We start from the raw sequence: 115343 nt of genomic DNA, 5'->3' as shown, positions 1-115343 counted from the left end.
CAAAAATGACAGTTGAGCATACCAATATAACTTATTCAAGACAGTTTGATTATACTTATAGCCATAATTAGTTAGCCACTCTTGCCATTGATACTCTGGAATATAGTGACAGAGCAGATAGGCCACATCAAACATACGATCAGTCAAGCGAACGGAATCCCAATCTACTAAATAAATCAAGCCACTCTCTGTCTCAAACCAGTTGCTATGACGGACATCCCCATGGACTATGGTTGCATAGTCTTCCCTAAAACCAGGAAGATTCTCACGTAAATCACCTAGAACCATACGTAGATACTGGTTGTTTTTTAAAGCATCCGGAGCCTTGTTTACCCATGACTGAAGTAAATCCGAAGGTGTTTCCATTGCATATCCCAATCGTGTCAACTGGGTCATCAAGGGACGTGAACAGTGTAAACGTGTCAAAATATCGATAATTTGTTTACGGTTCATATCACTTGGCGTCAAAATTTTTCCTGTCAACCATTCCTGAGCGGACATATCACGGCCGTCTGGTAAACGACGGTTCCAGAGCAATTGTGGTGCAATTTGCTCTCTAGCTAAACCAGGCAGGATTGGAGAAGTATTCATTTTTATAAAAACACGTTTTCCATCAGGATAACTTCCCATATAAGCTTTTCCGCTCTTCCCAGATATCGGGGTTAGCGTTAGCTCAATATCACCCAAGTCCATTTCTTTCCTCCGAATAAAGTTTCCTTATTATTCTACTAATTTTTATGCTATTCGTCAACCAATCTTCTCAGTTGATACGGCAAATAAAGAAATTGCAAGACAAGACTTGCTCCCACAAGTGCTAGAACAAGAATTTTGTCCTTAAAAACAAGCAATCCTATGAGACTTTCCAAGATTAATACAAAGACCCCAATCGCTCTCAAAATTTCCTTCAAGCCTTTCTCTTTTTGCCCCTTACCTACTGGGAATAATTGCGTCAAATATTGATAGTCAAAGACATGATAGAGGGCTAGAAGTTGGAATAACAAAAGATAATTGAATAAAATTACAATTGCGACTGCAATCCAAGATTGCTCAATGAAGATGAGAGCGGCCAAAGATAGGATTATGAGCCGCAGACTAAGGGCGAATAAATCTCCATTTCTCAGATAGGAACGAAGATAGAGGTTCTGCCAGATTTTCCCTGGTACTTTCTGAACTCCCTTGAGAATAAAGTCCAGATAAGCTCGGCGCTTAACACTATTTGAAATCCCCTTGACCTGTGTAAAGAGGGCAAAGAATCGAAGCAAAAACTGCTTACGTTTACTTTCTTGTGCAATTACATAATCCCAGTCAAGTCCATTTCCAAGGAAAAAGTTGCTAGACTTTTGGCGAAAAATCACATATTTTACTATCCCCAAGACAAGGAGATAGACTCCAAAAAACGGCAAACCAAGACCCATGGCTAAGAATAAAGGCGCAAACAGGAGCAAAAAGAGAGTCTGTACACTGACCCAAAAGATGAAAGAAATCAGACTCTGCTTCTGGATGTGTTCTCTCACTTCTTCTTCAGCAACTAAAAGAAATAGTTTGTCAGGCACTTCTAGATAGGTCGCAATACCACCCCAAAGCAAAAGTAAAATAGATATCATCCCAATCAAAATTAGGATTGGGAAATGATTCTCAGGAAAGTGTTGGAGCAACTGGTTGTACTGGTAGGCCAAAAATCCTAACAACACCAACAAAAATAAGACAAAATGGTCATTGAGCACATAACGGAGATAGCCCAAGCATTCCTTGCGAAATTCCTGCTTTCGTTTTAAAAACAAGTCCTTCATAACTCCTCCTCTTTGGTCAGAGCCAAATAGATATCATTGAGGCTTGCTTCTGGCATATCAAAGGCTTCTCGGAGCTGTTGGAGATTTCCTTTGGCTCTTACTTGACCTTTGTGAAGAATGACAAAAGAGTCACACATCTTTTCAGCAGAATCAAGAACGTGGGTACTCATAAGGATAGACTTTCCTTTTTTCTTTTCCGCTTCTAAAAGTTGAATCAAATCTGAAATCGCCAAGGGGTCGAGGCCAAGGAAAGGTTCGTCTACGATAAAGAGACTAGGATCCACGACAAAGGCACAGATAATCATAACCTTTTGCTTCATCCCTTTGGAAAAATGAACTGGAAACCAATCCAATTTTTGATCCAAACGGAACATTTTTAAAAGCGGCTCTACACGTTCAAAAGCTAGATTTTGCTCGATACCATAGGCCATAGCAACTATCTCAATATGCTCTCTGAGAGTCAATTCTTCATACAAGCTAGGAGTTTCAGGGATATAACCAATTTTCTTGCGATAGCTCGTAGCATCCTCTCCTAGAGTCAATCCGTCAATCTTTATCTCTCCACTATAGGGTGTCAAGAGGCCAATAATTTCATTGATAGTAGTTGATTTACCAGCACCATTTAAGCCAATCAAACCGACCAACTGTCCACTCTCAACTGAAAAAGATACATCCTTCAAGACAGGTACGTGAACATAGCCTCCTGTCAGGTTTTTAATTTCTAACATATTTTCTCCGAATCTGGTATAATGTAGCTATATTATATCAAAATTCAATACACTAGAGGTGGTTTTTATGTCAGATTGTATTTTTTGTAAGATTTTAGCAGGAGAAATCCCTGCATCAAAGGTTTATGAAGATGAACAAGTCCTTGCCTTCCTCGATATTTCCCAAGTTACCCCAGGTCATACCTTGGTCGTACCTAAAGAACACTATCGCAACCTTTTAGAGATGGATGCTGCGAGTGCTAGTCAACTCTTTGCTAAGATTCCAGTCATTGCTCAAAAAGTCATGAAGGCTACCCAAGCTGATGGTATGAATATCATCGCTAACTGCGAAGAAGTCGCTGGACAAACAGTCTTTCATACCCATGTCCACCTCGTCCCTCGCTATGGTGCCGAGGATGACCTCAAGATTGACTTTGTCGCCCATGAACCTGACTTTGACAAACTTGCCAAAGTCGCTGAAACTATCAAAAACGCTTAAGGAGTTCCTATGAAACTATCAAATTTACTACTTTTTGCAGGCTCTGCAGTTGGATCTTACCTCCTCGTTAAAAATCGTGAAGTTATCACTGAAGAAGTTTTAGATACAACTGATCGCGTTGAAGCAATCAAAGGTGATTTAGATGTTATCCAAAATAGCTTACAAATTATCAATCAACAAAAAGAAGTCATCAAAGAATACCAAGAAGACCTCACTTACAAATTTAAAGTCTTAGAAAAAGACCTCCAAGCAAGACTTGCTGTGATAAAAGAACTACGAGAAACTGAAGAAAACTAAAAAAGAAAGCATCCAACTTTACTTATATCCCCTTAAATTCATCTTGGATTACCAGATCCTAACAGAAAAGGGAGGGACTAAAAATGAAACTGTTTTTAAAAGTCATCTTGATTATTTCTGGTGGCCTCTGCCTTCTTGCAACCCTAGCATTTCTACTAGTGGCCAATCTTTTCAAGGCTTCATCAAGTGACATCCGAAAAGGGAATGAAGACTTAAAACAAATCTTTATCTCCCTTGACCTACCTCCTGAAAAAGTAGAATCAGATGGACACTATGAATTCGAGGGTGGAGGCTTAAATTTTTATGTGACTTTCTCAGATGAGGTCATCAATAGCCACCCTGTCCTGAAAGAAAGTCCAAACCTCACTAAAAACCGACTCAAAGTCTATGTCCTACAGACAGGAGATATTTCTTACTATAAAGTAGGGGATAACTTGTTCAATCACGGTTTATTGCAATTTTTAGAGAAGGAAAGTAGGAATTATTTACAGGAAATCGGAAAGAAACCAAATCCTAATTACTCAATTCTATATTGGAAGGATCAGGAGAGCCTAAAAAAGGGTGTCGCATTCTATGAAAAAGCTTTGACCTTGGTAGATATTCAGGATAATTCGGCGATTAAGCATATTGATACTGTCACCGTGAAACCTGGTAAAGAAGCGGAACTCAAGCAACTCATCCAGAAAATGGATGAAGCTGGCTTGTTCAGCCAAAGTTCTGAATAGCAGATCAGTCAGAGAATCTTTGTTCCGTTACTAACTACAAACAAAAAAAGAGCCTTATGGCTCTTTTTTTTATTCACCCTCAAAGGCATCTTTTATATGGTCAAAGAAGCCTTTTTTCTTTGGATTTACTTTCAAATCACCTGCAGCTGCGAATTCTTTCAAAGCTGCTTTTTGTCGTTCGTTTAAGCCTGTTGGAGTCACGACATTAACAGTCACGTATTGGTCACCAACAACACCACCACGAAGACTAGGAGCTCCCTTGCCACGCAAACGGAATCGTTTACCGGTTTGAGTTCCCTCTGGAATCACCAATTCAACATCACCGTGAACGGTTGGGATATCGACAGTATCACCGAGAGCTGCTTGGACGATGTTGAGGTTTAACTTGTAGAAAATAGTTGTTCCTTCACGTTCAAATTTATCGCTGGCTTCTACAGAAACTACTACATACAAGTCTCCATAAGGACCGCCGTTAAAGCCTGCCTCACCTTGACCAGCTAGACGAATTTGTTGACCAGTTTCGACACCTGCTGGAATTTTTACGTGGACACTGTGGGCTTGTTTTTCATGACCTGTTCCATGACAGGTTGTACATGGATCTTTGATTTCTTTTCCGCGACCATGACAGACATCACAGGTTACTTGGCGACGCATCATACCAAGCGGTGTTTGAGTATCGACATTGATAACACCAGAACCGTGACAGCGTCCACAAGTAACTGGACTTGTTCCAGGCTTAGCACCTGATCCGTTACAAGTACGACAGCTTGATTCACGATTGTATTTGACTTCTTTTTCAGTACCAAAGATGGCTTCTTCAAAAGTCAAATTGACGCGATACTGGAGGTCATCACCTTGACGAGGAGCGTTTGGATTGCGAGAAGAACCGCCTCCGCCGAAAAAACTTGAGAAGATATCTTCAAATCCACCAAAACCACCTGCACCATCGAAGCCACCGAAACCACCTGCACCACCAAAGCCACCGTTGGCTCCAGCCGCACCGTATTGGTCATAGGCAGCCCGTTTCTGTTCATCGCTCAAAGTCTCATAGGCTTCTTGAACTTCCTTGTACTTTTCCTCAGCACCAGGTTCTTTGTTGATATCTGGGTGATATTTCTTCGATAATTTCCGATAGGCTTTCTTGATCTCATCTTGAGATGCATTCTTCGAAACGCCCAAACGGTCATAAAATTCAGTATTGTTCATACAAGATACTAAGAGCGAACAGAAAGCGACTGAAATTTAGGAAACCGACAAGAAATCCTGATTTCTTAGGAGGTTTATCTAATTTCCAAGCTTTCCGCTCGAGTTCAATTCCCCGAATGCTCTTTGTTCCTTTCTTTTATATTAAATTAGAAATTTTGGAATCCGTGTTCAGTTGCGAACACTCTTTGTCCCTTTCTATAATTTTTATGTAAATCTTTAGAGGCTGTTTTCTATACTCTGCTTCACTTGATCAAACTCTTCATCTGATAGAGTAAATATCAAATCCTCTTCAGCATACTCGTTTTGTTCTTTAAAATAGTTGTCCGTATTCTCTGCCAACCCTAGACTTAGTATCACTTTCCTTGCAAACTCTTGATGTGCAAAACCGATAGCCGTAATGATTTGTTTATCTTGGACAAGAACTTTCGGTTGGAAATTTTCACGTGGAAGAAATTCAAAATAATCAAAGAAGTTTTGCCAAATTCCACCTGTAAATTTCGTGTCCTTCAACAGACCTGCCTTCGCTAATAAAAGAGGCGCTGAAGAAATGGCTGTAATTAGGATATCTTGCTCACCAAGATCCCTCAAAAACGAGATCAATTTCTCATCTTGTAGAGCAGGACCTATATTTACCATTCCTGGCAAAATCACACAAGAATACTCTTCTATACGGATTTGATCCAATGTTTTCGTCGGTTGACAAGGCAAGCCATCCTCAGAAACCACCATTGAATGCTCAGAAGCTACATAATCAATCGTGATATCAAAAGACAGAGCTAAAGTACTCGTTAAAGTGGTTATCTCATAAAGAGAAAAATTAGGATAAATGATACAAAGTACTTTTTTCATACGCAACATCCTCTATTTTACCGAAAAACAGAGGCTGGGTTGCAACCTCTGGATTTCTTCTTATCATTACGACGCTCAGGCAAGTCGTCATAGCAATTGCCGTAGAATAACAACCACTTTAGTGATTAGTCATTCTTAACGAGTTAGGCTTAACTGAGTTTCGGCTAAAAACTTCGGAAAAAAGATAAGCCATCTTTTGTGCATCGCACAAGGCGATGGCTTCCTATTTTTCTTTCGTTTTTTAAACGCCTCAACATCTTATTTTTCCGTAAACTCTCCGTCTACGACGTCATCGCCTGCGTTTCCTGTTGCTTGTGCGCCTTCTGCTCCTGCTTGAGCTTGTTGCGCTGCTGCAGCTTGTTCGTAAAGTTTCACAGCAAGTCCTTGAGCTTTTTCGTTCAAGGCTTCAAGTTTTGCTTTCATTTCGTCCAAGTTGTTGTCTTCTTGGGCTTTCTTAAGCTCATCAAGTGCAGCTTGGGCAGCATCACGTTCTGCATCAAAGCCTTTGCCTTCAGTTTCCTTGATTGTCTTTTCAGTCGCAAAGATAGCTTGGTCTACTTCGTTACGAAGGTCAACTTCTTCTTTACGTTTCTTATCTGCTTCAGCGTTTGCTTCTGCATCTTTCATCATGCGGTCGATTTCTTCGTCTGTCAAACCTGAGTTAGATTGGATAACAATTGTTTGTTCTTTTTGAGTTCCTAGATCTTTGGCTTTAACAGATACGATACCGTTCTTATCGATGTCGAATGTTACTTCGATTTGTGGGATACCACGAGGTGCAGCTGGGATATCTGTCAATTGGAAACGTCCGAGAGTCTTGTTATCTGCTGCCATTGGGCGTTCCCCTTGAAGAACGTGGATATCAACGGCTGGTTGGTTGTCTGCTGCAGTTGAGAAGACTTGTGATTTAGATGTTGGAATTGTAGTGTTGCGGTCGATGAGTTTTGTAAAGACACCACCCATTGTTTCGATACCAAGTGACAATGGTGTTACGTCAAGAAGGACAACGTCTTTGACATCACCAGTGATAACACCACCTTGGATGGCAGCACCCATAGCAACAACTTCATCAGGGTTTACTGATTTGTTTGGTTCTTTACCAGTTTCAGCTTTAACAGCTTCAACAACGGCAGGGATACGAGTTGAACCACCGACAAGGATGACTTCGTCAATATCTGACAAGCTCAAACCTGCATCTGAAAGGGCTTGACGAACTGGAACTTTTGTACGTTCTACAAGGTCACGAGTCAAATCGTCGAATTTAGCACGAGTCAAAGTCATTTCCAAGTGAAGAGGTCCAGCCTCACCAGCAGTGATAAATGGCAAGCTGATTTGAGTTGAAGTCACTCCAGAAAGGTCTTTCTTAGCTTTTTCAGCTGCGTCTTTCAAACGTTGAAGAGCCATCTTGTCGTTTGACAAGTCGATACCATTTTCTTTCTTGAATTCTGCTACTAAGTAGTCGATGATTTTTTGGTCAAAGTCGTCACCACCGAGTTTGTTATCCCCTGCAGTTGCCAATACATCAAAGACACCATCACCCAATTCAAGGATAGATACGTCGAATGTACCACCACCAAGGTCGAATACCAAGATTTTTTCTTCTTTGTCAGTCTTATCCAAACCGTAAGCAAGAGCTGCTGCAGTTGGTTCGTTGACGATACGTTCTACTTCAAGACCAGCGATTTTACCAGCGTCTTTAGTCGCTTGACGTTGAGCATCGTTAAAGTAAGCTGGAACTGTGATAACAGTCTTGGTTACTTTTTCACCAAGGTATTCTTCAGCGTAACCTTTCAAGTATTGAAGAATCATAGCTGAGATTTCTTGTGGTGTGTATTCTTTACCGTTTGCAGAAACTTTTTCAGAAGTACCCATCTTAGATTTGATAGAGATAACTGTATCTGGATTTGTTACTGCTTGACGTTTTGCAGCGTCACCAACGATGATTTCACCGTTTTTGAAAGAAACTACAGATGGAGTTGTGCGGTTTCCTTCTGGGTTTGCGATGATTTTTGATTCAGTTCCTTCAAGAACTGCAACTGCTGAGTTTGTTGTACCTAAGTCAATACCGATAATTTTAGACATGTGTTTTTCTCCTTAAATTTTATATTCTATTTTTGATTTTTCTTTTTGATACTCTTCTTAGGTGGCGGCGCCGTCAGAGCTTAACTTCGTTAATCTCTTTGACTAAACTTTGAGCCTAAGGTCTCAAAATTTGCGCAAATAACGCCACGGCGAAGAGTACCGCCTTTGGTTCGCTTCGCTCACTATTGGTAAAGCTGAACCATTGTTTATCTTTCTTTCATAGTTTAATGTCGTTTCGGACAAGGTTTTTTTAAGCTCTATTGCCTAGTTATAAACTACTACCATAGCCGGTCTTAGGATGCGGTCATGGAGTTTGTAGCCTTTTTGGAAGACTTGTGCGATGGTGTCTGCTGGATGCTCATCATCAGCTGGAACTGTTTGAATAGCCATATGGTAGTTATGGTCAAATTCACCGTCCGCTGGAATTTCTTCAATTCCTTCTTCTTTCAGAGCATGTACCAAACTTTCTTGGACCATTTCCAAGCCCTTCTTCACATCATCTGTCAGCCCTTCAACAGCAAGGGCACGTTCTAGGTTGTCCAATGATGGCAAGATTGCTTTTGCCAAATCTTGACTGCGATAGCGTTGCAAGAGTTGGCGTTCTTCGTTGGCACGTCGCTGAATGTTTTGCATTTCTGCATGAGCACGAAGGTATTTGTTTTCAAACTCTTCGGCACGTTCATTTGCCAAGTCCAATTCAGACTTCTCAGGAGTTGTTTCTTCTACTGATTCAACAACTTCCTCTTCTTTTACTTCTTTATTATTTATATCTTGGGCCATTTTCGCCTCCTTTAATGATTTCAATCTCAATTCACTTCATAGTGATTACTGCTGAGGTAGCGGTAAAAATCCGTCAACTTCATAGTCAAAACTCGATTAACTACATTGAGTTGATTGACCAATTGTTGATAATCCAGATTGACCGGACCTATAATCGCAAGGATTCCAAATCCACGATAGGGAATCAGGAACTTACTGCTAATCACTGCTAAGTCAGCTAAACAGGATTCTTGGCTATCCGCAACTCGGACACTTTGCATCTGGTCACCAATCAGATTTTCTCGAATTTCCAAAGCTACCTTTTGTGGCTGATCAAAGAATTGATAGGCCGCTAAATTAGCGAAATTCAAAAGATTGACTTTGCCAGAAACCACGATATTTTCATTGAACATTTCTTTGAAGATATGCTCAATAAGATCCATAACATTATCCGTTGTTGTGAAGTAACGTTGGATAATTTGCGGAATCTCTGTCCGAATCTTGTAGTGAATATCCAAAACAGTCTGATCCAGGAAACGTTCTTGAATCATGGTCTTGAGGCGATTTAAATCCTCCTGCAAGAAATTTCTCGGAATCAAAAACTGACTGGTAACTGTTCTAGACTCATCAAGCGTAAAAACAGCAAGAGCTGTATGTTGCCCGAGGACAACAATATCAAAAGCTGTTAGCTTCTGTCTACTTGGTTCTACATCCAGTGCAACAACCGTACAACCACTCAAGTCTGTCAAGATTCTAGTTGCCTCTTGAAGAATATCCTCAAGTTTGAAGAATTCCTGATCAAAGGCTTTTACAATCTCATAAACTTGATTCTCAGCTAAACGGTCGAAGGATAAGGAGTGTTTGACATAATATTGAAAACCAGCCACACTCGGCATCCGACCACTGGAAGTATGAGCCTTTTCAAGCAAACCTTGCTTTTCTAGAGCTGCCATATCATTTCGAATGGTAGCACTACTTGAGTTGATAGTCTCTTGCAAGGCCTTAGATCCAACAGGTTCGTGCGTTTTGGTAAAGATGTCAATAATCAGATTTAAAATATTCTGCTGACGTTCTGTAACCATCTCGTCACTCCTCTCTGATAGATCTTTTTAGCACTCGACGTATCCAAGTGCTAACTTATGATTCTATTATACACCCTTAGAAAAGAATGTCAAGACAAAAACTCAAAAAATTAGCACTCTTTTGCCAAGAGTGCTAAAAATCAGTCTGAGGTCCTAGAAAATCATCTTACATTCTCAAGATATTTCTTTTTAAGTCTGTAAAAACTATAGATTAGGTAAGAAATCATGAGGGCATAAAGGGCAAAAATAAGGAAGAAAGACTGAGAGAGACTTTCGCGAAACAGGCTCATACAAACAACTAGACCGCCAGAGATAGAAACTGTAGATATACGAAGTCTAGATTTCACATCAGCCCATCGAAGACGATCGTCCATGAATGATTGATCATTTGAATCTACATCACAAGTTGCTTTTCGAAAAACAGTATAAGAACAATTTTCCACAAATTCCCATCCTCTATCCTTAATACTTTGTAAATCTATCTCATTTTTTCTAAGGTAGCTAGTATTCCACACACGGTAAATTACATCATCTGATCGGCATGGTTCAAAATAGAAAAAGCCAAAACGATTGGCTTTAAATTTCCAACCTTTCAAATGCATCTCATGCAAATAATCTTCTACCTTATCCAAATCAAAAATGGTAAACATTCGAAATTGTACTTTGCTTTTCATTGTCTAACCTCCAAAATGGTTTTATTTATCAGATAATTCTCTCCACTTTTGAAACAATCTCCAAAAAATATAAGAAATCTGAATCGCGAAAACTATCAATAAAGTACAGTCTATGATAACAATCAAAAACATTCCCCAACTGAAAGAACTACCTCCACTGACAAACTTTGAGAAAATCGGTAGTAGAGCTGAAAAGAGAAGCAAAATAGGAAGCATCCGCATTGTTAAAATCTTCTTGACCATTGCTAACTTCCCTGTCGCGTCATTATAAATTTCAAACTCGGCATCCGACTCAACTCCAGAATAAAGCTTTCTAAAGTAGGAAAAACCATTAAAGTCTGTAATATGCTCCCAGCCACAATCTTTAAATAGTTGTAAATAGGAAGCTCTCTCTGACTTTTTCATAGGATAAAAGTCCAACTGATAAACCACCTGCTCCGGTTGGCACTTTTCAAAAGTATACTTAACCGCAACTACTAAGTTAGAATAACTTACTTCCTTAAGTTTCCAGCCCTGAGCATGCATTTCTCCGAGATAGAGAGCTTCTCTATCATAATCCGCAATGGTAGCAATTCTATAAACAACTTTCTTTTCCATCAAAGCTCCTCCCGACTGTTTCTATAGAGCCGCTCAATACGTTTCAACTCAATCTCTAAAACTTTTCGGCCCAAGTCTGTTATCTGATAGATTTTACGTTTCTCCTCTTCTCGGACAAAGGAAACCAAACCATCCTTTTCCATCTTCGATAGGGTTCCATACATAGTTCCAGGACTAATGGATACTTGCGAATCTGTCATCTCTTTGACCTTTTGTGTAATACCATAACCATGGTTCTCCTTTTGCAGACAGAACAGAATATAAAAACCCGTTTCAGTCATGGGAAGGTAAACCCGCCTAATCTTATCTGTTAATTCCATTTAATCAGACCTCCTATTCAGTTCGATATATCGCACCTCGTTATATAAAATATATCACACCTCGATATAAAATGCAAGAAAAAAAGATTGTCCTCACGGACAATCTTTCTGATTTATCATTAGTATAGATCTAGGTAGTTATCAATTTCCCATTGTGAAACGAAGGTTGCATAGCTTGCCCACTCAATTCGTTTGGCTTCAAGGAAGCTAGTGTAGATGTGTTCACCTAGAGCTGCTTTAACCACTTCGTCTTCTGTCATGGCCTTCAAAGCGTTGTGAAGAGTTGATGGAAGGTCTGTGATACCAGCCTCTTTACGCTCTTCTGCAGTCATGATATAGATGTTTTCTTCGATTGGCGCTGGTGCTTCGATTTTGTTTTCAATACCGTGCAAACCAACTTCCAAAAGAACAGCCATTGCGATATATGGGTTTGCCATTGGGTCTACTGAGCGCAATTCCAAACGTGTTCCCATTCCACGAGTAGCAGGAACGCGCACCAACGGTGAACGGTTACGACCAGCCCAAGCGATGTAAACAGGTGCTTCATACCCTGGAACCAAACGTTTGTATGAGTTAACGGTCGGGTTCATGATAGCTGTGTAGTTGTAGGCATGCTTGATCAAACCACCAAGGAAATGATAGGCTGTTTCTGATAACTGCATCCCTTTTGGATCATTTGGATCAAAGAAGGCATTGTTGCCTTCCGCATCAAACAAGGACATATTGCAGTGCATCCCTGAACCAGCGATACCGAATTTTGGTTTAGCCATAAAGGTTGCATACAAACCATGTTTACGTGCAATTGTTTTTACAACGAGTTTAAAGATTTGAATCTTGTCACAAGCACGAAGAACTTCATCGTACTTAAAGTCAATCTCATGTTGCCCTACGGCAACTTCGTGGTGACTGGCTTCTACTTCAAATCCCATCTTGGTCAAGACATTCACAATTTCACGACGTGTATTGTCCGCAAGGTCTGTAGGTGCCAAGTCAAAGTAACCACCCTTGTCATTTACCTCGAGAGTTGGATCTCCATTTTCATCTAATTTAAATAGGAAGAATTCTGGCTCTGGTCCAAGGTTGAAAGACTTGAATCCAAGTTCTTCCATGTGGCGAAGTGCTCGTTTAAGATTGCCACGAGGGTCCCCTGCAAACGGTTCTCCTTCTGTTGTATAGACATCACAGATCAATCCTGCGACACTACCGTTCTCATCTCCCCAAGGGAAGACAGTCCATGTGTCCAGGTCAGGGTACAAGTACATATCTGATTCATTGATACGAACAAACCCTTCAATAGAAGATCCATCAAACATAGCCTTGTTTGACAAGACCTTGTCTAGTTGTTCATCTGTAGCAGGAATTTCGACGTTTTTCATGGTTCCCAAAATATCTGAAAACATGAGACGGATAAAGGTTACATTTTTTTCCTTAACTTCACGACGAATATCTGCAGCTGTGATTGGCATGGTTTTTCTCCTTATATATGACGACTTGCGGTTGCCTAACCGCGACCAAAAGGTGATTGTTGAGAAGCAAAGCGACTTTGTTGAAGAACTTCATTCCGAAGTGCTCGGCGCACCTCAGTTTGACTGACAGGTTTTTTAGCTTTCGCCTCACGTTCGGCATATTTTTTCTTGATAGCAGCAATGTTGAGGCCTTCAGAGATATAGTCCTTAATCTCAAGCAACCGATCCATATCATTTAAAGAATACATCCGGCGATTACCTTCGTTTCGATCAGGTTTTATCAACTCTTGATCTTCATAATAACGAATTTGACGCGCTGAAAGATCGGTCAACTTCATAACACTGCCAATGGGGAAAACTGCCATATTGCGACGAAATTCTTTTTCCTTCATGTGCACTTCCTCTTCTTTCTGTCTATTATAGTCTAAAAAAATTCAATCGTCAATTGTTTATGTCATATCTTATGACATAATTTTTATTTTTTCTGCAAAAGGCTCCGTAAACGATCGATATCGTAATTGACTAGAATTGCCACGAAAACACCCATAAATGTTTCAAAAACTCGGGCAAATACGTACAAAACGGTCTCACCAGTTGGGATTGATAGGGTAATAATCAACATAGCTGCAACTCCTCCAATGACCCCTGACTTGTTGTTCATAGCAACATTTGTCATAATGGTTAACATGGTGCAAATCGGAACAACAAGAAGGGTTACCCAGAAGGCGCCGTGAAAAAGATTATTTAAGAGAAAGAAAATCAAAGCAAAAAAGCCACCAATACTATTTCCCAGAATACGAGATGTACCAAAGTGGACACTCTTATCAAAGTCCTCTCTCAAGCTAAAAACAGCTGTTAATGCTCCGATTTGAAGTCCCTTCCATCCAAAAAAGCCAAAAATCATGAGAACCAAAAAAACAGCAATTCCTGTTTTAAAGGTTCGCATTCCTAATTTAAACTTAGATTTGTCAAATGTATATTTTTTAAAGTAACTCATAATCTCATCTTTCTTTTCTCCATTTTACCATAATTTTACTTTTTTGAGAAAAGGATTCATCAATTGAAAATAACAGGAAATAAAAAGAGAAGGATCTAAGTCCTTCTCTTTTTATTGCAATATTCTCTTTTAGAACAAATACATGAAAGCTAAAGTTAGGAGACTTGCAAGTAAACCAACTCCCCAAAAGAAGAAATCGACTTTCCACTCACTCCAGGATTGACCTTTACCAGAAAAGCCACCCAACTCAAAATGGTGATGAACTGGTGTCATTCGGAAGATACGTTTGCCACCACTCAACTTAAAGTAGCTAACTTGCATCATAACCGATGTGGTTTCAAAGACATAAACAAGACCGATAAAGAGAAGTGTCCATTCTTGGTGCAGCGCCATAGAAATTGCAGCCAACATCCCTCCAAGAGCAAGGCTTCCCACATCTCCCATGAATACTCTTGCTGGTTTACGGTTAAAGACAAAGAAACCGAGAAGACCACCAATCATAGCTGTAATGACTAGCAAGATATCCAACTGGTTTTGGACATAAGCAATGACTCCATAAGCAGATAAGCTAATCACTACTGAAATACTTGCCAAGCCATCAATCCCGTCAGTCAAGTTAACCGCATTCGAAAAACCAACCAACCAGAAGAGAGCAAAGAATATATAAAGAAATCCTAAGTGCAATGGATACCCAAACATATTTAAGATATCTCCTCCTCTTTCATAAAAGAAATAGAAGATAACTCCTCCTACTAACTGAAGCAAGAGTTTTTGTTTAGGATTGAGCCCTTCGTTGATTTTACGGAAAACTTTGAGGAAATCATCTAAGAAACCAACCAAACCATATAAGACTAGGATAAAGAGGATCATTCCTACATTATTCGTTAGTTGATTGGTCAAAAGAGCAAGAACTAAACTAACTAAAACGCCTGTTATAAGAAAGACGAGTCCTCCCATTGTTGGTGTCCCAGCTTTTGCTTGGTGTTGTTTCACATCCTCATGCATCTGTTGACCAGTAATTTGTGCTTTACGGTAAAAACGGATAAAAGCTGGAATTCCAACCACTGTAAGAATAAAAGTAAGGATTCCAGGAAAGATAGAAACTAGCATTCTAATCTCCTAATGTTATTTTTATTTTCTGTAAATCTTTTAAAGCTGTATTAGAACGAACACTTTGTTTTTTAACAATTTCTCCTGTACCTTCAAATTCAACTTCAAGATTCAGCCATTTGGCAAAGGTTTCAACATTTTTCTTAGACCATCCATATAAGTCAGGCATCTCTTCTACCTTATCTGAAAGGAGTAAGATTTGCTCATTAGCGTCTAGATTTGTTCCTTCTGCCACTGAACTGTCCTTGATTTTTGTTCCTGAACCGATAACAATTGGTTGTACAAGGTTACGACGGAGTTCTTCAGCTAAATCTCCTGGGCTAGAGTCCTTAATGCTAGGCATGGCATAACTAGTTGTAGTAGTTATTTGGTCTAAATTCTTAGCAGTTGATTGGAGATTTAATATATCTTTCATGGCAGAAGCTCGTTCAAGAATAGGATTAGCAAATTCTCCAAACCAAGGGTTAGAAAAGTGTTCTGGCTGTTGAACTGTCACGTAAAGAATAAAGTCTGGATTTTCAGAAGGATGCATGGTTACTACAGAAAAGATATAATTGGTTTTCCCAACTAAATATCCTCCGTTTTGCTCATCGGCAATTTGAGCTGTTCCAGATTTGACAGAAACATTCTGACCAGGAACAGTAATTACTGGCTTATGATCATTACGATTATACATGGTCCCATAAATAGGGTCTGTACCAACCAAAATCATGTTTTCCCTAGTCAAACTAGCCGTTTCTTTAGAAACAGGATTCCCTACAACCTCTCTTTGTGATTTACGAACAGTCTGATCATTTGGATCATAGAGGGCACTAATAAACTTCGGTTCTAGCATAACCCCATCATTAGCAATGGCAGTAAAAGCGCGGAGCATTTGGGTTTGGGTAACAGAGATACCTTGACCAAAAGCACTCATGGCAATATCAACAACGTTATCTGCAGGTAGTTGTCCAGCATACTCATCAGGCATACCAAAACGGGTTGGAACTCCAAACTTAAATCGATTGAGGTATTCTAACCAAGTAGCATCCCCCATCTTTTGTTGGAGCAAAGTCATACCCACATTACTTGAGTGAGCAAAACCTTGCAAGTAAGTCATTATACTCCCTGCTGATAAGCCATCATTAACATCCCAGTCCCTGATAGTCGCATCTGCTATTTTTAATTCGCTACTATTAAAGTATTCTCCACCAGGGAAGGTGTTGTTATCTATAGCTGCTGCTAAGGTCATGACCTTCATGGTTGAACCTGGTTCATAGTTACTTTGGTAAAGGATATCACGCCAGACAAAGTCATCCGTTAAGCCTTCTTTTGTATTCGCATCAAAAGTCGGTCTTTGAGTTGTGGCAAGAATTTCTCCGGTTTTGGCACTAACCAAGGTCGCATTCATATACTTGCCTTTTAGTTTTTCTTGGAAGGCATCCATTTGACTTTCCATAAAGGACTGCAAAGGACTAGATAGGGTCGTATAGACGTCTTTCCCGTTTACGGTCTGTTGGGTGACTTGTTCTGTACCAGGAACAATATTACCTAGACGGTCTTTTTCATAAGTAATAATACCATCTGTCCCTGCCAATAAACTATTTAAGGAACTCTCGATACCCGATGTCCCAATTAGACTTTTCGTGCCATCTTCATTTTCATGTAACTGTGCTAAACCAATAAAGGATGAGGCAAATTTCCCATTTGGATAACTTCGATTTGGACTAGTCGTAAAATTAATACCCTCAACCTTAGCAGATTCTAAGTCCTGTTTAATGGACATCATATTAGCATAGGTAATCCCATTCCCTTTAGCACCAAAAGAAACCTGTTTGAGATTTGGTTGAGAGAGTTGATTTTTGACGTAAGTCTCCTCCATATCTAAGTATTTATGAAAAATTTCTGCCACTTTATTGTACTGAGATTCTTCTACATAAAGAACATCACCATTAGCGGACTTATATTCTTTATCTATTACAGCATAAACATTATAAGAGGTCGCATCTTCTGCTATGGGAGTTCCATTACGATCATAAATGGTTCCTCTTTTAGCAGGAACAGTCAGAGTCGTTTGATGAACTTTATTTGCTTCTTTAACCAGATTGACCCCAAATTTTGTGCCTGTACCAATAATCACCGCAAAATTAACCAAAAAAACAGCAAATAGAAAGACAGCCAATAAGCTCAAATTCTTTCCTACTAATCTGCGGTTTTCCATTGGAGATTTACGATTCTTAATGGCAAAGCGTATGATTCTTTCTTTCCAGGATTTCATATACTACTCCGCCGATCGAATATTTTCATTATTCAATTGCAAGTCTTGTGAATTTGCAATTCCGGTCAAACGTTCTGATCGGATTAATTCGTTAACTTCTTGTTTGGCATCATCTAGCTCTGTCTTTTTTTCTTCAATTTGTGCATTGACTCTTGTCAAATCACTCTGGACCTGAAAAAGTTTTGTCTGCATATAGACTACACTAATTGCTAAGACAAGAGCTGTGATGGCAATTGAAAGGTAAAAGGCCTTTTCAACACGTGAAAATTGTTTAATACGAGCTTGTAGCAATTGGCTCGTTGTTCCTCTTGTTTCTGCCATTGTTTCCTCTTACTTGTGAATTTTTCTTGCCACTCGAAGCTTGGCTGAGTGGGAACGATTATTGGCTTCCAACTCTTCCTTGCTTGGCAAGATTGGTTTACGAGATACTAATTTCATCTTTGGCTTGAGATCGTCTGGAATAAAAGGCAAACCTTTAGGCACTTCAACTGTGGAAGCTTCCTTAAATAACTGTTTAGTCAAACGGTCTTCAAGCGAATGGAAGGTGATGACTGAAATTCTTCCGTCTAGAGCTAGAAGTTCAATCGCCTGCTGGATTGATTCATCTGCAGCACCCAACTCATCATTGACTTCGATACGGATAGCTTGGAAAATTTGTTTGGCTGGGTGACCTTTTTTCTTGAGCTCCTTAGCCGGTTTGGCAGATTTGATAATCTCTGCCAACTCAGTCGTTGTCTCGATCGGTTTAAGCTCACGCGCCTGTTCAATTTTTCGAGCAATCTGTTTGGAAAACTTATCTTCTCCATATTTGAAAAAGATTCGTACCAAATCATGGTAGTCATATTGATTGACCACCTCATAAGCAGTCAAGCTAGCTTCTTGATTCATTCGCATATCAAGCGGGGCATCTTTTTTATAAGAAAAACCACGTTCACGTTGATCTAACTGCGGGCTTGACACACCTAAGTCATAACAAATTCCATCAATTTCAGTCACACCTAAGTCATGTAAGCGGTCCTTCAAATGACGGAAATTATCCTTGATGAAGGTGACCATGCCCTTTTCGATATAGGGAGCCAGACGTTTTTGCGCATTATCAATGGCATTCTGGTCCTGGTCAAAGGCATAAAGATGCCCTTTCTCGCTTAACTTACTTAATAAATACTCGCTGTGTCCTGCTCCTCCCAAGGTCGCATCAACGTAAATACCATCAGGTTTCACATCTAGCATATCAATGGTCTCATGGAGCATGACCGTTACATGATGAAATTCTTTTGTCATATCTTATCTATTTTACCACAAATCCGACTAGCTTGCATCCACTAAAGCTAAAACATTCCTCTGCTAGTTTATTCCTTATATTCAACTGGCTTCTCAGCTACTTGAGTTAACGCGGAGTCTACTTCTGGATTCAGGTGATGATGAACTGCTTCTGCCACAGCTCTTGGTATACCAACGGCGACAATCTCATCCACGCTGGCTTCCTTGATTTTTGTCAGAGATTTAAAATATTTCATTAAATTCTGCTTGCGTTTTGGACCCAAACCTTCAATTCCATCTAATTGAGAAGAGAAGGAATTTTTAGAACGTAGTTGTCGGTGGAAGGTAATGGCAAAACGGTGAACTTCATCCTGAATGCGTTGCAGGAGGAAAAATTCTTGAGAATTGCGGGACAACTCTACCACCTCAAGTGGGTCTCCAAAGAGCAATTCATGGGTTTGGTGCTTGTCATTCTTTTGCAGGCCTGCGATCGGAATATCTAACCCCAACTCTTCTTGAATGACCTGTTTAGCGATATTGACCTGACCTTGTCCCCCATCAATGACAATCAAATCTGGCGGTGTCAAACCGTCACGTTGGACGCGTCCATAGCGTCTGCGAATAACCTCTCGCATACTTGCATAGTCATCTGGTCCGACCACAGTCTTGATTTTATACTTACGGTAATCCTTCTTGCTCGGTTTTCCGTTGACAAAAACAACCATAGCAGAGACAGGACTAGTCCCCATAATATTAGAGTTATCAAAAGACTCGATACGGACTGGGGTTGGAATTTGTAAGAGTCGTCCCAAGTTTTCAATGGCTCCTTGAGTCTTCTCAACTGATTTTTCTAGCAGGTTAAATTTCTGCTCTAAACTAACACGCGCATTTTTAATGGCTAGATTAACAAGCTGCTTCTTCTCCCCACGTTGAGGCTTGAGAACCTTGGTATCCACCAAAGCCTTGATAGCTTCTTCGTCAATATCTTGAGGAATCAAAATTTCATTGGGAACCAGGTGAGATTTTTCTTGATAAAACTGTCCCACATAGGTCAAAAAATCCTCATCTGGATCATTGTAGTAAGGAAAGAGATTGACATCGCGTTCAATCAGCTTACCCTGACGGACAAAGAAAACCTGTACACACATCCAGCCCTTATCCACATAATAACCAAAGACATCACGGTTTTGGAGATCCTTAGCCATGACTCTTTGTTTGGTGCGAAGAGTCCCAATAGCCTGGATAAGATCACGGTATTCCGCGGCACGTTCAAACTCCATACTTTGGGCTGCCACAGCCATCTTCTCCTTGAGGTCATCAATGATTTTATCGTCTTGTCCCTTGAGAAAATCAGAGACTTCTTGGGACTTAGCTTTAAAATAAGCTTCATCCTTGCGACAAACCGTATGAGCCATACACTGGCCGATATGGTAATAAAAACAAACCTTTGATGGTGGATTGGTACACTTGCGAAAAGGGAAAATCCGGTCTAAAAGTCGCTTGATTTCATTGGCCGCGCCCACATCCGGATAGGGACCAAAGTAGAGTCCTCCGTCCTTCTTGACCTGACGGGTGATAATCAAGCGAGGATAGCGCTCATTTGTGATTTTGATAAAAGGATAGGACTTATCATCCTTGAGCATAATATTGTACTTAGGCTTGTTTTCCTTGATTAGGTTGATCTCAAGAAGCAAGGCCTCAATATTGGACTCGGTGACGATAAACTCAAAATCCACAATCTCAGATACCAGGGCTTCCGTCTTGGTATCGTGACTCCCTCTGAAGTACGACCGCACCCGATTGCGAAGATTCTTGGCCTTCCCCACATAGATGATGGTACCGTTCTTATCTTTGTGAATGTAACAGCCCGGACTCGTCGGCAAGAGCTCGAGCTTGGATTTAATCAAGTTATTCATAGTTCCATTATAGCAAAAAGCACCTCTCATTGCTCATATCAAGAAGCTCTGTTTTCCTAATCTCCTGACTCATAGAGTTCTTGGACTTCTTTTACATCTTGAGCTTGGATACCATAATAAGACCCTGCTGGTTGCATGACTGAAACCTCATTGGTATGCTGCAAGCCAATAGCATGTCCTAACTCATGTTCTGCCGTATGCAAGATGCGTTCATAGGTATAGCCATAGTTTAGATTGGATAGATAATAATGATTTAAGCGAACAGTCACAGAAGTGAATTGTTTGGTTAGGAGATTGGTTTGACTCTCCGCCTCACCTGCTACAGCTGTCGAACCATCATTCATTTCAGTAGCGAAAATATTGGCCTGGTCAGGATCTGTTACAAGTACAAATTTAAAAGCACCAGTCTGATTCCAGTTAGTAATAGCTTCTGCGTAGGCCTTTTGAAAGGTTGCATCCATTTGAGGATCAATATAGATCCTTGCTTGCGCTTTTGCCCATTTTGCGCCTGAATCTTGATGATGATCTGTCTGAGACAAGCCTTGCAATTTACCAGTTTCTTGCCATTGATCCCAGCCTGCTTGGCCGACTTGAGCCATTTTACTGATTTGATTGAAGGCCCCAGGTAAATCACCTGTCACATACCAGAGAATCCCAAAAGTGATGAGAATGAAGAAGATAAGCGTCCATACAAGGCGCCAAAACATCCGCAAAATTCCTAGTAACAATCGATATAAAACACGAATAATCCAGCCCATAATTTGCCCACCTTTCTCAAAAAAATAAGAACCCATCTTTAAGTCATGGATTTCCATTCTAAAGATAGGTTTATTATTCTACTAAAACAAACTGAAAGAAAGCTAAAATTAAGACAAGCGTTCTTCCAAAACAAAATCAATCGGCAGTGTAGCCAAAAACCGTTCCAATTGTTTTTCCCAATAATACCACTCGTGGGTTCCTGCACTATGGGTGTAGGTTACATCAAAACCTAATTTCTTGAGGTTCTTCACTGCTAGATTATTGGCAGCATAGAGATAATCTTGCTCGCCACACCATACCCATAGTTTGGTTTTCTTATCAGATTTTTTAGCGAGTGTTTCAAGTGAGTAAGGGCTATTCACCCAATCATTAACTTTGCCAAACACACCTCTCCAGTAGGCACGCGTTCCTAAATCTTGACTCTCAGGAGAAAACTCCTCAAAGCTAAGTGCTCCAGAAAAACTAGCTGCATGTGAGAAACGGTCAGTTGACAGTGCTAACTTAAAGGAACCGTAGCCTCCCATTGATAAACCAGCGATAAAGGTCTTTTCTCGTTTGTTGGTCATATTGGGAAAGAAGCGTTTGAGCACCTGAGGTAATTCTTCTGCTAGAGCTGTGTAGTAGTTATAGCCATACTGAGTATCTGTATACCAGCCGTTACTTGTATTAGGCATGACAACAATCAGATTAGTCCCTCGCAACAAGCGCTCTACATTGGTTCGTTTGAGCCAACTGTTGTGGTTCCCTGACATCCCATGAAGGAGATAGAGGACTGGAATATCTGTACTGTTTGGCTCTGTCACCCGAGATGCATCAGGGTAGAGAACATTTACTCCCCACTCCATATCTAAAACTTCTGAGTAATACTCAATCTTCATTACTGCCATAACTTGCTCCTTATTCGTTTGAGATAAGAAAAAGCCGAAACTCGACTTTCTCTCTTGCTATTGAATCCTTATTTTGCTTCCATGACTACTGGTAAAATGGCTGGACGACGTTTGGTTTGATCAAAGAGGAACTTGGCCAAATGATCACGTACCTTACCTTTAAGGTCAGCCCAGTCAAAGTCCTCACCTTGGAGATAGTCCTCAACTGTTTGGTTCACCAATTCTGTACTTTCGCGCAGAATATCTCGACTCTTCTTGAGGTAGACAAATCCACGTGTATGCACTCGAGCCTTGGCAATGATTTTCTTCTCGCGACGGTTAACAGTGATAGCCACAATGAAAATACCATCTTCTGACAAGACCTTACGGTCACGAAGAACGACATTACCAACATCCCCAATGGCATTTCCGTCAATCAAGACATCTCCTGCAGTAACTGCACCAGATGGAACGAAATCCCCATGCTCATAAGACATGGTTGTTCCTTTTTTCGGGATAAAAATACGTTCTGGCAACATACCAACAGCCATAGCGGCCTTGGCATGAGCATCCAATTCACGGTATTCCCCTTGGATTGGGAAAAGATACTTAGGTTGCAAGAGGTTGATCATCAATTGCAAATCACGCGCATTTCCATGTCCTGATACACGCAAGCTTTGAGTAATCGGTTTTACGATACCACCCGCTTGGTAGACCATGTTTTCTACCCGTGCCATGACAGCTTCTTTAGCGATTGATGGTGTTGTAACGATATAAACCAAGTCCCCATCTTTGATTTCAACATAGCGGTGACGACCGATTGACATTTTACGGAGTCCATTAATCGGTTCACCCATACGACCAGTTTCAAGGATGATTAACTCGTGGTCTTCAAAACGAGACATATCTTTAGGTTTAATCAAGAGACTTTCGTTAGCCAATGACAATTTTTTCAAGCGAATAGCTGTACGAACGATATTTTCAATATCAAATCCCGTCAAAACAACGCGACGACCTGTATCTGCAGCAGCGTCAAAGACCTGCTGAATACGAGAAAGGTTACTTGCAACGGCAGCTACGATGATACGTCCATCCCAATCAGAAATGGTTTGCGTAATTTCATCGCCAACTTCACTTTCGCTGGCTACTTGAATATTACTGTCTGCGTTTGCTGAGTCGCTTAGAAGAGCTAAAACTCCTTCGCGACCAATTTCTGCTAAACGACCAAAGTCAGTTGCATATGATTCGCTAGCCGTTTGGTCAAATTTGAAATCTCCAGTATAGACGATGCTTCCCTTAGATGTTTTTAAAACGACACCCAGACTTTCTGGGATGGAGTGGGTTGTGCGGAAGAAGGAAACTTCCGTACCTCCAAAGTCGATTTCTGTATTTTCATCGATCACATGGAAATCATCAAATTTCTTGACGCTATCATTTCCCTTTACAAAAAGCTTGGCAAGTTCGATGGTCAACTCTGAACCAAAGACAGGGACCTTAGCTTCTGATAGGAGATAAGGAAGAGCTCCAATCGCATCCGCATGCCCGTGCGTTAAAAAGACACCCGCAATACGGTCACTATTTTCAAACAGATATTCCATATTTGGAATAACGACATCGACACCCAACTGTTCATTTTCAGGATATTTCAAACCTGCATCTAAAACGAAGATAGAGTCGTTAATTTCTGCAATGTACATGTTTTTCCCGTTTTCTCGAACACCGCCCAAAGTTGTTAATTTAATATTGGTCATTTTCCCTCCGAAGTTTTACTATAACGTGTTTGTAGAGCCTTCATAACTCTCTTTTTTTAAAAGTCCAATATACTTTTATCCGAATCTTTTCCTCTCATTATACCATTTTTTTACTAATTTTCAAAATGAAGATAGGATTTCAACTAGAGATCATTCACTACTCATCATCAAATAGGTTTTTTGAGATTTCGTCTAAAATCATTAAACGATTAAATCGAATGAAGCTCCGAAATTTCTAGCTGACCAAAATCCTAAAAACTAGGCCGGAGTACATAAAAAAAGATTTAGAAATTCTAAATCTTTTTAAGTATTGTTAGTTTGGATAAATGTAAGTAACTTTACCTAATGATCTATGAGGATTAAAGAAGCCACGATAGTTTCCAATTGGTTGAGTTCCACTACCATCATAGTTACATTCAAGCACTTGAATAGAATTCTCACTTTGAACATCTGTCACATAAGCAACGTGGCCATATTCACCGCCATCCCAAACAGCGATTGCTCCTACTACAGGAACATTTCCTATCTTAAAGCCTTGTGCACTAGCATAGATTGCCCAAGTGTTAGCATTTCCCCACCAGTTGCTAGCCCATGGAGCCAATTCTTTCACGCCCCATGTACACTGACCAACAGGATAAGAATTTCCATAGTTTGTAGGAGTATTTACAACAACATCCTCACCTGCCACTGCATTAACAGTGCTAGTTACTTCATAAGCAGGAGCTTGGTATGAATAGCTAAGTTGAGCTGGACCGCTAACTTCTAGCACATCACCTGGGTGGATAGTATCAAAAATGGTTTTCCCATTATTAGCTGCCAACTCATAAGGATCCATACCACTTGCAGCAGCAATACCAAAAAATGAATCACCGTCTTGAACAACGTAAGAGTCTGCGCTAACAGTTTGAGCACCAACTGTAGCCAAAATAGCTGTAGATGTTAAACCAAGAGTCAGTTTAGCAACTGTTTTTTTCATAACAATTTTCTCCTAAAATTTTATTGATAATTTTTAGTTTTTATGTTGATAAGAGAATCATACCTGATTTACATGTCAGTTGTTTTAGATTTATGTTGTAGTCATGTTACAAATCTGTATACTTTTACTACATAAAGTTAAAAATCACTTACAAAAAGAGACTGAAATAGGTTACTTCAGCCTCTTTGTATTTATTCTTTCATCAAGAAATCATAGATTTCCTGTACTGTACCTAGTGCCATCATTTCTTGGTCTTTAACAGTTTTCTTGAGATTTTGATAAATCTGACTTTCAGCAATGCCCCTCTTTGGAGCTTCTTTATTCACCTTCATCACACCATTATCAATCGTGACAAAACCAAGCTCTTCAAAAATTTGAATCATCTTGACGAGTAAGATTTGCTCAATTTTGAGATAGGTTGATAAGTCCTTGAGTTTATAACGAATATCGAATTCTGGGAACTGATAGATCGTCTTATAGAGCTTGGCGAATTGCTCTCTTGTGCCATAGCCAGTCAAATAGTAGGGTTTGTCGATATCATTTTTAAAATAAATAGCTGAGAAATCATACTGCTGGAAAATGTTTTTAAGAATAGTGATATCTTCTGGGAGATTCTTGACAACGATTGCTGGACTCAAGGAAATATCAGGCAATTTTCCTGTAAAATCCAGTACCGGTACACTGTCTGGTAAAGATGCGTTCTTCCCACGAATATTAAAGAGTTGAACACCGTCTACACGAGCGTCTACCATCATCAACTGAAGGGTTGTTTGCCCATTCCATTGGTTAACAGAAAGGGTAACTGCCAATTCCAGTTGTTTTACCTGAGAAAATTCTGTAGCCTTTGGCCCTTGACCAAATGCTACTACCTCAAAGCTTGCGGTCCCTTTGGATATCTTCAATTTCAGATGACTATCTCCTGCTCCCATAGAACGAGCATTTTCAACTTTAAAATCTCGAATATAAAAAACAGGTTTTTGGTTGTCCATTCCAAAAGGAGCTAAGCGTTCAAAACTTTTAACCGTTTCTAAACTTAGATTTTCCAAATCTAATTCTTCATCTAGATATAAGGTACTCTTCCCTTTGGCATCTATCCCTTTGTCTGTTACATAGGTCTCTAAAATTTCCGATAAGGCGTCTAGCTGTTCAGCTTCAAGTGTCATACCTGCAGCGCCTGCATGCCCACCAAAGGCGATAAAAAGTTCCCGATGCGGGTCCAAGGCTTCAAAGATATCGACGGCTTCAATACTCCGCGCACTACCCTTGGCACGACCATCTTCAATATTGAGAACAATCACCGTTTGTCCCAATTCTTCCAGTAAGCGTCCAGCTACAATCCCAAGCACTCCTGGATTCCAACCTTCTTTGGCCAAAACTTGAACACTTTTGTTAGGGTCTACCAAGCTTTTAGCTTCTTCATAGATAGCCTGAACGATTTCCTTGCGTTCTTCATTTTTTTCTTGAATCATGAGGGCAATCTCATGCACCTCTTCATCATCAAATCCAGTCAGTAAGTCAATAGCTGGATTGGAATCGTCCAAGCGTCCTAGGGCATTCAAACGAGGAGCTAATTGGAAACCAACCGTCTCTTCTGTAAGATCACTGCTAGAAATTCCAGCAACTTCAAAGAGTTCTTGGAGACCTAGTCTTTGGGTATTTCGCAAAACTTCTAGACCATATTGAACCATGATACGATTTTCATCCGTCAAGCTGACCATATCCGCAATCGTTCCAATGGCAACCAAGTCAAGCAACTCAACCTGCACTTCCTCCAAGAGGGCACAAGCTAGTTTAAAAGCAACGCCACAACCTGCTAAATGTTTAAAAGGATAATCTGCTTTTGGGTGCTCAGGATGGACGATTGCATAAGCATCTGGTAAAACTTCTGGCATGGAGTGGTGGTCTGTCACAATGACATCCACTCCCATAGACTGAGCCAAGTCAATGGCTTCATGCCCAGCAACTCCATTATCCACTGTCACAATCAAAGACACACCCTGTTGCTCGATGAAATATTTGTAAACACTGGCATTTGGACCATAACCATCTGTAAAACGATTTGGGAGATAGACCAGACACTCTGCCCCTAATTGTTCCAAACTCTCCTTGACAATCGAAGCTGAAGTCATCCCATCTGCATCGTAGTCACCATAGACGAGAATCAATTCTCCTCGTTCGATGGCAAGGCGAATCCGCTCAATTGCCTTATCCATATCATGTAATAGATAAGGGTCATGTAAATCTTCCAAAGAAGGTTCTAAAAATTTCTTCAGGCTACTTTCGTCCTTGATTCCACGTTGAAACAACAAACAAGCGACTTCAGAACTCAAGCCTACACTCTTGGCTATCTTTGTAAAATCCGCATCCTCAACCTGCGGAGAAAATTGCCAATTATAAGTAGGAATTATCACACAATCATCCACTCTTTCTTACGATTCTATTCATTTATTATAACACGATTTTTAGTTTTTCTCCTGTTATTCCAACCGCATTTCTAGCTAAAATGGTCAAGTTAATGAAAGTAATTGCCAGCATATTTAACAAATAAAAACACCTCAACAACTAGACTTTTCAGCTTAGTCATTCAGGTGTTCTTTATTTTTAAGGTTAATGTTGAATTCTTGCTTCTGTATCTGCAACCAGTTGAGCAAGACTAGTCCGACTCAATTCTTCTTCCATAGCTTGCTGGATTTGAAGTAATTTCTCATCTAAAACTACATGAATATTGGCTCCAACTGGACAATTTGGATTCGGATTATCATGAAAGCTAAAGAGTTGACCCGTCTTCCCGAGACATTCAACTGCTTGATAGATATCCAAGAGACTAATATCTTCAAGATTTTTGATAATTTCTGCCCCTCCAGTACCACGCGCAACAGAAATCAAGTCCGCTTTTTTCAGTTGGGACAAGGTTTTGCGGATAATAACAGGATTGACTCCTACGCTACTAGCTAGAAAATCACTAGTTACTTTACTTTCCTTCCCTTTTAGGGCGATAATAACTAGCATATGGGTTGAGATGGTAAAGCGACTTGAAATTTGCATGCAGTCCTCCTTTTTCGTTAACTAAGCTCATTCTTATCTTATATTTATTATAGCTCCTATAGTTGTAATGTCAAGAGTTACGACTGAGCCAGTCATCCAATTCTGCATCATGCCCTTGATTTTGTGCAATTTCATGTAGCAAGTCCTGATTGTGAGTATGGTGAATTCCATTGACTAAACTTTCATAATACACCTGATAATAGGGTAATTGTAACTCCCTAGCCAGCTGTAGTTCTTCCTCAACATCATAATCAACACGACGAAAGTCGATATCTCTCAATCCTTTGTCATCAAATTCCAAAATCATATACTGGGCTCGCAAGTCCTCACGCAGACTTGTTGATAAAAAGAAAGGCTGCCCAATCGAACCTGGATTCAAAATGAGTTGTCCACCACTTCCATAACGTAAAAATTGTTGGTGGATATGACCATAGATGGCAATATCGCAGTCAGGATTAGTCACCAAACGATCAAAATCTTCCTGTTTTCCAAGATGAATCAGTTCTCTTCCCCAATTTTTATCCGGTAAATGATGACTAATCCCCACCTTTAGATTTCCAAACTGGCGATGGGTGTGCATAGGAAAATCCTGAAGTTCTTCAATCTCATCTAGACTAATTTCTTCCATGATATACTGACATTGACGCAAAAGGTAGCGATGACTGGGCCTACTTGTATCCAATTTTCGGTGAGCAGCCCGCCACAAACTTTCTTCCCAATTCCCCAGAACCCGAACCGTAATCGGCAATTCCTCCAATCGTCTGAGGATACTTTTTCGTCCTGTCCCTGGCATGAGAATATCGCCCAAGAGCCAATATTCTTCTACTCCTGCCTTCTCAGCGTCTGCGAGAACTGCTTCCAGTGCTCCTGTGTTGCCATGAATATCTGAAAGTACCGCAATTTTTGTCATATCAATCCCTCTTGTTTTCTCACATTTAATTATATCACTCTCAAAACTAAAGTCAAAAAGCCTCTTTTTACTATCATGTTTTACTTTACTTTTTTAGTGAAAAGGATTACAATGAGGGTGATAAGAAATGAGGAGGTTTTTGCTATGACTCAACGTTACGAAAACATCATGGTAGCAGTCGACGGTTCTAAAGAAGCTGATTTGGCTTTTGTTAAGGGAGTTCAGTCAGCAGTGCGTAACCAGGCTAAACTAACCATCGCCCATGTAATTGATACTCGTGCTCTTCAAAGCATTTCAACATTCGATGCAGAAGTTTACGAAGAGTTACAAGTCGAGGCACAAGACTTGATGGCAGAATATGAAAAGCGTGCAAGAGACGCTGGTCTGAATGATATTCAAGTTGTCATCGAAATGGGAAATCCTAAAACTCTTTTAGCTAAAACAATCCCTGACCAAGAACACGTTGATTTGATTTTGGTTGGAGCAACAGGACTGAACGCCTTCGAACGTCTGCTTGTCGGATCTTCATCTGAATATATCCTTCGCCATACAAGCGTTGACCTTCTCGTCGTTCGAGACAAGGATAAAACTTTATAAACCAAAAATAAAAGGAGCAGATGCTCCTTTTATTTTTGGTTTTCTCTTTCTTTATGGCGTTCATAAGCCTTAATTTGGCGCTCTATCTCCTTTTTGATCGCAGGTTCTGGGGCGTATTTTTCTTTCCAGTTATCTGGTTTCAAGATTTTGTGGGTCACTGGATCAAAATGAGCTTTACCATCTGGGAAGATTTTACCCATGTTTGCTTGATGGACAATTTCAAAGATTCGCTCTGGGTCTACCCCCATTAGAACAAAACTTCCATAGGTAAAGTAGAGCGTATCAATCAAAGCATCTACTTGACCAACGAGGGTTTTCTCAGCTGGTGTTGACTGAGATACTTTTTCGGCAGCTATATCAAGTGCTTGGTGTAAATCCTGCACAGCTTGTTGAAATTCCTCTTCAGAATTGCTTGCAGCACGGACAAATTCAACTAATTCTTCAATCTTAAAGCCAGCACGGTGGGTCGCCCCTTCTAAATCCCAAGCTATAGGTTCTTCTTGAGTTCGCTCATCCATCATACGATGGAAGGTCTTAACCTTATTAAAATGATAGTCACGACTGACAAAGACTTTTTCAGAAGACAAAACTCCAAAATATTCCAAAGCCTTGTGAATCCCATCGTTTTGGTTGCTGGCAGTAATATGCTTGGCAACTTCTTTTACGCTGCTACTACCATTTCCCATGGCAACAGACATCCCAACACCAGCCAACATTTCCAAATCATTATCCGAGTCTCCAAAAGCCATGACTTGATTGAGATCAAAACCATACTCTTTCCCGACACGACGGATACCCTCTAACTTAGAATTTCCTTGATTGATAATATCGGCCGCGAATGGATTACTTCTGGTAAATTTCAAATGATTTAATGCTTCAGCAGCCTTGTTTGTCTCCTCAGGTGTCATCAACATAAGCACCTGATAGATTGGTTGATTGATTAAGTTCAACAAATCATCTTCCTTCTGAGGAAGGGCCTTACTGACCATACGATTAAAGGAATGACTAACTGTACGAGTCAAAAATTTAGGTACAAAACGACTGACGAGTTGTGAAAGAGGACTGAGCCCAAAGGACATAATCCGAGAACCGACAACGTCTTGTCGCGTTCCCATGGCAATCTCTTTTCGATTTTTCTTAGCATAAGAGATGATTTGTCTAAGACTTCTCTTATCAATAGGGCTAGCAAAAAGAACGCGATCTTTGTTAAAGATATATTGGCCATTGTAGGTCACTGCAAAATCCAGATCCAAATCATCCATCAAATCCTTAACAAAAAAAGGTCCTCGCCCTGTTGCTACCCCAACAAGCACCCCTTGTTCTTTCACAATCTTGATAGCTTCCTTTGTGGACTTCAAAACACTCTTACTGTCATTTACAAGCGTTCCATCAATATCAAAAAACACAGCTTTGACTTCCATTCTATCTCATTCCTTTCTTTTATGATACAATGATTATACCACATTTCAGAAAAAGTGAGTGAATCATGACTAAGAAAATCCTTGTTTTACATACCGGTGGCACTATTTCCATGCAGGCAGATGAATCTGGAGCTGTAAGGACTAGTGCTGATAACCCTATGAATCATATCTCTAATCCTCTCGAAGGTATCGAAGTCCATTCCTTGGATTTTTTAAATTTGCCCAGCCCATACATCAAGCCTAAGCATATGTTGGCTCTCTACAAAAAGATTAAACAAGAGGCATCGTCCTATGATGGTGTTGTCATTACACATGGGACAGATACACTAGAAGAAACGGCTTATTTCCTCGACACAATGGAGGTGCCTCATATACCTATCGTTCTGACAGGTGCTATGAGATCTTCCAATGAGCTAGGAAGTGATGGCGTCTATAACTATCTTAGCGCCCTACGTGTTGCTAGCGATGACAAAGCTGCTGATAAGGGCGTACTCGTAGTGATGAACGATGAAATTCACGCTGCCAAATACGTCACAAAAACCCACACTACAAATGTTAGCACTTTTCAAACACCAACTCATGGTCCACTTGGACTTATCATGAAGCATGAGATTCTCTACTTCAAGACTGCGGAACCTCGTGTTCGTTTTGACCTTGAGAGCATTCAAGGGTTGGTTCCTATCATCCCAGTTTATGCAGGCATGACCGATGAACTTCTCGATTTACTGCCTGTTGACCAACTAGATGGATTGGTTATTCAGGCTTTTGGTGCTGGAAATGTACCAAAAGAAACAGCTGAAAAATTAAAATCTCTCAGTCAAGCAGGGCTTCCGATTGCACTAGTCTCTCGTTGTTTCAATGGGATTGCAGAACCTGTTTACGCCTACGAAGGCGGTGGTGTTTGTCTTCAGAATGATGGTGTTTATTTTGTAAAAGAACTAAACGCGCAAAAGGCACGACTGAAGCTTCTTATCGCAATCAATGCTGGACTTAAAGACCAACAACTCCGATTATATATGGAAGGATAAGAAAAGACCTAGGAAATCATCTGACTTCCTAGGCTTTTTATTAGTCTTTACGAGTTGACTTGCGCTCTGTCAAACCATGAGGTAGGAGGACTTCGCGTTCTTCTAACTCCTCTTTATGCATAATCTTCGTCAACATACGCATACTAATCGCACCTAAATCATACAAGGGTTGTGCGATAGTTGTAAGGTTTGGACGAGTATAGCGTGCGATTTGAGAATCATCACTAGTAATAATCTCAAAGTCCTCTGGTACAGAAATTCCGTGATCAGCCAAACCATTCAAGAGCCCTGCTGCCAATTCATCACCAGTCACAATCGCTGCAGTCGCTTTTGAAGAAACTAAGCGTTCCGCCAAAGCATAACCATCATCATAGCGATATTTAGACTCAAATACAAGTCCTTCACTGTAGTTAACTCCTGCTTCTTTCAAAGCATCTTTGTAGCCAACCAAGCGAATCTTACCGTTAATATCATCTACCAATGGTCCACTCACAAAGGCAATTTTCTTGTTACGCTTCAACAAATGGCGAACAGCATCCGCAGTAGCATTCTTATAATCAATATTAACACTTGGAAGCTGGTGTTCTACATCCACTGTTCCTGCAAGAACTACAGGAGTACGTGAACGTGAAAACTCTGAGCGAATTTTCTCTGTTAAGTGATAGCCCATAAAGATAATACCATCAACTTGTTTTGAAAAGAGTGTATTCACTACTGCCACTTCTTTTTCATCATCCTCATCACTATTGGCAAGGACGATGTTATACTTGTACATCTCTGCAATATCATCAATCCCTTTTGCTAGCGCAGCAAAATAAGTGTTCGTGATATCTGGGATGACAACCCCAACAGTTGTTGTTCGTTTGCTTGCTAAGCCACGAGCTACTGCATTTGGACGATAGTCTAGGCGATCAATCACCTCTAGAACTTTCTTACGAGTGTTTTCCTTGACATTCTTGTTGCCATTGACTACACGACTGACAGTTGCCATTGAAACTCCTGCTTCTCGGGCAACGTCATAAATGGTTACTGTATCATCTGTGTTCATACCGTTTCCTTTCTAATCTTGAAAATTTTGTTTTCATGTTTACACTACTACTAGTTTACCACTAATTGTAAGCATTTTCAAGAGCTAACTGAACTTTCTTTAAAAAAATTGCATCCGTCATCATATTTTTGTAAATCAGTTTACTTTTCTTGATTTTTAGAGCAGTTTGGAGTATGATAATAAAAAATTAAGTAGGAGGCATGGATGGCTTTTACGGATTCACATAGACGTTGTGCCAGCTTTGGTGTGGTAACAAATCTTCCAGACGATGTGATTGACTCAATCTGGTACATTATCGATCATTTTTTAAAGCATGTTTTTGAATTAGAAGATGAGTTGGAATTTCAGCTCTTAAACCGTGACGGCTCCATCACCTTCCGTTTTTCAAGTCAACATCTATCTACAACGATTGACTTCGATTTTAGTCACCCCTTTGATCCATTATATCCACCAAAAGTACTTGTCATGGATATGGACGGCAAGGAAACGATCCTTCTCCCTGAAGAAAATGACCTATTTTAAAAACTCTAGTCTCCTGACTAGAGTTTTCTTTTTCTAATAAATGGAGCGACTAACAACCAGACCATTGGGTTTTGTATACTCTAAGTCAAGGTAATCCTGGTAAGTCCCTGGCACAATGAAACCTTGGGGACTCAATATATCAGTCCCAGCTTTTCCCACGATAGAGTCTGCCAGTAAAACACAATTGGTACTGAGAACAAAGTAGGTCTTGAATTCAGATGAGCTGAATTTATAAAGCGTCGCATCTGCTTCCTGTTTCAGCTGGTAGGAGTAGGTATGCTTGACCTCGCCCTCTCTTCTTTTCATCAACTGCGAGCTTGGCTCCCAAGGAATTAACAGGCCTTCTATCTCTGCTAAACGATCCTGGATAGCAGCTTTCTGTTGGTCTGTCAAACTCAGACCATAAGCAAACAAGGTCTTTTGACTTTCCCTCTTACAAAGTTCAATATATTTTTCTCGATTGGCCTTAAACAAGACACCATCTCCGACCATGCCAAATAGACGCTCCGATTGGGGATCATACGAACCATAGGAAATAACCTTCCCTTGATAACAAATATCCACATGTCCCATTGCGAGGAAAAATGAGGTTTCTGAAGTATGGACAAAAATCTCCAGATCAACCGTCTGGTCGTTTTTTCTTTCTGAATGCACTTCTCCTTCTTGGCCTTCATGATTTGACAGCCACTTATTCAGTTTACGCAAGGTGCTGATAGGGATTAGAGCTGTCACAAAGATTGGCAAAGTCATTCGCATTCGACGCTTCAGCTTGGGATTGTTTTCAATCCTCTCAAAAAAGAAACCATCCCGAAGACTGCTTGCTCCTAGCATGAGCAAGTAACATCCAAGCAAGAGCAATTCAAAATTCGCCGCATCGTGAAAAGGAGAAATGCTATAAAGACCAAATCCTATCATCCATACAGCATCGAAGAAATGATGGAGTCGAGGGTGAATGGCATTTTTTCGATAGAGAAACCAGGTAACAAGACTAATGCCACCCGTAAACAACTGATAGCTCGCAATGACAAAAACTAGGAGATAAAGGGCGATGTCTTGCCAGATGATGGAGTCAAACACGAGAGCCGCAACTATCAGCTTAGCCAAGGTTACAAGGATATTTTCTCTACGTTTTTTATCCTGAAACCAGCGAGTCAATAATTGCCAAACCGCTGACAAGGAAAAGTAGCCAATCAGCAACTGGTACCCCATCCGTGGAACAACTTGTCCAAAACGAATCAAGAGAATCCCTAAAGTAATAGCAAGCAGTCCCTCCCCAATACTCTTCCACTTGCTATAGGTCTCGGAAAGTTTAGGCATTTCCTTGCTCCAACTGATTAAGCAAGTGACGAATTGGTTGTCCCAAGACTGGATGGATAAAATGTGGGGCTATCTCTTGAAGTGACTCTAGGACAAATAAACGCTCAGCGATATAAGGATGTGGCAAGATAAGCTCATCTGTGTAGATGACTTGGTCCTCGACAAAGAGCAAATCTAAATCAATCAAACGAGGTCCCCAATGCACTTCCCTGACTCGTCCCATCTCTGACTCAATGGCCAACAAGGTTTCTAGCAAGATTGGAGCCGGCAACCAGGTTTCCACTTCAATGACCTGATTGGCAAAACTATCTTGCTCTACACCACCCCACGGCTCAGTTGTAATCACACTGGACTCTTTGAGAATACGAATCCCGCGAGCACTCATGTTAGCAATCGCGCGTTTGAGATTAGCCTTTTTATCTCCCATATTACTTCCCAAGGCAATAAAGGCTCGCTGCTTACGGCGATGGATGGTTACTGAACAGGTCTCCAAGGGTAGATGAACTGGCGCCCAAGGTTTTTTAAGTTCTAACTCAATTTCTTGAACGATAGGGTAAGTCTCAAGTGTACGCTCGACAAGTTTGTAGGCGACTGTTTCAATCAAATCCTCAGTATTTTCCTGAAACCATGTTGTCCATTGTTGACATAGCTCTCCATAGTGGATAGAAGACTTCAAGTCCAATTCTGTCGCAGCCTTGGTCATATCATAAGATAAGCTAGCTGAAATGACAAACTTTTGCCCCAGTTCTTTCTCACTAGGAAAGAGTCCGTGGAAGGCAAAAATTTCTAGATCTTTAATTCGCAGTTGATCCATAACTATCCTTTCTAGAAACATCCGCTTGAAGCGAATGTTTTATAGTCCCATCAGACGATATGCTTGGTCTCGAAGATCCTTATCCGTCTCAAATACACCGCGAGCTACTGTTGTCAAAGTTGCAGTTCCTGGTTTTCGAACACCTCGCATACTCATACACATATGCTCAGCTTCAATCACAACGAAAGCACCTTTGGCACCTAGATATTCCATCAAAGCATCTGCCACTTCGATATTCAAGCGTTCTTGAATCTGTGGCTTTTTAGCATAAACTTCAACTGTACGTGCCAGCTTTGACAAACCTGCCACCCGTCCATCTGGAATGTAGGCGATATGAGCTTTTCCATAAAAGGGCAAGAAGTGATGTTCACACATGGTATGGAAAAAGATATCCTTTTCTATTACCATATTATCGTCGATAATTTCAAAGGATTTTGACAAATGCTCCTCCGCCGTTTGACCAAGTCCTGAAAAAATCTCCTGATACATGCGGGCTACACGTGCAGGAGTTTCCTGCAAGCCTTCGCGGTTTATATCCTCACCAACAGCTTCGATAATCATTTTAACAGCTGTCTCAATCTTTTGTGTATCCATTCTCTAGTTTTTCCTCTCCATCAGATAGGCTCTCACCTGGCTCAAGAAATACAAGGAGCCCGTCACTATCCGAACTGTTTTTTTCTCTTCATTGTCTTTCATTTTTTGATCTAGAAATGCCTGCCAACTTTGATAGTTAAGTTTTCTAGAACGGGCTGCTTCTTTTAGCACCTCTTCGTCGGTCGCCCGACCATCCTCAAAATGTGTTAGTGTAAGATTAGTACCTGGTAAGTTCTCTAATAAATCTAACATATCCTCTAAAGCCTTAGTTTTAATACAAGTAAAGAGGATTTCCTTCTGGTAGTCGGCAAAGCGTTCTTGCAAGGTTGCTACCAAAGCCTTGATTGCATGGGGATTGTGGGCTCCATCCAAAATCACCAAGGGACCTTTAGAAACAATTTCCAAGCGTCCTGGCCAACTTGTTTCTTCTAAAGCTTGAGCAATCAAGTCATTACTTGCCAATTCTCGTCCAGTCTCTTGGCAATAGGTATCCAACAGGGTTATGGCCATCCCAGCATTCTCTACCTGATGAATGCCAAGTAGACCTGTCTGAAAACGACCCTGTCTAAACGAACTTGTATAGTCAAAGACCTCTCCAGTTTCAATACTCTCATGATGGCTGACCTGATAATCATCCCTATAAGCAAGCCTAGGAGCTTGTTTCGCTTTCGCAATCTGGTCGATTACCGCCAAGGCTTCTGGGACAATGTTCCCTGTTACCAGGGGAATTCCTTGTTTGATAATGCCAGCCTTTTGCTCCGCGATAGCTTCCAAGCTATCCCCTAGTAAAGCTACGTGGTCCAACCCAATGGTCGTAATACCTGTTAAGATAGGCTGACAAACATTGGTGCTATCCAAAAGTCCACCCATACCTACTTCCATAATGGCCACATCAACTTGCTCAGAAGCAAAATAGTCATAAGCGATAGCAGTGATAATCTCGAACTCTGTCGTTCCTTGTAAGGCCGGAGCATGCTCTCTTTCCAGTAGTGAGCGATAGTCCGCCATCAAGGTCTCTAATCTCGCTTCTGGGATGGATTCCCCGTTAATAGCAATCTGGTCCGTGTAATGAATCAGATAGGGTGAGCTAAAGACGCCAACTCTAAGCCCCATCTTTTCTAACATGGTTTTCAAGAAAGCTATGGTAGAACCCTTGCCATTGGTGCCTCCGATGTGAATAACCTTAAGCTTAAGGTGGGGATTGTCACGTAGGGCTAATAGCTCCACCATCCTCTCCAAACTAAAATGCGGTTGGTCTGTCCGATAGTTAGCTATCCACTGATTCGTTTCGTTATTGTTCATCTTATTTATACTGTTTCAAATCTAAATTTTCCGCATCATCAGCCAGACGGATGGCTGTTGCAATCTCGATTGCCATCTTATGACTAACTACATCGTGCACGCGCACCACTTCTACACCTTGTCTTGCAGCAATGCTAGTCACATGAGCCGAAGCAGTATCCCGATTGCGGAAGCCTTCTTCAGTTTCCGGATTGACTTCAAAACCATTCTCTTCAAGGATATTGATAACAAAGCGCTTGCGAGAGACTCCTAAAAAGATAGGATAGCCCATCTCATGCAACTTATCGATATCACGTAGGAGGAGCAAGTTTTCCTTCTTGGTCAAACCAAATCCAATCCCTGGATCTAGCATGATCTTGTCTTTCGAAATCCCTGCTTTCTCTGCTCTCCTTAGAGCACGGTTGAAGAAAGCTGCCATCAACTCTTCTACTGCTAGTTGTTCAAAGTCAGTCAATTCTTTATCAGTAAATGGCTCTCCAAATCCAAAATGAGGGAATATGAGCGAACTAGGGTGCTGAGGGCGTGCCATGACCGGATTAAACATGATGACGACTTGAGCTTCTGCTTTCGCAACCACCTCCGCCATCTTCTCATCACCCATGAGACCTGTAATGTCATTGACTATATTGGCACCCGCTTTTAGAGCTGCTTCTGCTACCTGACTCTTCCAAGTGTCGACCGAAATTAAAACATCACTTTCTGCACGGATAGCTTTAATGACTGGAACCACACGTTGGATTTCCTCTTCAATCTCAACATAGCTACTTCCAGGTCGAGTGGATTCCCCACCGATATCTAAAATAGTGGCACCTTCAGCAATCAATTTTTTAGCCTGTTTCAAGGCCTCCTCAACAGCAAAAAACTGGCCCCCATCTGAAAAAGAATCAGGGGTGACATTGATAATACCACAAATAGCTGTTTTTGTAAGATTCTCTATTTTTTCCACGATCATCACTCAAATTTCATTTAGATTGGTATTCCTCTATTTTACTGTTTTTTTTGGATTCTGTCCAATTATCCCTCGGTAGTCTCAAACTTTAAAAGAGCGTAAAAAAAGAGAGTGGGACAGAAATCGGTCATTCGTTAGAATTCGATTTCGTCGTCCCACCTCCGCACAGTTAAGTAGGGCTGTAAAAAGCCTAGTAGAGCCTACTCAACCACTGCGTCTTGCTTGACAATTCAAAGACAATTGAGAGGCTAGGACTTTTGTCCCAGCCTCTTTTTTATATTCTTATTTTTCAGTCAAAGCTGCAAGACCTGGAAGTTCTTTACCTTCAAGGAGTTCCATAGATGCACCACCACCAGTAGAGATCCATGAGAATTTGTCTGCACGTCCAAGGTTGATCGCTGCAGCAGCTGAGTCACCACCACCGATGATTGATTTAACGCCTGGTTGTTTCACGATAGCGTCCATCACACCGATTGTACCAGCTTGGAAGTCAGGGTTTTCAAATACACCCATTGGTCCGTTCCATACAACTGTTTTCGCACCAGTCAATTCTTGGTCGAATTTAGCGATTGATTTAGGACCGATATCAAGACCAAGGAATCCTGGGTCTACTGCTTCACCTTCAGTATCTTTCACTTCAGTGTAGTCAGCAAATGCGTTCGCTTCTTTTGAGTCAACTGGCAAGATCAATTTACCATTTGATTTTTCAAGAAGAGATTTAGCAACATCCAATTTGTCTTCTTCTACAAGTGAGTTCCCGATTTCGATACCTTGTGCTTTGTAGAATGTGTAAGTCATACCACCACCGATAAGAACTTTATCAGCTTTTTCAAGCAAGTTTTCGATAACACCGATCTTGTCAGATACTTTAGATCCACCAAGGATAGCTACGAATGGACGTTCTGGAGCTTCAACTGCTTCTTTGATGTAAGCAATTTCGTTTTCAAGAAGGAAACCAGCAACAGCTTTATCAACGTTTGCTGAGATACCAACGTTCGATGCGTGTGCACGGTGAGCTGTACCGAATGCATCGTTTACGAAGATACCATCTCCAAGTGATGCCCAGTATTTACCAAGTTCAGGATCGTTTTTAGATTCTTTCTTGCCGTCAACATCTTCGTAACGAGTGTTTTCAACCAAGAGAACTTGTCCATCTTCAAGAGCGTTAACAGCTGCTTCCAATTCAGCACCACGAGTAACACCTGGGATAAATTTAACTTCTTGACCCAATTTAGCAGCCAAGTCAGCAGCTACAGGAGCAAGTGATTTACCTTCTTTATCTGCTTCTTCTTTTACACGTCCAAGGTGAGAGAAGAGGATTGCACGTCCACCTTGTTCAAGGATGTACTTGATAGTTGGAAGAGCTGCAGTGATACGGTTATCGTTAGTGATCACGCCATCTTTTACAGGTACGTTGAAGTCAACACGAACGAGAACTTTTTTCCCTTTCAAGTCAACGTCTTTAACAGTCAATTTTGCCATTAGATATGACTCCTTCTTTTTTTTTACGTGTTAATTATATCACAAAATCAATAAAAGAGATAGCAAAACCTTAAACTTTTACTCTGAACCATTTCTCACAGGTAAATTTAGAGAATCCCTCAAGTAACAATAGGTACTCCCATTTTTAACCTCAGCAAGACAAAAAAAGATTTGACTTTTAAAAGTCAAATCTTTTTATTGTTATGAAGTCAATTTTAGATTAAAAATCTAGCTTAATCCTCTTTTTTCTTTTGAGCGAGAAGTCCAAAGCCACCTAGAACTCCAACCAATCCAAGTGCAAGGAGATTTGCATCTACTCCTTCACCTGTACTTGGAAGTTGTTTTCCTTCAGGTCTTTCAGCTTGTGCTTGTGCTACTTCCTGCTTAGCTACTTGTGCTACTGGAGCAGGGGCAAGAGGTTTGTCAGCTGGGGCATCCACTTTTGGCCCAATCTCAACAATCTCAGTTACAGTTTCTTTGACTACTTCTGTCCCCTTAAGACTGCGGTTGCCTTCTGTGTCAACTTCTACAAGATTTCTACGAAGCCCTTCAACTACGGCCTGAACGATACGACGTTCTCCTGCTTGAAGACTAGGATTTACTCGTTCTTCATGGCCGTATGCAACCTTTTCTTCCTCAACTACTAATGTTGGATTGCTGATAGTCAAATCTTTTTGTCCATCTAGCGGTTGAACACGGCTTTCTACCTTCGTACCAACTTCAGTAATCTCAGCCACTGCTTCCTTGACTACTTCTGTCTCAAGAAGAGTGCGGTTGCCTTTAGCATCAACTTCAATCAGACGACGAGTCTGACCTTCTACACCTGCCTGAACAATACGACGTTCTCCCACCAAGAGGTCTCCTGCTGGACGTTCTTGGCGTTCGAAGACTTGAGTTTCTGTTTCAACCACTAGCTCAGGTAGAGCTTCAACTGTTGGAGCCGCTTCTTCTTCTAAGCTACCCACATGGTGGCTTTCTTCTGCAGGAGTTAGTTTCTTATTCAGCTTTTCTTTCATGTCCGCAAAGGCTTCTGGAGTAGGATTTGTTGAGCCAATGAGAGTTTCTGTTTGAGCGATGATTTGATCATCTGCATTTTTCTCACGAACTTTTCCTAGTAGAGTTTCAAGTTCTTCTTTAGCTGCTTGATAAACCTGTACACCATTCAAGTCTGCACCAGCTTGTTTCAAGTCATTCAAAGCTTGGTTGACTGCTTCTTGACTAGCATCATGGTTTTCTAAAATCGCTTTTGCTGCATCAATCTTCTCAACAAGAGCTGCTTGTTTTACTGCATCCGCAAATGTATAAGCTACTGTTTCTTTGCGACCTTGAGCAGATGTGATTTCTTGTTTCAGATATTCGTCATTGACAGCTGCTTTAGGTGATACTAGAACATCAAATTCGACAGTTTGTCCTTGATAGTGCAACTGAAGTTTTTGACGGCCTGTTTTTTGAGCATCATAACCTGTAATTTCGACTCCTTGGTCTGTAAAGTTATGTTCAGTCTCCGTTTCATCATCATACAAGACCTTAAAGCGGCCTTCTGATAAGTTCAGAGCATCGCCTACCAAGTAGTCAATTTTCGGTTGCTTGCTAATATACAAGGCTGCGACTTCTTTTGGACCAGCTTCTTCACCAGTGACTTGAACCTTAAAGCTACCTGCAACTGGAAGACCAAGATAGGTTACCGTTAACTCTTGTTCGCCATGATGGTGAGCATCGTAGCCGTTAACAACTACACCTGCGTGACTGAGATTGATGACTTCGTCTGCTTCTTCACCCTCATATTTGACGCGAAGAAGACCACCTTTGAGATTCAATTCCTCGCCGTTTTGGTAAGTTGTCTTTTTAGGTGCTACTTCTAGACTGACAGACTTAATCTTTCTTTCATCCTGAGGAATCGTTACAGCAAGGGTATTACTGATTTCTTTCCCTGGCAATTGTGTTCGGTAGTAAAGAAGGCTTGGACGTTTTTCAAAGCTCAATGGATCTGTTGCTAGATCCCCTCCAACTACTGTGTTTAAACTAGCGATAGGAGTTTGTGAATCTGCCTTGTCATAGACTGTAATTGTTGCTCCAGCAGGAACTTCTGAGAATCCAAGTTGAATCTTATTGTCCGTTAGAACACGCGCTGCAACTTTAGCCATTGGGATGTTTGGGCTCTCCGTATCAAGAGTTTCATACATCTTCCAGTTGTAGATACGAATGGCTTTCCATGGTGTTCCATTGTCAGACGTAATGACGTTCAAACGCCAGTCTTGGGCCGTAATTGGGCTATCAAGGGTAATGTCTGAAACGTGAGCTCTATTGCCACGAACAGCCTTGGCTAGTTTCCATTCTCCAGCTTCATCCTTATAGTAGAGGTCAAAGTCCTTAGTATTCATCAAACCATCGTTGACAGATTCTCCACCAGCACCGGCATGGTCCATGACCCATCTAACGACACGGCGTGGTTGTGTCAAACGGATATCAACACTACCGCTCAACTGAGCAGAAGACCATTTATCAGATAAGCTAGTGATAGTTCCATTCAACATACCTTCGATACCTTCGCCGCCTTCTGTGTCTGGGAAGGTACTTCCGATAACAGTCGCTCCTGGAACGATATTTTCTGCTAATGGTCTTGGAAGACTTGTGTCTTGGACAGTCATTCCCCAGTCAAAGTTTGTAGTTGCTGCTTCAGAACGAAGGCCATTCTTACCAACTGCGACAACCTTCAACTCTTGACTAGTACCAGTTGCACTAGCTGAACGGCTAACTTTTGGTAGGTAGATAGTAGTGGCAGATGAGCCTGTCAATAGGTGCCAAGCATCGCCATCCTTCTCATAAACTTCATAGAAATCAGCATCTTTATTTCCAGTAAATTGGACAATGGCTTCTGCTTCTTGGGCATTTTTAAGAGATTGCTTAGCTACTTTTAGAGCTGTTGGTGCTTGAGGAGCCTCTTGATTATCTGTTACAGTCAACTCACCCAAGTTAAATTGATAGCCCTTAAGGGCAGCAGTATTTTCAAAAGTGAGCTTGATGCCGTAAATAGTCTGACCTGCCAAGGCACTCAAATCAAATTCATCTTTTGTCCAATCGTCAGATAAAGTCAGCTCTTTACGAGTATTCTCGCCACCATAGGTATAGTTTTTCTGAGTCGCAAACTCCACATAGACCTTGCTTCCCTTACCACCTTTATGGGCAACACGAAGTTTTGTTTTATCTGTTACTTCCAGTTTAGTAGAGTAAAGGCGAACATCTTGGTTGGTATTTTCAGCTAAATCACCCGCAAATTTGAGTGAATTCCCTCCATTGTAGGCATCTTCAAAGTCATAATCAGCTTGAAGTTTAGCACCTGATGAAGTTTGCCACCAGCGCCATGTAGGCAAGATACCTGATACAGAACGATAGTTCCATTCCGAATCCTTAGAAACTTTACCGTCTACAAACCATTTTTTACCATGTCCAGTGTTAAAGGATGTTGTAAAGGTACGTCCCACTGCTGGTGTACGGTCAGCTACTAGGTTAGCAATTCCGTACCAGTCCTTGTCATCTGGTTTTTGACCAGTTGGATCTCCTTGGTAGCCTGTGAAGAAGATATTTTCATTCTTGTGATAGTCTTCTCCTGTCTTCCCAAGACTAGTGATAGTATCAGGGGCAAAGAGACCAAGTGATAAGCGAAGTTTGCCATTTTCATCAAAAAGGGCATCCCATTTCACTTTTGTCTTATAAGAACCACCTTGTTGCAATTCCAAACCTGCAAAAACATCATACTGACTGCGTCCTAGCCATTTCGCCATTGTTACAGAGTAATCATTTTTCTCTTTAGTCCAGTTAAAGTTTGCAAAGAAGTGATCAGCAGGTACTTTATCGCCTTCTTTTTCCATGAATTGATAGTTGTACTCACCAAGTCCATCCTCATGGTAACGGCCATATTCATAAGTCATGGCATCGTACCAAGAATACTTGACTGGATGATTAACTTGAGCTGCATATTCCTTGGTATAAAGCATGAAATCACGCATTTTCTTACCAAGAGGCGTTACGATATCTCCTGTTGTTTCTTGGTTGATAAAGTAGCCATCAAATCCATAGTATTTAGCCAAATCAACCAACTTACGAGCGATAGGGAAAGTACCGTCTTCGTCTTGTTGAAGGGCTGCAGCAAATTTTTCTTGGTCTGCAATACTATTAGACCAGTTGAAGAATAGAGTACCTAATACTGGGACACCATTACGGTGACCAGCATCAATCACGTCTGGAGTTGGAACAAGCCCTTCCCAGAAGACCATTGAATTCAAGTATTGCCAGTAGTCAAAAGCATAGGCTTTAAACTCTTCACCACCTACAGAAGCGTGGTCTTTGGCCTTAGAGTTGGTATTGGCAAGAGCTTCAACCTTGGCATCCTTATTGGCTTTTTCGTTGACTACATGCCCACGGTAACGTTTAGCCAATTCAACTGAAGAACGATTAATAGCGTCGTCTTCACGGGCACCCGATTCCCATTTCAACAAATCTTCCCAAGTGTCAAACTTAATTTCTTTTGGTCGAAGACTTTTTTCTTCTTTCTTAGGAACATCTGAGACAGTTGCTTTCTCTTCAGCCTTATTTTCTGTAGCTACAGGTGCCTCTTCAGCCTTAGGCGCTTCAGCAACCGGACTAGCTACTTCCTTATCAGCTGCAGTCAATTGGTCCAAGGTTGGTTTTTCTTCTGAAATAGGTTGTTCACTAACCTTGTTTTCTGTCTCTTCCAACTGCTTTAATACCTCAGGTGAAGCTGTAGTTGATTGCTCTGATGTGGTTGGCGATGCTTGCTCTGTAGCCACGGCAGTAGTCGTTGTTTCATTCGCTGGGATTGCAACTTCTTCTGCTAGAGCTTGGTTGGCAAATAAAACCGAACCAATCATCAAAGAGCAGGCACCAACTGATAATTTTCGAATACTATAGCGGTAACGTTTCTCAAAAAATGGATTCTTCATTTTTTCTCCTTTTACTTCCAAAAGTAAGCGCTTTATTTTTATTTAAAAAAAGTAACTGCCCTTAAAGTAGCAGAACTGTTCATTTTCATTTTACGATATTTATAAGTAGAGTCAACACTTGCCCATAAATATCTATAAAGGAGTGAATAAATGATATAAATTAGACAATCAGAAGCATTTTTCTACTTTTACTAGCATTTTTCTTAAAAAACTTCATTTACTACTTGTTAGATTGCTATTAATCCTTTAAAATAGAATGGGAGAAATTCCGTGATTATTTTTCGGAGGAAAAAGGAAATGTCCATTAATTGGCAGGAAATTATTTTTCACTTTTTAGGTGGTCTGGGTCTATTTTTGTATAGTATCAAGACCATGGGAGACGGTTTGCAACAAGCAGCTGGAGATCGTCTTCGATATTACATTGACAAATATACTAGCAATCCTTTCTTTGGAATTTTAGTTGGAATTGGGATGACTGCCCTGATTCAATCGAGTTCAGGTGTTACGGTTATTACAGTTGGTCTGGTTAGTGCCGGACTATTGACCCTGCGTCAGGCTATTGGGATTGTTATGGGAGCCAATATTGGAACAACCGTCACATCCTTTATCATCGGTTTTAAATTGGGAGACTACGCTTTACCGATGCTCTTTATCGGAGCTGTCTGCCTCTTCTTTACAAAAAATCGCTCGATAAATAATGTTGGACGAATCCTCTTTGGTGTCGGTGGTATCTTCTTTGCCCTCAATCTTATGAGTGGCGCTATGGAACCCCTTAAGGATTTACAAGTCTTTAAAGACTACATGGTAGAACTTAGTAAAAATCCAATCTTGGGTGTTCTTGTCGGAACAGGTTTAACCCTTCTGATTCAAGCCTCCTCCGCAACCATCGGGATCCTACAAAATCTCTACGCTAGCCATCTGATTGACCTTCAGGGTGCCCTACCAGTTCTCTTTGGAGATAACATCGGAACAACCATCACTGCTATTATCGCTTCCTTGGGTGCTAATATTGCAGCCAAACGTGTAGCCGCAGCCCATGTAGCCTTTAACGTTATCGGAACTGTTATCTGTATTATCTTCCTCGTTCCATTTACAGGCTTAATCCAATGGTTTGAGAGCTTCTTAAATCTAGCTCCAGAAATGACCATTGCCTTTGCCCACGGAACCTTTAACATTACCAACACGATTATACAGTTCCCATTCATCGGAGCTCTTGCCTTCTTGGTAACCAAGCTTATCCCTGGAGAAGACGAAGTTGTCAAATACGAACCTCTCTACCTTGATGAGCAACTGATCAAACAAGCTCCATCTATCGCTCTTGGAAATGCTAAAAAAGAACTTCTACACTTGGGTAATTATGCTGCTAAAGCCTTTGACCTCTCTTACGACTATATCATCAACTCTAATGAAAAAGTTGCAGAGAAGGGACATAAGACTGAAGAAGCTATCAATACCATTGATGAAAAATTGACTCGTTACCTCATTAGTTTATCTGGTGAAGCTTTGAGCCAAAAAGAGAGTGAAGTCTTAACAAATATCCTTGACTCTTCACGAGACTTGGAACGTATCGGAGACCACGCAGAAGCCCTGCTTAATCTTAATGATTACTTGCAACGCAAGAATGTTCAATTCTCTGAGGCTGCCTTAGAAGAACTAGCAGAGATTTATCTTAAAACTAGTGAATTCGTCAAAGAGGCTCTTGAGAGTGTGGAAAACAACGACCTCGAGAAAGCAGAATCTCTTATTGAACGTCATGATGCCATCAATAACATGGAACGTGTCCTTCGTAAGACTCACATCAAACGTCTAAATAACGGAGAATGTTCTACCCAAGCAGGTGTCAACTTTATCGATATTATTTCACACTACACTCGTGTATCAGACCACGCTATGAACCTTGCTGAAAAGGTTCTAGCAGAACAAATTTAATAGATAAGAAGCCACCTTGACTTAGGTGGTTTTTTCGTCTCTTATTTGAGAGTCTCTTTTCTAATGGATAGAAAAATGCTTTGATTCACAATGGAATCAAAGCATTTTAAATAGTTCCCCAATCATAAGGGCAGAGGCAGCAGAACCCCTGTACTTGGCTTCCTCTCTTTTGATAAAGCGGGCCAGATTGACTAACTCTGGTGCTGGTGTTTTAGGGTTCTTGAGCAGTTCAAGAGTAACCAGACCTGAAAGACGCACCGCTAGCAACCGCTCATTGATGCTTGGTAATTGCTTAGCAGTCTCTACAAGTGCAACCACTAAATCTTCACTAAGATTCTGACGGGCATTGTTGTAAAGATCCCGAATCAAGGTTTCTAGGTTTGGTTCTTCCATCCCTATCACCTCCCTCTTTGCTGTTTAATAATTTTTAATCAAATCTACAGTAGAGCGATCCAATTTTTTAACCAGGGCTTGTAAGAAAGCTTGTGCTTCAAGGAAATCATCCATAGCGTAGAGTGTTTGGTGTGAGTGGATATAACGAGCACAGACACCAATTGTTGTTGATGGTACACCACCATTTTTCAGATGAGCTGCCCCGGCGTCAGTTCCACCTTTTCCACAGTAGTATTGATATTTGATTCCAGCTTCTTCAGCAGTTGTCAAAAGGAAATCTTTCATGCCTGGGAGAAGCAAGTGACCTGGGTCGTAGAAACGAATCAAGGTTCCATCACCAATCTTACCTTGACCACCATAAACATCACCAGCTGGTGAACAATCCACAGCAAGAAATACTTCTGGGTCAAATTTTGTTGTTGATGCGTGGGCTCCACGAAGGCCAACTTCTTCTTGGACGTTAGCCCCAAGGTAAAGTTCATTTCCTAGTTTTTGACCTGATAAGTTTTCAGCCAACTCGCTAACCATGAGAACACCATAACGGTTATCCCAGGCTTTTGAGATGATATTTTTTTCGTTTGCTGTTAGGATTGCACTACTATCTGGGACGATGGTATCTCCAGGACGGATACCAAAGCTTTCAGCCTCAGCCTTATCCGCAAAACCACCGTCAAAAACGATATCTGAAATAGCCGGCATGGTTGGCCCACCTGTGCCACGAGTCAAATGTGGAGGCACTGAACCTGAAATTACTGGAATTTCACGTCCTTGGCGAGTAAAGAGTTTAAAACGTTGGCTACTAACAACCATTGGATTCCAACCACCGATGCTGACTACTCGGAAAGTTCCATCTGGTTTGATTTCACTAACCATAAAGCCTACTTCATCCATATGAGATGCCACCAAGACGCGTGGAGCATTCGCAACTTCTGAATGTTTGATACCATAAATGCCACCCAACCCATCTGTCACTACTTCATCCACGTGAGGTGTTAGTTTTTCACGAAGATAAGCGCGAACAGGTGCTTCATGACCTGAGATAGCAGAAAGTTCTGTTACTTCTTTGATTTTAGAAAATAATGTTGTCATTTCAGTTCCTTCTTTCTTTCCACCATTTTACCACTTTTTATAGGAGAAGGGTAGTAGAAATCGATATTTTACCCAGCAAATTACTCCTTGAAACAAAAAAAGAGAGTGGGACAGAAATCGGTCATTCGTTAGAATTCGATTTCGTCGTCCCACCTCCGCACAGTTGAGTAATACTCAATGAAAATTAAAGAGCAAACTAGGAAGCTAGCCGCAAGCTGTACTTGAGTACGGTAAGGCGACGCTGACGTGGTTTGAATTTGATTTTCGAAGAGTATAAGGCTGTAAAAGCTGATGAAATCAGCCTAGTAGAACCCACTCAACCACTGCGTCTTGCTCGACAATCCAAAGACAATTGAGAGGCTAGGACTTTTGTCCTAGCCTCTTTTTACTTTGAATTTCTCTTTAAAGAAAAGTGGTCCGGAACAGGATCCTTACCTATTTCAGACCAAGGATGACATCGTAAAATCCGTGCCAATCCCATGAGAACCCCCTTAAATCCATGCTTTTCAATAGCCTGAATCATGTAGTTTGAACAGCTTGGTTCAAATCTACAAGAAGGCGGAAAAGCCGGGGATATAAAGCGTTGGTAAAATCGCACAGGCGCAATTAACATTCTTTTCATTATTTCTTGGTTACAGCCATAGTATGTAGTTGGCTAATTTCCTTTTTATTGAGACGACGGGATTCACCTGGACGGAGACCTGTCAAGTCTAGGTGTCCAAAACGGGTCCGTGACAACTTGTCAACTTGAAGACCTACAGCTTCAAACATTTTTTTAACTTGGTGGTTACGTCCTTCATGGATGGTCAATTGAACAACTGAGCGGTTTTTAACTGGGTCCACTTTGAGAATTTCATAGACAGCTGGCTTGGTTTTCTTGCCATCAATCTCAACTCCTCGAGTCAAGGGGCGAAGGTTTTCTTTGTTGGCAATCCCTTTTACACGCGCAACATAGACCTTATCGATTTCATTACGTGGGTGAATCATCTCATCGGTAAAGTCACCATCATTTGTCAAAATCAAGACACCTGATGTATCCCAGTCCAAACGTCCCACAGGGTAGATACGCTCTTTCACATTAGGCAAAAGATCGACAACCGTCTTACGTCCCTTATCATCTGTTACACTGGAAATCACTCCACGTGGTTTATTGAGCAGATAGTAAACCTTTTCTTCGTTATAGATGGGTTGGCCCTCAACCTCAACCTTATCACCAGACTTGATGGTTGTCGCTAATTCACGTACTACCTGACCGTTAACAGTCACCAAGCCTTGCTTGATCAACTCTTCTGCTTTTCTCCTACTGGCCACACCTGCGTGGGCAATATATTTATTGATTCTCATCTTCTTCTATCCTTTCACCAAATAATTGGCTTTCTTGTGCTTGAATTTCAAGCTCGTCAATCACAGGCAATTCTTCCAAATGGTTAATACCCATGTAATCTAGAAAATAATCCGTAGTTACATAGAGATTAGGGCGACCAAGAACCTCTTTTTTTCCGTCTTCTCGTATCAAGTCAAAGGCCTGTAACTTTGCCAAAGCTCCACTCGAATTAACCCCACGAATAGCATCGATTTCTATACGTGTGATAGGTTGCTTATAGGCAATAATGGACAGGGTTTCAAGCGCAGCCCGAGATAGACTCTGGTTGATTGGCGCCTTAGAATATTCCTTCAAAACATCTGCAAATTGAGGCTTGGTTACCAATCTGTAGGCACCTCCTGTCTCAATCAGGGCCAAACTAGAATCCTCGTCTTTTTCATACTTTTTGGCTAATTTTTCAAGACTCTGCTGAACCCCTGTTGGTGGTAACGATAAGAGCTCTGCTAACTGACGAGCCCTAATCCCATCTTCACCTGACACAAACAGGAGCGCTTCTATTTTTGCTAAAGTACTCATACTTCCTCTCAATCAAGCCTGACTTTGCTCTACTTGATTTTCCTCATTCTTTTTTATGAGATAAATATCTCCAAAACTCTCTTTTTGAATCAAGAGAATTTCTTGGGTTTTAATCAACTCTAAGGTTGCTAAAAAGAGGGTAATAACCTCTTGCAAATCCTTGGTTTCTTTAAACAAATCCTGTAGGCATAGTTGTTGCCCTTCTACCAAGGCTTCCCGAACAATGACCATCATATCCTCAATCTTATACTCATCTCGTAAAATGGTTGTATGGTTTTTCGAGAATTCTTCCTTTTTCTTGGTCAGTAAGGTTGAAAAGGCTAAGAAAAGATCGATCGTGGTCTTATCATGCACAAGTTCAGCATCTTCGTAAATTAACTCTGTCGGTGCTTTTGAGTAATATTGAGCTCGTTCTTGGTGCTTGACTTCCAACTGCTCTCCCAAAAGTTTAAACTTACGGTATTCTTCAATCTGAGAAAGGAGATCCTGCTCTAGGTCATCCTCTAAATCAGACACTTCCGCAACCTTTGGCAAGAGCTTACGACTTTTGATCAGCATCAGTTGGCTAGCCATCACCATATATTCACCTGCCACTTCTAAACGCATGGCTTGTAAGGTTGATATGTAGGCTAGATACTGCTCAATAACTTCTGTAATCGGTACATCATAGATATCCATCTGATACTTTGAAACCAAGTGTAAGAGCAAGTCCAAAGGCCCTTCAAAATCTTTTAATTTAATATCCATTATCTATATTTTTCTAAGGTCATGACTGTCTTTAATCCTAATTTTTTAGCGATTTCGTACAAGTCAACCTTTTCTTCGATTTGTCTTAATATAAACTGTTCTCTCAATCCTTGAGCCGATAAATCTGCAAAACCTTTTTCCTTTAGAAAGGATTCTAACTGACGAAAGGCCCATTGACGAGAGTATGGCTTACCAGTTTTTTCAAAGATGTAGGTCTGTCCCATCAAGGATTCTAACTCTGCAAGTAATTTTGTGGGAAGACTCAAGATTCTTTGTTGAGAAGCTTTATTGATTCTCAACACTTGAAAATCTAGATTCACATCACTTATTTTTATGGCTAGAATTTCACTAGGCAAGAGGCCTAATTCCACTATCAATAATGCTATTAAACGCCCTTCTGGATAGGTACTTTCTTGCCAGAAAGAACTCAAGTCTAAAAGTTCTGACTTGACTTGTTTTTTTTCAGCCTGTTTCGGCAATTCTAAACGATAAAAGGTGCCAATCTTTCCTTTCTGGTATAAAAAGTAAAGAAATTGATTACAAGCAGAAACTTTACGCTTTTGGGCACTCATTTTAAAATTTGATAATTGAGCTTGGTAGATTTTTAAACTTGTCTCAGAAATTCGTTCTCCAATAAGATCTAAAAACTGCTCCAAGTCATATTTATAAGACTGTTTAGAATTACTAGATAGATTTTGCTTTTCTTCTAAAAATGTTAAAATCCATTCTCTCATTTGCTTCGAATCTCATATTCCTTACTAAAATCATGCAGGAGAGCATTGACCGCCTTGAGGATTGACTTCCGTGTGATAATCCCTTGGAAAATACCATCCTTATCAACGACTGGCAGGAAAGACTCATCCACTAGCTTATGTAAAACATCTGTCAGTGTATAATCTGGAGCCACCACTGCAACATCCTTCTTTGTCATGTGAACGATATCCATATCTGCCATGACTTCCTGACTCAAACCTTGCTCCATTTGGTATGCAAAAATATCTCTAAGACCAATGGTTCCAACAAATTTTTTCTCAGCAGTCACTACCGGCACTCTGGTATAGGTCATCTGGCTAAGAAGGAGAATTGCATGATCTGCATTGTGAGTATCAATGAGTACAGCCAAATTTTCGGCAGGAGTCAAAAAGGTTTCCTCTTGCTCCAGCAAAAAGAGTTCAAATTCTTTGGCAATCATCGAGCAAACTCCTTGGACAATCCTGGGTAAACCTCATGATTACGTGTCAAAAAGTCCACTTTAAAGTAGCTATCATCAATCTCCACACGGGCATAGAGGCATTCTCTGATAGTTCCACGTGGCTGACTGATAGAACCTGGATTTAAAAAGAGGGTCTTTCCTTCCATCCATGCATTTGGTACATGCAAGTGCCCATAGAGGCAGATATCTGCATCTTCCTCTTGAGCCCAGAAATCTAGTTTTTGGAAGTTGAAGTTAATGTCAAATAAGTGTCCATGAGTCTGGATAATCTTGGTAGGACCCAGTTGAGTCACTAAGCGTTCTGGATAATCTGAATAAAAATCCATATTGCCTCTGACCACCTGAATTCCTTCCCAGAGCGGTGAATCAGGGCGAAGCTCCGAGTCACCATCGTGAAAAATGGCATCAACTTTCCCAAGATAGCGATCACGTATTTCTTCTACAATCAAGCTATCTCCATGGGAGTCACTCATTACAATGATGGTTTGCTTTGCCATGATGGAAATACCTCCAAAAGTTTCTTAACGGCTAAGGCACGGTGAGATTGACTATTTTTTTCTTCAAGGGTTAATTCAGCTGATGACTTGCCTGTTTCTCCTACTAGGAAAAGAGGATCATAACCAAAACCATTTTCTCCCTTAGGTTCAAAGTTAATGTAGCCTGGCCAATCGGCTTCGACCACCAAGCTTTCCTTACCTGGGCTAGCCACGACCAAGGTGGTGTGGAATTGTGCCGAACGGTCCTTGAGTTCAAAGACCATGGCTAATTCATGCAAAAGCTTAGCATTGTTTTCCTGGTCAGTGGCTCCCACTCCTGCAAAACGAGCTGACCAGACACCTGGCAATCCACCGAGGACATCGACTTTAAGACCTGAGTCGTCTGCCAAAACCATCTTGCCTGTTAATTTAGAGATAGTTTCTGCCTTAAGACGAGCATTTTCTTCAAAGGTCATACCGGTTTCAGCAACTTCAGGCAGGTCTGGATAATCATTGAGATTCTCCACATCAAAGCCAAGTTTGTCAAAGATAGCACGAAATTCCTTGGTTTTACCCTCGTTACGAGTCGCAATCAGCAAAGTTTCTCTGACCTTGTTTGTCTCAAAGAAGGCTTCCACATCGACTCCTTCTTTAGGTAATTCAACATGCAAGAGTTGTCCATTTTCAACTAAGAGCAAGGTACCTTGGCGTTGAATGACTTCCAAGTTTCGACCTGCTTCTGCATTTAAAATCTCAACGATAAAAGATAGCAAGCGGAAGTTGGAAGACCAGCGCATTACCGTAATCGTGATTGGAAAACCATTTCCCTCATCACGGAAAATGCGAGCCAAATCCATAAAATCAAGATCAAGAGGATCTTTTATGAGGCTATAGATTCCACCGTAGACGTCCCAGACACCTACATACCAGTCCTGGTCATCCTTGTATTCATAAATTTTGTTTGTCATAATGTTACATGCTCCACATGAATCTCTTTTTCTAACCATTCTGCACCAATCTGGGCAAAACTCTGACTATTCGCTGTTGTATAAAATCGGTGTTGCAGCGGGCCTGCATCACGGCTACGATTGATTTCAAAATAATTGAGCAAGACAGAGATGTCCCGCACACACTCCGCTCCACTATCAATCAGTTGAACCTTAGGCCCCATGACATTTTGAATAATGGGTCTGAGAAGCGGATAATGAGTACAGCCCAAAATCAGGCTGTCCACTTTTCCGACCAAGGGACGTAGGGTTTCATAGACTACTTTCTTGGTCACACTGGTTGAAAGGGCACCAGACTCAACCAAAGGAGCAAATTTGGGACAGGCCAAACTTTCCACTTGCAAATCCGGATCTAGATCATGGATTTTTTGACGATAGATGTCTGATTGTACTGTCATCGGTGTTCCAATCACACCAATTTTCCCACCTTGGCTAGATTTGATAGCCGCTGAAGCCCCAGGCAAGATGACACCCAGCACAGGAATATCCAACTTGGACTTGATTTCTTCCCAAACAACTGCTGTTGCAGTATTACAAGCGATGACAATCATCTTGACATCCTTAGTCAAAAGAAAGTTGACCAACTGCCAAGTATATTCACGAATTTGCTCAGCAGGACGAGGCCCGTAAGGTGCCCGTGCCGAATCTCCAATATAGACGATTTCTTCATGAGGAAGCTGGCGCATGAGCTCACGTACAACGGTCAAGCCTCCAACGCCCGAATCCAAAAAACCAATTGGTCGATTATCCATACAGTCTTCTTTCTAGTCTTATTTTTCTGATTGATAGTTCATTATCATTATATTTCTTACCGAAATTTTTGACAGTCTGTGAAGTCCCAACTGTCTCTCTCTTAATCATAATCAAATATCAATAGAATGCAAGGAAAAAGTCTTCGCTCTAAATATCAGTTGAACATAGTGAGAAGTCTGGAATTTTCATCCCAGACTTTTCCTATTTATTTCTTTTTATTGTTAGCAAGGGCTGCTTTTTGTTGGCGAATGATTTGGTGGTAAACTTGTTGTACCTTAGCTTCGCTTGGTTTTTGACCATTTGCACTCAAAAGAGTACGAACTGCTTCTGCATTCAAACGTGGGTTATCCGCAAATTCTTTTTCGATTTGCTTACGTACCAAGTACATTCCTCCAAGTGCTCCACCTAGAAAAGCTAAAACAATCAATACAATTGCTAAAATAAGGTCCATAATATTTCTCCTGTTTCTTTTTGAATCTTCTATATTATACCATAAAGTCCCACGCCTGACTAGTTTGATTTACGCTTACATAAATGGTAGGTGATTGCTCAGATTTTTTCAGCTCTCATCTTTTTTATTTTAATAGAATTAAAAAAGAACTAAAATTTGGTAAAACAACACCGTTTTTCCTAAAAAGCCTTGCATTGGATCGATTTATTTGCTATATTAAGATTATACAAAACAAAGGAAACATCTTTCTGCAAGGCTTATTTTTTTACCAGAAAATGTATGCGCTTACAGAATTGAGAAAGGAGTTTTTATGGAGAAAAGCTATTGGGAAAAATCCTGTAAGTATAGCATCCGAAAATTGACCATTGGTACTGCTTCTGTTTTACTGGGAGCTGTTTTTCTAGCGACACAGAATGTAGCTGCTGAAAGCCTCGAAGTGAAGGACAATCAAACGAATGTTAGTGAGACGACGGTTAAAGTAGATGTCAAAGTAGAGGAACCAAGTCAAGCAAAGACGGAGAATCAGCCAAGCACAGACACTCATCCTTCTACTGAATTAGCTGACAAAGAGGTAAAACCTGAAAAGGAATTACCTCAAACACATCATCAATCAGAGACTAACGCTGTAGTTGAACCTTCTGAAAATAAGGAGAGTGAAAAGCCAGAACTTCCTATGACTAAGCAAGAAAACTATCAACTTCATTACGACCAACCAACTGCTCCTTCTTATGACGGCTGGGAAAAACAAGCCTTGCCTGTCGGAAACGGTGAAATGGGGGCTAAGGTTTTTGGATTAATCGGTGAAGAAAGAATCCAATACAACGAAAAAACTCTTTGGTCTGGAGGTCCAAAACCGGATAGCACCGACTACAACGGAGGAAACTATCAGGACCGCTATAAGGTCTTAGCAGAAATTCGTAAAGCATTGGAAGAAGGAAACCGCCAAAAAGCCAAACAATTAGCTGAGCGTAACCTCGTAGGACCAAACAATGCTCAGTATGGTCGTTACTTATCTTTTGGTGATATCTTTATGGTCTTTAACAACCAAAAGAAAGGCTTGGAGAATGTTACCGACTACCATCGTGGCTTAGATATTTCTGAGGCTATCTCGACTACTTCTTATACCCAGGACGGGACAAACTTTAAACGCGAAACCTTCTCTAGCTATCCTGACGATGTTACTGTGACCCACTTGAGTAAAAAAGGGGATAAGACCCTTGATTTTACCCTTTGGAATAGCTTGACAGAAGATTTACTTGCGAATGGAGATTACTCTTGGGAATATTCGAATTATAAACAAGGAGCAGTTACGACTGATTCACATGGTATTTTGCTCAAAGGAACTGTCAAAGACAATGGTCTGAAATTTGCTTCCTATCTTGGAATCAAGACGGACGGACAAGTCACTGCTCAAGACGGCTATTTGACCGTCACTGGAGCCAGCTATGCGACCCTTTTACTCAGTGCCAAGACCAATTTTGCTCAAAATCCAAAAACCAACTATCGCAAGGATATTGACCTAGAAAATACTGTTAAATCTATCGTCGAAGCTGCCAAGGCAAAAGATTATGAAACCCTAAAAAATAACCACATCAAGGACTATCAAAGTCTTTTCAACCGTGTTCAACTAAATCTTGGGGGCAACAAATCTAGCCAAACTACCAAAGAAGCTCTCCATACCTATAACCCAGAAAAAGGACAAAAACTAGAAGAGCTCTTCTTCCAATATGGACGTTACCTCCTTATCAGTTCTTCTCGTGACCGGACAGATGCTCTGCCAGCCAACTTACAAGGAGTCTGGAATGCTGTAGACAATCCACCTTGGAACTCCGATTACCACCTCAATGTCAATCTACAGATGAACTACTGGCCTGCCTACATGAACAATCTTGCGGAAACGGCTAAGCCAATGATCAATTACATTGATGACATGCGCTACTATGGCCGTATCGCTGCTAAGGAATATGCAGGGATCGAATCCAAAGAAGGCCAAGAAAACGGATGGCTGGTCCATACTCAGGCAACACCATTTGGCTGGACAACACCAGGTTGGAACTATTATTGGGGTTGGTCTCCTGCAGCCAATGCTTGGATGATGCAGAACGTCTATGACTACTACAAATTCACCAAGGATGAGACCTATCTCAAAGAAAAGATTTATCCAATGCTCAAGGAAACAGCCAAGTTCTGGAATTCCTTCTTGCACTACGACAAATCTAGTGACCGCTGGGTATCTTCTCCATCTTACTCACCAGAACATGGAACCATCACGATTGGAAACACCTTCGACCAATCTCTGGTTTGGCAGCTATTCCACGACTATATGGAAGCAGCCAATCATCTCAATGTCGACCAAGACTTGGTTACCGAAGTGAAAGCTAAATTTGACAAGCTCAAACCACTTCATATCAACCAAGATGGCCGTATCAAGGAATGGTACGAAGAAGACAGTCCTCAATTCACTAATGAAGGAATTGAAAACCATCACCGTCACGTTTCTCATCTAGTTGGGCTCTTCCCAGGAACCTTATTTGGCAAAGATCAGCCTGAATATCTGGAAGCAGCACGCGTAACCCTAAACCATCGTGGAGATGGTGGTACCGGTTGGTCTAAGGCTAATAAAATCAACCTCTGGGCTCGTCTCCTAGATGGAAATCGTGCCCATCGTTTGCTGGCAGAACAACTCAGATCCTCAACTCTAGAAAACCTCTGGGATACGCACGCGCCTTTCCAAATTGATGGGAACTTTGGTGCAACCAGCGGTATGGCAGAAATGCTCCTTCAGTCTCACACCGGCTACATTGCCCCATTACCAGCCCTTCCAGATGCATGGAAAGATGGTCAAGTCTCAGGTCTAGTAGCTCGTGGTAACTTTGAAGTCAGCATGAAATGGAAAGAAAAGAATCTTGAAACACTATCCTTCCTTTCTAATGTGGGTGGAGACTTAGTCGTAGACTATCCAAATATCGAATCTAGCCTTGTCAAGGTTAACGGTAAGGAAGTGCAAGCAAGCCGCATCAAAGACAATCGCATCCAGCTTGCAACTCAAAAGGGCGATGTCATCACCTTTGAAAACTTCCCTGGTCGTATCACCCGTCTAACCGCACAACGAAAAGATTCAACGACGGCAGAACTCAATTTCAATACAGTTGAAGGGGCGACTCATTATGTCATCCATCGGGAAAGTAAAGATGAAACTGGTCAAACTTCTACTGTCCGTGAGTTTACAACAAACCAAACTCGCTTTATCGACCGTTCTATTGATTCAAGCCATGCCTATACTTATACCGTTAAGGCTATGCTAGGAGACCGTTCAACACCTGTTTCTGATGTTGCTTCAATTTCCGCCTTTAGTGAGCTCATGGACGATCGTGACTCTCGCATTCAGTATGGCGCTGCCTTTGGAGACTGGTCTGACTCAGAACTATTTGGTGGAACCGAAAAATACGCCGATATCTCAAATGGGAATTATTCCGATAAGGATGCAACCGCGACAATTCCTTTCAATGGTCCTGGAATTGAAATCTACGGACTCAAATCTTCTCAATTAGGACTTGCTGAGGTTACAATCGATGGCAAATCTGTTGGAGAGCTTGATTTCTATACAGCTGGTGCTACTGAAAAGGGCGTCCTAATCGGTCGTTATACAAATCTATCTTCAGGCCCTCACCTCATGACTATCACTGTTAAGCGTGAACATAAGGGACGTGGAAGTGAACGCTCAAAAATTTCCTTAGACTACTTCAAGGTCTTCCCAGGACAGGGAGAAACCGTTGAGAAAATAGATGATCGTGATTCTCGTATCCAGTACGGCTCAGCATTTAAAGACTGGACTGATGCGGAACTCTATGCTTCTACAGAGAAATATGCAGATATTAATGCAGATGAGAGTCTCGCTTCTGAAGCAACTGCAAGAATTCCATTCTCCGGTACAGGTATCCGTATCTATGGACTGAAAACATCTGCCCTTGGCAAGGCACTTGTGACACTCGATGGAAAAGAAATGCCAAGCCTTGACTTTTACACTGCCGGAGCTACCGAAAAAGGAGCATTGATTGGAGAATTCACTAATTTAGCAGATGGTGACCATGTCCTAACCTTGAAAGTGGACCCAGATTCTCCTGAAGGTCGAAAGAAAATCTCTCTTGATTCATTTGATATTCTAAAAGCTCCATCAGTATCACTAGATACACCAATCCTCGAACCAATTAAGGCAGAAGATAAAACAGTTACACTTACTTTACCAACTGGTAATTGGGATGCTGTAGCTGTGACATTCCCTGGTGTCAAAGACCCTCTCTTACTTAGAAAAGTCGATGACGATCATCTTGTCACTTCTGGTGAGCAAACTGTCCTAACCATCAAGGATAAGAAGGTGCAAATCGACATCCCTGAAACTACGGACGGCAAAGCTGGCAATGCAATAGAAGCTTATGCTATCCTAGGAGAAACAAGAAGCAGTACGATTGTAACTGTCTTTCCAAAGGGTGAAAATACACCTGCGGAAGAAAAAGTCGTTACAAGTAAGGGTGACGAGCCCGCTCCAGTAGTGACCATCCCTGAATATACTGACCCAATTGGAACTGCAGGGGAACAGGAAGCTCCTATCGTGGATGTCCCTGAATACACTGAGCCTATCGGTACTGCAGGGGAACAGGAAGCTCCTATCGTGGATATTCCTGAATACACTGAGCCTATCGGTACTGCGAGCGACCAGGAAGCTCCTGTCATGAATATTCCTGAATACACTGAGCCTATCGGTACTGCAGGGGAACAGGAAGCTCCTATCTTAGATATCCCTGAATACACCGGACCTATCGGTACTGCGAGCGACCAAGCGGCTCCTATTGTGGATGTCCCTGAGTACACCGAACCTATCGGTACTGCGAGCGATCAAGCGGCTCCTATTGTGGATGTCCCTGAGTACACCGAACCTATCGGTACTGCGAGCGATCAAGCGGCTCCTATTGTGGATGTCCCTGAGTACACTGGACCTATCGGTACTGCGAGCGACCAGGCGGCTCCAAGCATTTCTCTTCCTGAGTTTAAACTCAAAGCCTTAAAAGACCAGGCTACAGGAGTTAAAGTCATCAGCGGAGAAAATGAGTTAGCTGAAGCAAGCTATCTTGAAATCCAGAAAGTAGGGAAGCAAGAACTCTTGGGCAAGAGATATGATGCCTACGCGATTCAACTCAAGAATGAAAATGGTCAGCCTATCCAAGCAAAAGGTGCTGTCCTCGTTCGATTACCAATTTCTGGCACAGTCCAAGAATTCTATCGCTTCAGTTCAGAAAAAGACATGAAAGCACAAGATTTCGAGATTCGTGATGGCATGCTTGAGTTTCTCACCATTGATTTGACTACTTATGCTATCGTCTACAAGACTGAAACAGAAGTCCAACAACCAAGCTCAAGTCAAATCGAAGAAGCTAGTCCATTAGCAAATAAAAACCAGCTCAATGGTGAAAATTCTACAAATGACAAACAGCTTCCTGCCACCGGAGAAGAGTCTAGCCCACTCCTCTTCATGGCAAGTCTCAGTCTAGCTTTAACTTCTGCCTTCTTGCTAAAAGGTAAAAAAGAGTGATCCCAATAAATCTATAAAGATTTAGATAAATAGAAAAAGGATGAGTAAATTACTCATCCTTTTGATTTCTTTCAGAGTCTTTTAAAATAAACTAAAAAGCCAGTTATAAATCCAGTTAAAAATCGAATATAACAAATTTAAAAGGAATTCATAAAAAAATAAACAAATGTGATACCAAATGAATTCTACAATCGTAATCAGTGGCTTGACTAGGATATAAAATAAAATATCCCAAATAAATTTCATTTTTTATCTTCCTTTCTAGGAAGTCCCGCAATCCAAGGTAAGGAAGATAGCAATTTATAAGCCGTCAAAAATTTAGCAACCTTTACCACTTCCGATTCAGATTCCTTCTTCTCAGTCAGTACTTCCATTCCTTTTACCCAGAGGCATGTCCCAATAATTCTAGCCATTCCTGTAAAAAAATTTGGTTGGTTGTCCATGTGATTCTCCCTTGATTACTCCGACTATTACTATTCTATTTTTATTGTATTCAGTATATCAAATTCTTATAGATAATCAAGCTTTTATCTGTAAAATAAAAAAGTTTCATAATCTTACTAGAAAACTTCTAGCTAGATTATAAAACTTTATTGATTATTTCATTTCTTTTTTATAGCGTTCCAATTCTGCTTGGTTAGCCCAAACGTAATGACCTGGACGAATTTCAACCATAGAAGGTTTATCAGTTTCGTAGTCATGTTGATTAGGATCATAGACTTTCAAAACTTTCTTACGTTCCAAGATTGGATCTGGAATCGGCACAGCTGATAAAAGTGCTTGTGTGTATGGATGAACTGGATTGTTAAACAATTCTTCAGTTTCAGCCACTTCAACAATGACACCCTTATAAATTACCGCGATACGATCAGAGATGAAACGAACTACTGACAAATCGTGGGCGATAAAGAGATAGGTCAAGCCCAATTCTTTTTGAAATTTCTTGAGCAAGTTCAAAACTTGGGCACGCACTGAAACGTCCAAGGCTGAAATTGGCTCATCCGCGATCACGAAGTCAGGTTGCATAACCAAGGCACGAGCAATCCCGATACGTTGACGTTGTCCACCAGAGAACTCATGAGGGTAACGTGTCAAGTGTTCAGCCAAAAGTCCTACTTCACGAATGATGTTTTGAACTTTTTCTTTTCTTTCTTCTTCGTCTTTAAATAAATGGTGGTTGTAAAGACCTTCAGAGATGATATAGTCAACTGTTGCACGTTCATTCAAACTTGCAGCTGGGTCTTGGAAAATCATTTGAATGCGACGGATTAATTCCGCTGCTTGTTCACGTGATTTTTTACCATTGATTTTTTGCCCATCAAAGATGATATCCCCTTTGCTGGTATCATTAAGGCCGATAATGGCACGACCAATTGTTGTCTTACCACTACCAGATTCTCCAACGAGAGAGAATGTTTCACCTTTGTTGATAAAGAAGTTTGCATTTTTAACGGCTACAAACTTTTTGCTTCCTTCACCGAAGGAAATCTCTAAGTCTTTAACTTCTACTAATTTTTCAGACATTTCCTTCCTCCTAGTCCTCAAGATGAGCAAAGCCCATCTTTTCACGAATCTTATCGTGTAAATCTGCAATTACTGCTGGTTTTGCAACTTTTGGAGCTTGTTCATCAAGCAACCATGTTTTAGCCCAGTGAGTATCAGATACTGCAAACTGAGGAGCTTTTTCTTCGAAATCAATCTTCATCGCATAATCTGAACGAAGAGCAAAAGCATCTCCCTTCAATTCAGTATACAGTGATGGAGGTGTTCCCGGAATTGAATACAATTCTCCTTTATCGTCAGCCAGCTGTGGCAAACTTGATAAGAGGCTCCATGTGTATGGGTGACGTGGATCGTAGAAGATTTCTTCAACTGTACCATACTCAACGATTTCACCAGCATACATAACTGCAACTTTATCAGCAATACTTGCTACAACACCAAGGTCGTGTGTGATAAAGATCGTTGTAAAGTGGTATTCTTGTTGAAGTGTTTTCAACAAGTCAATAATCTGAGCTTGGATGGTCACATCAAGGGCTGTTGTTGGTTCATCACAAATCAAAACATCTGGACGACACGCAAGGGCAATCGCAATAACAATACGTTGACGCATTCCTCCAGAATACTGGAATGGATATTCATTAAAACGTCTCTCAGCGTCAGGAATACCAACCTTATTCATATAGTCAATCGCCAAGTCTTTGGCTTCTTGAGCTGTTTTCCCTTGGTGTTTTACAATAACTTCTGTGATTTGACTTCCGATTGTTTTGATTGGGTCAAGACTGGTCATCGGGTCCTGGAAGATCGTTGCAATCTTCGCACCACGAATTTGCTCCCAATCTTTATGAGAAGAAAATTCAGTCAAATCTTGGTCACGGTAAAGAATACTACCGTTCGCAATACGACCATTATCTTCCAACATTCCTGTAAAAGTTTTTGTTAAAACAGATTTCCCTGAACCAGATTCTCCAACGAGTGCAAGCACTTCGCCCTCAATCAACTCCAGAGATACTCCACGAATAGCTGTCAAAATTTTGTCACGAACATCAAATTCCACGACAATATCTTGAGCAGTCAAAATTACATTTTTTTCTTTTGTCATGTCTACTCCTATCTATGTGTACGTGGATCACTAGCATCCGCTAGGTTTTGACCAACTACGAAAAGTGACAAGGATACCAAGACCAAAGTTGTCAATGGAATCCAGAAGAGGTATGCATTTGTTGTTACGTTCTGTGAATAATCTGAAATCAATCGACCTAAACTTGGTACTGTAATAGGCAATCCAAGTCCAAAGAATGATAGGAAGGCTTCATATGAGATAAATGCTGGAAGCATTTGTGATGTAGTCGTAACAATAACAGATACCAATTGTGGCATGATATTTTTAATGACAATTTTGTATGTTGGAGTTCCGAGTGTGCGTGAAGCAAGGTTGTACTCTAAGTCACGGTAACGCATGATTTGGATACGAATTGAGTAGGCAATCCCAATCCAAGTCGTTACACTCATGGCAAAAATCAAATTCCAGAAACCTGCTCCGATTGAGTATGTTAGGACGATAACAATCAATAAGTGTGGGATGTTGGAAATAACGTTATAAACTTCCATCATGACGCGGTCAACTGATTTTGAAATACCCCAGATACCGCCGACAATAACACCAATTACAATATTGATAAAGGTCGCAATAACGGAAATCAAGATAGAGTTACGGGCTCCAAACCAGACACCATCAAAAAGAGACTTACCATTACTATCTGTACCGAACCAATGTTCCGCATTTGGTTTAATGTAGCGAGCGCTAAAATCATTTACCTTACTTACATCATTGAAGTCGAAATCAGAAAACATTGGGTAGATGAAACTCATCAAAACGATTGAAATCAAAATACCAAGCATGATGATGGTTGATTTCTTTTTCAAAAATTGTCTAAAAACAGAACCCCAATATGAGTAGGCAGGAGCATCAATTGCTTCAGAGGCAAAGTCATCGCGTTTTACAAACTGAAATTTATCATTACTAATTGTAGACATTATTTGCCTCCTTTCTCTGTCAACTTAATACGTGGGTCAATAATTGTCATCCAAATATCCCCAATTAAGTAAGAGAAGATTGAGACGCAAGTAAAGATGAAAACTAGACCAACAACCATGTTATTATTTGACGCTTTTACAGAGTCAATCAACATTTTACCCATACCTGGGAAGGCGAAGACTGTTTCAGTAAGAGTAGCTCCACCAATAACACCGATAATAGAACCTGGAATACCTGAAACGAGCGGTACCATAGCATTTTTAAAGATGTGTTTGTTTGAAATTTCTTTCTCAGAAAGACCTTTTGCACGTGCAAAACGAACAAAGTCTTGTGATTGTAAGTCAATCATGTAACGACGAATCCAGATAGCCAAACCAGGAGCACCAAGTAAACCAAGAATAACTGCAGGTAGTACATATGAACGCCAGTCTCCAGCACCCAAGATAGGGAATGAATCAGGGAGTCCAATTGAAGAACCAATCAAACGAATGATATAGACAAGAGCGATAGTTGGAAGAGCAAGTAAGAATGTTAAAGCTCCTGTAGAGAAACTATCAATCCAAGTATTCTTGTAACGAGCCATTGCAGAACCAAGTGGAACCGCAATCGCGTACGAAATTGCAAGGCCAATCAAACCAGCAATAGCAGAACTGGTAATCATAGATGGATACTGATAGTTGCTTTCAGTAGCTGTATATGGATCACCTTTACCGTAGTTCGCTACTTCACGTGCATCCGCCTGACTTGGTGATTTATAAGTTCTTGTGTAGATATTGACTGATGAAGTTTTCTTCCCAGTTGGGAATTGAACTTCAGAAGTCTTGGTTTGTCCTTGACCTTGTGTGATAACTTGAAGAACAGGAGTATTGGCATAAGTTGGGTAAGAATCTCCTAAGTTCAAGTTCACAAAGTTCTGATGAACAAATGGGAACTGACTGTTGAAGTACAAGAGGTATTTATGTTTAGTCCCTGAACCTACCAAAGACCATCCAATCGCTGGATCGTTTTCAAAACGCAAATAACGCTCTAAGTTAGGATTTTCTGGGTCTTGAATCTTGTTTGTATGGTCAATATCAAGCAAGTTTGCATAGAATTTGAACACACGCTCGAAAATAGGGATTTCACGAGTAGCATAGAATTGACCGCTCTCTGTAAACTCACCTAAAGTCCAACCGTTCCCAAGTTGTTGGATGTATTTTTCATAGATAGCTTTATTTGTATCATTTGCATCTACTGTAACAGAAGGGTCAATGCTACTAGCTTTTTCCTGCAACTCTTTTGTATCGTAATATTCGATATAACCCATACGCTCATAAACGGTATTTTCATAGTTATCGCGTTTATCAGCTGTAGTTGCAATTTTATTGTAGTTAGTATCTTGTTTGAAGATCAACTTCCGTGGAACCATCGTATAGATGATTGTGTAAATCAAGGTCGTTACTAAAAAGATAGAAACTAACGACCGCAAGATACGCATAAAAACATATTTTTTCATATTATTTCCTTTAAAATCCCAAAAGAACCTTCTCCTTTTGGAGAGAAAGTTCTAATGAGCATTATTTATTTCACGTGGCTCGCTAATTCTTTTTGAGCTTTCTCGTTTGATTCAGCTTTTTCTTTGAGCCATTTTTCACGAGCTTCTTTGTACTCTTTAGCAGTTACAGTGTTCGCTTGCAATTTAAGATATTTGAAGTAAACATCTGAACCTTTATCACCAGATTGAGTATAAGATGCTGAGAATGGTACTACGCGAGAAATGATTGGTGCTGCTCCTGAAGAAGACATAGCTGGAAGGAAGAGTGAGCTATCTGTCAACCAAGCTTGAGCTGCTGCATATTTCTCATAACGTTTATTAAGATCGGTTGTTTCACTAGCTGCATCATCAACTAATTTGTCATAATCATTCAAACCAACTTGAGCAACCGCTGGGTTTGATGGATTATCATAGCCCATGTAGGACTTAGTTGTTTCACTATTAGTTGTTTTCAAGATGTCAAGGTATGTTGATGGATCATCATAGTCTGGATTCCATCCAACAGCACCTGAAAGGTCCCAATCTTCTGCTGCCGCACTAGCTGCGTAGTATGTAGCATTTTGTAATTCATCTGTAGTGATTTGTTGAATATCGATAACTACATTATCTGTACCCAAAGCCGTCTCAACAGATTGTTTAAATGATTGGATACGAGCGATATAGTTTTTAGATGTTTGGTCAACTGGAATATCCAAGTGGATTGGGAATTTTACACCATCTGCTTCAAGGACTTTTTTAGCTTTAGCTAGTTCTGCTTTAGCCTTATCAGCATTGTAAAGACCATCTTGAGCATCCGCAAAGTTTACGTCTTTCCATTCATCACCATAAGAAACAACTTTCTCAGTAACCAAGTCACCAAATGTCTTATCTCCAGCAGAAACAAAGTCAGGTTTGACAAAGAGGTTACGAACAGCAAGGGCGGCTCCATCCTTACCATTTAGCTGAGCTGAATAAGCAGTACGGTCAAAAGCAAAGTTCAAAGCTTGACGGAAGTCTTTGTTAAGAAGAGCTTTCTTAGTAGAAGTCTTTTCCTCGTCAGTTGTTTTTGATGTATATTTATAACTTTGACGGTCAATGTTAACACCTAAACCAGCAATACCAGCTCCCTGTGGGGTATAGTAGATATTATCTTTATATGTTTCTGCTACTTTAGAATAGTTTGAGCTAGTAGGGAAGAGACGTGCATAACTATATGCACCATTTGTAAAGTTACGCTCAAGTGACTCTTGGTCTGAACCATCATAGTAAGAAAGTGTTACAGTATCGATGTGAACATTGTCTTTATCCCAATACTGATCATTCTTTGCAAATTCGATAGAAGACTTAGCTGTCAATCCCTTAAGCAAGAATGGCCCATTGTAAAGCAATGATGTTGGATCTGTCGCCTTACCAAAGTCTTTACCTTTTGATTTTTCAAACTCTGCATTCAAAGGCCAGAAGATTCCATAAGATAATTTAGAGTTCCAGTATGGTTCAGGTTGGTTCAATGTATATTGAAGAGTGTAATCATCAACAGCTTTAATACCTACTGCAGAAAAGTCTGTATTAGTCCCTGATAAATAGTCAGCCAATCCCTTTACAGAATTTTGTGCTAGGTAAAGAGCAGCTGATTTATTGTCGGCTGCGTGTTTCAAACCTGTAACAAAGTCATTTGCAGTTACTTCTGCATATTCTTCACCATCAGATGTGAACCATTTTACACCTTTACGAATCTTGTATGTATATGTCAATCCATCTTGAGATACTGACCAGTCTTCAGCGACTGCAGGAGTTAGATTTCCATATTGGTCATTTGTAAAGAGACCATCGATACCATTTGAAGTAGCAACTTTTGTACTTTGTTTACCAGAAATTAGGTAGTCCAATGTTTCTGGGTCAGCAGTATAAGTATAGCCATAAGCCTTTGGTGCTTCAGCATTTGATGATTTTGAAGAACCGCAAGCTGCAAGAACGCCTGTAGCAAGTAGCGCAACACCCGCTACCGCAAGAATCCGACTTTTTTTCATATTTTTAAACTCCTCGTTTTAAATTGTGGATATTGAAGATTATACCACAGTTTTTTTAAAAAGTAAACGAATTTTCAGAATATTTTGTCGCATGTTTTTTAAACATCTGAATCTTATGTTTTCAGAAAAGAAAACTGTTGACGGAAAGGAATTTTCAAGGTATAATAATAAAAGTTAAGGCGGTATAGCCAAGTGGTAAGGCACGGCTCTGCAAAAGCTTGATCGTCGGTTCAAATCCGTCTACCGCCTCTATAATAAAGAAAGACTCCTGATGGAGTCTTTTTGTTTTAATGCTTAAAAAAGCTTTATCAGTTTTCTCTGATAAAGCTTTTATTTTATTCAGTTTCTTCTTCTGATTCAAGTTCTTGAATTTGAACCTTAAGCTTGGTCACACGACCATTTTTTACCTTGTCATTTGTCAATGTGATATGCTTATTGCCACTATCTAACTCATAGCTGAGTTTCTCTGATGTTGGAATGGTTCCCACACCAGTCAAATAGTAACCAGCGATGGTATCCACATCGTCACTTTCAAGCTCGACATCAAAATAATCATTGAAATCGTTCAAATTCATTGTCCCTTGGACAATATGAGTGTCCTCGCCGATAGTATGAACATATACTTCAGCACGGTCAGTTTCATCATCAATCTCACCAACAATCTCTTCAAGGAGATCCTCAAGTGTTACCAAACCAGCCATTCCTCCGTATTCATCAAGAAGAATAGCCATCTGTCTTTGTGAATTTCTCAATTCTTTTAACAGATCATCCACAAAAATAGTTTCAGGTACAAAGAGGGGTTCCTGTAAAATCTTTCTCAATATGATATTGTCAAAACCATCGGTAAACCCTGCTTTAAGCAGACTCTTGGTGTGGATCAAACCAATCACGTTGTCCTTGTCATCATCATAGACAGGGATTCGAGAAAAGTTTTGTTTTAAGATACTTTCGATAATCGTCTGAGTGTCATCTTGAATATCTACCATAAAGGCATCGGTCCGAGGAACCATGACTTCACGAGCCATGAGCTCATCTAGCGAGAATATTCCTTGCAACATTTCGATTTCATCTGCATCCAAGGTTTCTTCACTATTGGTAAGCATATACTCAATCTCATCACGAGTCATTTTTTCATCTGCATCGTCAAATGTCATCGGCGTCAAACGACTCAAGAGATTGGTTGATGCTGATAGCAACCAAACAAAGGGACTCACAATCTTACCGATAGCAATAATAAATGGTACAGTTCGGATTGCCAAAGCATCCTTAAGATTTAGAGCAATGCGTTTAGGATAAAGTTCGCCAAAAACGATTGAAATATAGGTCAAAAAAGCAAGTGATAAGAAAGAAGCTACTGCATACGCAGTCTCGCTATTCCCCATCCAAGAGGCTATCAATTGTCCTAGAGAGTCTGCTAGTTTAGCCCCTGACAAGATTGTAATTAAAGTAATACCAACTTGAATGGTTGATAAAAAGTGATTTGGATTTTCAAGTACCTTTAGCAAACGGATATAGCCTTTATCACCCTCTTCAGCCTTTTGTTCAACGCGTGAGCGACTAAGCGAAACCATAGCCATCTCTGTTGCTGAGAAAAAAGCATTTAAAAAGGTCAAAACAACTAATAATACAAATTGCAGTAACAAATCCTGACTGCTCGGGTCTTCCATTTTCCTTCTCCTAAAAAGTATAATTGTGACTATTATACCATATTTTTCAACTTCTACACATTAAATTACGATTTCAGTAGCAAATCCCCTATCTAAATAAGATAAGGGACTATCTATTCATTAGTCTTTTGTTACGGTTACTTTGCCTGTTCGGTAGTCTAACTGAATTCCCTTTTGAACGTTAGGAATCACAACATTAAACTCCAATTCCCCGTCAGATGATTTGGCTTCAATCTGAGATGCAGAAGGGACCAAATCTTCTTCTGTTGCGTAGAGCAATGTGACACGGTAACGAACGCGTTTGTTTTGATCCAAGGCTTTTCGAACTAAACTTTCATAGTAGTTTTGTCCCGTTGAATCTTCTGCGCGTGCTTGATTGGCCCAGGCCGTTTGTACAGCGATATTTTTGGGATTGCTAGTAGATGCATCAAAGCCATCTAAACCACCAATCAGGGCGTAACCTAATAAATGTCCTCTATCTACTGCATGATTGTAAGTTCCTTTTAGGTTTTTGACTTGATGCCATCCTGCTGGCGTCCAAGAGGTTGAGCCATTCCCAGTTTCTTCACGGTCTTTGTACTGTCTTGTTGCTTTTGACATAAGGGCATTGGCTACCGTTGGGACCGTCTCTCCACCTACAGTTTTTGTTTTATTATCAGCATAAGGTTTACTTGAAACTTTTGCATCCAGATTAGTCTTATTCCCATTGACAATAAAGGCTCCTGCTCCATTCCACTCAAGAGTCCCCTTTATTTGTTTTTTAACCGAGTCTGTCAATACACTCTCAGCCAATTCTTGACTTGGAGTATCAAGCGACCCTGACTTCTGTTGTACCTGTGTTCGTGGTGTGGCATTCGAAGCCTGCATTTCTTTTATGTAGTAACTTCCTGCCGATAAAAGTAGGAAAATCAGAAGACCTATGAGGGCCTGTCTGGTTTTTTTTTTCATGTTTTCTCCTTCATTTCACTTCCTAGAAAAGAAGCTGGGACAAAAGTCCTAGCCTCTCAATTGTCTTTGGATTGTCGATCAAGACGCAGTGGCTGAGTGGGATCTACTACGCTGATTTCATCAGCTTTTACAGCCCTACTCAACTGTGCGGAGGTGGGACAACGAAATCGAATTCTAACGAATTACCGATTTCTGTCCCACTCTCATTTTCCTGTAAATTTCGCAATTAACTCATGCCATTTTTCTGGTGCTAAAATTGCCCATGGATCTTGACTCTTGCCTAAGATACCGTAGCCAATCATCAAGCCAATTCCAAGTGCTAAGACCCCTAGAAGTAGGACAATTATAACTAGTAGGAATCTACGTAATACATAAGATCCTTGTTTATTCATCTTCATCAGCTTCCACACTTACCCGTTCAATATTAGCTCCTAACTGAGCTAATTTTTCATGGAAACGATAATAGCCTCTATCCAAATGAACAAGTTTTCCAACAACTGTCTCACCCTCGGCCACTAAGCCTGTCAATATCAAGGCTGCACTTGCACGAAGGTCTGTAGACAACACTTCTGCCCCTTGGAGAGGTTGACCTCCGACAATACGAGCTGTATCACGGATAATCTCAGAATGCAAGCCCATACGACGCATTTCTTCTAGATGTTGGAAACGATTCTCAAAGACTGTCTCAATCATAGTCGATTCTCCTTGAGCAACCGTCATAAGAGCAGTAAACTGCGCCTGCATGTCCGTAGGAAACCCTGGATGCGGAAGTGTCTTAACATGAACTGCTTTTAGTTTGTCTCGTTGAGAACGGATACGGATACCTTCATCCTCATCAATGACTTCAACACCCATTTCCTGTAATTTCGCTATCAATGGTCGATTGTGTTCCCAGATAGCATCTTGAATTAGGACATCTCCACCTGTCATTGCAGCAGCAACCATGAATGTCCCTGCTTCGATACGGTCTTGAACAACGTTATGGGTTGCACCATGCAAGTTTTCAACACCAGTGATGGTAATGCTCTCTGTCCCCGCACCTTTGACTTTAGCTCCCATTTTATTCAAGAGGACAGCCAAGTCTACAATTTCAGGTTCACGTGCTGCATTTTCAATAACAGTGACTCCATCAGCAAGCGTTGCAGCCATCATCAAATTTTGGGTTGCGCCTACACTTGGGAAATCCATATAGATATGGGCCCCATGCAAGCGTTCTGCCTTAGCTTCGATATAACCTGCCGTTTGAGTAATCTGAGCTCCCATTGCCTCCAAACCTTTAAGGTGAAGGTCAATCGGACGACTACCAATTGTACAGCCACCTGGCATCGAAACTTTAGCGTGACCAACTCTAGCTAGGATTGGACCCAAGACTACAATTGAAGCACGCATCTTGCTGACATACTTATAAGGTGCTTCTTCTGTGATGTCATCTGTTGCATCTACTTCAATAATATGTGCTTCTTGATCAAAGTCTACTTTGGCATTTAAACCACGAACGACCTGGTTCATGGTAAAAACATCTGATAAGATAGGAACATTTTTTAAAACTGTTTTTCCTTCGCTTGCTAAAATCGTCGCCGCAAGTAGGGGTAAAACTGCATTTTTTGCACCCTCGATGGTGACACTTCCGACAAGGCGATTATCGCCACCTCGAACTACAATTTTTTCCATAACTATTTTCCTTTACTTTCGAGTTTAGAATAATGTCCGTACTGCTTCTTGCCATAATTGGTAGAGATTTAGGAAAAAAGAGCTAATCAGATATCCTAAACCGATACTACACAATACGACCAAAAGTCGTACCTTCCTCGCATTGTCCTTAGTCACCTTCAAAATTTGATCCCATTTGACCAAATCTTTCAAGAGTTGAAAAACCAGGTAGACAAAAAACATATGACTACTGAGGGTAAAAAACAATTGAATCATCTGCCTATTATACCATCTTCTCTTTTTCTACGCTAGTCTATGGACTCACACCGTATTTTAGGGGTTGTTTTTCAAGTAGTCAATTGCATCTTGAAGCGTTTTAACTGGAACAATCTTCATGTCCGTTTTAATCATTTCAGCAGCTTCTACAGCCGTGTCATAATTACTTTTAGCATTGGGATTGGCCTTTTTAGCTTCTTCCGTTACTGGATTGTTAGGAGCAAAGAATACAGTCGCTCCCTTTTTTGCTGCAGCAACAACTTTTTTGTCAATCCCACCAATATCGCCAACATTCCCATCTCTATCGATACTTCCTGTACCAGCAATAATGCGTCCGTTTCGAAGAGTTGGGTCTGCAATTTGAGTATAGATGGATAAACTAAACATCATTCCTGCACTTGGACCACCAATACCAGCCGTTGAAAACTTGATTGGCACATCACTTGACACTTCTGTGCGGTCAATCAAACCGATTCCAATCCCATTTTTCCCATTTTCCAGAGTAATGATTTTTCCTTCAGCAGTTTTGACTTTCCCGTCCTCTTGGTAAGTAACCTTAACCTTGTCACCTAGCGTTTGAGAGTTGACGTAGTCGACCATCTCCTTGGAACTTTCAAAAGTCTTATCATTCACAGCTGTTACAGTGTCAGCAATATTGAGAATTCCCTTGAAGGTTGAGTTGTCTGTTACGGTCAAAACATAGACTCCCAGGTATTTGAGTTCTATCTCTTTACCCGCCGACTTCAGACCCTGATATTTGGCCATGTTTTGCGAAGTTTCCATGTAAAACTGGTTGATTCGCATATATTCTGCATCCGAAGAACCCCCTGTCATCTCTTTGGCACTACGAATATCTGTAAAAGGTGTTAACCAAGCATAAACCAAGTCCACCATTCTAGCGTGTTTAACTCCAACCGTTACAAATTGATAAGAACCCTCTTCTTGGTCCGGTTGGTTATTGACTTGTAAAACCTTTCGAATATCTTCTGAAGTCCCTGGCACCTCAATGTAGTAAGGCAGAGGCACCGTAAAAGCGATAAAAGTGACAATAAGCCCGATGATTAGATATATGGGCCATCTAGTTTTTTTCTTCATTGTTTAACTCCTCCAAGACAGCATTTGGTACATACTCGCTGATATCTTGACCAAATTTCAATAGTTCTCTCACAGCTGAAGAGCTGATGTAAATATGCTCTGGTCGAGCATGGAGATAGACTGTCTCAATTTCTCCTGCTAATTGATGGTTATAAAAATCAAAACTGGCTTCGTACTGAAGATCAGTCGCATTACGCAAGCCACGCACCAAAACCTCTACACCTAGTTTTCTAGCAACATCAACGACTAATTCATCATGAGAGGATATGACCTGAACATTTTTTAGATGTGCCACTGCTTTTTCAACAGTCTTTAGCCGACTTTCTATCGGTAAAAATCCATTTTTGTGTGGATTATAAAAAATTCCCACATACAATTGATCAAAGAGCTTACTTGCACGCTCGATGAGATCCAAATGACCATTGGTCATTGGATCAAAAGAACCTGTAAATAGGCCAATTTTATCTGACATAAACCGTCACCTTACTAATCCCATATATTTTTTCCTTCCAGATGCCTAAACAGGCGATTTCTTCTGGAAGTTCTACTGATTTATCGGTCTCGCAAACCACCATGACATCATCTGAAAAAAGATCACGCTCAGCCATTTTTTCAATGTCAGATACGATCTGTTCCTTTGCATAGGGAGGGTCCAAAAAGATGAGATCAAAGACACCATCCACTTGCTCCAATGCACGACTGGATTCCATTTTCAATAATTGAAACTTAGATGTCTCCTTGGTCATCCTGATATTTTCTGCCACAATCTCCTGGGCTCGGCGATCCTTCTCGACTAGAACAGCGCTCGACATTCCTCTTGAAACTGCTTCAATGGATAAGCCACCACTACCAGCATAGAGGTCTAGCACACGCCCTCCTTCAAAGTAGGGACCAATCATATTGAAGATAGCTCCTCGGACTTTGTCCGATGTCGGTCTCGTCGTTTTCCCGTCCAAGGTCTTTAAAGGACGGCCTCCGTAGATTCCTGATACGATTTTCATAAGGTATATTATACCAAATTCTGATGAAATAAGAAAATCGAACCTATCGGTTCGATTCTTTAAAGAATATTTTCGTAAGTATCTCTGACTTCTTGTGGCCAAACACTAGTTTGGACTTCACCGATGTGCTTCTTACGAAGCAAGAACATCGCCATACGTGACTGTCCAATCCCTCCACCAATTGTCAATGGGAAGAGTCCGTTCAAGAGAGCCCTATGCCATTCTAGGGATAAACGGTCTTCATCTCCTGTAATCGCAACCTGACGACGAAGGGTGTCTTCATCAACACGAATTCCCATAGAAGACAACTCAAAGGCCGCACCTAAGTTATCATTCCAAACAAGGATGTCTCCATTCAAGCCATGATAACCATTTTCAGACTCAGTTGTCCAGTCATCATAGTCTGGTGCGCGTCCGTCATGGGGTTTTCCATCTGACAATACGCCACCGATACCAATCAAGAAAACTGCACCGAATTCCTTACAGATAGCATTTTCACGTTCTTTTGGAGTTAAGTCTGGGTAGCGTTCTACCAATTCTTCAGTATGGATAAAGGTAATTTGCTTCGGCAAGATTGACTCAATATCATAACGGGCTTCGACTGCCAACTCTGTTAAACGAATAGCCTTGTAAATCTTTTCAACTGTTTCCTTGAGATAGGCTAGATTGCGTTGCCCATTTGGAATGACTTTTTCCCAGTCCCACTGGTCGACATAAACTGAGTGAGTCGCATCTAGTGAATCTTCATCCGGACGAAGAGCCTTCATATGAACAAAGAGACCTTCTCCTTCACCAAAACCAAAACGTGCTAAGGTATGGCGTTTCCACTTAGCAAGGGAATGCACCACCTCATAGGTTTCATCTGGAATTTGCAGAACTTTAACAGATACTGGGTGTTCAATACCTGAAAGGTTATCCTGCATCCCGTCCCCAACCTTGCTCAAGATTGGTCCCTGTACTTCTACGACTTCTAACTTATCTTTCAAATATTGGGTAAAGGTATTTTTTACAAAGGAAATCTCTTCTTGCTGATGGATAAAACTTTTCTTCATACGTTGCTCCTTTTGAATAATAAAAAGATTATACCTTTTTGTTGGTGAAAATGAAAGTAAAAATTAAAAAAGAGCTCATTTGAGCTCTAAAAGTATTAATCGTTTCTTCCAAAAATTCGTAAGAAGCTAAGGAAGAGGTTGATAAAGTCGAGGTAGAGGCTAAGTGCTAAAGAAATTGCCCAACCAGTAGCTACCTGGCCATCTGACTCTTCGTAAACATAACGAATTTTTTGATTATCCCAAGCAATCAATCCTGAAAAGACAAGAACCATAATGATACTAATGATATAATCCATAAGGTCACTATTTAAGAAGATATTGATAACCATGGCTAGTATCAAACCAAATAAGGCTGCAATCAAAGCACGACCGATTCCACTCAAATCCTTTTTAATGACTACTCCTACGATAGCCATCACAAAGAAGAGGGCCGCACTGGAGATAAAGGCTGTCAGAACTGTCCCTGGAAGATAAAGTGACACAATGAAGCTTAGTGAGAAACCATTGACCGCTGAATATAGCAGGAATATCGGAAGAGTTGCTGGACTATTCTTTGCTGCTAAACCACTTGCAAAAATCACTAGAGCAACTTCAACAATTCCTGTTACGATTAGCCATACGCGAGCGTTAAGCATTAACTGAACAAGAAGATCTTGAAAGGTTGTTAACATCAAGGCTGAAACAATTGCAGATAAGGCAATCCCAATCCCGACAAAAGCATAGACTTTTGCATAAAATTGATTCAGACCAGAACGTTCTTGAATAATTGTTTGATTCATATCTTTTTCTCCTTATGAAATCTTTTTACTGATTATAACAAAAATAAAACAATTTAACTCAAATAAAACATGAGTATGCCTGCAGCAATGGCAACGTTGAGACTTTCCGCTTGCCCTTTCATGGTAATATGAACCAGTTGGTCTGCCTGATTTGTCATGAATGGGCTAATGCCTTGACCTTCATTTCCCATAACTAGGGCAAAATTCTCTAGCCGAGTAAGCTCACGATAGTCTTTAGAGTTTTGTGATAAGGTGGTTGCTAGAATTGGTAAATTGCTCTTTTTAGCCTCTTCTACAAATGTTTCAACAGGCATCCGATAAATCGGCAAATGAAAATGACTGCCCTGCATGGATCGGAGAGTCTTCAAGCTATAAATATCTGCTGACTTGCTTGAGACAATGACTCCTGAAAATCCAGCTGCATCTGCCGTTCGGATCATTGTGCCAACATTTCCAGGATCCTGCACGTCTTCTAAGAAGAGATACTTTCCTTGGCTCAAATCCGGCAACTGCTCTTCTTCCTTTTGAACAATAGCAACAATGCCTTGAGGCGTTTGAGAATCTGCTAAATCAAACAAAATCTCTTCGGTCACAAAGACAGTCTGAGGATAGTCAATTAGTTTTTCATCATACTCTGCAAGGGCAAAAATCCTCTCAATCTTTGCACCTGCTTGAACAGCCTCTTCAAACAAATGCCATCCTTCAATTAAATAAGAAGACTTTCGATATTTTTTTTGATGCAATTTCTTGGCATTTTTTACCACAGAATTGGCTTTTGAGGTTATAATAGTCATAGAAATATTATAACACAATCAAGGAGGTTTGGTATGCAAAAGGTCAAAATGATTGCCCAAGGTCGTGTCCAAGGAGTTGGCTTCCGCTGGGGTGTCTATACCCTCGCCCTCGAACTAGGTGGAATCACTGGTCGAGTGTGGAACAACGATGATGGAACTGTTGAAATTCTTGCCCAAGCAGAGTCGTCAGCCATCATGGCTAAGTTTATCCAAGAAATCCGAAAAGGTCCAACTCCCTTCTCAAAAGTAACCTATCTTGATGTCCAATTAAGCAACTTCCCATCCTATTCAGACTTCAAAGTCGCAAATTAGGTCTCTAGAACTATTGTATATTTTCCAAAAAAACAGTAGAATAGAAAGGTATAATTTTTTAAGAAGGAATGAAAACAGTGAAATCAATTAAACGAATCGCCCTCTCTATCATGGGAGTGGCTATGCTATTGGTCTTAACAGGCTGTGTCCAGGTTGATAAAGCAACCGGACAACCAACAGGATTTATTTGGAATACTATAGGGGCACCTATGGCTGAAGCTATCAAGTACTTTGCTACTGATAAAGGGCTAGGCTTCGGGGTCGCTATTATTATCGTAACCATTATCGTCCGCTTAATTATTTTACCACTTGGTATCTACCAATCATGGAAGGCAACTCTTCACTCTGAAAAGATGAACGCCCTCAAGCATGTTCTTGAGCCACATCAAACTCGTCTGAAAGAAGCAACTACTCAGGAAGAAAAACTAGAAGCTCAACAAGCTCTCTTTGCTGCTCAAAAAGAGCATGGTATTAGTATGTTTGGTGGTGTAGGATGTTTCCCTATCCTCATTCAAATGCCTTTCTTCTCTGCTATCTACTTTGCTGCTCAACATACAGAAGGTGTTTCTGAAGCTAGCTTCTTAGGAATTGCATTGGGATCTCCAAGTTGGATTCTCATTGCCTGCGCAGGTGTTCTCTACTACATCCAATCACTCCTTTCTCTACACGGAGTTGAGGACGAGACTCAAAGAGAACAACTCAAGAAGATGATTTACATGAGTCCAATGATGATCGTCATGTTCTCTATCTTCTCACCAGCCAGCGTTACACTTTACTGGGTTGTCGGTGGTTTCATGATGATCCTTCAACAATTCATCGTCAACTACATCATCCGTCCAAAACTTCGTAAAAAAGTACGCGAAGAATTTGCAAAGAACCCACCAAAAGCAAACAAAACTTCAGCTGCTCGTAAAGATGTAACTCCTGAACCAACAGCAGTTATCTCAACTTCTGCTAAGAAGAAAAATAAAAAACGCAATTCTGGAAAACAACATTCTAGATAAAAATAAAAGGCTTAGCATTTTGGCTAAGCTTTTTTGATACCAGAAAAGCCCGATGTCCCCATCAGGCTTCTTTTTATCCATGTACACGTTTCATGTAATCTTGATAGCTTTCTGTATCCATCAATTCCTTAGCGTTCTTGACACGATCTGCTGTTGGAGGTTTAACGCCTTCAAGCGAATACGGAATGCCAAGTTCACGCCATTTGAATTCTCCCATAGTGTGGTAAGGCAAGATTTCAAACTTATCAACGTTTTTAAGAGTTTTTACGAACTTACCGAGTTCAATCAAATCTTCATCACGGTCTGTCAATCCTGGTACGAGAACATGACGAATCCAAACAGGTTTCCCAATATCTGACAAGTACTGCGCACATGCCAAGATGTTTTTGTTGGTCTGACTGGTTACAATCTTGTGCTGTGCTTCGTTGATTTCCTTGATATCAAGAAGAACCAAGTCTGTCACGGCCATTAGTTTGTTGAATTTCTCTAGATAACGTGGTTTATTACGAAATGGAAGGGCACAAGTATCCAAGGTACAGTGGATTCCTTTTTCTTTTGCTTTTGTAAAGAGAGCAATTAGGAAATCAATCTGTAAGAGAGCTTCCCCTCCACTGACCGTAATTCCACCCTTATCTCCCCAGAAACCACGAAAACGAAGCGCTTCTTCTAGAACATCGTCTACTGTTCGTACACGAGATTTATTGGTTTCCATCGCCCATGTGTCCGGGTTATGACAATACTGGCAACGCATCTGACAGCCCTGCAAAAAGACAATGAAACGAATCCCGGGACCATCTACCGCCCCAAAACTCTCTGTCGAATGTACCATTCCTGTCACTTTTCCGTAGTCTATTGTTTCTTCTGACATCACGTCACCTTCCTTGAAACCGTTTTATAATTTTATTATATCACGCTTGAAAGGAAAAACAATAGATTTTGTCTATTTTTTAGAAAACAATCTGTTTTTCACTTTCAACTTTCATGATTTTCAAAATTCTTCTAGTCCTTGTCAAAGTCAAAGCCATAGAGAGTCGCAAAATAGTCCTCAGGTCGCTCTGCTCTACGGATTTGTCGAGCATCTCCATCCTCTGTATAGAGAATCTCTGCTGAACGAAGTTTGGCATTGTACTGGTAACCCATAGAGAATCCATGGGCACCTGTATCATGAATCACTAACAAATCACCAATTTCTGTTTGAGGTAGCTCACGATTTACTGCAAACTTGTCGTTGTTTTCACAAAGAGAACCAACAACATCAACCACTTCAGTCTGACCATCAGGATTCATCATATTGGTGATGTGGTGATAGGCTCCATACATAGCCGGTCTCATCAGGTTAACAGCTGACGCATCTACTCCGAGATAAGTTCGGTATGTTTTCTTTTTATGGGTTACTCTTGTAACCAGAACTCCATGAGGTGCCAACATAAAGCGCCCAAGTTCTGTAAATATCTTAACTTGCCCAAGACCTGCTGGTGTGAGGACTTCTTCATAAACCTGACGAACTCCTTCACCAATCAAAGCAATATCATTTGGCTCCTGGTCTGGGCGATAGTTGACCCCGATACCTCCAGAAAGATTGATAAAATCTAGTGAAATACCCAATTTCCCCTTGATTTCTACAGCTAACTCAAAGAGCTGACGTGCTAATTCTGGATAGTAGAGGTGAGTTACTGTATTGGAAGCTAGGAAGGAATGAATCCCAAAGGTTTTAGCTCCTTTTTCTTTCAAGATGGCAAAGGCTTCAAAAAGCTGTTCCTTAGTCATCCCGAACTTAGCTTCACCAGGATTATCCATAATGTCTGTTCCGAGTTCAAATACTCCACCGGGATTGTAACGGCATGAGATAATCTCAGGGATGCCTGCTGCACGTTCTAAATGCTCAATATCTTCAAATGCATCTAAATTTATTGTAGCCCCCAATTCCCTGGCATAGGTGTACTCTTGGTCTGGGGTATTGTTGGACGAGAACATCATATCGGAACCAGAAAATCCTAATTTGTGACTCATCAAGAGCTCTACATAACTAGAACAGTCCACTCCACATCCTTCTTCTTGCAAAATTTTCAAGATAGCTGGAGTTGGAGTTGCTTTTACTGCGAAGTATTCTTTAAAACCCTTATTCCAAGAAAAGGCTTTGTTTACTGCGCGTGCTTTCTCACGGATGCCTTTTTCGTCATAGAGATGGAAAGGTGTTGGAAACTCTTCAACGATCTTTTCTAAGGCTTCACGTTTAATAAATGGTGTTTTCATAGGACTCCTTCATATCCATTATCAAAGAAAGGCTGGGACGAAAGTTCCAACCTTTGTATTTCAAGTCAATTTTTATTTTTCTGCGTCAAAGATATTTCCAACTTCAACAGCAATTTGTTGATTCTTCACATCAATGTCCGTAACCTTCAAGAGTGATTTGTAGTCGAACTGCTGCTCACGATCTTCCTGCGCATTGTCGGCAAAGACAGCTACACCAGCCAACTCAGAATCAAACTCTGTTAAAAGGCTAATCATACCATTAATAGTTCCTCCTCCTTTTAAGAAATCATCAACGATCAAGACACGACTTCCTGCTTTAAGACTCCGTTTTGAAAGGAACATTTTTTCAATACGGTCACTAGAACCTGAAACATAGTTAACACTAACAGTTGAACCCTCAGTGATTTTCAAGTCACGACGAACAATGACAAAAGGTACATTGAGAACATTTGCTACTGCATTTGCAAGCGGAACCCCTTTGGTTGCAACAGTCATCACAGCATCAATCTTTTGATCCATAAAGCTCTTGGCAATAATGCGGCCGATATTTTTCAAAATAGCTGGCGTACTCAATAGGTCAGACAAATAAATGTACCCACCTGGAAGAATGCGGTCGCTCTCTGAAAGTTTGCTGCGAAGCTCTTCAATGATTGTTTTAGACTCAAGGGTAGAGATAGATGGTGTGAAAATAACACCGCCACCAGCACCTGTCACTGTTTGAATATGGCCGATTTCAATCTCTTCGAAGGCACGTTTAATAATGACAATATCTTCTGAAATAGAAGATTTAGCAGATTCATACTTTTCCGCAAAGGTATTGAGACTGGTTAATTTGTATGGATTGTTAATCAAGTAATTGGAAATAACAACCATCCGATCACTTCTTCTTAATTTCATTAGTTATTCACCATTCTTTTTTATTAGTCTTTTTCTCATTATATCACACTAAAACAAAAAAAACGAACTTTACTGCCTAAATAAAGCTCATTTTTTTAGTTTCTAGTCTAATTTCGGCTTGTAGAAGGAACGATTGTCCATAGCAAAGACTTTATTGGTCATTTCACCCTCATCAATAAGAGCCAGAGCTGTCGACATCATCATCATGCTGGCATCCAAATTATCAATCATATGAATAATTTCAGCTTCCATCACACGAGGACGAACAGGACTACCATACTCGAGTAATCCATGGTGACTGAGGATAACATGACGTAGAAGAACGACTTCTTCTCGAGTATCATCAATACCAAGTTCCATTGTCGCTTTGGTAATTTCGCTATCAATCAAAGCGATATGGCCGATAAGATTGCCTCTTACTGTGTACTCTGTCTGATCGGGACCTGTTAACTCAATAACCTTGGCTAGGTCATGCAACATAATTCCGGCGTAGAGCAAGCTCTTATTCAGCTGTGGATATACATCTGCGATAGCTTCAGCTAAACGAACCATAGTGGCAGTATGATAAGCAAGTCCTGTCTCAAAGGCATGGTGATTTGTTTTTGCTGCTGGATAGGAATAAAATTCTTTATCATATTTGGTGTAAAGACTCCGAACGATACGTTGCCAGATGGGATTTTCAATCTTGAAAATCATCTGTGCCATATACTCGCGAATTTCCTTAACATCCACTGGTGATTTGACCTTGAAGTCTGCTGGGTCATTGGGTTCACCTGGCTGAGGTAAGCGAAGGGTGATTTGATTGACCTGTGGAGTATTGTTATAAACTTCCCGACGTCCCTGCATGTGGACAACCTTCCCTGCAGTAAAGGCCTCAACGTTGTGAGGTTGGGCATCCCAGAGTTTCCCTTCGATTTCCCCACTATCATCTTGGAAGGTAAAGGCTAGGTAGTTTTTCCCAGCACGTGTCTGTCTTAGGTCAGCTGACTTGATCAGGTAAAAGCCTTCAAAAAGCTCATCTTTTTTCATGTGACTAATCTTCATATTCTTCCTCATCTTCTTGGAACTGGAGTAGGTCAAGCGCTGGCTCACCTTCTGATAACTCAATGTAACGGAGCGTTCGCTCGATAGCTGTAGTACGACGGTTTAATAATTCATCAATGTTGCCAGAGGCATGTTGGAGATGTTTTTGTGCCTTGACCAGAATGCCTCCAAACTTGCCAAATTCAGTTTTAACACTAGCAAGAGTTTGGCTGATATGATCCGCACTTTTTTGGATATTGAGAGTTTTGAAACCAACCGATAGGGAATTGAGAAGGGCTGATAGGGTACTTGGCCCTGCAACAATAATCTGTTCCTCCCGTCTCAAACCATCAAAGAAAATCGGATTTCTAACGATTTCTGAGTAAAGGCCTTCTGTCGGAACAAACAAGACCCCAAAATTGGTCGTCCGAGGTGGCGCTATGTACTTGCTCTTAATATCCTTGGCAAAGCGCTTGACGCTGGCTAAGAGTGACTTGCGACAACGTTCGATTTCATCCTTGTCACCCACTTCATAGGCTTCTTCTAAGCGGTAATAATCTTCCAGTGGGAATTTAGAGTCAATCGGCAGATAGACATATTCTTGGTCGCCTTGTCCAGGCAACTTAATAGCGTATTCTACTCGTTCACTCGAGTTTTCAACCGTTGCAAATTCTCGTTCGTACTGGGCAGGGGTCATGATGTCCTCTATGATTTGGCCCAGTTGCAATTCTCCTAGAATTCCTCGAGTCTTTGTTCCAGATAAGACCTTGTTAAGGGCACCGACATCTCGCGCAACTGTCTGCATTTCTCCAAGACCACGATTGACAGATTCCAGCTGTTTGGAAACTGTCTCGAAGGATGCTTGCAAGCGTGTCTGTAGGGTCTTTTCTAGCTTTTCCTCGACCGTTTGGCGCATTTGTTCTAAGCGTTGGTCATTTGACTCCTGCAAGGCTTGGAGGCGTTGGTCGGTCTTATCTCTAGTTTGGAGAAGGTTCTCATTCATCTCCTGCCTAAGCTGAGTCAAGCCTTGGTGCAACTCGATTCGCACCTCCTGCAAACGGTCACTGACAGCCACTTCAAGATTTTTTTGGTCGAGCTGACTAGCTTGTCGAGCTTGCTCAAAACGATAATCCAGCTGATCTGACAGATAATCTGCCTGGTCTTCCAAACTCTTGGTCAGATATGTCTCCTGCTTGTCCTGCCTTTGCCAAATAAGAAAGAGGCCGGCTAGGTTAGCAATTAGTAACAGTAGTAATATAATCTCCATCCTATCTCCTGTCCTTGCTATGCAGTACAACCACATAGCCATCTGGGCAAGTCACCGAAACTTCCCTATCTATATATTCGTTAGAAGCGTAAACTTTCTTAAAGAAAAAATTCTCCTCAGTCAATTCATACTTGGCTCCGAGAATAGTCAACTGACTATCCCTCACAGGCATAAAAGCAAGGTAATCATAATCCAAACGTGGTTCTAACCAACTGGTGCCTTCTGGGCAATAGCTAATCAAGTTTTGTCCATCCTCAATCTCTATTTGGCGCATAAAGGGTGCCAACTTGGGATTGCTCGGAAGAAAGACATTAGCCAGCATATGGTCAATACGACCACCTAGGGCACCAAAAATGGTCACTTGTGCTTGAGGATTTTTTTCAAAAATCGTTAAAAGTGCTAGTTCCAGATCCGTATCATCTTTTTCTGGCTGGGCTTGGACAAAGTATTGAGCACGCTTTTGAATCAACTGACCTTCTTCCATAGTCACAGAATCAAAATCCCCAACAGCTAGAGCAAGAGGAAGTTTTTCCTCCAGCACCCAGAGTGAGCCACGGTCCACACCGACAAAACAATCAAAATCTGTCCGATAATGTCCTCGGTCTCCACCAGCAAAAACCGCTACTTTAGTCCAGTTGTTTTCGGAGTGCTTGCACTCGTTCATTGACATCTCCCTTAAAGACATAAGACCCTGCTACAAAGACTGTAGCACCAGCTTCTTTGGCTTGAGCAATAGTTTGATCATCAATCCCGCCATCCACTTCAATCTCAAAGTTCAATCCTTTTTCTTCACGAAGGGCTACTAGCTCACGTATCTTATCCATGGTCTCAGGTAGAAAGGCTTGCCCACCAAAACCAGGATTCACCGTCATGACCAAAACTTGATCGACTAGATGAAGGACATGCTTAATCGCTTCAACTGGTGTACCAGGATTGATGACGACCGAAGGTTTGACACCAAGAGAACGAATCTTTTGAAGAGCTCCATGGATGTGAGGTGTCGCTTCAACATGGATGCTGATGATGTCAGCTCCTGCACGCGCAAAATCCGCTAAATGATTTTCTGGGTTGGAGACCATCAAGTGGCAGTCAAAGACCATCTTACTATGAGGTCGAAGACTTTCGACTACACCTGCACCAAAGCTGATCTGAGGTACAAAGTGACCATCCATGATATCGATATGGGCGTATTCTGCCCCAGTTGCTTCAAGGCGTTTAATTTCACGTTCAAAATTAGCATAGTCTGCCGCCAATATTGATGGGGCAATCTTGTATTGAGACATAGGTTTCTCCTTATTTTGGAATTTTTTTGCTGACTTTTTTATAGGTTTCTCTGCGATTTTCAATCTCACTGAGGAATTGCAGATAGTTGTCGAAACGGAAGTTTGCAATGATGCCCTCTTCTACTGCTGGTTTCACTGCACAAGATGGCTCATGAGTATGCGTACAAGTACGGAACTTGCAATCTCGGCTAACAGAGGCAATCTCTGGAAAGGCCTGGTTCAGCTCTTCAGCACTTGATACTTCATAATCTAGTGAAGAAAAACCTGGTGTATCTGCGATTTTCCCACCATTGAGATTGTAAAAACTAACAGCTCGAGTGGTATGACGACCACGACCTAGACTATCAGAAATTTCTCCTGTCTCTAGATTAAGGTCAGGTGCGATTTTATTAAGAAGGGTTGACTTACCAACACCTGTCTGCCCCATAAAGACTGTCACCTTGTTTGTCAATAGTGGCAAAAGCTCTTCCTTACTAGTTACAAAGTCATAGCCGATGGCACGATAGGTCTGCTCGTAAAAATCCAGTTCTCCTCGATCTGACAAGAGGTCCATTTTAGAAATATAAACGATAGGATGGATGCCCTTATGTTCCAAGAGAACCAAGAAGCGATCCAACAAATTGCTATTAAAATCCGGCTCCTTGACCGACATGATAACAACTGCTTGGTCAATATTGACAATGGGCGGGCGAACTAGACTATTTTTTCGTTCCTGAATCTTAAGAATGTAGCCCTCAGAGTTTTCTTTCGTAGAAAAATCTACCCAATCTCCGACGTAGGGTGTGTGGCCTTTTTTACGAAAATTCCCACGCGCGCGTGTCTGATAAACTTGACCATCTCTCTCCACATAGTAGAAGCCAGCCAAGGCTTTAATGATTTGTCCCTGCATCCTAGAGTCCTTGTCCTTTAAGTGCATCTGCTAGGCTAGCAAATTCTGCCAAGCTGAGAGCTTCACCACGTACACTTGGTGCCAGTCCAGCCTGATCCAAAGCCTTGGTCAGCTTGTCCTTGATTTCTTCAGTCTTGCCAAAGTAACCTGTCAAGTTGTTCCACAAAGTCTTGCGACGGTGAGTGAAGCTAGCCTTGGAGACTTTAAAGAAGAAATTCTCATCTTCCACTGCTACAGCTGGTTCTGGACGACGTACCATTTTCAGGATAGCTGAGTCCACATTTGGAGCTGGTACAAAGACCGTACGAGGTACGATAAAGGCAACCTTGGCCGTCATGTAATACTGCACAGCAATCGACAAACTACCGTATGCCTTGGTATTTGGTCGAGCAGAGATACGATCTGCCACTTCTTTTTGCATCATGACGACAAACTCACTGAACGGAATGCCACTCTCGATTAAGTGCATGAGAATAGGGGTTGTGATATAGTAAGGCAAGTTGGCCACTACCTTAATTGGTAGGTCAGGTTTTTTAAAATTCTGGATATGTTGCGCTAGGTCAACTTTTAGAATGTCCTCGTTGACTACGGTCACATTGTCAAAATCACGCAGGGTATCCGCTAGAATTGGTACCAAACGGTGGTCAATCTCAAAGGCCATGACTTCAGCTGCACGCTCAGCTAAAAACTCAGTCAAGGCACCAATCCCTGGACCAATTTCAATGACATTGACCTGATCATCAATCTCAGCCGTATCCACAATTTTTTGAAGGATATTGGTATCGGTCAAGAAATTTTGCCCGAAGGATTTTTTAAAGGTAAAACCGTGACGCTCCAGCACTGCCTTGGTCACGCTATAATCTGCAATTCTCATTTATTCTCTTTTCTAATTATTAGCTAAAAATAATATATAGAAACCACATAATTCCTGCCAACAAAATCCAAAATACAAATAGAACACGATGCTTGTTCGCTTTTGTATCGGCTCCAGTCATGTCGCCCCCTTGCTTATCTTCTTGGGGGTTCATTTTCTTCAATTCATCCTGATATGCAACCGAATCTAGAATATTGTCTTCTGGCAATAATTCTGAAGCGTAATAATCAGGAAAACCCATAGCAAGGCCTATTAAGTTCTCATCCGTTAGAGAAAAGTCTAAATCTTTGGGTTGATTTTCCCGAATAGCTCGGATATTTTTTAACAGTTTATCAGCGACTACAGAGACTTGGTCCATAAAAACTACATCCAAAAGATCAAATCCTAACACATCACCATCTTTTACGTTTGCAAGAATATAACGAACAAAGGCATCATATAGTTTCAAGGCTTGTGGGACATTCTCTTCTAAAAAAGAGCGGTTTTGGAGGGCACTTTGCCGGAATTTTTCAATAGGAAGCAAGATATCTACATTCTGCTCTTGGTAAAATCTTTCTGCTTGCTCTTCATCTTCTTCGAGTTCTTCTGCTGTTTCCCAGAGAGCAATAGGAGCTTTTAAGTCTTCTTCATCCCAAAACAATTGCCAAAAATAGGGTATTGTGTAAATTCCCGCTGTTAGAATACGAGCTTCATCTCCGTTTTTCAAGTAAATATAACTTCTATTTGCCATATGATTTCCTTTCACAATCTTTGAAAAAGGTTACTGGTTCAAGTAAGTGTGGATAAAACTATAAAGTTTCCCAATGTAAAGAAACTCTCTAATCTTGAGCTCTTCCTTCTTGTTCCTCACTAAGCTTTTGCATGTCTCTAAAAGCTGTTAGGCTAACATAGGCACCCGCTTCATAGTATTCCGTTGGGTTAATGGCATAGTCAAAAACTTCAATCATGCCTCCAGCTTCTTCAATCATCCCATTCCATTTTTCATCAAAGACCATTCTCAGACGTTTCCAATCTGTAAATACTGGAACAGAGTTTCGCCCATCTTTTCCTTCTTTAACTGGAATGTTGAAACTAGAATCTTTTTCCAAGACAAAGGAGCTTACTTCCTGACTATCGTCCTTAAATTCCGAAGTAGCATCTAAAGGAATTAGGAACTTTGCTTTCGGCATAGCTTCCGAAAAGAACTTATAATAGAGCTTATAAATTACTTCTTCATCTTCTGTTGTCGGGCTATCCAATTGTCCCATCAACAACATCCATCTTACTAAATCAGGATTCATTACAGGAACTTGTATTTCTGGCAAATTAGAATAATCTGGTTTTTGAACCAAGGCCGAGGCACTGATGCTGACTTCCTTGGAATTAAAGATTGCTCCCAAGGCACCATTTAAGTAAAAGGCTGTCCCAAGGAAATTCTCAATCCCTTTTTTATCTTCCGTATTTTCAATCAGTTTTACGACTGAGTTTGGTCGACTGTCAATGGTTTCCTTGAATTGGCGATACCAAGATGGCGTCAACAGCATAATCATGGGATCCGTACACAGATAACCTTCCTCGCCTCTGTCATAGGTGGTTGAGAAAAGATAGGGTTCGCCTGTTTTTTCCGAATAAACTGCATAAACCGAATCTGCTACTAACAACTTGTCCTTGACGATTTCCGCTAGACGTTCCAACTTGCGAGTGTTAGCTTGATAGCTTTCTTCACTCTCGTTATCCTGATTTTGACGGCATTTCCATAAAAAGAGACGTAAAATCTCTACGCTATCATCAAGGCTAGCTGCCAAATAATCCTCATTGGTCAACTGACCCTCTTGGATGGCTACGAAAGCACGATACAGAGCATCTGAGTAGCTAGATAATTTTTGTTCTTCATCAACACCTGAACTAAAGAGCACACTTCCCTTTTTAAGTTTAGTCAAGGAAGAATCCATATCAACCACTAGATGTGCAAGAACTTCATCAGTTAGACTATCTACATCTTTGTTTTGACTGCTGAGTTTTTTAACCTCTACAATGCCAAGAGCCTTCATTCCTTGGTCAGGATTGCAAAACTGCAGCTGATCCCCAACCTTGAGAGTCCCTTCTAGACTCCCAACAATCAATAATTGATTCGTTTCCTTCATCGGGAACAAATCTAGAACACCCACGCAAACATTGCCTTCCGCCTCTTCTGCTTCCTTATTGGATTCAGTTGTTTCAGTTGTTTTTGTTGCTTCTGTCTTTTTTAAAAAATCAAAGATTCCCATAACTTTTCCTCATTATCTCCACTCAGCACAAATCCTATGGAGTCACTTTTCTAATGCTTGCTACCAAGCCTGATTAAACCGTATATGATTACTTCTATTGTATCACATTCCCTCCACATTTTGGGGGAGTTTCTCAATTCTCATATGATTTCATAGCATCTTCAACTTCAGCTAAACGGATGCCAAATAATTCCAAACGCTTGAGAAGTTGCTTCCCATTTGAATAACCAATACGAAGGCTTTCTCCTAGATATTCTCTGCGTTTTCGACTATCTGCCCCAGCCAAAAATCCCAATCGAATCAAGTCACTACGGCTAATATCAAAGTCACTTTCTACTTCAAACTGTTCTGTTACTTGTTCTAGCGCTGTTTTCAAGTCTTCGTAACTGGCATGCTCGATTCCTAGAGAACGTCCCTTGGTTTTGGACTTAGGAACTGCCTCGCCACGTTTGAGAAAGGCGTGTTGAACTGTAGGGATGGCCACCATAATCATGCGACGAATGCGTTCTCCGTTAAAATCAGGATCTGTAAAGACAATCACCCCATGACGCTCATGTAAACGTTGAATTCGTTCAAGGTCTTGTTCATTGATAGCCGATCCACGAGTCTCATAGGTCTCCACATCAAAATAACGTTTTAGATTTGCCGTATCATCGCGTCCTTCAACTACGATAACTTGGGAAATTTTCTCTTTCATGATTTACTTTCCAATCCAAAGATGCCTTCTGCATTGGTACTTGTCGCAGCAGCCAATTCTTCTGTCGTCATGCCACGTAATTCCGCGATAAAGTCCACTACATAGCGCGTGTAAGCTGTCTTGTTTTCACGGCCACGCTTGGGTACTGGAGCTAAATAAGGCGCATCTGTCTCTACCAAAATCTTATCCAAAGGTAACTCTTTAGCAGCGTCCTGAATGTCTGTCGCCTTCTTGAAGGTCACGACTCCAGAAAATGAAATAGTCATGCCAAGCTCCACAAACTTTTCAGCCCATTCCAGGGAACCAGAGAAGGAATGCATGATGCCACCACGGGGACCGACTCCCTCACTTTTGATAATTTCATAGGTATCTTCGAGCGCGTCACGGGTGTGAACCACAAAAGGTAAGTCCAGTTCCTTAGATAGCTGAATCTGACGACGGAAAACCTTTTCTTGAACTTCCTTAGATGCCGTCATCCAGTGGTAGTCCAAACCAATCTCGCCCAAGGCTACAACTTTTGGATGTTTTAGTTTTTCTAGCAAGTAAGACTCAACATCCTCTGTATATGTCCCTGCTTCCGTTGGATGCCAGCCAATCGTCGCATAGAGTTGGTCATACTTGTCCACTAGTTCAAGAGCACGCTCAATAGTCGGTTTGTCAAAACCAACAATATTCATCCGAGTTACACCCATTTCCGATGCTAAGGCAAGCTCTTCTTCTTCACGTCCCAAAAATTCCTCTATATTTAAATGTGTATGAGTATCAAAAATCATTTATATTTCCTCGTTTTTTCTACCTTCTATTATACCAAAAAAACTAGTCTCATCCTTATAGGAAAAAATATTTTGAAATCATTCATTTTTTCTTGACGACTTTTTTTCATAGCAGTATAATAACTCTTGTTGAATTTTTAAGAAAAGGAAAGAAAATGTTTACAAAACTAAAATATACCTTTATTGGTCGTCCCCTTAAGTCCTTAACAGAAGGTGAAGGAGGTCTACTTGGAAAAACGCAGGCACTCGCAATGCTATCAAGCGATGCTCTATCATCTATTGCGTACGGGCCTGAGCAGGTCGTCCTCGTATTGGCTAGCCTTTCTCCGCTTGCTATCTGGTGGAGTCTCCCTATTGGCATTTTTGTCCTCTTACTATTAGCTAGCCTGACCATTTCTTATAGACAAATCATCCATGCCTACCCTCAAGGTGGAGGCGCCTATATGGTAACTCGAGAAAATCTATCTCCTGAGCTAGGTTTGATTGCTGGAGGAAGCCTGCTTGTTGACTATATGTTAACAGTAGCCGTATCCGTGGCTGCAGGAGCTGACGCTATCACTGCTGCACTTCCCGCCCTCCATCCTTACAACCTCCACATCTCCATTTTTCTAGTATGTTTGCTCATGCTTTTAAATCTAAGAGGTTTGAAGGAATCTGCCAGTTCTCTGATGATCCCAGTTTATCTCTTTATCTTTAGTACAGTCTTCCTCTTATTGTTTGGTATCTTCCAACTATTGACAGGTTCTCTCAGTTATCATGCAACTTCTGCAATTGGTCAAACTGTCCCAAGTCTGTCAATTGTCCTAATCTTAAGAGCCTTCACCAGTGGTTCAGCTTCACTAACAGGGGTTGAAGCCATCTCAAATGCTGTCCCATTTTTCAAGACTCCAAAAGAGAAAAACGCAGCCCAGACGCTTACTATCATGTCTCTAATTCTTGGATTTCTATTTGCAGGGATTACCTTCTTAAACTACTGGATGGGGATTACACCTCAACACGGAGAAACAATCCTCTCACAAATGGCTAAAGGGATTTTAGGAGATTCAGCTCTCGGTCAGATTGTTTATTATCTCTTCCAATTCTCAACTGCCCTAATCCTAGCCGTTGCTGCAAATACTGGTTTTTCTGCCTTTCCAATGTTGGCTTACAATATGGCTAAGAACAAGTACATGCCCCATCTCTTTATGGAAAAGGGAGACCGCCTTGGTTACTCAAACGGTATTTTAACCTTAGCTTTTGGCGCCATAATCCTTCTGCTTATTTTCAACGGAAATACAGAACGCTTGATCCCTCTTTATACTATCGGAGTTTTCGTCCCCTTTGCACTTTCTCAAACAGGTATGATTCGCCACTGGAAAAAAGAAAAAGGCTCTCATTTCTTAAAATCTGCCATTGCTAACATCCTCGGTGCTATCATTTGTTACGTTATCGTTCTTATCCTACTCTTCTTCAGACTTGGAGATATCTGGCCCTTCTTCCCAATTATCCTCGTCTTAACCTTCCTCTTTTTGTCCATCCACAGTCACTACCAAAAAGTGGCGAAACAACTTCGACTTTATGAAGGAATTCAAAAGAAAACTTACGATGGCAATGTCGTACTTGTCTTAGTAGGAAATGTTACTCGAGTCAGCGTCGGAGCGATTAACTACGCTCAAAGCATCGGAGACGAAGTTTTGGCTATGCACATTTCCACCAAGGAAACTGAGGAAAAAGACCAAGAAATCCTCCAAGAATTTGCCGACTACTTCCCAAATATTACTCTTAAAAACATTAATACCAGCTATCGCGATATTATCACACCTACAGTTCGATATGTTCGAAAGATTTCTCAAGAAGCCAAGAAAAAGAACTACACGGTTACAGTTCTTGTACCCCAATTTATCCCTAACAAACCTTGGCAAAATACCCTCCACAATCAAATGAGCCTTAAATTAAAATATGCTCTCAGATGGCACGAAGATGTCGTCGTTGCTAGCTACTCTTATCATTTGAAAGAATAAAGAAAAGCTCAAAACCAGAAAACTTAACCTCTGGTTTTGAGCTTTTTCTATATGTGATTTTTTCAAGACGTCTTCTAAAATGTTTATTCTAAATCAATAACTTTAGAAAACTCTCTTTTTAAATAAAAGAAAAATCAGTAGGCTCGAGTTCCTACTGACTTCTTTGTTTCATTTGTTTGGATTATGCAGCCAAAACTTTGCGTCCTTTACGACGACGAGCTGCCAATACGCGACGACCGTTTTTAGTTGACATACGGTTACGGAATCCGTGTTTGCGCGCACGACGAAGTTTACTTGGTTGATAAGTACGTTTCACGATGAATACCTCCTCATAGATTTTGTATTCGTTTAGCCGGCTATAAAGTGATCAGTTACTAAACATACTTTACTATTCTATCTGATTCTTACTTATTTGTCAATAGTTCTGACAAATGTTTCCAGCTTTTTTGCTATGAAAGCCTTATCTACGATACTGCTTCAAGAAACGAGTCATCTTCTCTTGGATTTGGGCTAACTCATCGACACGTGGAAGATAAACAATACGGAAGTGGTCTGGATCTTTCCAGTTAAAGCCACGCCCATGTACTAAAAGCACCTTTTCTTGTTTCAAGAAATTAAGGACAAATTGTTCATCATCGTCGATACGGTACATATTGCGGTCGATTTTAGGGAAGATATAAAGACCCGCTTTTGGCTTAACAGCTGATAAACCAGGGATATCTTGAATAGCATTATAAATAAAGTTTCTTTGTTCATAGATACGACCACCAGGAAGAAGCAACTCATCCACTGACTGGTGACCACCTAGTGAAGTTTGAACAACCTGTTGAGCAAGCACATTCGAACAAAGTCGCATGTTTGAGAGCATGTTGAGGCCTTCAATGTAGCCCTTTACATGATGTTTAGGTCCAGATAAGACCATCCAACCAACACGGAAACCAGCAATACGGTGAGATTTAGACAGACCATTCATGCTGACACAGAAAAGGTCTGGAGCCAAACTTGCTACTGGTGTGTGGACATTGCCATCCATAACCATACGGTCGTAGATTTCATCCGCAAAAATAATCAAGTCATTTTGGCGAGCAATTTCAATAATATCTAACAAGAGTTCTTTAGGATAGAGAGCCCCCGTTGGATTATTTGGATTGATTAAAACGATAGCCTTGGTATTTGAACTAATCTTAGACTTAATATCATCTAGGTCTGGATACCATTCTGCTTCTTCGTCACAAATATAGTGTACGGCATTTCCTCCGGCCAAGCTGACTGCAGCAGTCCAAAGAGGATAGTCTGGCATAGGAACCAAGACTTCATCACCATTGTCCAAAAGCCCTTGCATGGACATAACGATTAGCTCACTAACCCCATTTCCAAGGTAGATATCATCAATACCTACATTTGGAAAGTTTTTCAGTTGGCAATATTGCATAATTGCCTTACGAGCTGAAAAGATTCCTTTTGAATCTGAATAACCTTCACTATCACGGGCATTCATAATCAAGTCATGAATCACCTCATCCGGAGCTGTAAAGCCAAACTCAGCTGGGTTCCCTGTATTCAAACGAAGAATTTTTTCTCCATTTGCGCGCATGCGCATAGCTTCTTCCAAAACTGGACCACGGATATCATAAGCCACATGCTCTAATTTTATTGATTTGTTAAATTCTTTCATTTGAGTTCCTCTATTCATCAGGATAGTTAATATTATACCACTCCAAAACGAAATCGCAAATTTCCCAGTACTATTCCACAAAAAAACCTTGCTTAACGCAAGGTAACAGGACAAATCCGATTTCTTTCTATTTTTGGAGAAGAAAGAGTTGATAGGTTCTCTAAAAAGCTGGACAAATTGGACCAAAATCTTTGTAGAGAAACTCTGGTGATCGAAAACAAAGTCATTGTAAGGGATGGTAACTGCATGAACAAAAGAATTTCTGCTTCTATCCAGCAAAACGCAAAGAAAAAATAAGTAGACTGACCAACATTAGGAATAATGTTTAGACTAAGCCGAGTCTAGTTGTAAAAATACCATCTCACTAACTTATTTCTTTGTCCTGTCAATTAATAGTATACACTAAAATCTTTGCATTTTCAAACAAGTATACCTATAAAAAGAACTCTTTATTTGAGTTCTTTTTATAGGTTATTTTGCAATTTCTTCCAACATTTTTTCGATGTGTTGGATTGATTTTTCGCGTCCAAGCAAGTAGATAGTATCTGGCAATTCAGGACCATGCATCTCCCCTGAAACAGCGATACGGATCGGCATGAAGAGGTTCTTCCCTTTGATACCTGTTTCTTTTTGAACTGCTTTGATTTGTGGGAAGATGTTTTCCACCACAAACTCGTCGTCTGACATAGACTCAAGTTTTGCCTTAAAGGCCTCAAGTACAGTTGGAACAGTTTCACCAGCCATAACTTCTCGCTCAGCTTCTGTCAATTCTGGGAAGTCTGAGAAGAAAAGGTCTGTCAATGGAACGATTTCGTCAACTGACTTCATTTGTGGTTTGTAGAGTTCCACCAATTTTTTAGCCTTGTCTGTCAAACGTCCTGCTTCTTCAAGGAATGGTTTGGCCATTTCAAAGATAGTTTCCAAATCAGCTCTCTTGATGTAGTCGTTGCTCATCCAGTCTAGTTTCTTCTGGTCGAAGGCTGCTGGAGACTTGCTGAGACGGTTTTCATCAAAGAGCTGGATCAGTTCTTCGCGAGAGAAAATCTCGTCTTCCCCTCCAGGATTCCATCCAAGAAGGGCGATGAAGTTAAAGACTGCTTCTGGAAGGTACCCTTTCTTACGGTAATCTTCGATAAATTGAAGGGTATTAGTGTCACGTTTAGACAACTTCTTACCAGTTTCAGAGTTGATGATTAAGGTCATGTGACCGAATTCTGGTGCTTCCCATCCAAGCGCTTCATAGACCATGAGCTGTTTTGGTGTATTGGCAATGTGGTCATCTCCACGGATAACGTGAGAAATTTGCATGTCGTGGTCATCAATGACAACGGCAAAATTGTAAGTTGGGTAACCATCTTTCTTTTGGATAACCCAGTCCCCACCGATATTGCCACCTTCAAATTCGATATTACCTTTGACCATATCATGCCACTTGTAAATACCAGACTCATTGACAGCCAAACGAACCGTTGGGATGATGCCTGCCGCTTCACGTTCAGCGATATAAGCTGCTTTTTCTTCTTCGCTCATGCCAAGGTATTCGTTAATGTAACGAGGTGTTTCACCTGCTGCTTCTTGACGTTCACGTTCTGCTGCCAATTCTTCTTCTGTAACGTAAGATTTGTAGGCTTTTCCTTCAGCTAAGAGTTGATCAATGTATTTTTGATAAAGTTCCAAACGCTCAGACTGGCGGTAGTTTTCATGAGTTTCTGGACTTTCATCCCAGTCCATGCCTAACCAACGAAGGTTTTCAAGCTGTGAACGCTCGCCGTCTTCGACATGACGTTTGCGGTCAGTATCTTCGATACGGATGATAAAAGTTCCACCATGGTGGCGTGCATACAAGTAGTTAAACAATGCTGTACGGGCATTACCGATGTGTAATAGTCCTGTTGGACTTGGTGCATAACGCACACGAATATCTTTTGACATATCTTCTCCTATAAAGTCTCTAGGCATCTGCCTTTTTCCTCTTTATATTATATCACAAGTCTTGCCTGAGTCCAATTTCTCTTTTCGAGAAAAAGCAAAAAGAGTGGTAAAACCACTCTTTCTTATTCTATTATAGACGAGCGTTAAGCTCTTTGCTCAATTCTTCAAATCCTGGTTTACCAAGAAGGGCAAACATATTGCGTTTGTACGCTTCAACACCTGGTTGGTCAAATGGGTTGATAGCATTCAAGTAACCTGAAAGGGCAATGGCCAATTCGAAGAAGTAGATAGTGTAACCAAGAGTGAAGGCATCTTGCTCAGGAAGAGTCACGTACATGTTTGGTACATCACCGTCTGTGTGGGCAAGAAGAACACCGTCAGTCGCTTTTTTGTTTACAAAGTCAACATCTTTTCCTTGGAGGTAACCAAGTCCATCAAGGTCTTCTTCCAAAGTAGGGATAATCACGTTCTTACGTGGTTTGTCAACACGGACAACTGTTTCAAACATGATACGAGTTCCTTCTTGGATAAACTGACCCAATGAGTGCAAGTCTGTTGAGAAGTTAGCTGAAGTTGGGTAAATACCTTTTTGGTCTTTTCCTTCTGACTCACCAGCCAATTGTTTCCACCATTCTGAGAAGTATTGAAGGGATGGCTCGTAGTTTACCAAGATTTCAGTTGCGTAGCCTTTACGGTAAAGGATGTTACGAACGGCTGCATATTGGTAAGCTTCATTTTCTGCAATCTTATCTGAAGTGTAGTCTTTACGCGCAGCGTTAGCACCTTCCATAAGGGCTTTGATGTCTGCACCTGATGCCGCGATTGGAAGCAAGCCAACTGCGGTCAATACTGAGAAACGTCCACCGATATCATCTGGAACTACAAATGTTTCCCAACCGTTAGCATCTGCTTCAACCTTAACAGCACCTTTTTGGCGGTCAGTTGTTGCGTAGATACGTTTGTTAGCTTCTTCTTGTCCGTATTTCTTAACCAAAAGTTCTTTGAAGACACGGAAAGCAATCGCTGGTTCAGTTGTTGTACCTGATTTAGAAATCACGTTTACTGAGAAATCTTTATCTGAAACGTACTCTACCAAGTCAGCAAGGTAAGTAGATGAGATTGAGTTCCCAGCGTAAAGGATTTGTGGTGCTTTACGTTCTTCTTTTGTTTGCAAGTTTGCAAAGTGGTGGTTCAAGAAGTCAATGGCAGCTTTCGCTCCAAGGTAAGATCCACCGATACCGATAACCACCAAAACATCGCTGTCTGCTTTGATTTGCTCAGCAGCTTTCAAGATGCGGTCAAATTCTTCGCGGTCATAGTTTTCAGGAAGGTCCAACCAACCCAAGAAGTCGCTACCAGCACCAGTTCCTTTACGGATCAATTCGTCTGCTGCTGTAACTTGTGCTTGCATGTATTCCACTTCATGTGGTGCAACAAATTTGTCTAATACTTTTGAATAATCAAATTTAATATGTGACATAGTATTCCTCCAAAATTTCTTCTTTTCTATCATAACGCTTACTAACAATTTTTTCAAGTTTTTATACTAAAAATTTCCAATTTTTATCACAATTCAAACGTTTGCGTAAAAATACAATTCTATAAAGATTCGTAAATAATGAATAAAAAAACGACTAGGATTCTAGTCGTTATAATTCATTTAATAAATACTCAAATAATTCTAAATTTCCATCTTCTTCATTGACTAGAAACTCTGGATGCCACTGAAGTCCAATAATACGGTGTTCATCGATCGATTCGATGGCCTCAATCGTTTGGTCGCGAGGATCTACTGCCGTTACGCGAAAATTTGGAGCCAAGTCTTTAATACTCTGACGGTGAACTGAATTGACCTGACTAGTTTTACCAAACAATTTGGACACAAGGCTTCCTTCAACCGTCTCAATAGAATGTGAAGTTCCAAAAGGTAGTCCTTGCCAATGACCTTCAATCTCCTGATTGAGCGTTCCACCAAAGGCAACGTTAACAAGCTGAACACCACGGCAAATGGCTAAAATTGGCTTATTCTGATGAAGAGCCTCTTTCAAGAGAGCTAGTTCAAACTCATCACGAGCTAGGTTATAGTCGTCGCTATCAATTGTTTTTTCCTCACCATAAAACTGAGGATGAACATTTTGTCCTCCAGTCAAGATAAGTTTGTCAATCATTTCTACATAGTCATGGACCACCGACTCATCACCAACTGGAATGACCAAAGGAAGTCCGCCAACCTGACGAATACTCTCAGCAAATTTACAAGAGACTGATGAATGAATATTTTTTCCTTCTGCATCTACGGGACATAGATTTGCTGCAACTCCAACAACCGTTCTTGCCATTACTGATTTCCTTTCGTTTGCTATTGATAATCTTATCTTATCATCCTTCCCCATTCCTGTCTAATATGTATTTTTTAAGTCCGTGATAAATTTTTTTTATCAGAAAAAGCTACCCCAAACTAGGACAACTTTTTTGCTTATACTCAATGAAAATCAAAGAGCAAACTAGGAAGCTAGCCGCAGGTTGCTCAAAACACAGTTTTGAGGTTGTGGATAGAACTGACGAAGTCAGTAACACATATACGACAAGGGGACGCTGACGTGGTTTGAATTTGATTTTCGAAGAGTATTATTCAAAGACAAATTGATTATGGTACAGTTCGGAGTAAAAGCCTCCAAGCTTGAGTAATTCGTGATGGTTTCCTTGCTCAATAACTTCACCATCCTTAAGGACAATAATTTGATCGGCATTGAGAATGGTTTTTAAGCGGTGAGCAATTACAAAACTAGTTCTTCCAGCTACAATTGCCTCCATGGCATTTTGAATCTTACTTTCTGTTACAGTATCAACGTTTGATGTTGCCTCATCCAAGATTAAGACCTGTGGATCTGTCATCAAGGTACGGGCGATGGAAATCAACTGCTTTTGACCGGTCGAGAAGACACTCTGGTCATCATCAATCAATGTATCGTACTTATCTGGTAGGCTTTCGATGTAGTCATGGATATGCGTAGCCTTAGCAGCTGCTTCAACCATCTCCTGACTGGCATCTGGTACACCAAAACGAATATTGTCCCGAATGGTTCCGCTAAACAAAACAGAATCCTGTAGGACAATTCCTACCTTACTTCGCAAACTATCTAAATCAAACTCGCGGATATCTGTTCCATCAAAGCTGATACTACCAGCATCCACATCATAAAAACGATTGATGAGGTTCATGATGGTTGTTTTCCCTGAACCTGTCGGACCAACAACCGCAATCATTTTTCCTTTTGGAGCTGAAATGCTGACATCTTTCAAAATAGGTTTTCCTGGCAGGTAGGAGAAATCTACGTTACGAATCTCCACACCCTCTTTTAATTCGCTAAAGACTGGAGCATCTTGAGGACGAATTTCTTCTTCTGCATCAAACATTTCTTGGATACGGTCTGCACCTGTAAAGGCCAGTTGCAAACTTCCCCAACTCGCCGCTAATTGGATAATGGGTTGGTAATACTGTTGCGAAAACTGAGTAAACATGACAATCAAACCAAGTGCTGTTGCTGTCTCGATGTTCTTATCATTCAGTAATACAGCTGAACCTACAAAAATAACTACTGCTGTGTTGACCAAACTCATCCCGTTCATGACAGGAAAGAGAATTCCTGAGAACATTCTTCCCTTAAAAGTGGCTTTTCGAACCCGTTCATTTTGCTCAACAAAACCTGCAATCACATCTTCTTGAATGCCTTGAACAATAACGGCTTTCTGACCCGAAATACTCTCATCCATATAAGCATTGAGCTTCCCAACTTCTTTCTGTTGGAGATTGGTATATTTTCTTGCCAATTTCAAAATGACAATCAACATGATGACAGCTATCGGAGTGCTAGCAATCGTAATCAAAGCCAAGATCACATTTTTTGCGAACATGACAATCAACAAACCAATATAAAGTGCAATATTGGTCATAACAGACACCAGACTTTCGTTGAAAGCCTGTAGGATGTTATCCAAATCACTGGTGAAACGTGACAGGATATCACCATCTTGATGGCGGTCAAAGAAGGAAACAGTCAAGCGAGAAAGCTTGCCAAAAAGTCCCTTACGCATCTCATTTGTTGATTCGGCAATAATACGGCTCATCAAAACCATATAGATAAGACTCGACACCACGAGTACAATCAAAACATAGGCAAGATTGATTAAGAGTCCTAATAGACTTTGCCAAACCATATCAGGATTTCCGTCTTGATAGGCTATAACCAAATTAGCTAGTTCTGTGACTGTTTGACCTGCAAATACTGGAAAGAGGGCTTGGGCTACCGTTGCAATGATAATCATAGCAATGACAACGATAAAGGATATTTTGTAAATTTTAAAGTAGTTCCAAAAAAATTTAAAGGTCTTCATCCTACTCCTCCTTTCCTTTTTGCGTTTCGTAAATCTCACGATAAACTGGGTTTGTTGCGACCAAGTCAGCATGTTTTCCTTGGCCAATCAGTCGACCTTGATCAAGTACTAAAATTTTATCCGCATGCACAACAGAGCTAATCTTTTGCGCAATAATAATGGTGGTTGTTCCTTTCAAGTCCCTGTTGAGAGCTTCTTGTACCAAGCGTTCTGACTTAGCATCTAGTGCCGAAGTTGAGTCATCAAATATCAAGATTTTAGGATTGCTTACAACCCCACGCGCAATGGACATTCTTTGCTTTTGTCCACCAGAAAAGTTGGTCCCCCGTTCTTCAACCGGACTCTCAAAGGCCAAATCCATACGACTAATAAATTCACTGGCCTGGGCGATACGAGCTGCACGTTCCAGTTCTGAAACTGTCGCATCTCCCTTTCCTTGTCTGAGATTATCTGCGATCGTACCACTAAAGAGAATGGCTCTTTGTAAGACGATCGAAACTGTCTTGCGAAGAGTCCCTTCGCTAACTGTACGAATATCCTTTCCACCAATTTTGATAGAGCCTTGCTGGGGATCAAAAAGTCGTGGAATCAACTGAGCCAAGGTCGATTTGCCTGCACCGGTTGCACCGACAACCCCAACCATCTCGCCAGGCGCGATATCAAAGGAAACATCTTTTAGGATAGGCTCCTCATCATTTGGATAGGTGAAAGTTACATGTTCAAAGCTGAGACTTCCTTCTAAAACTTCATCTTCCACATTCTCAAAGGTCATAGCCGGTTCTGTATCAAGGATTTCACGGATACGACGGAGGGAAATCATGGCACGAGTAACTGAGTTCCCCAAAAATCCGACCATAACGATAGTAAAGATAATTTGACTCAGGTAGTTTACAAAGGAAGCAATGGAACCAACTACTGACGGATCTGACTCTGCCATACCTGCTACAAGCCAGATTGAGAGAAAGACAGCCCCGTATGAAATCATCATCATTACAGGTTGAACGATAGAAAAGGCGTAGCCGATATAAAGGTTTTCACTCAGTAATTCATCGGATACCTGCGTAAACTTATCAAATTGATCTTTTTCTCGAACAAAAGACTTAACCACGCGCACACCACGTAAATTTTCTTTGGCAATGGCATTGATACGCTCCAATAAGGTCTGGAATTTTGCAAATCGAGGCCCCATCATTCCCATCATAAGACCTGTCATGGCGACGATCAAAACAACCATAAGAACCAGCACCCACCACAGCGAAGGCAGAGTAACAACGGCTAATATAAAGGAACCAATAAATAAAATCGGTAGTCGAAAGAGGATTTGGAAGGTCATCATAACGACGTTTTGAATCTGGTTGATATCGTTAGTCATACGCACAACGAGGTTCCCTGCATTAAACTTCTCAATATTGGCGTATGAAAAAGTTTGAATCTTACGAAAGGCATCTTCACGTAAGTCAGACGAAACTCCTTGAGCAATGTAAGCTGCTGACACTACATTGATCCCACCTGCAACTAAACCAATCAAGGCAACAAGAATCAACCAAAAACCGATAGTATAAATAGCTTCATTATCACCCGTTAGCAGTGCCTCTAAAACCTCCTGCAAATAACGTGGTTGCAAGAGTGAACTAGTTACCATTAGACCTGTCATGACCAAGGAAGCCAGGGCCTGCCATTTATAGGCTTTTATTTTCTGAAACAGCATATTTCCCCCTTATAAGATAGACAAAAGGGGACGACAGTTCTGTCAGTCCCTTCTTATGCTTTTATGTTGATACTATTCTAACAAAAAAGAATGCTATTGTCAAAGCACTCAGCTCTCTCAAGCTTGTGCAAACACGACATTAGCATTCTATCAATCCTTTAAAAATTCTTCTAATTTAGTACTGAATTTTATTGTTCTGAACTATCTTGCTCGTCTAATTGAGCTCGTCCAATTTCACGGTAGCTACAGTCCCCAACAATCTTGACTGAAAACTGACCATCTTCGTACTCAAGAATCGTCACACTTCCGTTATCAAGACCATGTGGATGCATGCCGTTAATGAGGTAAACAATGGTACCAATAGTCATTCCATGACTGACAACGAGAGCATTTCCTCCCCCATTGGCTTCCATTTCCTTGGCAATGGCTTCAAAGCCTTCCCAGATACGACCACTTAGCTTTTCCCAGCCCTCAGCCCAGCCTGCTGTATCCACTTCTACCAGACCTTCAGCCAGCTCAGCATAGGACAAACGATGCACATGATCGACATTAAAGATACGAGGAATAATCCCCATAAATAAGTCCCCATCATAAGCACCATCAAAACTACCAAAGCACCATTCACGAATTCGCTTATCCATGCGATAAGGAATTTGCCCTGTCAAACCAAGTTCTTCAAGGATAATTCCCATTGTCTGAATGGTCCGCCCTGAGTCACTTGAATAAGCACGCTCAAAGGTTAAGCCAGACTCACGCAAACCAATTCCCAATTCGTGAATGCCTCGCTCACCTTCAGCTGTTAAAGGAGTATCACTCCATCCTTGAGCACGCCCAATCGTATTAAACATTGTTTTCCCATGACGCACTAGATACAATTTTACACTTGCCATTTTTGGTCCTCCATATGTATCTATTATAGCATGATTTCAGGTAAAAACCTCGTCCAAACTATTCTGTACTATTTCTATCAGGGGCTAATTGGGAAGACATAGCTGTCTCTTTTTTAACCTGTTCTTCTTTTTTCTCCTCACTACCTTCTTTGGTCTTGTTTTCTATCTTCTTAGACTTTTCTTCGGTCTTTTTCAAAGATGGAAAGTGAAATTCAAATTGATGTTTTCCAGTATCGACAATCGTTGTAAATCTCTTTTCGTCACTATGATAACTTGCTTTTCCTACATCAAACGACTGCTGACCACTTTCAGAATTAGCTCTTTCATAGGTTCTCTTAGCCATTGCAAAAGCAAGGAGTTTTTCTTGATTTAAGGCATAATTCTGATGAAGAGCCACTTGTCGATTCAGATAAAACTGTAACAAGAGACTAAAAATTCCAGCAATAGTAATCGCGTAAAGGAGAACTCCTGCTCTAACTTTTTTCTTTTTCCACACGGTAGACAAACTCCCTCTCTAGCCCTTTTTCGAACTGAAAATGAAAATGTAACTCCTGACCTTTTTCTTGAATACGAGCTGATTTCAGACCGTAGACTATAGGCTGGTATCCTCGGCCACTGGCATCTGTTTTCCGGAAATCATTTGTCCTTGATTTACCCATGGAAATAGGTTTACCTTCCTGTTTGAGATAAAGTCTATCATTCTCCACTTTTTCAAACTGGGCTCGATTCAGCTCTGCTTCCAGCTGATCCACAAATAAAAGCCATTCCTTCTGCTCACTTCTCTGCTGATAGTGAACTTCTGAAACCAAGAGTCGGCTCATAGCTTGAAAAAGAAGCAAGCTACCACTAATAACGATAAGGGCAACCAAGGATTCTAAAAGTGTAAAAGCTCTGACCCTACTTGTCTTGAATCGCCAGTAATTTCTCCGTTCCATGGTATACCTCCAAACCTCGCTCATTCGAGACAACATGAACCGTAAGACCGTTGACAGTCAACTGTTTTTGCCCAGTCTGCAAAGCCATTCGAGCCACTCGCAAAACTTCTTCCTGTTCTATGAGTCTTGCTTCCTGTCGTCTACTTTCTTGAATCTGTCCTAGCAAGAGGGTTGCAATACTGGCAAAAATAGCGAGTGAAATCACTGCCTCCAGTAGAATGACCGCCTTAATTTTTTGCTTCTTGAATACGTTTAATCTTTCCATTTCCTAGATATAGTTGGTAGCGAACCACTTCTTTCTTCGTTTGAAATCTCACGCTCGCCAGAGATGAATTCCCACCAGCCTTATCAAAGGTGATTGACTGAGTGGACTGCAATTGTATTCCTTTCGGAATAGCTAATTTCTGATAGCCATTGCCAATGCTTCTCTCTTCTAAAATTAAGTTCATTTTTTGTTGACTAGCCAGACTACGCTTCTGGGTTTCTCGATAAAGTTCCTCAAACTCCATAAAGAAAATTTGCTCTTCCACAGCTGCAAAAGTGGACTGGACTGAACTGGACAAACCCAAGGCAAGCAGGCTGACTATTCCTAACACCAATAAACTTTCTAACATGGTAAAAGCCCTAATCCGCAACTGTTTGACTTGTCTTTTGTTTTGCATGGTATTCTTTGTAGGCTTTGGCTTGCTCAGCAGTGATACGTCCATCTGCCTGTAATTTGCTTAGACTGGCATCTTCATTTTTATCCAGACTATAGAGTTCTGCTTGACTTTCTACCACCTTGACAACCGCTGCTTTACCCTTGTCATTGACTGCATCCTTTTGCTTAGTTAGATTTGGTACAAAAAGCAAGAGTAGGACGCTAATGATAAGCAACACCACTAACATTTCGACCAGTGTAAAAGCTTTTGCCTTCGCTTCTTTGAACTTCATCATCATTTTTTTCATCTAAAAATTCACCTCCATATTTTGATACATGGGCAGCAACATAGCTGCGTACAATAAAACGATTAGTAGGGCTACAAAAATAAATACCATGGGTTGTACTAGATTCATAGTCCGATTGACTCGGGTAAAGAAGGATTCCCACGTTTTTTCCGCATAGATTTCCAATTCGCTTCCCAACTTGGATTTAACCTCTCCATATTCAATGATTAATCCCAACTCCCTTCTAAAGAAGGGATAGATCTGAACAACCTTAGAAAATTCATGCCCATTTTGCAAAGACTGATCTAAATCGTATCCAATTTCCTTAAAAAGAGGATTCCCTTGCTCTTGCATCATCTGGAAAATCTGTGCCAACTCTAAACCTTGTCCAATCATATTGCCCCATTCTCGAGCATAATAGGCAGTTAGAAAATACTGAACAAACACACCTAGAAAGGGAATCCTAGCCAGATAAGAAAAGACCTGTATCTTCCTAGATTTCCTGTAGAATATCAGTCCTGTTAAAGATGCAAGACTTAGTGCCAGAATAAGTCCGAGAAAAATCTGTGGCAGGTTACTAATCACTAAGGTAGCTATGTTACTACTATCCAGTTGGGGCAAGAGATAATTCCGCAATCCTAGCATAATTAGCAGTAAGAAAGCTAGCAAAATAAGTGGGTAGGTCGCAACTTCAATTAACTTCTTCTTGACCTTAGCAAGATTATCCAAATATTCTTCAATTTTCCCCAAACTCAAATGGAGATTTCCATGAACTTCAGCCAATGAAAGTTGAGTGACAATCGCACTCGAAAAACCTAAATTCCCCATCATTTCCGAGAAAGATTTTCCTTTCGATAGTCCTAGGCGCATCTGTGAAACATATTCCTTCTCCAACAAAAGACTTCTATCAAGAAAGGAAATGATTTCTACCAAGTGAAAACCACTCGAAAACAAATTGTTAAAGAGAGTGATAATTTTCTTCTGCTTACTGGTAGCTAATTTTCTCCGTTTCAGCTTGAAGGGCAGTGATATGTCCGTCTTTAAGAAGCTGATCAATGTGCTCATTCCACTTTTCTGCCTGGTGTTCTGAATATTTTTGGTTTGCAAAATCAATAATTCCTCCTCCCCCGATTAGTCTCTGGTAGCAAACACCTTGTAAAACAACTGCGAGTTCATCTTCACTGACACCCAGTTCTAAAAGACGCTCATAGACCCCACGAATACTCTTTGCATGTATGGTCGAAAACACTGTAGCTCCCGTTAAGCTAGCTCTTACAACAGCACGGGCTGTTTCGCTATCTCGAATTTCCCCAATGATTAAAAGATCTGGGCGGTGCCGCAAAGAAAGTTTTATCAAGTTTTCATAACTCAGTCCAATAGCTTCATTGAGTTGTAATTGCAGCATCTCTTCTTGCTTAATCTCGACTGGGTCCTCAATGGACATGACTTGTTGTCCCTTAAACAATGACTTAGCTAATTCATGCATTAAGGTAGTTTTACCACTTCCTACAGGTCCTGCAAATAGATAAAGGCCGCGTTGCCTAAAGCCCTTTTCCAGTTCCTTAAGGTCTTGAAACCAGAAGTGCAACTCTTGTTCTTCATCGTGCAAAAGGCGAATAACTAAACTCTCATGACCACGATAATCTCCTACCGTCGATAAGCGTAGTGAAGAAACCTTGCCATCATGCTGATAATCACAGGAACCCAGTTGACTACGACGCTTTTCTCCAACATTCATCCCCGCAATAAATTTAAAGTGACTAATCACTGCGCCCAACTTTTCAAAGTCATAGCTATTAATCAAACGCCTTTCATCACCTATTCGCATATGCAACTCATAACCCTTGTCCTTGGGAATAAAATAGATATCCTGAGCTCCATCCTTTTTTGCGAGACTAATCAATTCTTGTGCAAGTGCTTGTACCATATTCCCTCCTCAGTTAATTATTCGAAGAAAATACAAAAAAAAGAACAACTTTATTAAAAAGTTGTTCCATCTTTTTTGATGCGACACGTTCGGTGGATTTCTAAACCAGTTTGTTTTTCGTAACCCGGTCTGAATTTTTCGTCTGGTATAACTTGACCATCTTCCAGTAAAGCTAACGAATGATACTGTTGCAGAAACTCATCACATTCCTCACACCAACGCTTATCCTCCGGATTCCAAAATATGGTCATTAAGTCTCCTCGACTCTTATATAGAGGAATTTTCTTTTCCAGTTCAAACCAGCAAGATTTATAATACTTCAAAGCGTCATAGTAGTTTTCGAATTTCTTACTACTAATGACGTCTTCTTCCCATCCTTCTATGAACCACCAAGGTTCAAAATCCCCGTACATTTCTATAACTCGATACATAGTTTCATTTCCTTTGTATCGTCTATTATAGCGAAATTTTAAGTACAAAGAAAGAAATTTGCTCGTTTTCAGTAACTACCTTAAGGACTTTCTCTTTAATCAAGTCACACAATAAAATGCAGCTAACGAAAAAGCAGCAACTAAAACTAGTCACTGCTTTATGTTTCTAAGCTTGATAACGTTTTTCCCCATCGAGATAAGTTGCTACCAATTCCAAATCTTTATCAAGAACGATAAAATCAGCTTCGTAACCTTCACGGATTTGTCCACATACATCATCAATGTGAACAGATTTTGCAGGATTGAGACTTGCCATCATGACAGCTTCATGAGGATTTGCAATACCCCATTCAACAACATTTTTCAAACCATCTTTAAGTTTGAGAATAGAACCTGCTAAGTTCCCTGTAGATTTAAGACGAGCAGTCCCATCCGCAACTACAACTGGGAATTCTCCCAACATATAGTCACCATCTTGTAAACCACCAGCTGTCATACAGTCTGTAATAAGAGCAATATTTTCAGTACCCTTTTGTTTAAGAAGAATGTCACAAGCCTTAGGATCCACATGATGACCATCGCAAATCAACTCTGCGTAAGTATGAGGCAATTCATACATGGCACCAACCATCCCAAGTTCACGATGAGTCAAACCACGCATACCGTTATAAGCATGTACCCATACACTTGCTCCAGCATCAACAGCTTTTTTAGCTTCATCAAATGTTGCATTAGAGTGACCAAGAGCAACCGTTACACCTTCTCCAGTAATAGTACGAACAAAGTCTTCTACACCTTCACGTTCTGGAGCAAGCGCAATCTTATTAAGAAGGCCATTAGCAGCCTTCTGCCAAGCACGAAACTCATCCATTCGAGGATCCTTCATGTAAGCTGGATTTTGAGCTCCCTTATACTTTTCAGTAAAATAAGGACCTTCAAAATAAATACCACGAATCTTAGCACCAGTAGCTTCTTGGTAACGAGCCCCAATGTTCTCAGTTACTGCTAATAACTGCTCATATGAAGAGGTCAAAGTTGTTGGTAAAAAGCTTGTAACACCAGTACTAAGAAGCCCTTCACTCATAGTATGAAGCGTACCTTCAATATTATTGTCCATAACATCGACACCACCAAAACCATGAATATGAGTATCCACAAGACCAGGTGCAATACTATAACCACTATAGTCAATAATTTCAGCACCTTCAGCTACTTGATCTACATGCTTACCAAATTTTCCATCAATAAGTTCTAAGTAACCACCGCGACGAACACCATGAGGATAGAAAAATTGATCAGCTTTAATATATTTAGGCATAATGATAACCTCCGTATACAATTTTCTAATATTTATTATGTCAATTACATTATAAACCTTTATAAGTAATTTGTAAATGGTATAGACCTATCATAGTTAAAAATAATGTGAAATAATTGAAGATTTAGTAAAAATAAAGTAAAAAATGTTTACTAGATAAAAATAATTATTTAAAAAAATAGTAATTTTAAGTAACTCTGAGAGAAAAATTGGAGGAAAAATAAAAAAGGCAAGGTCCGAAAACCTTGTCTTTAATACTATACCGGCGGCCGGGGTCGAACCGGCACGTCCTTGCGGACACTGGATTTTGAGTTCTATGAATACATTTTTTAAATCTTATAACCTTGATTTAATAGGGTTTTAGGACTTTTGAATCTTGCAAAATAGACTCATTTTTCAAATTTTTGTAACTTTTTGGTAACCCCGTTAAAGACACGGACTCATGCCCCAGATAAAGACAATACAAATTAGATTACGTCTATCTATTTACTTACCTTTTATTTGCTTTAATTCCTTTATCTCTTTTAGAATACTAAAAATATAGAAACTAAATAGAACTATATCTAGGAAATCAAACAAAAAGAAGCTTCTTTCCCCTAACAAGGAGGATATGGAACGTTATGTAGTTATCTTGTTTAAAGATTATAATTTCGTAAGTCGTTCTACCACACTCAACTTCCTCATAGTCATCCGAATTCCAAATTTCTTTTCAAGATAATTTGTGTTTAAACGTTTTTTTCGAGCATCACGTGGTAAATATAGGTAACAGCACTCGTGACCACCATAGAACTCTTCATCTCCAAAATTCTCTCTACTAAGTTCTGTTAGAGTACTTTCGGGAATCTCTTCGTTAGTAAAAACTAGATGAATACGAGAACTATCATAAGTATTATCAAATGGGTTTTCTTGAATAGCAATCTCTAATTGATTAATTTCTTTGATAATTATTGATAAATCAGCTCCAATTTTATCCAAAATCGTATCATGAACTAACTTTCTGATTTCTTCGTCAGATAACTCTGATTCTAACAGTATATTCCCACTCTGAATATATGTTTGAACATTTAAAAAACCAACTTCTGTTAGGATTTCTACTAAATAAGACATTTTGGGAATTCTATTGGTACCTGTTGGTGTTACTCCGCGAAGAAGAATAATCTTTTTCATACTAATGTCCTTGTGCATCATTTTCTAAAGAGTTCATCATTTCAAAATAATAATGAGCATCCCCCGTTGAAAAATAATTAAACCATGCTTCTACTGTAGATTTTGAATATAGGCCTAACTCCTCGACAATGAGCTTAGTCCATGATAAAGATCCGGCTGAGCTAGCGGTAATAAGCTTTCCATCTTGAACTGCAATCTCATCTTTATAATAATCCTGCCCTCGATAATGTTGGCTCATCTGGGTTAAAAAGAATGAAGCATTACTTGTATGATATCGATTATCTAAAATTCCTTTTTCAGCTAATCCCAAAGTAGCGCCACAAATAGCTCCAACTAAAATATTTTCTTGCAATAGTTTAGAGGCTACTTCTAAAACATCATCTTGCTCATTATCCAACCAAGTATCACCTCCAATAAGCACTAGCGCAGCTGCATTTGCAGTATCTAAATCATATAGATTAACATCTGGAACAATTGTCATGCCTCCAGCAGTTTTTATAGACTTTTTCCCTTTAGAAACTGTTACTAATTTTACTTTAGCTTCTCCTAACATTGACTGTAAGCTTAGCGCCTGCATTAAATAGCCGTGTTCGAAATCAGCCATAGTATCTTGAATATACATATAAATATTTTTCATCATTCTTACTCCTCTTTGATAAATGATCGAACTATTAATTGTTTTTATTGTATCATATTTTATGTTTCGCTGTAATACCAATATTTTTTACTTCATCAGTAAAATAGCGATTTTTAGACATTAAACAACCTACGGAGGCTCACCGTAGGTTTGTATTTATGTTATCAACTTATGCAACGTTTCAACCACTTGTCCTCAATATCACTGTGCTCCCGTTTAAAAGCAGAGTGAAGAATTATGACAAATAGTACCAACACCTAGAATGAATTTAGATCCTAAAAACAAATCATCAATCTGCATTAAAATAATCATGAACCTCTTTAAAAAGGGTATGCAATATTTCTTGCTCTTCTTCATCTAAATTATTTTCAGAGACTAGCTCATCCAAATACTTAGGTAGAGTAGAATGGTTTTTAATTCCATTCATGACAATTGCAAATTTCAGATCATCTAGTTCAGTTTTATTAAACTCTTTTAGCTTCTTCAAATCAATTCTAGTGATTGGATGTGGGACAACATCTAGAGTACTGTAAATGGTTTTTCCTAATAAGTAATCTGTTGTGGTATCAAATAATTTTGCTAATTTGACAACGGCTTCTAAACTAGGCTCCAAAGTTCCATTTTCCCAACGAGAATAAGTGCCTTGTTGTACATCAATCATCTCGGAAACTTGTACCTGAGTTAATTTCTTACTCTTTCTCAGTTCCTTAAGACGATCTCCAAAAGAATTATTATTAAACATTGTTTCCTCTTCAATATTCGATTCTGTATATTTTAGCTTGACAAAATATTCTAAACGGTATAAAATAGAATTATTCCATAAGGAATATTTATTTTGAGATTAAATATTCCATTGAGAATATTATAGCATAAAAGGAGGTAAAAGCGTATGTAATTAGTAGTCGATTTAAAAAATTTTAATAAAGGAGGTAAGATTCGACAAAATAAAAAAATCTTGAAACAAATGTGCCGTTCGTTCCAAGATCAAAACATATTATGTAACAATTATACCACAGAAAACTCCTCAGTTGCACAAGAAAATTTCGGAGGTTTCACAAAAAGATGACCAATAAAGAGTTAGTCAATCAAATTTCTGGCCTAAACTCTACCTCTACTCTTAAAAATTGGATCCAACTGATTAAAGAGATAAGTGGCAAGGAATTTAAGAAAATTAAAATTCCTATCAGTAGAAATCCAAGAACTCATCAATTAAGTTACACAGTTGCCTATGACTTTACAAACGAAGACCTTAGACAATTTCAAAAGTTAGCTAACCTAAAACTTGAAATAGGTCTAAAAGAGGCTATACAAGCCGTATTTGGGAGCCTAGCAGACAATGAGCACGAATCCCTAAACCAAGTAATAGATGAGCTCTACGATGAACTGAGCGCCTTAAAACAGGAATTTAAGCGAGAAATACGACTGATAAAAAATGAGAATGCCAGTCTAAAAAAGAAAATCCAAGATATTGAAGAGTCGATGCAAACCGGCTTACTAGGGTTTGTTCAGAAGAGGTCAAAAAATAGGTTCGGCTAATAGCGAGTTTTCGGCTGAGCCATGAGGCAGAAAGCTGAAAATGAGCGTAGATGCGGACGGACCATTTTTGACCGATAGGGTGTGTAGTAACACCACCCTCTGCAAGTTAGGTGTATCATCGAAAGAATTCAGTATTATCAAGGGTTTTAGAGATTTTATGGGTGGCAAAATTAGGCAAAAAGTTGAATCAAAATCTATGGCAAAAAATGAACATTTACGTTCTGTATTTGACTGGATTCAAATTCAGTTTGATAAGACTGAATTTTCGCCAAGAGAAATAATCGAAGACATTCTATTTCTTGATTATGACCTATTTATTGAGAATAAAGGGAGCCTTAAATACTATAACTATGATAGCCAGCTTCATCATGGAAATATCCGTATCTACCATGGAGCGAAAGAGTCGTCCTACATGCTTGTCATGTCAGGACAGGCACTCGAGTTCTTTAGAGATATGGTATTAGATCCAAATAGTCTGTCCGAAAGACAGTTTCTGAACAACCTCTACTACAATTACAATCAATTTTCAGTAAGACGAATTGATATTGCAATAGATGATTTTAATGAAACACCCTATTTCACTCCTAATCAGCTTCTAAAGATTTGTCAGAAGAAACGCTTTATATATGGAAAAAGCACCTACTACAATACCTACGGAGATGAAACAATCGGCCAGACCTTATATTTGAGAAAACCCAATGATGATGAAAGACTTAGAATTTACGATAAACGTTTAGAACGAGCTGAGAAGCTCGGTATCAGCAAGCGTTATATAGAAAATTGGATAAGAACGGAGTTAGAACTTAGGAAAGAAAAAGCTCACTACTTCATTCAAGAATGGTTGCATTCAGAAATAGATCTTCTCAACTTTACCAAGGGATATCTCAAAGAAAAAGTGAGGTTCTATAGTGATAGTCACTTCTCAAAACCTTTGAGAACTTGGGAAAAGTTTTTAGGTCACTCAAAACCTGTCTCTATCATTATTTCAAAACCAAAAACAGAACTAGAACAAAAATTAGAATGGTTTACCTATAAAGGTTCTGGAGCTATTCTAAAAGCGTATAAATTTCTATACGACAATAACTTACTGCATGAGTATGAGAAATCTAACTATCTCGCACTCAACAATATGGAATATCCACCAGATTTAGCAAGTGGATTAATAGAAAGGGCAATTCTCTTTAAAAGAGAAGATTTAATCCCTACAATCAAAGAAAATATTAAAAGGAGAAATTAATTATGGCAAAAATGCTTTCACAAAATGACTGGAATTTTAATAACATTGGAACAAAATTTGAATTGGATGAAGTTATTCCAAAATTTGAAACGGAAGTCCGAGCAGATGCAAACGGAGAAATTATCAAAAACCGAGATGGTAGCGAAAGACGTTTTAATACCGATAAAATCATTGGTTGGAAATACAATGTAACAATCAAGGATGGACAATTCAAAAAGAAATCAACCCAAGTCTCTGTAGACAATCCAGAAGCATTAGTTGATAATGACTATATCCAAGCAATGGATGAAGTACCAGTAACATTTGACAATTTACAAGCTACTATGATTAGTTCGACAATGTATTACAAGGCGGATGCTATCCATTTAGTAGATGTAAAACAAAAATAAGTATTAGACAAGGGGAGTTAATCCTCCCCTTACTTAATCTAATTAGAAAAGGAGATCACATGATTAAAACAGTAACAAAAGATGACCTTATCGAACTTGGATTTGCTCCAGGAACTGCAAGAAAGATTATCCATACTGGCAAATTACTATTAGTGAATCGTGGTTTTAATATCTACGATAACAAACGGATTGGTACAATTCCAGCCAGTGTCGCTGAAGAACTACTAGGAATTGAACTCCAGAAAGAAGCATAATGAATGACTATTCGTAAAACTAAAAATGGTAAATGGACTGTTGATGTTTCTAATGGTTTCCACCCAGTCACACAAAAAAGAATACGTATCATTCGAAAAGGATTAAAATCTAAAAAGGAAGCACTAGAACTAGAACAACATATTCGAGTTGTAGAATTAAAAGAAAAACAATTTGACTTTGTAGTAACAACAGATATGTTATTCCAGTTGCTTGAAGAAGACGATTTGAAAAATGGCAGAAAAATAAGCTATACAAGTACACAAAGAAACAATTATGAGCGTCATATTAAACCATATTTTAAAAATACAAATTTAAATAAATTAACGTATGACCATATATTCGAATTTCGTGAATACCTAAAAACAAAACCTAAAAAACAAAATGAAAATGAAACTTTAAGTTATAATACAATTAATAAAGTTCTAATTCTACTTAAAAAAATTTTTGACACTGGTATAAGAAAATCCCTTATTGATAAAAATCCTGTTGAGAATCTGAGAAAATTACCAATTAGGAAGCCTAATATCAAATTTTGGAGTATAGAAGAATTCACGAGATTTAGAGAACTTATTCAAGATGATGAAACAAGCTATGACCTGTTTTTCGTAATTGCTTTCTTTACTGGGATGAGAATGGGAGAAATACTCGCATTGAACTGGAATGATATAAATCTTTTAACAAATACAATTTTCGTTACCAAAACGGTATACTTTGTAAATAATACAAGCTACATTAATACAACAAAAACACGATCAGGAACTAGAAATATTACAATCAATCAGAAATTAACGGAAATGCTAAAAGATTGGAAAGAAAAACAAAAAGAAAAACTTAAGGAATTTACCAAAAATATTGACGGACTACAAATAATACAGAGTACACCAATAACTATTACAAAAAATATGATTGATAAGAAGTTTAAGCAAATACTAGAAAGGGATAAAGATTTAAAGAGAATAAGAATTCATGATTTAAGACACTCTCATGCATCATTACTTATAAATCAAGGGGAAGATTATCTTGTTGTTAAAGAAAGATTAGGACACGCATCTATTACGACAACAATTGATACTTATTCCCATTTGTACCCTAGCAAACAGAAAACATTGGCTAATAAACTTGATGATTTATTTTAAAATGGAAAAAATTGGTAACTCGACAAACAACAAAGAAAAAAAGACAAGGTCCGAAAACCTTGTCTTTTAAACTATACCGGCGGCCGGGGTCGAACCGGCACGTCCTTGCGGACACTGGATTTTGAGTCCAGCGCGTCTGCCAATTCCGCCACGCCGGCAAATAGTAACTGGGGTAGCTGGATTCGAACCAACGCATGAGGGAGTCAAAGTCCCTTGCCTTACCGCTTGGCTATACCCCAATAATATAAAATAGGCGAGTGATGGGGATCGAACCCACGCATGCCAGAGCCACAATCTGGTGTGTTAACCACTTCACCACACCCGCCATACTATTAAACACGGGCAGTAGGAATTGAACCCACACTGAAGGTTTTGGAGACCTTAGTTCTACCTTTAAACTATGCCCGTAGAGGATGGAAGGGGAGGGATTCGAACCCCCGAACCCGAAGGAGCGGATTTACAGTCCGCCGCGTTTAGCCTCTTCGCTACCCTTCCGTATGATTTTAAAAA

The 115343-nt window shown here is 40.4% G+C and carries 113 protein-coding genes and 6 tRNA genes (1 of these 119 running past the window's edge); 17 read left to right on the top strand and 102 right to left on the bottom strand.

Going from position 1 to position 115343, the window contains the following annotated elements; all coding sequences use genetic code 11:
- The 3 genes in view from ccrZ to AC3E9F_RS00585 are tightly spaced (at most 47 nt apart) and all read right to left on the bottom strand, a layout consistent with a single transcriptional unit that may run on beyond the window.
- Positions 1–693: the 5' portion of a cell cycle regulator CcrZ gene (gene ccrZ / locus AC3E9F_RS00595; RefSeq protein WP_263394017.1), read on the bottom strand. It extends 102 nt beyond the left edge of the window; only the first 693 of its 795 coding nucleotides appear in the window; its start codon is at positions 691–693; its stop codon lies off the left edge, out of view.
- A 47-nt stretch (positions 694–740) separates the two neighbouring features.
- Positions 741–1790: an ABC transporter permease gene (locus AC3E9F_RS00590; RefSeq protein WP_490672673.1), complete on the bottom strand. Its 1050-nt coding sequence runs from the start codon at positions 1788–1790 to the stop codon at positions 741–743.
- Positions 1787–2518, bottom strand: a complete 732-nt coding sequence (locus tag AC3E9F_RS00585) for an ABC transporter ATP-binding protein (RefSeq protein ID WP_490672672.1) — start codon at positions 2516–2518, stop codon at positions 1787–1789. The genes AC3E9F_RS00590 and AC3E9F_RS00585 overlap by 4 nt, the downstream gene beginning before the upstream one ends.
- A gap of 67 nt (positions 2519–2585) precedes the next feature.
- On the opposite strand from AC3E9F_RS00585, the gene AC3E9F_RS00580 reads away from it, so the two are divergent.
- The 3 genes from AC3E9F_RS00580 (at position 2586) to AC3E9F_RS00570 (ending at position 4018) form a co-directional block, all read left to right on the top strand.
- Complete coding sequence (locus AC3E9F_RS00580; RefSeq protein WP_490672671.1) at positions 2586–2996, top strand: HIT family protein; 411 nt, start codon at positions 2586–2588, stop codon at positions 2994–2996.
- Positions 2997–3005: 9 nt separating this feature from the next.
- The gene (locus tag AC3E9F_RS00575; protein ID WP_004251799.1) at positions 3006–3293 is read left to right on the top strand and encodes a hypothetical protein; all 288 of its coding nucleotides are present in this window, start codon (positions 3006–3008) and stop codon (positions 3291–3293) included.
- A gap of 83 nt (positions 3294–3376) precedes the next feature.
- Positions 3377–4018: a hypothetical protein gene (locus AC3E9F_RS00570; RefSeq protein WP_263394022.1), complete on the top strand. Its 642-nt coding sequence runs from the start codon at positions 3377–3379 to the stop codon at positions 4016–4018.
- Positions 4019–4087: 69 nt separating this feature from the next.
- Here the strand turns inward: AC3E9F_RS00570 and dnaJ are convergent, their stop codons facing one another.
- From dnaJ to AC3E9F_RS00455, 23 genes are all read right to left on the bottom strand, one after another.
- Positions 4088–5224 (bottom strand): molecular chaperone DnaJ, encoded by a 1137-nt coding sequence (gene dnaJ, locus AC3E9F_RS00565; protein ID WP_263394023.1) that lies wholly within the window; start codon positions 5222–5224, stop codon positions 4088–4090.
- A 216-nt stretch (positions 5225–5440) separates the two neighbouring features.
- Entirely contained in the window at positions 5441–6073 is a 633-nt protein-coding gene (locus AC3E9F_RS00560) for a DJ-1/PfpI family protein (RefSeq protein WP_263394024.1), read from the bottom strand.
- Between the two features lie 258 nt (positions 6074–6331).
- Complete coding sequence (dnaK, locus tag AC3E9F_RS00555) at positions 6332–8155, bottom strand: molecular chaperone DnaK (protein WP_254733631.1); 1824 nt, start codon at positions 8153–8155, stop codon at positions 6332–6334.
- Positions 8156–8419: 264 nt separating this feature from the next.
- Positions 8420–8935, bottom strand: coding sequence for a nucleotide exchange factor GrpE (gene grpE / locus AC3E9F_RS00550; protein WP_254733632.1), 516 nt, complete (start codon positions 8933–8935; stop codon positions 8420–8422).
- A gap of 26 nt (positions 8936–8961) precedes the next feature.
- Complete coding sequence (gene hrcA, locus AC3E9F_RS00545; protein WP_070677036.1) at positions 8962–9996, bottom strand: heat-inducible transcriptional repressor HrcA; 1035 nt, start codon at positions 9994–9996, stop codon at positions 8962–8964.
- A 161-nt stretch (positions 9997–10157) separates the two neighbouring features.
- On the bottom strand, positions 10158–10670 hold the full coding sequence (locus AC3E9F_RS00540; protein WP_045614546.1) for a DUF2812 domain-containing protein: 513 nt from the start codon (positions 10668–10670) through the stop codon (positions 10158–10160).
- 21 nt (positions 10671–10691) lie between these two features.
- Positions 10692–11267 carry a DUF2812 domain-containing protein gene (locus AC3E9F_RS00535; RefSeq protein ID WP_045614548.1) on the bottom strand — a complete coding sequence of 192 codons (576 nt, stop codon included), beginning with the start codon at positions 11265–11267 and terminating at the stop codon, positions 10692–10694.
- Positions 11267–11587, bottom strand: coding sequence for a PadR family transcriptional regulator (locus AC3E9F_RS00530; RefSeq protein WP_000423982.1), 321 nt, complete (start codon positions 11585–11587; stop codon positions 11267–11269). Before AC3E9F_RS00530 ends, AC3E9F_RS00535 begins: the two co-directional genes overlap by 1 nt.
- Before the next feature lie 119 nt (positions 11588–11706).
- On the bottom strand, positions 11707–13053 hold the full coding sequence (gene glnA / locus AC3E9F_RS00525) for a type I glutamate--ammonia ligase (RefSeq protein ID WP_263394025.1): 1347 nt from the start codon (positions 13051–13053) through the stop codon (positions 11707–11709).
- A 35-nt stretch (positions 13054–13088) separates the two neighbouring features.
- On the bottom strand, positions 13089–13445 hold the full coding sequence (gene glnR / locus AC3E9F_RS00520) for a transcriptional repressor GlnR (protein ID WP_000659542.1): 357 nt from the start codon (positions 13443–13445) through the stop codon (positions 13089–13091).
- Positions 13446–13528: 83 nt separating this feature from the next.
- Positions 13529–14050 (bottom strand): FUSC family protein, encoded by a 522-nt coding sequence (locus tag AC3E9F_RS00515; protein WP_263394026.1) that lies wholly within the window; start codon positions 14048–14050, stop codon positions 13529–13531.
- Positions 14051–14179: 129 nt separating this feature from the next.
- Entirely contained in the window at positions 14180–15160 is a 981-nt protein-coding gene (mraY, locus tag AC3E9F_RS00510) for a phospho-N-acetylmuramoyl-pentapeptide-transferase (protein WP_263394027.1), read from the bottom strand.
- Position 15161: 1 nt separating this feature from the next.
- Positions 15162–17417: a penicillin-binding protein PBP2X gene (pbp2x, locus tag AC3E9F_RS00505; protein WP_490672670.1), complete on the bottom strand. Its 2256-nt coding sequence runs from the start codon at positions 17415–17417 to the stop codon at positions 15162–15164.
- Positions 17418–17420: 3 nt separating this feature from the next.
- Positions 17421–17738, bottom strand: a complete 318-nt coding sequence (gene ftsL, locus AC3E9F_RS00500) for a cell division protein FtsL (protein ID WP_263394029.1) — start codon at positions 17736–17738, stop codon at positions 17421–17423.
- Between the two features lie 9 nt (positions 17739–17747).
- Positions 17748–18698: a 16S rRNA (cytosine(1402)-N(4))-methyltransferase RsmH gene (gene rsmH, locus AC3E9F_RS00495; RefSeq protein ID WP_263394030.1), complete on the bottom strand. Its 951-nt coding sequence runs from the start codon at positions 18696–18698 to the stop codon at positions 17748–17750.
- 68 nt (positions 18699–18766) lie between these two features.
- On the bottom strand, positions 18767–20593 hold the full coding sequence (gene uvrC / locus AC3E9F_RS00490) for an excinuclease ABC subunit UvrC (RefSeq protein ID WP_263394031.1): 1827 nt from the start codon (positions 20591–20593) through the stop codon (positions 18767–18769).
- A 56-nt stretch (positions 20594–20649) separates the two neighbouring features.
- A complete protein-coding gene (locus AC3E9F_RS00485) occupies positions 20650–21351 on the bottom strand; it encodes a matrixin family metalloprotease (RefSeq protein ID WP_263394032.1) in 702 nt (233 codons plus the stop codon).
- Positions 21352–21459: 108 nt separating this feature from the next.
- Positions 21460–22239 carry an alpha/beta hydrolase gene (locus tag AC3E9F_RS00480; protein WP_490672669.1) on the bottom strand — a complete coding sequence of 260 codons (780 nt, stop codon included), beginning with the start codon at positions 22237–22239 and terminating at the stop codon, positions 21460–21462.
- A 68-nt stretch (positions 22240–22307) separates the two neighbouring features.
- Positions 22308–23969, bottom strand: coding sequence for a ribonuclease J (locus AC3E9F_RS00475; protein WP_263394034.1), 1662 nt, complete (start codon positions 23967–23969; stop codon positions 22308–22310).
- Between the two features lie 313 nt (positions 23970–24282).
- Positions 24283–24945, bottom strand: coding sequence for a COG3942 and LysM peptidoglycan-binding domain-containing protein (locus AC3E9F_RS00470; protein WP_263394035.1), 663 nt, complete (start codon positions 24943–24945; stop codon positions 24283–24285).
- Positions 24946–25136: 191 nt separating this feature from the next.
- Entirely contained in the window at positions 25137–27356 is a 2220-nt protein-coding gene (gene recJ / locus AC3E9F_RS00465) for a single-stranded-DNA-specific exonuclease RecJ (protein WP_490672668.1), read from the bottom strand.
- 196 nt (positions 27357–27552) lie between these two features.
- Positions 27553–27990 carry an Rrf2 family transcriptional regulator gene (locus AC3E9F_RS00460; RefSeq protein ID WP_263394037.1) on the bottom strand — a complete coding sequence of 146 codons (438 nt, stop codon included), beginning with the start codon at positions 27988–27990 and terminating at the stop codon, positions 27553–27555.
- Positions 27991–28060: 70 nt separating this feature from the next.
- On the bottom strand, positions 28061–28900 hold the full coding sequence (locus AC3E9F_RS00455) for a metallophosphoesterase family protein (protein ID WP_263394038.1): 840 nt from the start codon (positions 28898–28900) through the stop codon (positions 28061–28063).
- Between the two features lie 144 nt (positions 28901–29044).
- Here AC3E9F_RS00455 and AC3E9F_RS00450 point away from each other — a divergent pair, with 144 nt between their 5' ends.
- Positions 29045–29497, top strand: coding sequence for a universal stress protein (locus AC3E9F_RS00450; protein WP_263394039.1), 453 nt, complete (start codon positions 29045–29047; stop codon positions 29495–29497).
- A gap of 29 nt (positions 29498–29526) precedes the next feature.
- Here AC3E9F_RS00450 and AC3E9F_RS00445 read toward each other — a convergent pair whose 3' ends face one another.
- On the bottom strand, positions 29527–30918 hold the full coding sequence (locus AC3E9F_RS00445) for a Cof-type HAD-IIB family hydrolase (protein ID WP_263394040.1): 1392 nt from the start codon (positions 30916–30918) through the stop codon (positions 29527–29529).
- A gap of 65 nt (positions 30919–30983) precedes the next feature.
- Between AC3E9F_RS00445 and AC3E9F_RS00440 the strand changes: the two genes are divergently transcribed.
- Positions 30984–31946, top strand: coding sequence for an asparaginase (locus tag AC3E9F_RS00440; protein ID WP_263394041.1), 963 nt, complete (start codon positions 30984–30986; stop codon positions 31944–31946).
- Positions 31947–31986: 40 nt separating this feature from the next.
- Here the strand turns inward: AC3E9F_RS00440 and ccpA are convergent, their stop codons facing one another.
- Positions 31987–32994: a catabolite control protein A gene (gene ccpA / locus AC3E9F_RS00435; RefSeq protein ID WP_263394042.1), complete on the bottom strand. Its 1008-nt coding sequence runs from the start codon at positions 32992–32994 to the stop codon at positions 31987–31989.
- A gap of 204 nt (positions 32995–33198) precedes the next feature.
- Between ccpA and AC3E9F_RS00430 the strand changes: the two genes are divergently transcribed.
- A complete protein-coding gene (locus tag AC3E9F_RS00430) occupies positions 33199–33516 on the top strand; it encodes a DUF960 domain-containing protein (protein WP_263394043.1) in 318 nt (105 codons plus the stop codon).
- A gap of 33 nt (positions 33517–33549) precedes the next feature.
- On the opposite strand, the gene AC3E9F_RS00425 is transcribed toward AC3E9F_RS00430, so the two are convergent.
- The 7 genes from AC3E9F_RS00425 to AC3E9F_RS00395 all read right to left on the bottom strand — a co-directional run bounded on the left by AC3E9F_RS00425 (position 33550) and on the right by AC3E9F_RS00395 (position 44935).
- Complete coding sequence (locus tag AC3E9F_RS00425) at positions 33550–34833, bottom strand: DUF308 domain-containing protein (protein WP_263394044.1); 1284 nt, start codon at positions 34831–34833, stop codon at positions 33550–33552.
- Positions 34826–35647, bottom strand: a complete 822-nt coding sequence (folK, locus tag AC3E9F_RS00420) for a 2-amino-4-hydroxy-6-hydroxymethyldihydropteridine diphosphokinase (RefSeq protein WP_263394045.1) — start codon at positions 35645–35647, stop codon at positions 34826–34828. Before folK ends, AC3E9F_RS00425 begins: the two co-directional genes overlap by 8 nt.
- Before the next feature lie 39 nt (positions 35648–35686).
- On the bottom strand, positions 35687–36241 hold the full coding sequence (gene folE, locus AC3E9F_RS00415) for a GTP cyclohydrolase I FolE (RefSeq protein ID WP_263394046.1): 555 nt from the start codon (positions 36239–36241) through the stop codon (positions 35687–35689).
- Between the two features lie 3 nt (positions 36242–36244).
- Positions 36245–37543: a bifunctional folylpolyglutamate synthase/dihydrofolate synthase gene (locus tag AC3E9F_RS00410; protein ID WP_263394047.1), complete on the bottom strand. Its 1299-nt coding sequence runs from the start codon at positions 37541–37543 to the stop codon at positions 36245–36247.
- Position 37544: 1 nt separating this feature from the next.
- Entirely contained in the window at positions 37545–38495 is a 951-nt protein-coding gene (gene folP / locus AC3E9F_RS00405) for a dihydropteroate synthase (RefSeq protein ID WP_263394540.1), read from the bottom strand.
- 279 nt (positions 38496–38774) lie between these two features.
- On the bottom strand, positions 38775–39974 hold the full coding sequence (locus tag AC3E9F_RS00400) for a phosphoglycerate kinase (protein WP_004251735.1): 1200 nt from the start codon (positions 39972–39974) through the stop codon (positions 38775–38777).
- 233 nt (positions 39975–40207) lie between these two features.
- Complete coding sequence (locus AC3E9F_RS00395; protein ID WP_490672667.1) at positions 40208–44935, bottom strand: endo-beta-N-acetylglucosaminidase; 4728 nt, start codon at positions 44933–44935, stop codon at positions 40208–40210.
- 297 nt (positions 44936–45232) lie between these two features.
- Between AC3E9F_RS00395 and AC3E9F_RS00390 the strand changes: the two genes are divergently transcribed.
- Positions 45233–46864: a Na/Pi cotransporter family protein gene (locus tag AC3E9F_RS00390; RefSeq protein WP_263394049.1), complete on the top strand. Its 1632-nt coding sequence runs from the start codon at positions 45233–45235 to the stop codon at positions 46862–46864.
- Between the two features lie 96 nt (positions 46865–46960).
- Here AC3E9F_RS00390 and AC3E9F_RS00385 read toward each other — a convergent pair whose 3' ends face one another.
- From AC3E9F_RS00385 to AC3E9F_RS00330, 12 genes are all read right to left on the bottom strand, one after another.
- Entirely contained in the window at positions 46961–47257 is a 297-nt protein-coding gene (locus tag AC3E9F_RS00385) for a bacteriocin immunity family protein (protein ID WP_263394050.1), read from the bottom strand.
- Between the two features lie 24 nt (positions 47258–47281).
- Positions 47282–48346 carry a glutamyl aminopeptidase gene (gene pepA, locus AC3E9F_RS00380; RefSeq protein ID WP_263394051.1) on the bottom strand — a complete coding sequence of 355 codons (1065 nt, stop codon included), beginning with the start codon at positions 48344–48346 and terminating at the stop codon, positions 47282–47284.
- 385 nt (positions 48347–48731) lie between these two features.
- Positions 48732–48968, bottom strand: coding sequence for a membrane protein insertion efficiency factor YidD (yidD, locus tag AC3E9F_RS00375; RefSeq protein ID WP_083312325.1), 237 nt, complete (start codon positions 48966–48968; stop codon positions 48732–48734).
- Positions 48968–49690 carry a pseudouridine synthase gene (locus AC3E9F_RS00370; protein ID WP_490672666.1) on the bottom strand — a complete coding sequence of 241 codons (723 nt, stop codon included), beginning with the start codon at positions 49688–49690 and terminating at the stop codon, positions 48968–48970. Before AC3E9F_RS00370 ends, yidD begins: the two co-directional genes overlap by 1 nt.
- Positions 49677–50246: an SMC-Scp complex subunit ScpB gene (scpB, locus tag AC3E9F_RS00365; protein ID WP_263394053.1), complete on the bottom strand. Its 570-nt coding sequence runs from the start codon at positions 50244–50246 to the stop codon at positions 49677–49679. The genes AC3E9F_RS00370 and scpB overlap by 14 nt, the downstream gene beginning before the upstream one ends.
- A 12-nt stretch (positions 50247–50258) precedes the next feature.
- Positions 50259–50993 (bottom strand): segregation/condensation protein A, encoded by a 735-nt coding sequence (locus AC3E9F_RS00360; protein ID WP_263394054.1) that lies wholly within the window; start codon positions 50991–50993, stop codon positions 50259–50261.
- Positions 50993–51727 (bottom strand): site-specific tyrosine recombinase XerD, encoded by a 735-nt coding sequence (gene xerD / locus AC3E9F_RS00355; protein ID WP_263394055.1) that lies wholly within the window; start codon positions 51725–51727, stop codon positions 50993–50995. Before xerD ends, AC3E9F_RS00360 begins: the two co-directional genes overlap by 1 nt.
- Entirely contained in the window at positions 51724–52185 is a 462-nt protein-coding gene (gene cbpB, locus AC3E9F_RS00350; protein ID WP_263394056.1) for a cyclic-di-AMP-binding protein CbpB, read from the bottom strand. The genes xerD and cbpB overlap by 4 nt, the downstream gene beginning before the upstream one ends.
- Positions 52182–52703 carry a metallophosphoesterase gene (locus AC3E9F_RS00345; protein ID WP_004251713.1) on the bottom strand — a complete coding sequence of 174 codons (522 nt, stop codon included), beginning with the start codon at positions 52701–52703 and terminating at the stop codon, positions 52182–52184. Before AC3E9F_RS00345 ends, cbpB begins: the two co-directional genes overlap by 4 nt.
- Positions 52679–53650, bottom strand: coding sequence for a nucleoside-triphosphate diphosphatase (locus tag AC3E9F_RS00340; RefSeq protein WP_263394057.1), 972 nt, complete (start codon positions 53648–53650; stop codon positions 52679–52681). The genes AC3E9F_RS00345 and AC3E9F_RS00340 overlap by 25 nt, the downstream gene beginning before the upstream one ends.
- Positions 53647–54441, bottom strand: a complete 795-nt coding sequence (gene racE / locus AC3E9F_RS00335; protein WP_263394058.1) for a glutamate racemase — start codon at positions 54439–54441, stop codon at positions 53647–53649. Before racE ends, AC3E9F_RS00340 begins: the two co-directional genes overlap by 4 nt.
- A gap of 206 nt (positions 54442–54647) precedes the next feature.
- Positions 54648–54893 carry a YneF family protein gene (locus AC3E9F_RS00330; protein WP_004251708.1) on the bottom strand — a complete coding sequence of 82 codons (246 nt, stop codon included), beginning with the start codon at positions 54891–54893 and terminating at the stop codon, positions 54648–54650.
- 310 nt (positions 54894–55203) lie between these two features.
- Here AC3E9F_RS00330 and AC3E9F_RS00325 point away from each other — a divergent pair, with 310 nt between their 5' ends.
- Positions 55204–60480, top strand: a complete 5277-nt coding sequence (locus AC3E9F_RS00325; RefSeq protein WP_490672665.1) for an SIALI-17 repeat-containing surface protein — start codon at positions 55204–55206, stop codon at positions 60478–60480.
- Positions 60481–60722: 242 nt separating this feature from the next.
- Here AC3E9F_RS00325 and AC3E9F_RS00320 read toward each other — a convergent pair whose 3' ends face one another.
- The 6 genes from AC3E9F_RS00320 to AC3E9F_RS00295 form a co-directional block, all read right to left on the bottom strand.
- Positions 60723–60923: a mechanosensitive ion channel protein MscL gene (locus AC3E9F_RS00320; RefSeq protein WP_263394060.1), complete on the bottom strand. Its 201-nt coding sequence runs from the start codon at positions 60921–60923 to the stop codon at positions 60723–60725.
- A gap of 154 nt (positions 60924–61077) precedes the next feature.
- Positions 61078–62004 carry an ATP-binding cassette domain-containing protein gene (locus AC3E9F_RS00315; protein ID WP_263394061.1) on the bottom strand — a complete coding sequence of 309 codons (927 nt, stop codon included), beginning with the start codon at positions 62002–62004 and terminating at the stop codon, positions 61078–61080.
- Between the two features lie 10 nt (positions 62005–62014).
- Positions 62015–63082, bottom strand: coding sequence for an ABC transporter ATP-binding protein (locus tag AC3E9F_RS00310; protein WP_006150205.1), 1068 nt, complete (start codon positions 63080–63082; stop codon positions 62015–62017).
- Between the two features lie 8 nt (positions 63083–63090).
- Entirely contained in the window at positions 63091–64017 is a 927-nt protein-coding gene (gene oppC / locus AC3E9F_RS00305; RefSeq protein WP_006150281.1) for an oligopeptide ABC transporter permease OppC, read from the bottom strand.
- Complete coding sequence (locus AC3E9F_RS00300) at positions 64017–65513, bottom strand: ABC transporter permease (RefSeq protein WP_178895474.1); 1497 nt, start codon at positions 65511–65513, stop codon at positions 64017–64019. The genes oppC and AC3E9F_RS00300 overlap by 1 nt, the downstream gene beginning before the upstream one ends.
- 65 nt (positions 65514–65578) lie before the next feature.
- Positions 65579–67558 carry a peptide ABC transporter substrate-binding protein gene (locus AC3E9F_RS00295; protein WP_263394062.1) on the bottom strand — a complete coding sequence of 660 codons (1980 nt, stop codon included), beginning with the start codon at positions 67556–67558 and terminating at the stop codon, positions 65579–65581.
- Positions 67559–67736: 178 nt separating this feature from the next.
- Here AC3E9F_RS00295 and AC3E9F_RS00290 point away from each other — a divergent pair.
- Positions 67737–67807, top strand: a tRNA-Cys gene (locus AC3E9F_RS00290).
- Between the two features lie 86 nt (positions 67808–67893).
- Here AC3E9F_RS00290 and AC3E9F_RS00285 read toward each other — a convergent pair.
- The 11 genes from AC3E9F_RS00285 to AC3E9F_RS00235 all read right to left on the bottom strand — a co-directional run bounded on the left by AC3E9F_RS00285 (position 67894) and on the right by AC3E9F_RS00235 (position 76820).
- Entirely contained in the window at positions 67894–69225 is a 1332-nt protein-coding gene (locus AC3E9F_RS00285; RefSeq protein WP_263394063.1) for a hemolysin family protein, read from the bottom strand.
- 120 nt (positions 69226–69345) lie between these two features.
- Positions 69346–70173 carry a DNA/RNA non-specific endonuclease gene (locus tag AC3E9F_RS00280; RefSeq protein ID WP_263394064.1) on the bottom strand — a complete coding sequence of 276 codons (828 nt, stop codon included), beginning with the start codon at positions 70171–70173 and terminating at the stop codon, positions 69346–69348.
- Positions 70174–70376: 203 nt separating this feature from the next.
- On the bottom strand, positions 70377–70565 hold the full coding sequence (locus AC3E9F_RS00275) for a DNA-directed RNA polymerase subunit beta (RefSeq protein WP_195183716.1): 189 nt from the start codon (positions 70563–70565) through the stop codon (positions 70377–70379).
- Positions 70558–71844: a UDP-N-acetylglucosamine 1-carboxyvinyltransferase gene (murA, locus tag AC3E9F_RS00270; protein ID WP_263394065.1), complete on the bottom strand. Its 1287-nt coding sequence runs from the start codon at positions 71842–71844 to the stop codon at positions 70558–70560. Before murA ends, AC3E9F_RS00275 begins: the two co-directional genes overlap by 8 nt.
- Positions 71845–71868: 24 nt before the next feature.
- Positions 71869–72099, bottom strand: coding sequence for a DUF1146 family protein (locus AC3E9F_RS00265; protein ID WP_033587493.1), 231 nt, complete (start codon positions 72097–72099; stop codon positions 71869–71871).
- A 57-nt stretch (positions 72100–72156) separates the two neighbouring features.
- The gene (locus AC3E9F_RS00260; protein WP_214262480.1) at positions 72157–73194 is read right to left on the bottom strand and encodes a SepM family pheromone-processing serine protease; all 1038 of its coding nucleotides are present in this window, start codon (positions 73192–73194) and stop codon (positions 72157–72159) included.
- A complete protein-coding gene (gene coaD / locus AC3E9F_RS00255; protein WP_214262481.1) occupies positions 73178–73666 on the bottom strand; it encodes a pantetheine-phosphate adenylyltransferase in 489 nt (162 codons plus the stop codon). Before coaD ends, AC3E9F_RS00260 begins: the two co-directional genes overlap by 17 nt.
- On the bottom strand, positions 73656–74195 hold the full coding sequence (gene rsmD, locus AC3E9F_RS00250) for a 16S rRNA (guanine(966)-N(2))-methyltransferase RsmD (RefSeq protein WP_263394066.1): 540 nt from the start codon (positions 74193–74195) through the stop codon (positions 73656–73658). The genes coaD and rsmD overlap by 11 nt, the downstream gene beginning before the upstream one ends.
- A gap of 59 nt (positions 74196–74254) precedes the next feature.
- The gene (asnA, locus tag AC3E9F_RS00245) at positions 74255–75247 is read right to left on the bottom strand and encodes an aspartate--ammonia ligase (protein ID WP_070677014.1); all 993 of its coding nucleotides are present in this window, start codon (positions 75245–75247) and stop codon (positions 74255–74257) included.
- Between the two features lie 95 nt (positions 75248–75342).
- The gene (locus AC3E9F_RS00240; RefSeq protein ID WP_263394067.1) at positions 75343–76026 is read right to left on the bottom strand and encodes a Bax inhibitor-1/YccA family protein; all 684 of its coding nucleotides are present in this window, start codon (positions 76024–76026) and stop codon (positions 75343–75345) included.
- A 53-nt stretch (positions 76027–76079) separates the two neighbouring features.
- Positions 76080–76820, bottom strand: coding sequence for a TrmH family RNA methyltransferase (locus tag AC3E9F_RS00235; RefSeq protein WP_263394068.1), 741 nt, complete (start codon positions 76818–76820; stop codon positions 76080–76082).
- A gap of 33 nt (positions 76821–76853) precedes the next feature.
- Here AC3E9F_RS00235 and AC3E9F_RS00230 point away from each other — a divergent pair, with 33 nt between their 5' ends.
- Together AC3E9F_RS00230 and yidC are read left to right on the top strand one after the other, a co-directional pair.
- On the top strand, positions 76854–77132 hold the full coding sequence (locus tag AC3E9F_RS00230) for an acylphosphatase (protein WP_001174501.1): 279 nt from the start codon (positions 76854–76856) through the stop codon (positions 77130–77132).
- 77 nt (positions 77133–77209) lie between these two features.
- Complete coding sequence (gene yidC / locus AC3E9F_RS00225) at positions 77210–78136, top strand: membrane protein insertase YidC (protein WP_263394069.1); 927 nt, start codon at positions 77210–77212, stop codon at positions 78134–78136.
- A gap of 73 nt (positions 78137–78209) precedes the next feature.
- On the opposite strand, the gene pflA is transcribed toward yidC, so the two are convergent.
- The 13 genes from pflA to AC3E9F_RS00160 all read right to left on the bottom strand — a co-directional run bounded on the left by pflA (position 78210) and on the right by AC3E9F_RS00160 (position 90338).
- Positions 78210–79004, bottom strand: coding sequence for a pyruvate formate-lyase-activating protein (gene pflA / locus AC3E9F_RS00220; RefSeq protein ID WP_263394070.1), 795 nt, complete (start codon positions 79002–79004; stop codon positions 78210–78212).
- Between the two features lie 131 nt (positions 79005–79135).
- Positions 79136–80389: a diaminopimelate decarboxylase gene (locus AC3E9F_RS00215; protein ID WP_263394071.1), complete on the bottom strand. Its 1254-nt coding sequence runs from the start codon at positions 80387–80389 to the stop codon at positions 79136–79138.
- A gap of 72 nt (positions 80390–80461) precedes the next feature.
- Entirely contained in the window at positions 80462–81286 is an 825-nt protein-coding gene (gene purR, locus AC3E9F_RS00210) for a pur operon repressor (RefSeq protein WP_214262488.1), read from the bottom strand.
- Between the two features lie 102 nt (positions 81287–81388).
- Positions 81389–82330, bottom strand: coding sequence for a 3'-5' exoribonuclease YhaM family protein (locus AC3E9F_RS00205; RefSeq protein WP_263394072.1), 942 nt, complete (start codon positions 82328–82330; stop codon positions 81389–81391).
- Positions 82320–83576: a DNA recombination protein RmuC gene (locus AC3E9F_RS00200; protein WP_263394073.1), complete on the bottom strand. Its 1257-nt coding sequence runs from the start codon at positions 83574–83576 to the stop codon at positions 82320–82322. Before AC3E9F_RS00200 ends, AC3E9F_RS00205 begins: the two co-directional genes overlap by 11 nt.
- A gap of 1 nt (position 83577) precedes the next feature.
- A complete protein-coding gene (locus AC3E9F_RS00195) occupies positions 83578–84240 on the bottom strand; it encodes a thiamine diphosphokinase (RefSeq protein WP_263394074.1) in 663 nt (220 codons plus the stop codon).
- Positions 84203–84859 (bottom strand): ribulose-phosphate 3-epimerase, encoded by a 657-nt coding sequence (gene rpe, locus AC3E9F_RS00190; RefSeq protein WP_214262492.1) that lies wholly within the window; start codon positions 84857–84859, stop codon positions 84203–84205. Before rpe ends, AC3E9F_RS00195 begins: the two co-directional genes overlap by 38 nt.
- 10 nt (positions 84860–84869) lie before the next feature.
- Positions 84870–85748, bottom strand: a complete 879-nt coding sequence (gene rsgA / locus AC3E9F_RS00185) for a ribosome small subunit-dependent GTPase A (RefSeq protein WP_490672664.1) — start codon at positions 85746–85748, stop codon at positions 84870–84872.
- Between the two features lies 1 nt (position 85749).
- A complete protein-coding gene (gene rsmA, locus AC3E9F_RS00180) occupies positions 85750–86622 on the bottom strand; it encodes a 16S rRNA (adenine(1518)-N(6)/adenine(1519)-N(6))-dimethyltransferase RsmA (protein WP_490672663.1) in 873 nt (290 codons plus the stop codon).
- Between the two features lie 19 nt (positions 86623–86641).
- The gene (locus AC3E9F_RS00175; protein ID WP_490672662.1) at positions 86642–87352 is read right to left on the bottom strand and encodes a dimethyladenosine transferase; all 711 of its coding nucleotides are present in this window, start codon (positions 87350–87352) and stop codon (positions 86642–86644) included.
- 88 nt (positions 87353–87440) lie between these two features.
- Positions 87441–88868, bottom strand: a complete 1428-nt coding sequence (locus tag AC3E9F_RS00170; protein ID WP_490672660.1) for an SseB family protein — start codon at positions 88866–88868, stop codon at positions 87441–87443.
- A gap of 133 nt (positions 88869–89001) precedes the next feature.
- Positions 89002–89565, bottom strand: a complete 564-nt coding sequence (gene rnmV, locus AC3E9F_RS00165; RefSeq protein ID WP_490672659.1) for a ribonuclease M5 — start codon at positions 89563–89565, stop codon at positions 89002–89004.
- The gene (locus AC3E9F_RS00160) at positions 89562–90338 is read right to left on the bottom strand and encodes a TatD family hydrolase (RefSeq protein WP_490672658.1); all 777 of its coding nucleotides are present in this window, start codon (positions 90336–90338) and stop codon (positions 89562–89564) included. The genes rnmV and AC3E9F_RS00160 overlap by 4 nt, the downstream gene beginning before the upstream one ends.
- 155 nt (positions 90339–90493) lie before the next feature.
- Here AC3E9F_RS00160 and AC3E9F_RS00155 point away from each other — a divergent pair, with 155 nt between their 5' ends.
- Positions 90494–92338, top strand: a complete 1845-nt coding sequence (locus AC3E9F_RS00155) for an APC family permease (RefSeq protein WP_414275078.1) — start codon at positions 90494–90496, stop codon at positions 92336–92338.
- Positions 92339–92519: 181 nt separating this feature from the next.
- Here AC3E9F_RS00155 and rpmH read toward each other — a convergent pair whose 3' ends face one another.
- From rpmH to AC3E9F_RS00055, 20 genes are all read right to left on the bottom strand, one after another.
- A complete protein-coding gene (rpmH, locus tag AC3E9F_RS00150) occupies positions 92520–92654 on the bottom strand; it encodes a 50S ribosomal protein L34 (RefSeq protein ID WP_000831905.1) in 135 nt (44 codons plus the stop codon).
- Positions 92655–92798: 144 nt separating this feature from the next.
- Entirely contained in the window at positions 92799–94013 is a 1215-nt protein-coding gene (locus AC3E9F_RS00145) for a pyridoxal phosphate-dependent aminotransferase (RefSeq protein ID WP_214262499.1), read from the bottom strand.
- Positions 94014–94484: 471 nt separating this feature from the next.
- Positions 94485–95945 carry a glutamate--tRNA ligase gene (gene gltX, locus AC3E9F_RS00140; RefSeq protein ID WP_490672657.1) on the bottom strand — a complete coding sequence of 487 codons (1461 nt, stop codon included), beginning with the start codon at positions 95943–95945 and terminating at the stop codon, positions 94485–94487.
- A 130-nt stretch (positions 95946–96075) separates the two neighbouring features.
- Positions 96076–97425 (bottom strand): glucose-6-phosphate isomerase, encoded by a 1350-nt coding sequence (locus AC3E9F_RS00135; RefSeq protein WP_247921931.1) that lies wholly within the window; start codon positions 97423–97425, stop codon positions 96076–96078.
- A 169-nt stretch (positions 97426–97594) separates the two neighbouring features.
- The gene (locus tag AC3E9F_RS00130; RefSeq protein ID WP_490672656.1) at positions 97595–98284 is read right to left on the bottom strand and encodes a gamma-glutamyl-gamma-aminobutyrate hydrolase family protein; all 690 of its coding nucleotides are present in this window, start codon (positions 98282–98284) and stop codon (positions 97595–97597) included.
- 289 nt (positions 98285–98573) lie between these two features.
- Positions 98574–100340, bottom strand: coding sequence for an ABC transporter ATP-binding protein (locus tag AC3E9F_RS00125; protein WP_490672655.1), 1767 nt, complete (start codon positions 100338–100340; stop codon positions 98574–98576).
- Position 100341: 1 nt separating this feature from the next.
- A complete protein-coding gene (locus AC3E9F_RS00120) occupies positions 100342–102048 on the bottom strand; it encodes an ABC transporter ATP-binding protein (RefSeq protein WP_490672654.1) in 1707 nt (568 codons plus the stop codon).
- Between the two features lie 188 nt (positions 102049–102236).
- On the bottom strand, positions 102237–102938 hold the full coding sequence (locus AC3E9F_RS00115) for a histidine phosphatase family protein (RefSeq protein WP_490672653.1): 702 nt from the start codon (positions 102936–102938) through the stop codon (positions 102237–102239).
- 58 nt (positions 102939–102996) lie between these two features.
- Complete coding sequence (gene comGG, locus AC3E9F_RS00110; protein WP_490672652.1) at positions 102997–103434, bottom strand: competence type IV pilus minor pilin ComGG; 438 nt, start codon at positions 103432–103434, stop codon at positions 102997–102999.
- Positions 103412–103873 carry a competence type IV pilus minor pilin ComGF gene (comGF, locus tag AC3E9F_RS00105; protein ID WP_490672651.1) on the bottom strand — a complete coding sequence of 154 codons (462 nt, stop codon included), beginning with the start codon at positions 103871–103873 and terminating at the stop codon, positions 103412–103414. Before comGF ends, comGG begins: the two co-directional genes overlap by 23 nt.
- Complete coding sequence (gene comGE / locus AC3E9F_RS00100) at positions 103836–104138, bottom strand: competence type IV pilus minor pilin ComGE (protein ID WP_485733298.1); 303 nt, start codon at positions 104136–104138, stop codon at positions 103836–103838. The genes comGF and comGE overlap by 38 nt, the downstream gene beginning before the upstream one ends.
- Positions 104101–104535: a competence type IV pilus minor pilin ComGD gene (gene comGD, locus AC3E9F_RS00095; RefSeq protein WP_490672650.1), complete on the bottom strand. Its 435-nt coding sequence runs from the start codon at positions 104533–104535 to the stop codon at positions 104101–104103. Before comGD ends, comGE begins: the two co-directional genes overlap by 38 nt.
- Entirely contained in the window at positions 104498–104821 is a 324-nt protein-coding gene (gene comGC / locus AC3E9F_RS00090) for a competence type IV pilus major pilin ComGC (protein WP_490672649.1), read from the bottom strand. The genes comGD and comGC overlap by 38 nt, the downstream gene beginning before the upstream one ends.
- Positions 104822–105865: a competence type IV pilus assembly protein ComGB gene (comGB, locus tag AC3E9F_RS00085; protein ID WP_490672648.1), complete on the bottom strand. Its 1044-nt coding sequence runs from the start codon at positions 105863–105865 to the stop codon at positions 104822–104824. It abuts the gene before it with no gap.
- On the bottom strand, positions 105786–106727 hold the full coding sequence (gene comGA / locus AC3E9F_RS00080) for a competence type IV pilus ATPase ComGA (RefSeq protein WP_004251547.1): 942 nt from the start codon (positions 106725–106727) through the stop codon (positions 105786–105788). Before comGA ends, comGB begins: the two co-directional genes overlap by 80 nt.
- A gap of 53 nt (positions 106728–106780) precedes the next feature.
- Positions 106781–107158, bottom strand: a complete 378-nt coding sequence (locus AC3E9F_RS00075) for a DUF1033 family protein (protein ID WP_036752150.1) — start codon at positions 107156–107158, stop codon at positions 106781–106783.
- A gap of 166 nt (positions 107159–107324) precedes the next feature.
- Positions 107325–108476: an N-acetylglucosamine-6-phosphate deacetylase gene (nagA, locus tag AC3E9F_RS00070; RefSeq protein ID WP_490672647.1), complete on the bottom strand. Its 1152-nt coding sequence runs from the start codon at positions 108474–108476 to the stop codon at positions 107325–107327.
- A gap of 642 nt (positions 108477–109118) precedes the next feature.
- On the bottom strand, positions 109119–109643 hold the full coding sequence (locus AC3E9F_RS00065) for a DUF1697 domain-containing protein (RefSeq protein WP_061853397.1): 525 nt from the start codon (positions 109641–109643) through the stop codon (positions 109119–109121).
- Between the two features lies 1 nt (position 109644).
- Positions 109645–110280 (bottom strand): DJ-1/PfpI family protein, encoded by a 636-nt coding sequence (locus tag AC3E9F_RS00060; RefSeq protein ID WP_485780331.1) that lies wholly within the window; start codon positions 110278–110280, stop codon positions 109645–109647.
- 289 nt (positions 110281–110569) lie between these two features.
- Positions 110570–111022: a helix-turn-helix domain-containing protein gene (locus AC3E9F_RS00055; protein ID WP_490672646.1), complete on the bottom strand. Its 453-nt coding sequence runs from the start codon at positions 111020–111022 to the stop codon at positions 110570–110572.
- A 320-nt stretch (positions 111023–111342) separates the two neighbouring features.
- Between AC3E9F_RS00055 and AC3E9F_RS00050 the strand changes: the two genes are divergently transcribed.
- From AC3E9F_RS00050 to AC3E9F_RS00030, 5 genes are read left to right on the top strand one after another with little or no spacing between them, the layout of a single operon-like run.
- Positions 111343–111816 (top strand): hypothetical protein, encoded by a 474-nt coding sequence (locus AC3E9F_RS00050; RefSeq protein WP_037599776.1) that lies wholly within the window; start codon positions 111343–111345, stop codon positions 111814–111816.
- 40 nt (positions 111817–111856) lie between these two features.
- Entirely contained in the window at positions 111857–113053 is a 1197-nt protein-coding gene (locus AC3E9F_RS00045; protein ID WP_490672645.1) for a replication initiation factor domain-containing protein, read from the top strand.
- Between the two features lie 2 nt (positions 113054–113055).
- Positions 113056–113442, top strand: coding sequence for a hypothetical protein (locus tag AC3E9F_RS00040; protein ID WP_006595173.1), 387 nt, complete (start codon positions 113056–113058; stop codon positions 113440–113442).
- Between the two features lie 59 nt (positions 113443–113501).
- Complete coding sequence (locus tag AC3E9F_RS00035; protein ID WP_000598356.1) at positions 113502–113696, top strand: DUF3173 domain-containing protein; 195 nt, start codon at positions 113502–113504, stop codon at positions 113694–113696.
- Positions 113697–113699: 3 nt separating this feature from the next.
- The gene (locus AC3E9F_RS00030) at positions 113700–114833 is read left to right on the top strand and encodes a tyrosine-type recombinase/integrase (protein WP_023027531.1); all 1134 of its coding nucleotides are present in this window, start codon (positions 113700–113702) and stop codon (positions 114831–114833) included.
- A gap of 74 nt (positions 114834–114907) precedes the next feature.
- Here AC3E9F_RS00030 and AC3E9F_RS00025 read toward each other — a convergent pair.
- From AC3E9F_RS00025 to AC3E9F_RS00005, 5 genes are all read right to left on the bottom strand, one after another.
- Positions 114908–114991, bottom strand: a tRNA-Leu gene (locus AC3E9F_RS00025).
- Between the two features lie 9 nt (positions 114992–115000).
- A tRNA-Gln gene (locus AC3E9F_RS00020) sits at positions 115001–115072 on the bottom strand.
- Positions 115073–115085: 13 nt separating this feature from the next.
- Positions 115086–115158, bottom strand: a tRNA-His gene (locus AC3E9F_RS00015).
- 12 nt (positions 115159–115170) lie between these two features.
- Positions 115171–115241 (bottom strand) — tRNA-Trp (locus AC3E9F_RS00010).
- A 6-nt stretch (positions 115242–115247) separates the two neighbouring features.
- A tRNA-Tyr gene (locus tag AC3E9F_RS00005) sits at positions 115248–115328 on the bottom strand.
- Positions 115329–115343: the final 15 nt, after the last annotated feature.

The organism is Streptococcus sp. SCPM-O-B-15277 (M60), assembly GCF_058200335.1.
The sequence above is the reverse complement of the archived record's forward strand: the minus strand, read 5'-3'. Positions and strand labels throughout refer to the sequence as shown.

Bases quoted from the DNA above. Each gene is read 5' to 3' on its own strand.
- AC3E9F_RS00590 (WP_490672673.1), bottom strand. From the start codon at position 1,790: ATGAAGGACTTGTTTTTAAAACGAAAGCAGGAATTTCGCAAGGAATGC.
- AC3E9F_RS00585 (WP_490672672.1), bottom strand. From the start codon at position 2,518: ATGTTAGAAATTAAAAACCTGACAGGAGGCTATGTTCACGTACCTGTC.
- AC3E9F_RS00580 (WP_490672671.1), top strand. From the start codon at position 2,586: ATGTCAGATTGTATTTTTTGTAAGATTTTAGCAGGAGAAATCCCTGCA.
- AC3E9F_RS00575 (WP_004251799.1), top strand. From the start codon at position 3,006: ATGAAACTATCAAATTTACTACTTTTTGCAGGCTCTGCAGTTGGATCT.
- AC3E9F_RS00570 (WP_263394022.1), top strand. From the start codon at position 3,377: ATGAAACTGTTTTTAAAAGTCATCTTGATTATTTCTGGTGGCCTCTGC.
- dnaJ (WP_263394023.1), bottom strand. From the start codon at position 5,224: ATGAACAATACTGAATTTTATGACCGTTTGGGCGTTTCGAAGAATGCA.
- AC3E9F_RS00560 (WP_263394024.1), bottom strand. From the start codon at position 6,073: ATGAAAAAAGTACTTTGTATCATTTATCCTAATTTTTCTCTTTATGAG.
- dnaK (WP_254733631.1), bottom strand. From the start codon at position 8,155: ATGTCTAAAATTATCGGTATTGACTTAGGTACAACAAACTCAGCAGTT.
- grpE (WP_254733632.1), bottom strand. From the start codon at position 8,935: ATGGCCCAAGATATAAATAATAAAGAAGTAAAAGAAGAGGAAGTTGTT.
- hrcA (WP_070677036.1), bottom strand. From the start codon at position 9,996: ATGGTTACAGAACGTCAGCAGAATATTTTAAATCTGATTATTGACATC.
- AC3E9F_RS00540 (WP_045614546.1), bottom strand. From the start codon at position 10,670: ATGAAAAGCAAAGTACAATTTCGAATGTTTACCATTTTTGATTTGGAT.
- AC3E9F_RS00535 (WP_045614548.1), bottom strand. From the start codon at position 11,267: ATGGAAAAGAAAGTTGTTTATAGAATTGCTACCATTGCGGATTATGAT.
- AC3E9F_RS00530 (WP_000423982.1), bottom strand. From the start codon at position 11,587: ATGGAATTAACAGATAAGATTAGGCGGGTTTACCTTCCCATGACTGAA.
- glnA (WP_263394025.1), bottom strand. From the start codon at position 13,053: ATGCCAATCACAGCTGCAGATATTCGTCGTGAAGTTAAGGAAAAAAAT.
- glnR (WP_000659542.1), bottom strand. From the start codon at position 13,445: ATGAAGGAAAAAGAATTTCGTCGCAATATGGCAGTTTTCCCCATTGGC.
- AC3E9F_RS00515 (WP_263394026.1), bottom strand. From the start codon at position 14,050: ATGAGTTACTTTAAAAAATATACATTTGACAAATCTAAGTTTAAATTA.
- mraY (WP_263394027.1), bottom strand. From the start codon at position 15,160: ATGCTAGTTTCTATCTTTCCTGGAATCCTTACTTTTATTCTTACAGTG.
- pbp2x (WP_490672670.1), bottom strand. From the start codon at position 17,417: ATGAAATCCTGGAAAGAAAGAATCATACGCTTTGCCATTAAGAATCGT.
- ftsL (WP_263394029.1), bottom strand. From the start codon at position 17,738: ATGGCAGAAACAAGAGGAACAACGAGCCAATTGCTACAAGCTCGTATT.
- rsmH (WP_263394030.1), bottom strand. From the start codon at position 18,698: ATGACAAAAGAATTTCATCATGTAACGGTCATGCTCCATGAGACCATT.
- uvrC (WP_263394031.1), bottom strand. From the start codon at position 20,593: ATGAATAACTTGATTAAATCCAAGCTCGAGCTCTTGCCGACGAGTCCG.
- AC3E9F_RS00485 (WP_263394032.1), bottom strand. From the start codon at position 21,351: ATGGGCTGGATTATTCGTGTTTTATATCGATTGTTACTAGGAATTTTG.
- AC3E9F_RS00480 (WP_490672669.1), bottom strand. From the start codon at position 22,239: ATGGCAGTAATGAAGATTGAGTATTACTCAGAAGTTTTAGATATGGAG.
- AC3E9F_RS00475 (WP_263394034.1), bottom strand. From the start codon at position 23,969: ATGACCAATATTAAATTAACAACTTTGGGCGGTGTTCGAGAAAACGGG.
- AC3E9F_RS00470 (WP_263394035.1), bottom strand. From the start codon at position 24,945: ATGAAAAAAACAGTTGCTAAACTGACTCTTGGTTTAACATCTACAGCT.
- AC3E9F_RS00460 (WP_263394037.1), bottom strand. From the start codon at position 27,990: ATGCAAATTTCAAGTCGCTTTACCATCTCAACCCATATGCTAGTTATT.
- AC3E9F_RS00455 (WP_263394038.1), bottom strand. From the start codon at position 28,900: ATGACAAAAATTGCGGTACTTTCAGATATTCATGGCAACACAGGAGCA.
- AC3E9F_RS00450 (WP_263394039.1), top strand. From the start codon at position 29,045: ATGACTCAACGTTACGAAAACATCATGGTAGCAGTCGACGGTTCTAAA.
- AC3E9F_RS00445 (WP_263394040.1), bottom strand. From the start codon at position 30,918: ATGGAAGTCAAAGCTGTGTTTTTTGATATTGATGGAACGCTTGTAAAT.
- AC3E9F_RS00440 (WP_263394041.1), top strand. From the start codon at position 30,984: ATGACTAAGAAAATCCTTGTTTTACATACCGGTGGCACTATTTCCATG.
- ccpA (WP_263394042.1), bottom strand. From the start codon at position 32,994: ATGAACACAGATGATACAGTAACCATTTATGACGTTGCCCGAGAAGCA.
- AC3E9F_RS00430 (WP_263394043.1), top strand. From the start codon at position 33,199: ATGGCTTTTACGGATTCACATAGACGTTGTGCCAGCTTTGGTGTGGTA.
- AC3E9F_RS00425 (WP_263394044.1), bottom strand. From the start codon at position 34,833: ATGCCTAAACTTTCCGAGACCTATAGCAAGTGGAAGAGTATTGGGGAG.
- folK (WP_263394045.1), bottom strand. From the start codon at position 35,647: ATGGATCAACTGCGAATTAAAGATCTAGAAATTTTTGCCTTCCACGGA.
- folE (WP_263394046.1), bottom strand. From the start codon at position 36,241: ATGGATACACAAAAGATTGAGACAGCTGTTAAAATGATTATCGAAGCT.
- AC3E9F_RS00410 (WP_263394047.1), bottom strand. From the start codon at position 37,543: ATGAACAATAACGAAACGAATCAGTGGATAGCTAACTATCGGACAGAC.
- folP (WP_263394540.1), bottom strand. From the start codon at position 38,495: ATGATCGTGGAAAAAATAGAGAATCTTACAAAAACAGCTATTTGTGGT.
- AC3E9F_RS00400 (WP_004251735.1), bottom strand. From the start codon at position 39,974: ATGGCAAAATTGACTGTTAAAGACGTTGACTTGAAAGGGAAAAAAGTT.
- AC3E9F_RS00395 (WP_490672667.1), bottom strand. From the start codon at position 44,935: ATGAAGAATCCATTTTTTGAGAAACGTTACCGCTATAGTATTCGAAAA.
- AC3E9F_RS00390 (WP_263394049.1), top strand. From the start codon at position 45,233: ATGTCCATTAATTGGCAGGAAATTATTTTTCACTTTTTAGGTGGTCTG.
- AC3E9F_RS00385 (WP_263394050.1), bottom strand. From the start codon at position 47,257: ATGGAAGAACCAAACCTAGAAACCTTGATTCGGGATCTTTACAACAAT.
- pepA (WP_263394051.1), bottom strand. From the start codon at position 48,346: ATGACAACATTATTTTCTAAAATCAAAGAAGTAACAGAACTTTCTGCT.
- yidD (WP_083312325.1), bottom strand. From the start codon at position 48,968: ATGAAAAGAATGTTAATTGCGCCTGTGCGATTTTACCAACGCTTTATA.
- AC3E9F_RS00370 (WP_490672666.1), bottom strand. From the start codon at position 49,690: ATGAGAATCAATAAATATATTGCCCACGCAGGTGTGGCCAGTAGGAGA.
- scpB (WP_263394053.1), bottom strand. From the start codon at position 50,246: ATGAGTACTTTAGCAAAAATAGAAGCGCTCCTGTTTGTGTCAGGTGAA.
- AC3E9F_RS00360 (WP_263394054.1), bottom strand. From the start codon at position 50,993: ATGGATATTAAATTAAAAGATTTTGAAGGGCCTTTGGACTTGCTCTTA.
- xerD (WP_263394055.1), bottom strand. From the start codon at position 51,727: ATGAGAGAATGGATTTTAACATTTTTAGAAGAAAAGCAAAATCTATCT.
- cbpB (WP_263394056.1), bottom strand. From the start codon at position 52,185: ATGATTGCCAAAGAATTTGAACTCTTTTTGCTGGAGCAAGAGGAAACC.
- AC3E9F_RS00345 (WP_004251713.1), bottom strand. From the start codon at position 52,703: ATGGCAAAGCAAACCATCATTGTAATGAGTGACTCCCATGGAGATAGC.
- AC3E9F_RS00340 (WP_263394057.1), bottom strand. From the start codon at position 53,650: ATGACAAACAAAATTTATGAATACAAGGATGACCAGGACTGGTATGTA.
- racE (WP_263394058.1), bottom strand. From the start codon at position 54,441: ATGGATAATCGACCAATTGGTTTTTTGGATTCGGGCGTTGGAGGCTTG.
- AC3E9F_RS00330 (WP_004251708.1), bottom strand. From the start codon at position 54,893: ATGGACCTTATTTTAGCAATTGTATTGATTGTTTTAGCTTTTCTAGGT.
- AC3E9F_RS00325 (WP_490672665.1), top strand. From the start codon at position 55,204: ATGGAGAAAAGCTATTGGGAAAAATCCTGTAAGTATAGCATCCGAAAA.
- AC3E9F_RS00320 (WP_263394060.1), bottom strand. From the start codon at position 60,923: ATGGACAACCAACCAAATTTTTTTACAGGAATGGCTAGAATTATTGGG.
- AC3E9F_RS00315 (WP_263394061.1), bottom strand. From the start codon at position 62,004: ATGTCTGAAAAATTAGTAGAAGTTAAAGACTTAGAGATTTCCTTCGGT.
- AC3E9F_RS00310 (WP_006150205.1), bottom strand. From the start codon at position 63,082: ATGACAAAAGAAAAAAATGTAATTTTGACTGCTCAAGATATTGTCGTG.
- oppC (WP_006150281.1), bottom strand. From the start codon at position 64,017: ATGTCTACAATTAGTAATGATAAATTTCAGTTTGTAAAACGCGATGAC.
- AC3E9F_RS00300 (WP_178895474.1), bottom strand. From the start codon at position 65,513: ATGAAAAAATATGTTTTTATGCGTATCTTGCGGTCGTTAGTTTCTATC.
- AC3E9F_RS00295 (WP_263394062.1), bottom strand. From the start codon at position 67,558: ATGAAAAAAAGTCGGATTCTTGCGGTAGCGGGTGTTGCGCTACTTGCT.
- AC3E9F_RS00285 (WP_263394063.1), bottom strand. From the start codon at position 69,225: ATGGAAGACCCGAGCAGTCAGGATTTGTTACTGCAATTTGTATTATTA.
- AC3E9F_RS00280 (WP_263394064.1), bottom strand. From the start codon at position 70,173: ATGAAAAAAAAAACCAGACAGGCCCTCATAGGTCTTCTGATTTTCCTA.
- AC3E9F_RS00275 (WP_195183716.1), bottom strand. From the start codon at position 70,565: ATGAATAAACAAGGATCTTATGTATTACGTAGATTCCTACTAGTTATA.
- murA (WP_263394065.1), bottom strand. From the start codon at position 71,844: ATGGAAAAAATTGTAGTTCGAGGTGGCGATAATCGCCTTGTCGGAAGT.
- AC3E9F_RS00265 (WP_033587493.1), bottom strand. From the start codon at position 72,099: ATGATTCAATTGTTTTTTACCCTCAGTAGTCATATGTTTTTTGTCTAC.
- AC3E9F_RS00260 (WP_214262480.1), bottom strand. From the start codon at position 73,194: ATGAAGAAAAAAACTAGATGGCCCATATATCTAATCATCGGGCTTATT.
- coaD (WP_214262481.1), bottom strand. From the start codon at position 73,666: ATGTCAGATAAAATTGGCCTATTTACAGGTTCTTTTGATCCAATGACC.
- rsmD (WP_263394066.1), bottom strand. From the start codon at position 74,195: ATGAAAATCGTATCAGGAATCTACGGAGGCCGTCCTTTAAAGACCTTG.
- asnA (WP_070677014.1), bottom strand. From the start codon at position 75,247: ATGAAGAAAAGTTTTATCCATCAGCAAGAAGAGATTTCCTTTGTAAAA.
- AC3E9F_RS00240 (WP_263394067.1), bottom strand. From the start codon at position 76,026: ATGAATCAAACAATTATTCAAGAACGTTCTGGTCTGAATCAATTTTAT.
- AC3E9F_RS00235 (WP_263394068.1), bottom strand. From the start codon at position 76,820: ATGACTATTATAACCTCAAAAGCCAATTCTGTGGTAAAAAATGCCAAG.
- AC3E9F_RS00230 (WP_001174501.1), top strand. From the start codon at position 76,854: ATGCAAAAGGTCAAAATGATTGCCCAAGGTCGTGTCCAAGGAGTTGGC.
- pflA (WP_263394070.1), bottom strand. From the start codon at position 79,004: ATGTCAGAAGAAACAATAGACTACGGAAAAGTGACAGGAATGGTACAT.
- AC3E9F_RS00215 (WP_263394071.1), bottom strand. From the start codon at position 80,389: ATGAAAACACCATTTATTAAACGTGAAGCCTTAGAAAAGATCGTTGAA.
- purR (WP_214262488.1), bottom strand. From the start codon at position 81,286: ATGAAATTAAGAAGAAGTGATCGGATGGTTGTTATTTCCAATTACTTG.
- AC3E9F_RS00205 (WP_263394072.1), bottom strand. From the start codon at position 82,330: ATGAAGATTAGTCACATGAAAAAAGATGAGCTTTTTGAAGGCTTTTAC.
- AC3E9F_RS00200 (WP_263394073.1), bottom strand. From the start codon at position 83,576: ATGGAGATTATATTACTACTGTTACTAATTGCTAACCTAGCCGGCCTC.
- AC3E9F_RS00195 (WP_263394074.1), bottom strand. From the start codon at position 84,240: ATGAACGAGTGCAAGCACTCCGAAAACAACTGGACTAAAGTAGCGGTT.
- rpe (WP_214262492.1), bottom strand. From the start codon at position 84,859: ATGTCTCAATACAAGATTGCCCCATCAATATTGGCGGCAGACTATGCT.
- rsgA (WP_490672664.1), bottom strand. From the start codon at position 85,748: ATGCAGGGACAAATCATTAAAGCCTTGGCTGGCTTCTACTATGTGGAG.
- rsmA (WP_490672663.1), bottom strand. From the start codon at position 86,622: ATGAGAATTGCAGATTATAGCGTGACCAAGGCAGTGCTGGAGCGTCAC.
- AC3E9F_RS00175 (WP_490672662.1), bottom strand. From the start codon at position 87,352: ATGGCAAATAGAAGTTATATTTACTTGAAAAACGGAGATGAAGCTCGT.
- AC3E9F_RS00170 (WP_490672660.1), bottom strand. From the start codon at position 88,868: ATGGGAATCTTTGATTTTTTAAAAAAGACAGAAGCAACAAAAACAACT.
- rnmV (WP_490672659.1), bottom strand. From the start codon at position 89,565: ATGAAAGAGAAAATTTCCCAAGTTATCGTAGTTGAAGGACGCGATGAT.
- AC3E9F_RS00160 (WP_490672658.1), bottom strand. From the start codon at position 90,338: ATGATTTTTGATACTCATACACATTTAAATATAGAGGAATTTTTGGGA.
- AC3E9F_RS00155 (WP_414275078.1), top strand. From the start codon at position 90,494: ATGTTTACAAAACTAAAATATACCTTTATTGGTCGTCCCCTTAAGTCC.
- AC3E9F_RS00145 (WP_214262499.1), bottom strand. From the start codon at position 94,013: ATGAAAGAATTTAACAAATCAATAAAATTAGAGCATGTGGCTTATGAT.
- gltX (WP_490672657.1), bottom strand. From the start codon at position 95,945: ATGTCAAAAGATATTCGTGTGCGTTATGCACCAAGTCCAACAGGACTA.
- AC3E9F_RS00135 (WP_247921931.1), bottom strand. From the start codon at position 97,425: ATGTCACATATTAAATTTGATTATTCAAAAGTATTAGACAAATTTGTT.
- AC3E9F_RS00130 (WP_490672656.1), bottom strand. From the start codon at position 98,284: ATGGCAAGAACGGTTGTTGGAGTTGCAGCAAATCTATGTCCCGTAGAT.
- AC3E9F_RS00125 (WP_490672655.1), bottom strand. From the start codon at position 100,340: ATGAAGACCTTTAAATTTTTTTGGAACTACTTTAAAATTTACAAAATA.
- AC3E9F_RS00120 (WP_490672654.1), bottom strand. From the start codon at position 102,048: ATGCTGTTTCAGAAAATAAAAGCCTATAAATGGCAGGCCCTGGCTTCC.
- AC3E9F_RS00115 (WP_490672653.1), bottom strand. From the start codon at position 102,938: ATGGCAAGTGTAAAATTGTATCTAGTGCGTCATGGGAAAACAATGTTT.
- comGF (WP_490672651.1), bottom strand. From the start codon at position 103,873: ATGGAACGGAGAAATTACTGGCGATTCAAGACAAGTAGGGTCAGAGCT.
- comGE (WP_485733298.1), bottom strand. From the start codon at position 104,138: ATGGAAAGATTAAACGTATTCAAGAAGCAAAAAATTAAGGCGGTCATT.
- comGD (WP_490672650.1), bottom strand. From the start codon at position 104,535: ATGCAAAACAAAAGACAAGTCAAACAGTTGCGGATTAGGGCTTTTACC.
- comGC (WP_490672649.1), bottom strand. From the start codon at position 104,821: ATGAAAAAAATGATGATGAAGTTCAAAGAAGCGAAGGCAAAAGCTTTT.
- comGB (WP_490672648.1), bottom strand. From the start codon at position 105,865: ATGAGCACATTGATCAGCTTCTTAAAGACGGACATATCACTGCCCTTC.
- comGA (WP_004251547.1), bottom strand. From the start codon at position 106,727: ATGGTACAAGCACTTGCACAAGAATTGATTAGTCTCGCAAAAAAGGAT.
- AC3E9F_RS00075 (WP_036752150.1), bottom strand. From the start codon at position 107,158: ATGTATCGAGTTATAGAAATGTACGGGGATTTTGAACCTTGGTGGTTC.
- nagA (WP_490672647.1), bottom strand. From the start codon at position 108,476: ATGCCTAAATATATTAAAGCTGATCAATTTTTCTATCCTCATGGTGTT.
- AC3E9F_RS00065 (WP_061853397.1), bottom strand. From the start codon at position 109,643: ATGAAAAAGATTATTCTTCTTCGCGGAGTAACACCAACAGGTACCAAT.
- AC3E9F_RS00060 (WP_485780331.1), bottom strand. From the start codon at position 110,280: ATGAAAAATATTTATATGTATATTCAAGATACTATGGCTGATTTCGAA.
- AC3E9F_RS00055 (WP_490672646.1), bottom strand. From the start codon at position 111,022: ATGTTTAATAATAATTCTTTTGGAGATCGTCTTAAGGAACTGAGAAAG.
- AC3E9F_RS00050 (WP_037599776.1), top strand. From the start codon at position 111,343: ATGACCAATAAAGAGTTAGTCAATCAAATTTCTGGCCTAAACTCTACC.
- AC3E9F_RS00045 (WP_490672645.1), top strand. From the start codon at position 111,857: ATGAGCGTAGATGCGGACGGACCATTTTTGACCGATAGGGTGTGTAGT.
- AC3E9F_RS00040 (WP_006595173.1), top strand. From the start codon at position 113,056: ATGGCAAAAATGCTTTCACAAAATGACTGGAATTTTAATAACATTGGA.
- AC3E9F_RS00035 (WP_000598356.1), top strand. From the start codon at position 113,502: ATGATTAAAACAGTAACAAAAGATGACCTTATCGAACTTGGATTTGCT.
- AC3E9F_RS00030 (WP_023027531.1), top strand. From the start codon at position 113,700: ATGACTATTCGTAAAACTAAAAATGGTAAATGGACTGTTGATGTTTCT.